The organism is Stappia sp. G46H5W (genome assembly GCF_058448995.1).
Window position 1 is genome coordinate 280,803 of sequence record NZ_JBZFLL010000003.1, and the last position, 115,343, is coordinate 396,145.

89 protein-coding genes, 1 tRNA gene, 2 other RNA genes and 1 pseudogene (2 of these 93 cut by a window edge) are annotated in these 115,343 nt (G+C 67.2%); 39 read left to right on the forward strand and 54 right to left on the reverse strand.

Features of this window, described 5'->3' with window-relative positions; genetic code table 11:
* The 3 genes from ACVJ6E_RS11535 to ACVJ6E_RS11545 form a co-directional block, all read right to left on the reverse strand.
* Positions 1-477, reverse strand: partial view of a 2-isopropylmalate synthase gene (locus ACVJ6E_RS11535; RefSeq protein WP_120267171.1) — the 5' portion only. Its footprint begins 1,071 nt before the window's first position; only the first 477 of its 1,548 coding nucleotides appear in the window; the start codon lies at positions 475-477; its stop codon lies beyond the left edge, outside the window.
* 456 nt (positions 478-933) lie between these two features.
* On the reverse strand, positions 934-1,506 hold the full coding sequence (gene ilvN / locus ACVJ6E_RS11540; RefSeq protein ID WP_120268284.1) for an acetolactate synthase small subunit: 573 nt from the start codon (positions 1,504-1,506) through the stop codon (positions 934-936).
* 19 nt (positions 1,507-1,525) lie between these two features.
* On the reverse strand, positions 1,526-3,292 hold the full coding sequence (locus ACVJ6E_RS11545) for an acetolactate synthase 3 large subunit (RefSeq protein ID WP_120267170.1): 1,767 nt from the start codon (positions 3,290-3,292) through the stop codon (positions 1,526-1,528).
* Positions 3,293-4,060: 768 nt separating this feature from the next.
* On the opposite strand from ACVJ6E_RS11545, the gene ACVJ6E_RS11550 reads away from it, so the two are divergent.
* The 4 genes from ACVJ6E_RS11550 (at position 4,061) to ACVJ6E_RS11565 (ending at position 6,790) form a co-directional block, all read left to right on the forward strand.
* A tRNA-Lys gene (locus ACVJ6E_RS11550) sits at positions 4,061-4,136 on the forward strand.
* Between the two features lie 162 nt (positions 4,137-4,298).
* On the forward strand, positions 4,299-4,943 hold the full coding sequence (locus ACVJ6E_RS11555; protein ID WP_120267169.1) for a hypothetical protein: 645 nt from the start codon (positions 4,299-4,301) through the stop codon (positions 4,941-4,943).
* A gap of 162 nt (positions 4,944-5,105) precedes the next feature.
* The gene (locus ACVJ6E_RS11560) at positions 5,106-6,032 is read left to right on the forward strand and encodes an ABC transporter ATP-binding protein (protein ID WP_067217254.1); all 927 of its coding nucleotides are present in this window, start codon (positions 5,106-5,108) and stop codon (positions 6,030-6,032) included.
* Complete coding sequence (locus ACVJ6E_RS11565; protein ID WP_120267168.1) at positions 6,029-6,790, forward strand: ABC transporter permease; 762 nt, start codon at positions 6,029-6,031, stop codon at positions 6,788-6,790. Before ACVJ6E_RS11560 ends, ACVJ6E_RS11565 begins: the two co-directional genes overlap by 4 nt.
* Before the next feature lie 52 nt (positions 6,791-6,842).
* Here the strand turns inward: ACVJ6E_RS11565 and ACVJ6E_RS11570 are convergent, their stop codons facing one another.
* Together ACVJ6E_RS11570 and ACVJ6E_RS11575 are read right to left on the reverse strand one after the other, a co-directional pair.
* On the reverse strand, positions 6,843-7,637 hold the full coding sequence (locus ACVJ6E_RS11570) for a thymidylate synthase (protein ID WP_120267167.1): 795 nt from the start codon (positions 7,635-7,637) through the stop codon (positions 6,843-6,845).
* Between the two features lie 130 nt (positions 7,638-7,767).
* On the reverse strand, positions 7,768-8,274 hold the full coding sequence (locus ACVJ6E_RS11575) for a YHS domain-containing (seleno)protein (RefSeq protein ID WP_199680963.1): 507 nt from the start codon (positions 8,272-8,274) through the stop codon (positions 7,768-7,770).
* Positions 8,275-8,478: 204 nt separating this feature from the next.
* Here ACVJ6E_RS11575 and ssrA point away from each other — a divergent pair.
* The 4 genes from ssrA (at position 8,479) to ACVJ6E_RS11595 (ending at position 10,175) form a co-directional block, all read left to right on the forward strand.
* Positions 8,479-8,848: a transfer-messenger RNA gene (ssrA, locus tag ACVJ6E_RS11580) on the forward strand.
* 212 nt (positions 8,849-9,060) lie between these two features.
* Entirely contained in the window at positions 9,061-9,660 is a 600-nt protein-coding gene (locus ACVJ6E_RS11585; protein WP_120267165.1) for an SspB family protein, read from the forward strand.
* Positions 9,661-9,707: 47 nt separating this feature from the next.
* Positions 9,708-9,923, forward strand: a complete 216-nt coding sequence (locus ACVJ6E_RS11590; RefSeq protein WP_199680961.1) for a DUF4169 family protein — start codon at positions 9,708-9,710, stop codon at positions 9,921-9,923.
* A 6-nt stretch (positions 9,924-9,929) separates the two neighbouring features.
* Entirely contained in the window at positions 9,930-10,175 is a 246-nt protein-coding gene (locus ACVJ6E_RS11595) for a ribbon-helix-helix domain-containing protein (protein ID WP_120267163.1), read from the forward strand.
* Between the two features lie 49 nt (positions 10,176-10,224).
* Here the strand turns inward: ACVJ6E_RS11595 and ACVJ6E_RS11600 are convergent, their stop codons facing one another.
* Together ACVJ6E_RS11600 and ACVJ6E_RS11605 are read right to left on the reverse strand one after the other, a co-directional pair.
* The gene (locus ACVJ6E_RS11600) at positions 10,225-14,130 is read right to left on the reverse strand and encodes an AsmA family protein (protein ID WP_120267162.1); all 3,906 of its coding nucleotides are present in this window, start codon (positions 14,128-14,130) and stop codon (positions 10,225-10,227) included.
* A gap of 13 nt (positions 14,131-14,143) precedes the next feature.
* A complete protein-coding gene (locus ACVJ6E_RS11605) occupies positions 14,144-15,559 on the reverse strand; it encodes an FAD-linked oxidase C-terminal domain-containing protein (RefSeq protein WP_120267161.1) in 1,416 nt (471 codons plus the stop codon).
* Positions 15,560-15,750: 191 nt separating this feature from the next.
* Here ACVJ6E_RS11605 and ACVJ6E_RS11610 point away from each other — a divergent pair, with 191 nt between their 5' ends.
* Together ACVJ6E_RS11610 and ACVJ6E_RS11615 are read left to right on the forward strand one after the other, a co-directional pair.
* Positions 15,751-16,245: a thioesterase family protein gene (locus ACVJ6E_RS11610; protein WP_067217269.1), complete on the forward strand. Its 495-nt coding sequence runs from the start codon at positions 15,751-15,753 to the stop codon at positions 16,243-16,245.
* A 48-nt stretch (positions 16,246-16,293) separates the two neighbouring features.
* Positions 16,294-17,937, forward strand: a complete 1,644-nt coding sequence (locus ACVJ6E_RS11615; protein WP_120267160.1) for a chloride channel protein — start codon at positions 16,294-16,296, stop codon at positions 17,935-17,937.
* A gap of 18 nt (positions 17,938-17,955) precedes the next feature.
* Here ACVJ6E_RS11615 and ACVJ6E_RS11620 read toward each other — a convergent pair whose 3' ends face one another.
* Positions 17,956-19,770, reverse strand: coding sequence for an aminopeptidase P family protein (locus ACVJ6E_RS11620; protein WP_120267159.1), 1,815 nt, complete (start codon positions 19,768-19,770; stop codon positions 17,956-17,958).
* A 267-nt stretch (positions 19,771-20,037) separates the two neighbouring features.
* Here ACVJ6E_RS11620 and ACVJ6E_RS11625 point away from each other — a divergent pair, with 267 nt between their 5' ends.
* Entirely contained in the window at positions 20,038-20,262 is a 225-nt protein-coding gene (locus tag ACVJ6E_RS11625; protein WP_120267158.1) for a hypothetical protein, read from the forward strand.
* Between the two features lie 87 nt (positions 20,263-20,349).
* Here ACVJ6E_RS11625 and ACVJ6E_RS11630 read toward each other — a convergent pair whose 3' ends face one another.
* From ACVJ6E_RS11630 to pdxR, 25 genes and pseudogenes are all read right to left on the reverse strand, one after another.
* Positions 20,350-21,240: a 50S ribosomal protein L11 methyltransferase gene (locus tag ACVJ6E_RS11630; RefSeq protein WP_120267157.1), complete on the reverse strand. Its 891-nt coding sequence runs from the start codon at positions 21,238-21,240 to the stop codon at positions 20,350-20,352.
* Between the two features lie 95 nt (positions 21,241-21,335).
* Positions 21,336-23,816, reverse strand: coding sequence for a UvrD-helicase domain-containing protein (locus ACVJ6E_RS11635; RefSeq protein WP_120267156.1), 2,481 nt, complete (start codon positions 23,814-23,816; stop codon positions 21,336-21,338).
* Between the two features lie 177 nt (positions 23,817-23,993).
* Positions 23,994-26,321, reverse strand: coding sequence for a methyl-accepting chemotaxis protein (locus ACVJ6E_RS11640; RefSeq protein ID WP_120267155.1), 2,328 nt, complete (start codon positions 26,319-26,321; stop codon positions 23,994-23,996).
* A gap of 174 nt (positions 26,322-26,495) precedes the next feature.
* Positions 26,496-28,664 (reverse strand): NAD-dependent DNA ligase LigA, encoded by a 2,169-nt coding sequence (ligA, locus tag ACVJ6E_RS11645; protein WP_120267154.1) that lies wholly within the window; start codon positions 28,662-28,664, stop codon positions 26,496-26,498.
* A 134-nt stretch (positions 28,665-28,798) separates the two neighbouring features.
* Complete coding sequence (gene recN, locus ACVJ6E_RS11650; RefSeq protein WP_120267153.1) at positions 28,799-30,472, reverse strand: DNA repair protein RecN; 1,674 nt, start codon at positions 30,470-30,472, stop codon at positions 28,799-28,801.
* A 186-nt stretch (positions 30,473-30,658) separates the two neighbouring features.
* On the reverse strand, positions 30,659-31,525 hold the full coding sequence (locus ACVJ6E_RS11655; RefSeq protein WP_120267152.1) for an outer membrane protein assembly factor BamD: 867 nt from the start codon (positions 31,523-31,525) through the stop codon (positions 30,659-30,661).
* A 230-nt stretch (positions 31,526-31,755) separates the two neighbouring features.
* Positions 31,756-32,703 carry a UDP-3-O-acyl-N-acetylglucosamine deacetylase gene (gene lpxC / locus ACVJ6E_RS11660; protein WP_120267151.1) on the reverse strand — a complete coding sequence of 316 codons (948 nt, stop codon included), beginning with the start codon at positions 32,701-32,703 and terminating at the stop codon, positions 31,756-31,758.
* A 288-nt stretch (positions 32,704-32,991) separates the two neighbouring features.
* The gene (ftsZ, locus tag ACVJ6E_RS11665; protein ID WP_120267150.1) at positions 32,992-34,770 is read right to left on the reverse strand and encodes a cell division protein FtsZ; all 1,779 of its coding nucleotides are present in this window, start codon (positions 34,768-34,770) and stop codon (positions 32,992-32,994) included.
* 114 nt (positions 34,771-34,884) lie between these two features.
* Positions 34,885-36,171 carry a cell division protein FtsA gene (ftsA, locus tag ACVJ6E_RS11670; RefSeq protein ID WP_208996658.1) on the reverse strand — a complete coding sequence of 429 codons (1,287 nt, stop codon included), beginning with the start codon at positions 36,169-36,171 and terminating at the stop codon, positions 34,885-34,887.
* 32 nt (positions 36,172-36,203) lie between these two features.
* Positions 36,204-37,082, reverse strand: coding sequence for a cell division protein FtsQ/DivIB (locus tag ACVJ6E_RS11675; protein WP_120267148.1), 879 nt, complete (start codon positions 37,080-37,082; stop codon positions 36,204-36,206).
* Between the two features lie 20 nt (positions 37,083-37,102).
* On the reverse strand, positions 37,103-38,032 hold the full coding sequence (locus ACVJ6E_RS11680) for a D-alanine--D-alanine ligase (protein WP_120267147.1): 930 nt from the start codon (positions 38,030-38,032) through the stop codon (positions 37,103-37,105).
* Positions 38,025-39,008 (reverse strand): UDP-N-acetylmuramate dehydrogenase, encoded by a 984-nt coding sequence (gene murB, locus ACVJ6E_RS11685; RefSeq protein ID WP_120267146.1) that lies wholly within the window; start codon positions 39,006-39,008, stop codon positions 38,025-38,027. The genes ACVJ6E_RS11680 and murB overlap by 8 nt, the downstream gene beginning before the upstream one ends.
* The gene (gene murC / locus ACVJ6E_RS11690; protein ID WP_120267145.1) at positions 39,005-40,426 is read right to left on the reverse strand and encodes a UDP-N-acetylmuramate--L-alanine ligase; all 1,422 of its coding nucleotides are present in this window, start codon (positions 40,424-40,426) and stop codon (positions 39,005-39,007) included. Before murC ends, murB begins: the two co-directional genes overlap by 4 nt.
* Positions 40,423-41,568, reverse strand: a complete 1,146-nt coding sequence (murG, locus tag ACVJ6E_RS11695; RefSeq protein WP_120267144.1) for an undecaprenyldiphospho-muramoylpentapeptide beta-N-acetylglucosaminyltransferase — start codon at positions 41,566-41,568, stop codon at positions 40,423-40,425. The genes murC and murG overlap by 4 nt, the downstream gene beginning before the upstream one ends.
* A gap of 11 nt (positions 41,569-41,579) precedes the next feature.
* Complete coding sequence (ftsW, locus tag ACVJ6E_RS11700) at positions 41,580-42,737, reverse strand: putative lipid II flippase FtsW (RefSeq protein WP_120267143.1); 1,158 nt, start codon at positions 42,735-42,737, stop codon at positions 41,580-41,582.
* Positions 42,737-44,137 carry a UDP-N-acetylmuramoyl-L-alanine--D-glutamate ligase gene (murD, locus tag ACVJ6E_RS11705; protein WP_120267142.1) on the reverse strand — a complete coding sequence of 467 codons (1,401 nt, stop codon included), beginning with the start codon at positions 44,135-44,137 and terminating at the stop codon, positions 42,737-42,739. The genes ftsW and murD overlap by 1 nt, the downstream gene beginning before the upstream one ends.
* 4 nt (positions 44,138-44,141) lie before the next feature.
* Positions 44,142-45,227, reverse strand: a complete 1,086-nt coding sequence (mraY, locus tag ACVJ6E_RS11710; RefSeq protein ID WP_120267141.1) for a phospho-N-acetylmuramoyl-pentapeptide-transferase — start codon at positions 45,225-45,227, stop codon at positions 44,142-44,144.
* 8 nt (positions 45,228-45,235) lie between these two features.
* Positions 45,236-47,788 (reverse strand): UDP-N-acetylmuramoylalanyl-D-glutamyl-2,6-diaminopimelate--D-alanyl-D-alanine ligase, encoded by a 2,553-nt coding sequence (locus ACVJ6E_RS11715; RefSeq protein ID WP_199681064.1) that lies wholly within the window; start codon positions 47,786-47,788, stop codon positions 45,236-45,238.
* Positions 47,771-49,243: pseudogene (locus ACVJ6E_RS11720) on the reverse strand (UDP-N-acetylmuramoyl-L-alanyl-D-glutamate--2,6-diaminopimelate ligase); the annotation flags it as partial. The gene ACVJ6E_RS11715 and the pseudogene ACVJ6E_RS11720, both read right to left, overlap by 18 nt.
* A gap of 82 nt (positions 49,244-49,325) precedes the next feature.
* Positions 49,326-51,038, reverse strand: coding sequence for a peptidoglycan D,D-transpeptidase FtsI family protein (locus tag ACVJ6E_RS11725; protein WP_120267140.1), 1,713 nt, complete (start codon positions 51,036-51,038; stop codon positions 49,326-49,328).
* A 9-nt stretch (positions 51,039-51,047) separates the two neighbouring features.
* A complete protein-coding gene (ftsL, locus tag ACVJ6E_RS11730; RefSeq protein WP_120267139.1) occupies positions 51,048-51,404 on the reverse strand; it encodes a cell division protein FtsL in 357 nt (118 codons plus the stop codon).
* A 4-nt stretch (positions 51,405-51,408) separates the two neighbouring features.
* Positions 51,409-52,428 carry a 16S rRNA (cytosine(1402)-N(4))-methyltransferase RsmH gene (gene rsmH / locus ACVJ6E_RS11735; RefSeq protein WP_120267138.1) on the reverse strand — a complete coding sequence of 340 codons (1,020 nt, stop codon included), beginning with the start codon at positions 52,426-52,428 and terminating at the stop codon, positions 51,409-51,411.
* Positions 52,425-52,886 (reverse strand): division/cell wall cluster transcriptional repressor MraZ, encoded by a 462-nt coding sequence (gene mraZ, locus ACVJ6E_RS11740; RefSeq protein ID WP_120267137.1) that lies wholly within the window; start codon positions 52,884-52,886, stop codon positions 52,425-52,427. Before mraZ ends, rsmH begins: the two co-directional genes overlap by 4 nt.
* Positions 52,887-53,880: 994 nt before the next feature.
* Positions 53,881-54,277, reverse strand: an RNA gene (gene rnpB, locus ACVJ6E_RS11745) — RNase P RNA component class A.
* A gap of 32 nt (positions 54,278-54,309) precedes the next feature.
* Complete coding sequence (pdxR, locus tag ACVJ6E_RS11750) at positions 54,310-55,764, reverse strand: MocR-like pyridoxine biosynthesis transcription factor PdxR (protein ID WP_208996596.1); 1,455 nt, start codon at positions 55,762-55,764, stop codon at positions 54,310-54,312.
* 154 nt (positions 55,765-55,918) lie between these two features.
* Here pdxR and ACVJ6E_RS11755 point away from each other — a divergent pair, with 154 nt between their 5' ends.
* Complete coding sequence (locus ACVJ6E_RS11755; RefSeq protein WP_120267135.1) at positions 55,919-56,653, forward strand: pyridoxamine 5'-phosphate oxidase family protein; 735 nt, start codon at positions 55,919-55,921, stop codon at positions 56,651-56,653.
* Here the strand turns inward: ACVJ6E_RS11755 and ACVJ6E_RS11760 are convergent.
* The 6 genes from ACVJ6E_RS11760 to ACVJ6E_RS11785 form a co-directional block, all read right to left on the reverse strand.
* A complete protein-coding gene (locus ACVJ6E_RS11760) occupies positions 56,628-57,128 on the reverse strand; it encodes a lytic transglycosylase domain-containing protein (protein WP_120268282.1) in 501 nt (166 codons plus the stop codon). The two genes, ACVJ6E_RS11755 and ACVJ6E_RS11760, sit on opposite strands and share 26 nt — an antisense overlap.
* Positions 57,129-57,365: 237 nt before the next feature.
* Entirely contained in the window at positions 57,366-58,121 is a 756-nt protein-coding gene (locus ACVJ6E_RS11765) for an N-acetylmuramoyl-L-alanine amidase (protein WP_120267134.1), read from the reverse strand.
* A gap of 22 nt (positions 58,122-58,143) precedes the next feature.
* Positions 58,144-58,770, reverse strand: coding sequence for a LysE family translocator (locus tag ACVJ6E_RS11770; RefSeq protein WP_120267133.1), 627 nt, complete (start codon positions 58,768-58,770; stop codon positions 58,144-58,146).
* A gap of 31 nt (positions 58,771-58,801) precedes the next feature.
* Positions 58,802-59,500, reverse strand: coding sequence for a J domain-containing protein (locus tag ACVJ6E_RS11775; RefSeq protein ID WP_120267132.1), 699 nt, complete (start codon positions 59,498-59,500; stop codon positions 58,802-58,804).
* A gap of 15 nt (positions 59,501-59,515) precedes the next feature.
* Positions 59,516-60,217 carry an SDR family oxidoreductase gene (locus ACVJ6E_RS11780; protein ID WP_120267131.1) on the reverse strand — a complete coding sequence of 234 codons (702 nt, stop codon included), beginning with the start codon at positions 60,215-60,217 and terminating at the stop codon, positions 59,516-59,518.
* Between the two features lie 167 nt (positions 60,218-60,384).
* The gene (locus tag ACVJ6E_RS11785; protein WP_199680959.1) at positions 60,385-61,791 is read right to left on the reverse strand and encodes a class II fumarate hydratase; all 1,407 of its coding nucleotides are present in this window, start codon (positions 61,789-61,791) and stop codon (positions 60,385-60,387) included.
* 152 nt (positions 61,792-61,943) lie between these two features.
* Here ACVJ6E_RS11785 and ACVJ6E_RS11790 point away from each other — a divergent pair, with 152 nt between their 5' ends.
* Positions 61,944-64,316, forward strand: a complete 2,373-nt coding sequence (locus ACVJ6E_RS11790; RefSeq protein WP_208996595.1) for a GGDEF domain-containing phosphodiesterase — start codon at positions 61,944-61,946, stop codon at positions 64,314-64,316.
* A gap of 23 nt (positions 64,317-64,339) precedes the next feature.
* On the opposite strand, the gene ACVJ6E_RS11795 is transcribed toward ACVJ6E_RS11790, so the two are convergent.
* Positions 64,340-64,798 carry a winged helix DNA-binding protein gene (locus ACVJ6E_RS11795; protein ID WP_120268280.1) on the reverse strand — a complete coding sequence of 153 codons (459 nt, stop codon included), beginning with the start codon at positions 64,796-64,798 and terminating at the stop codon, positions 64,340-64,342.
* 160 nt (positions 64,799-64,958) lie between these two features.
* Positions 64,959-65,678, reverse strand: coding sequence for an aspartate/glutamate racemase family protein (locus ACVJ6E_RS11800; RefSeq protein WP_120267129.1), 720 nt, complete (start codon positions 65,676-65,678; stop codon positions 64,959-64,961).
* Between the two features lie 209 nt (positions 65,679-65,887).
* On the opposite strand from ACVJ6E_RS11800, the gene ACVJ6E_RS11805 reads away from it, so the two are divergent.
* The 8 genes from ACVJ6E_RS11805 to ACVJ6E_RS11840 all read left to right on the forward strand — a co-directional run bounded on the left by ACVJ6E_RS11805 (position 65,888) and on the right by ACVJ6E_RS11840 (position 77,890).
* Positions 65,888-67,150 carry an NAD(P)/FAD-dependent oxidoreductase gene (locus ACVJ6E_RS11805; protein ID WP_491676452.1) on the forward strand — a complete coding sequence of 421 codons (1,263 nt, stop codon included), beginning with the start codon at positions 65,888-65,890 and terminating at the stop codon, positions 67,148-67,150.
* A 99-nt stretch (positions 67,151-67,249) separates the two neighbouring features.
* Entirely contained in the window at positions 67,250-68,239 is a 990-nt protein-coding gene (locus ACVJ6E_RS11810; protein ID WP_185925719.1) for a TRAP transporter substrate-binding protein, read from the forward strand.
* A gap of 216 nt (positions 68,240-68,455) precedes the next feature.
* Positions 68,456-68,989, forward strand: coding sequence for a TRAP transporter small permease (locus ACVJ6E_RS11815; protein ID WP_185925720.1), 534 nt, complete (start codon positions 68,456-68,458; stop codon positions 68,987-68,989).
* Between the two features lie 6 nt (positions 68,990-68,995).
* Entirely contained in the window at positions 68,996-70,303 is a 1,308-nt protein-coding gene (locus ACVJ6E_RS11820; RefSeq protein ID WP_120267127.1) for a TRAP transporter large permease, read from the forward strand.
* 165 nt (positions 70,304-70,468) lie between these two features.
* The gene (locus tag ACVJ6E_RS11825) at positions 70,469-74,071 is read left to right on the forward strand and encodes a hydantoinase B/oxoprolinase family protein (RefSeq protein ID WP_120267126.1); all 3,603 of its coding nucleotides are present in this window, start codon (positions 70,469-70,471) and stop codon (positions 74,069-74,071) included.
* A gap of 292 nt (positions 74,072-74,363) precedes the next feature.
* A complete protein-coding gene (locus tag ACVJ6E_RS11830; protein WP_208996593.1) occupies positions 74,364-76,127 on the forward strand; it encodes a methyl-accepting chemotaxis protein in 1,764 nt (587 codons plus the stop codon).
* Positions 76,128-76,341: 214 nt separating this feature from the next.
* Positions 76,342-77,364, forward strand: a complete 1,023-nt coding sequence (locus ACVJ6E_RS11835) for a TIM44-like domain-containing protein (protein WP_120267125.1) — start codon at positions 76,342-76,344, stop codon at positions 77,362-77,364.
* Between the two features lie 193 nt (positions 77,365-77,557).
* A complete protein-coding gene (locus ACVJ6E_RS11840) occupies positions 77,558-77,890 on the forward strand; it encodes a hypothetical protein (protein WP_120267124.1) in 333 nt (110 codons plus the stop codon).
* Positions 77,891-77,989: 99 nt separating this feature from the next.
* Here ACVJ6E_RS11840 and ACVJ6E_RS11845 read toward each other — a convergent pair whose 3' ends face one another.
* Positions 77,990-78,901, reverse strand: a complete 912-nt coding sequence (locus tag ACVJ6E_RS11845; RefSeq protein ID WP_491676453.1) for an alpha/beta hydrolase — start codon at positions 78,899-78,901, stop codon at positions 77,990-77,992.
* Between the two features lie 74 nt (positions 78,902-78,975).
* Positions 78,976-79,740 carry a HugZ family pyridoxamine 5'-phosphate oxidase gene (locus ACVJ6E_RS11850; RefSeq protein ID WP_491676454.1) on the reverse strand — a complete coding sequence of 255 codons (765 nt, stop codon included), beginning with the start codon at positions 79,738-79,740 and terminating at the stop codon, positions 78,976-78,978.
* Positions 79,741-80,035: 295 nt separating this feature from the next.
* Between ACVJ6E_RS11850 and ACVJ6E_RS11855 the strand changes: the two genes are divergently transcribed.
* From ACVJ6E_RS11855 to ACVJ6E_RS11865, 3 genes are all read left to right on the forward strand, one after another.
* A complete protein-coding gene (locus tag ACVJ6E_RS11855; RefSeq protein ID WP_491676455.1) occupies positions 80,036-80,560 on the forward strand; it encodes a BA14K family protein in 525 nt (174 codons plus the stop codon).
* A 271-nt stretch (positions 80,561-80,831) separates the two neighbouring features.
* Positions 80,832-81,350 (forward strand): BA14K family protein, encoded by a 519-nt coding sequence (locus ACVJ6E_RS11860; protein WP_120267121.1) that lies wholly within the window; start codon positions 80,832-80,834, stop codon positions 81,348-81,350.
* Positions 81,351-81,522: 172 nt separating this feature from the next.
* Positions 81,523-82,779 carry an amidase gene (locus ACVJ6E_RS11865; RefSeq protein WP_120267120.1) on the forward strand — a complete coding sequence of 419 codons (1,257 nt, stop codon included), beginning with the start codon at positions 81,523-81,525 and terminating at the stop codon, positions 82,777-82,779.
* 30 nt (positions 82,780-82,809) lie between these two features.
* Here the strand turns inward: ACVJ6E_RS11865 and ACVJ6E_RS11870 are convergent, their stop codons facing one another.
* Positions 82,810-83,898, reverse strand: coding sequence for a DUF2336 domain-containing protein (locus tag ACVJ6E_RS11870; RefSeq protein ID WP_120267119.1), 1,089 nt, complete (start codon positions 83,896-83,898; stop codon positions 82,810-82,812).
* Between the two features lie 931 nt (positions 83,899-84,829).
* On the opposite strand from ACVJ6E_RS11870, the gene ACVJ6E_RS11875 reads away from it, so the two are divergent.
* The 4 genes from ACVJ6E_RS11875 to metH all read left to right on the forward strand — a co-directional run bounded on the left by ACVJ6E_RS11875 (position 84,830) and on the right by metH (position 93,009).
* Positions 84,830-87,058, forward strand: a complete 2,229-nt coding sequence (locus ACVJ6E_RS11875) for a mechanosensitive ion channel family protein (RefSeq protein ID WP_120267118.1) — start codon at positions 84,830-84,832, stop codon at positions 87,056-87,058.
* A gap of 239 nt (positions 87,059-87,297) precedes the next feature.
* Positions 87,298-88,350 carry an ArsR/SmtB family transcription factor gene (locus ACVJ6E_RS11880; RefSeq protein ID WP_245165097.1) on the forward strand — a complete coding sequence of 351 codons (1,053 nt, stop codon included), beginning with the start codon at positions 87,298-87,300 and terminating at the stop codon, positions 88,348-88,350.
* A gap of 1 nt (position 88,351) precedes the next feature.
* Complete coding sequence (gene metF, locus ACVJ6E_RS11885) at positions 88,352-89,269, forward strand: methylenetetrahydrofolate reductase [NAD(P)H] (RefSeq protein ID WP_120267117.1); 918 nt, start codon at positions 88,352-88,354, stop codon at positions 89,267-89,269.
* Positions 89,270-89,277: 8 nt separating this feature from the next.
* Positions 89,278-93,009 (forward strand): methionine synthase, encoded by a 3,732-nt coding sequence (metH, locus tag ACVJ6E_RS11890; RefSeq protein ID WP_120267116.1) that lies wholly within the window; start codon positions 89,278-89,280, stop codon positions 93,007-93,009.
* A 90-nt stretch (positions 93,010-93,099) separates the two neighbouring features.
* Here the strand turns inward: metH and ACVJ6E_RS11895 are convergent, their stop codons facing one another.
* Entirely contained in the window at positions 93,100-94,179 is a 1,080-nt protein-coding gene (locus ACVJ6E_RS11895; protein ID WP_120267115.1) for a DUF2336 domain-containing protein, read from the reverse strand.
* A gap of 242 nt (positions 94,180-94,421) precedes the next feature.
* Here ACVJ6E_RS11895 and tsaA point away from each other — a divergent pair, with 242 nt between their 5' ends.
* On the forward strand, positions 94,422-94,970 hold the full coding sequence (gene tsaA, locus ACVJ6E_RS11900) for a tRNA (N6-threonylcarbamoyladenosine(37)-N6)-methyltransferase TrmO (RefSeq protein WP_120267114.1): 549 nt from the start codon (positions 94,422-94,424) through the stop codon (positions 94,968-94,970).
* Here tsaA and ACVJ6E_RS11905 read toward each other — a convergent pair.
* The gene (locus ACVJ6E_RS11905) at positions 94,948-96,024 is read right to left on the reverse strand and encodes an acyltransferase family protein (RefSeq protein ID WP_158592606.1); all 1,077 of its coding nucleotides are present in this window, start codon (positions 96,022-96,024) and stop codon (positions 94,948-94,950) included. The genes tsaA and ACVJ6E_RS11905 overlap by 23 nt on opposite strands.
* A 123-nt stretch (positions 96,025-96,147) precedes the next feature.
* Here ACVJ6E_RS11905 and ACVJ6E_RS11910 point away from each other — a divergent pair, with 123 nt between their 5' ends.
* Together ACVJ6E_RS11910 and ACVJ6E_RS11915 are read left to right on the forward strand one after the other, a co-directional pair.
* Entirely contained in the window at positions 96,148-97,110 is a 963-nt protein-coding gene (locus ACVJ6E_RS11910) for a LysR substrate-binding domain-containing protein (protein WP_371811406.1), read from the forward strand.
* A 15-nt stretch (positions 97,111-97,125) separates the two neighbouring features.
* Positions 97,126-97,467 carry a DUF2293 domain-containing protein gene (locus ACVJ6E_RS11915; protein ID WP_120267111.1) on the forward strand — a complete coding sequence of 114 codons (342 nt, stop codon included), beginning with the start codon at positions 97,126-97,128 and terminating at the stop codon, positions 97,465-97,467.
* 10 nt (positions 97,468-97,477) lie between these two features.
* Here the strand turns inward: ACVJ6E_RS11915 and ACVJ6E_RS11920 are convergent, their stop codons facing one another.
* The gene (locus ACVJ6E_RS11920) at positions 97,478-98,092 is read right to left on the reverse strand and encodes an MOSC domain-containing protein (protein ID WP_120267110.1); all 615 of its coding nucleotides are present in this window, start codon (positions 98,090-98,092) and stop codon (positions 97,478-97,480) included.
* 176 nt (positions 98,093-98,268) lie between these two features.
* The gene (gene ettA, locus ACVJ6E_RS11925; RefSeq protein ID WP_120267109.1) at positions 98,269-99,918 is read right to left on the reverse strand and encodes an energy-dependent translational throttle protein EttA; all 1,650 of its coding nucleotides are present in this window, start codon (positions 99,916-99,918) and stop codon (positions 98,269-98,271) included.
* A gap of 261 nt (positions 99,919-100,179) precedes the next feature.
* Here ettA and ACVJ6E_RS11930 point away from each other — a divergent pair, with 261 nt between their 5' ends.
* From ACVJ6E_RS11930 to ACVJ6E_RS11940, 3 genes are all read left to right on the forward strand, one after another.
* Positions 100,180-100,437: a hypothetical protein gene (locus ACVJ6E_RS11930; RefSeq protein WP_067217391.1), complete on the forward strand. Its 258-nt coding sequence runs from the start codon at positions 100,180-100,182 to the stop codon at positions 100,435-100,437.
* Positions 100,438-100,779: 342 nt separating this feature from the next.
* Complete coding sequence (locus tag ACVJ6E_RS11935) at positions 100,780-101,442, forward strand: sulfotransferase family 2 domain-containing protein (RefSeq protein ID WP_158592605.1); 663 nt, start codon at positions 100,780-100,782, stop codon at positions 101,440-101,442.
* A 91-nt stretch (positions 101,443-101,533) separates the two neighbouring features.
* A complete protein-coding gene (locus tag ACVJ6E_RS11940; RefSeq protein WP_120267107.1) occupies positions 101,534-102,187 on the forward strand; it encodes an FkbM family methyltransferase in 654 nt (217 codons plus the stop codon).
* On the opposite strand, the gene ACVJ6E_RS11945 is transcribed toward ACVJ6E_RS11940, so the two are convergent.
* The gene (locus ACVJ6E_RS11945) at positions 102,130-102,888 is read right to left on the reverse strand and encodes a hypothetical protein (protein WP_120267106.1); all 759 of its coding nucleotides are present in this window, start codon (positions 102,886-102,888) and stop codon (positions 102,130-102,132) included. The two genes, ACVJ6E_RS11940 and ACVJ6E_RS11945, sit on opposite strands and share 58 nt — an antisense overlap.
* A gap of 112 nt (positions 102,889-103,000) precedes the next feature.
* On the opposite strand from ACVJ6E_RS11945, the gene ACVJ6E_RS11950 reads away from it, so the two are divergent.
* Positions 103,001-103,978: a glycosyltransferase family 61 protein gene (locus tag ACVJ6E_RS11950; protein WP_158592604.1), complete on the forward strand. Its 978-nt coding sequence runs from the start codon at positions 103,001-103,003 to the stop codon at positions 103,976-103,978.
* A 19-nt stretch (positions 103,979-103,997) separates the two neighbouring features.
* On the opposite strand, the gene ACVJ6E_RS11955 is transcribed toward ACVJ6E_RS11950, so the two are convergent.
* Positions 103,998-105,035, reverse strand: coding sequence for a hypothetical protein (locus tag ACVJ6E_RS11955; RefSeq protein ID WP_120267104.1), 1,038 nt, complete (start codon positions 105,033-105,035; stop codon positions 103,998-104,000).
* Between the two features lie 153 nt (positions 105,036-105,188).
* Positions 105,189-105,599: a BA14K family protein gene (locus tag ACVJ6E_RS11960; protein ID WP_120267103.1), complete on the reverse strand. Its 411-nt coding sequence runs from the start codon at positions 105,597-105,599 to the stop codon at positions 105,189-105,191.
* Between the two features lie 317 nt (positions 105,600-105,916).
* Here ACVJ6E_RS11960 and ACVJ6E_RS11965 point away from each other — a divergent pair, with 317 nt between their 5' ends.
* Entirely contained in the window at positions 105,917-106,330 is a 414-nt protein-coding gene (locus ACVJ6E_RS11965) for an MbcA/ParS/Xre antitoxin family protein (protein WP_185925737.1), read from the forward strand.
* 2 nt (positions 106,331-106,332) lie between these two features.
* Complete coding sequence (locus tag ACVJ6E_RS11970) at positions 106,333-107,073, forward strand: RES family NAD+ phosphorylase (protein WP_120267101.1); 741 nt, start codon at positions 106,333-106,335, stop codon at positions 107,071-107,073.
* Positions 107,074-107,082: 9 nt separating this feature from the next.
* On the opposite strand, the gene ACVJ6E_RS11975 is transcribed toward ACVJ6E_RS11970, so the two are convergent.
* Positions 107,083-108,522, reverse strand: coding sequence for a GGDEF domain-containing protein (locus tag ACVJ6E_RS11975; RefSeq protein ID WP_147421803.1), 1,440 nt, complete (start codon positions 108,520-108,522; stop codon positions 107,083-107,085).
* Between the two features lie 327 nt (positions 108,523-108,849).
* The gene (locus tag ACVJ6E_RS11980; RefSeq protein ID WP_491676456.1) at positions 108,850-109,857 is read right to left on the reverse strand and encodes a L,D-transpeptidase family protein; all 1,008 of its coding nucleotides are present in this window, start codon (positions 109,855-109,857) and stop codon (positions 108,850-108,852) included.
* Positions 109,858-110,017: 160 nt separating this feature from the next.
* Between ACVJ6E_RS11980 and ACVJ6E_RS11985 the strand changes: the two genes are divergently transcribed.
* Both ACVJ6E_RS11985 and ACVJ6E_RS11990 read left to right on the forward strand, forming a co-directional pair.
* The gene (locus tag ACVJ6E_RS11985; RefSeq protein ID WP_120267099.1) at positions 110,018-110,431 is read left to right on the forward strand and encodes a MerR family transcriptional regulator; all 414 of its coding nucleotides are present in this window, start codon (positions 110,018-110,020) and stop codon (positions 110,429-110,431) included.
* A gap of 111 nt (positions 110,432-110,542) precedes the next feature.
* Positions 110,543-112,786: a heavy metal translocating P-type ATPase gene (locus ACVJ6E_RS11990; RefSeq protein ID WP_120267098.1), complete on the forward strand. Its 2,244-nt coding sequence runs from the start codon at positions 110,543-110,545 to the stop codon at positions 112,784-112,786.
* Positions 112,787-112,838: 52 nt separating this feature from the next.
* Here ACVJ6E_RS11990 and secD read toward each other — a convergent pair whose 3' ends face one another.
* Positions 112,839-115,343, reverse strand: the 3' portion of a protein-coding gene (gene secD / locus ACVJ6E_RS11995; protein WP_120267097.1) for a protein translocase subunit SecD. It continues 18 nt past the right edge of the window; only the last 2,505 of its 2,523 coding nucleotides appear in the window; its start codon lies off the right edge, out of view; the stop codon is at positions 112,839-112,841.

Sequence of the window (115,343 nt, forward strand, 5' to 3'; positions counted from 1 at the left end):
CGCCTCGACGCAGCGGCACAGATACTCGATCGGCGTACGGGTGGCGTCCATCGCCGACCACTCCACGTCGTCGATCAGGTTGCGGGCCCGACCGACCGTGTCGGTGATGATGTCGAGCACCTGCGCCTCGGTCTTCTTCATCTGGTGCTCCAGATGGATCGGCGAGGTGGAGACGAAGGTGTGGATGCGGCCGCGCTCGGCATGGCGTACCGCCTCGCCCGCCCGGTCGATATCGGCATGGATGGCACGGGCGAGGCCCGCGATCACCGAACGCTTGGTGCGCTTGGCGATCTCGGAGACCGCCTCGAAATCGCCGTTGGACGCGATCGGAAAGCCCGCCTCGATGATGTCGACACCCATGTCGTCGAGGATTTCGGCCACCTGCAGCTTCTCTTCCAGAGTCATGGAGGCGCCGGGCGACTGCTCGCCGTCGCGCAAGGTGGTGTCGAAAATGAAGATCTGGTCCTGGGCAGACATTATCCGTTTCCCTTCGGGTCTGGCCCTGCGCCGCTCGCGTGTTTATGGGGCGCGGGCCGAAATGCAATCGGTCGGTGAAGGTTTCGTCCCCTGAGCGCCCGCCTCCGTTCCGCTGGGAGGCAGCCGGTGCTCAGGGGCAGATAAGGAGAAGGAGGCCGCCGCGACGCAGGGCTCCGCCGCGCGTCGTGCGCGCGTCGATCGCAAAAGCGGCATATGTGCCAGCGGCGATCATGCGGTTCGTCCAGTCCTTGCGTCTTGCCCGTCAGTTGCGGGCCGGTGGCATGGGAAACGCGCCAAGCTTGCGCAAGATTTCCCGAAAGAGGCGTTAATGCACCAAGGTGGTACCCGATCGCCCGCGTCCTTGCAAGATACTTGCGCGGACTTTCATAGGTCTCGTGCTGCGGGCCTGCGCAAGAGACGAAACAGGGCGGGGTCGCCCCCGCCCTGTGTGAAATGTCAGATGCCCTCGGGGCCGCGCTGCAAGGCGGCAACGCCGGAGCGCGACACCTCCACCAGGCCGAGCGGCTTCAGGATGGCGATGAACTGCTCCACCTTGCTGGTCCGCCCGGTGATCTCGAAGACGAAATGCTCCGCCGTCGCATCGATCACGGTGGCTCGGAACGCATCCGCCAGCCGCAGGGCTTCCAGCCGCTTCTCGCCGATGCCGGCCACCTTGATCAGGGCCAGCTCCCGCTCCAGCGGCTTTTCGAAGCTGCGCCGCCGCGCCTCGACCGTCAGGTTGGTCACCCGGTGCACCGGCACCAGCCGCTCCAGCTGATGGTGGATCTGCTCGATGACCATCGGCGTGCCGGTGGTCACGATGGTGATCCGCGACAGGTGCTTCTCGTGCTCGGTCTCCGAGACGGTCAGGCTGTCGATGTTGTAGCCGCGGCCCGAGAACAGGCCGATGACGCGGGCAAGCACGCCCGGCTCGTTGTCGACCAGCACCGAGAGCGTGTGGCTCTCGACCTGCTCGACCACCTCGGCCATGAAATAGGCGGAAGGCGCATTGAGGTTCTGTGCGTTCATCTCGTTCGTCTCCGCGATCTCAGACCAGCGCCTTGCCGGCCGCGCCGATGGCATTGGCCACCGCCTCGTCGTTGGCCTCGTCCGGCAGAAGCATCTCGTTATGCGCCTTGCCCGAGGGGATCATCGGGAAGCAGTTGGCAAGGTTCGCCACCCGGCAGTCGAAGATCACCGGCTTGGGCGTGTCGATCATCTCCTGGATGGCATCGTCCAGGTCCGCCGGCTTGTCGACGACGATGCCGTGGCCGCCGAAGGCCTCCGCCAGCTTCACGAAGTCCGGCAGGCTGTCCATGTAGGAATGCGACAACCGGTTGCCGTGCAGCAGCTGCTGCCACTGGCGCACCATGCCCATGTACTGGTTGTTGAGGATGAAGACCTTCACCGGCAGCCCGAACTGCACGGCCGTCGACATCTCCTGGATGTTCATCAGGATCGAGGCATCGCCCGCGATATCGATGCACAGCGCGTCGGGATGTGCCACCTGCGCGCCGATCGCCGCCGGCAGGCCGTAGCCCATCGTGCCGAGGCCGCCCGAGGTCAGCCAGTGGTTGGGCGCGTCGAAGCCGAAGAACTGCGCCGCCCACATCTGGTGCTGGCCGACTTCCGTGGAAACGAAGGTCTTGCGGCCCTTGGTCGCCTCGTAGAGCCGCTGGATGGCGTATTGCGGCATGATGACGTCTTCCGACGGCCGGTAGGCGAGTGAGTTGCGCCCGCGCCAGCGGTCGATCTGCTCCCACCACGACTTCAGCGCCGGCGCGTCGAGCTTGTGCCCGCTGGTCCGCCACAGCCGGACCATGTCCTCCAGGACATGGGCGACGTCGCCGACAATCGGGATGTCGACCTTCACCGTCTTGTTGATGGACGACGGGTCGATGTCGATATGCACCTTGAACGACTTGGGCGAGAACGCGTCGATCCGGCCGGTGATGCGGTCGTCGAAGCGCGCGCCGATGCAGATCATGACGTCGCAATCGTGCATCGCCATGTTGGCTTCGTAGGTGCCGTGCATGCCGAGCATGCCCAGCCAGTTATCACCGGAGGCCGGATAGGCGCCGAGGCCCATCAGCGTCGAGGTGATCGGCGCGCCGGTCAGCTGCACCAGCTCGCGCAGCAGCTGGGTCGCCGCCGGGCCGGAATTGATGACGCCGCCGCCGGTATAGAAGATCGGCTTGCGCGCCCGCGACAGCAGGTCGACCGCGTGGCGGATCAGCTCGATATCGCCCTTGACCTTCGGCCGGTACGACTTGTGAGCGATATGCGTCGGCGGATCATAGATGCCGGTGGCGAACTGGATGTCCTTCGGCACGTCGACGACGACCGGGCCCGGACGGCCGGAGGTCGCGACATAGAAGGCTTCGTGCAGGATGCGCGGCAGGTCCTCGATCCGCTTCACCAGCCAGTTGTGCTTGGTGCAGGGACGGGTGATGCCGACCGTGTCGCATTCCTGGAAGGCATCGCTGCCGATCAGATGCGTCGGCACCTGGCCGGTGATGCAGACCAGCGGGATGGAGTCGAGCAGGGCATCGGTCAGCGCAGTGACCATGTTGGTCGCGCCGGGGCCGGAGGTGACCAGCACGACGCCCGGCTTGCCGGTCGAGCGGGCATAGCCCTCGGCCGCGTGGCCCGCGCCCTGTTCGTGGCGCACCAGGACGTGCTCGATCTCGTCCTGCTGGATGATCTCGTCATAGATCGGAAGCACGGCACCGCCGGGATACCCGAACACATGCTTGACCCCCTGGTCCTTGAGTGCCTGCAACACCATTTCGGCGCCGGTCATCTCGCGCTTCATCGTTCCTGTCCTCGATCGTCGCGGCGTCGTCGCCCCGAACCGTCCGTTTCGTCTTCCGCCACGTCGTCCCGCGCAAGTCAGGTCCGGGCGCTCTCTGGCATGCGGCCAATAAAAAAGGCCTCCGGTGGAGGCCTCGCGCGCGCTGAGCTGTCTGGGAAACCGAGTGTTACCTCGTCCCGGCCGCGCGCGCCCCGCATACAAGAATGAGCCCGATGCTCTTCGTCACGTCAAATCCGTCCTGTTCGGCGGTGTTACCAATATGCCTGTCCGCCTGCCCCTCGTGAGGCGCCTCCGGAAGGCGTGTCGGTCGCCCAACGCTCATGACAGGGTCATGTTGCGACTTAGCCGATCCGACGCCGCGCAAACTAGACGCGCCGCCTGCCCCGGTCAAGCGCATTATCCGGAAATTTCGCAAAGCACCCCGTGGACTTGCCGAATCTTGCAAAACCGCTGTCCCGCCCTCCCGCGGCCCGCATGATCCGGTGCTACGCGCCCTTGACCGCGATGAGGCCGAGCGCGCATCCCGCTCTCCCTTCCGGCAAAAGATATCCCCAAGCGAAAGGCTTCGGTTTTCGGCGCAAAGCCTTGCGCCCGGGCCGGTTTTCGCCTGCCGGCGAAAAGACCCTTGCATCCGCCTCGCAGCCTCTGTATACACCCGTCTCACAGCGGGCGGCGACACACGCTTTCCGCTTCGGGACACTGTTGCAGTGAACTCTTGGACACCAAGAATCACAGGCATGAATGTTCCGAAAGGCCGAAATGGCCCGTGGGTGTATAGCTCAGTTGGTAGAGCAGCTGACTCTTAATCAGCCGGTCCTGGGTTCGAATCCCCGTGCACCCACCACTTCCTTCCCTTGTCTGTCATCGACGCTCCGCACGGAACCGCATCGCCGGTTTCGTTTGACCTGCATGTTCTCGCAGGATTGACGGGCTGTCGCTGGCCGCGAACATGACAGAGACAATTTTCGCTGTCCGCACGCATTCTCAAGCCGTTTTCAGCCGATTGATGAAACAGATCTTTTCCTCGCCCGCCTACACCGTCATCGAGCATGTTCCCGCCGAGGCGCGCACGGATGTCGTGATGGTGACGCTGGCCAACCGGATGCCGGAAGACGGCCCGCGCCGCCCCTTCGCCCACCACATCCTCGCCCCGCTCGGCTACCGCACGCTCAACCTCGTGCCGGCCAGCAACGACTGGTACCAGTCCGAGGGCATCGAGGAGACGCTTGATTTCATCCGCGAGAGCAGCCGGAGCGAGCACACGATCGGCTTCGCCGCCTCGATGGGCGCCTTCGGCCTGGTGAACTATGCCGACCTGCTCGGCCTCGACGCCGCGCTCGCCTTCAGCCCACAATTTGCGCTGGAGCGCAGCCTGGTGCCGTTCGAAACGCGCTGCGAGGACGACGCCATACGGATGGGGCCCTTCCCCCGCCACCGCATCACCACCCGCCCGCAACCCGAACGCCTCGTCGTCTACTACGACACTGAGTATCTGCTCGACACGCAGCAGGTCGACCTCATCGCCGAGCATCTCGACTTCACGCGGGTCCCCTGCCCCGGCGCCGTGCACAACGTTCTCGGCACGTGGTACCGTCAGCGCCAGCTTCAGGAAAAGGTCCGCGAGGCCATCGGGGCCGTCAGCCCCGCTTGACCCCGCCGCAACGTTTTTCACCGTGCACGGGTTGGTTGAAGCGCGCCTTCGTTCCTATATGCTCCACCAACCCCGGGTTCCGGGCGGCATCGTCCGTCCTGCGCCCTCGAACCCGCATTCGTGCGCGCGTTCGTCCTTTTCCCTCTTTCATCCGGCCCCTTCATGGCACCCATCCTTTCCATTTCCGGTCTGTCGAAGACCTATGACACCGGCTTTCAGGCACTGAAATCCGTGTCGCTCGACATCGAGAAAGGCGAGGTCTTCGCCCTTCTCGGACCCAACGGCGCCGGCAAGACGACCTTGATCAGCATCGTCTGCGGCATCGTCAACGCCTCCTCGGGCAGCGTCACGGTCGACGGAAACGACATCGTCCGCGACTACCGTGCTGCCCGCTCCCTGATCGGCCTCGTGCCGCAGGAGCTCACCACCGACGCCTTCGAGACCGTCTGGGCGACGGTTTCCTTCAGCCGCGGCCTGTTCGGCAAGCCCAAGGCCCCGGCCATCGTCGAGAAGGTCCTGCGCGACCTTTCCTTGTGGGACAAGAAGGACAACAAGCTCGTCACCCTGTCCGGCGGCATGAAGCGGCGCGTGCTCATCGCCAAGGCGCTCGCCCACGAGCCGCGCGTCCTGTTCCTCGACGAGCCCACCGCCGGCGTCGACGTGGAGCTGCGCCGCGACATGTGGCGGGTGATCCGCGAGCTGCGCGACACGGGCGTCACCATCATCCTCACCACCCACTACATCGAGGAAGCCGAGGAGATGGCCGACCGGGTCGGCGTCATCAACAAGGGCGAGATCATTCTGGTGGAGGACAAGGCCGAGTTGATGCGCAAGCTCGGGCGCAAGCAGCTGACCCTACATCTGGCCGACCCGCTGTCCGCCGTGCCGGCCGGCCTTTCGGCCCACAACCTGGAGCTTTCCAGCGACGGAAGCGAGCTGGTCTACACCTACGACACCCAGGGCGAGCGCACCGGCATCACCGCCCTGCTGCAGGACCTCAACGCCGCCGGCATCCGCTTCCGCGACCTGCAGACCCGGCAGAGCTCGCTGGAAGAGATCTTCGTCAACCTCGTCAGGACGCCGTCATGAACATCCATGCCATCAAGGCGATCTACAGGTTCGAGATGGCCCGCACGGGCCGCACCCTGTTCCAGAGCATCGTCTCCCCCGTCATCTCCACCTCGCTCTATTTCGTCGTCTTCGGCGCGGCCATCGGTTCGCGCATCTCCGAAGTGGACGGCATCAGCTACGGCGCCTTCATCGTGCCGGGGCTGATCATGCTGTCGCTGTTGACGCAGAGCGTGTCGAACGCCTCGTTCGGCATCTACTTCCCGCGCTTCACCGGCACGATCTACGAGGTGCTCTCCGCCCCCGTCTCCTATCTGGAGATCGTCATCGCCTATGTCGGGGCGGCTGCCACGAAGGCGATCATCGTCGGATTGATCATCCTGGCGACGGCCGCGCTCTTCGTGCCGCTGCAGATCCAGCATCCGGGCTGGATGCTGCTGTTCCTGATGCTGACGGCGGTCACCTTCGCCCTGTTCGGCTTCATCATCGGCATCTGGGCCGACAATTTCGAGAAGCTGCAATTCGTGCCGATGCTGATCATCACGCCGCTCGCCTTCCTTGGCGGCAGCTTCTACTCGATCTCGATGCTGCCGCCCTTCTGGCAGAAGGTGACGCTGTTCAACCCGGTGGTCTATCTGATCAGCGGCTTCCGCTGGAGCTTCTACGGCCAGGCGGATGTCGACGTCGGCGTGAGCCTCGCCATGACGCTGCTGTTTCTGGGGCTCTGCCTTGCGGTGATCTGGTGGATCTTCCGCACCGGCTACCGGCTGAAGTCCTGATCCGAAAATCCGGTGCGGGCCGCCTCGCGGCCCGCCCGCCAGCGCTTGGCGCTCAGACGGCGACCGCCGCCTTGATATGCGGATGCGGATCGTAGCCAACCAGCTCGAAATCCTCGAAGCGGAAGGCAAAGAGGTCGGTCACCGCCTCGTTGATCTTCATCTGAGGCAGCGCGCGCGGTTCCCGCGACAGCTGCTCGCGCGCCTGATCCAGGTGGTTCAGGTAAAGATGCGCGTCGCCGAACGTGTGGATGAACTCGCCCGGCTCGTATCCCGTCACCTTCGCCACCATCATCGTCAGCAGCGCGTAGGACGCGATGTTGAACGGCACGCCGAGGAACACGTCGGCCGAGCGCTGGTAGAGCTGGCAGGACAGCCGGCCGTCGGCGACATAGAACTGGAAGAAGGCGTGGCACGGCGGCAGCGCCATCTCGTCGACCAGCGCCGGGTTCCACGCCGAGACAATCAGGCGCCGGCTGTCCGGCGTCTTGCGGATCTGCTCCAGCAGCTTGGCAATCTGGTCGATGGACCCGCCGTCCGGCGCCGGCCACGAGCGCCACTGGTAGCCGTAGACCGGGCCGAGATCGCCGTTCTCGTCGGCCCACTCGTCCCAGATCCGCACCCCGTTTTCCTTCAGGTAGCGGATGTTGGTGTCGCCGGCCAGAAACCACAGCAGTTCATGGATGATCGACTTCAGGTGCAGCTTCTTGGTCGTCACCATCGGGAAGCCGTCGGCAAGGTCGAAACGCATCTGGTGGCCGAACACGGAAATGGTTCCCGTGCCCGTCCGGTCGGTCTTCTTCACGCCCTCGTCGAGGATGCGCTGCATCAGCTCGTGATATTGCCGCACGCTGCCGTCCGCCTACCGATTGTCAGTCCGATTCTCTGCACCGTCATGGTTGCCCGGCTGCGGCGCGAAGGGCAAGCGAACCTGCGTGCTCGTCCCTGCAATCCACCGGCGGCCGTTGCCGCGGCAGGGCTCAGTCTCCGGCGGCAAGCGCCGGCCAATTGGCCTGCGCCTTGTCGATGAAACCCGGGATGTCCTTGCGCCAGCGCGACTGGATGTCGTCGCTGTAGTTGAGATAGAGCCGCCCCTCGACGATATCCCAGTTCTGCGGATCGCCCTTGGCGAGCTTGCCCTGGGCCACCGCCCAGGAGCAGTAGCCGCCATAGGCCGGGGCGTATTTCTCCGGCTCGGCCAGGAACGCCTCCCGGCTCGCCTCGCTGGCAAAGCGCCATGTCGCACCGCGATAATCGGTCGTGATCTCCGGCGATCCCTCGACCGGGCGCCCCTGCGTGAAATAGGCGACCGGGTCGTAGCCGCCAACGGCGACCCCTTCGACGATGCCCGTGTACACCTGTCCCGTATCGCTGCTGCCGCCGAGCCCGAACCAGCCCGCGCTCGCCGTGCCGGCGACAAGCACCGTGGCGGCGCCGACCAGCATCGCCTGCCTGCGCGAAATTCTGCTTGAGCGTTCCCGTGTCATCGCCTTGTCCTCCGCGCCCCCGCACCTTTCCAGCACCTCACCCGTTTCTAGCGCGACCCGGTGCTCTCCTGCCAATGACGTCGTCTCACAAGCCTGCGATGGCCCGCATCCCCTGGCGTTCCGGGCACTCGCCGGCTGATCGCAGGGCGCGCCGGCCTGTCCGGCGGGCGGGGTTTTCCCAAGCCTTGCGATGGTTGACACGCGCCCCTTTTCAGCCGCCCTCGCTGCCCCTATATTCACGGGTGCCGGTGCAAGCCGGCTATGGCGATAAACGGACTTCGAAATAAGCCTATCGGACCCGGGGGCGGTACCCGGCGCCTCCACCCAAGCCCGCCGCACGACCTGATCGGTCGGCGGGTTTCGGCGGGGGCGAAATAGGATCGACGAGGGTGTAAAGGTCGTTCTTTTGCTCGGCATGGTTCCGCCGTTATCGGGCCGTCTCAATAGTTGCAAATGACAACTATGCTATGGACAACGCTGTCGCCGCGTAATGCGGTGCCGGTAGTCCTTTAAGCCCTGGCGGTTAGCCCCGTCAGGCGGGGTCCGGAGGCACCTGGCAACAGAAGCCTCCACTCAATTTTCGTCGACTTCGGCCCGCCTGGATCCGTCCTGCGGACAAGAGGCAGGGGCCTTGAGGTCGGCGCAAGCGGTGTCCAGCGGGCGGTTCTCGCGAAAAAAAGCGGGGCAAGCACCAAAAGGCCGGTGGCGAGCGCTGATCGGCGCTTTTCATTCGTGTCTTCGCGCGCCATGTTGGGCGCGACCCGATTCTCACGTTCAGTAAGTGCGATGGCCGAAGACCTGATCCGCTACGATATCGTCATTCAGGACGCCCTGCGCGGTGCCGTCCGCAAGATCCTCTCCGAGGTCGCCCGCGTCGGCCTGCCCGGCGAGCACCATTTCTATATCGCCTTCGAGACCACCGCGCCGGGCGTGCGCATCTCATCGCGCCTGCACGAGCGGTACCCGAAGGAAATGACCATCGTCCTGCAGCACCAGTTCTGGGACCTGACCATCGGCGAGCACGCCTTCGAGGTCGGCCTGTCCTTCGGCGGTATCCCCGAAAAGCTGTTCGTCCCGTTCTCGGCGATCAAGGGTTTCTTCGACCCGTCCGTCCAGTTCGCGCTGGAGTTCGAGCCGGGCAAGACGGCCGAGGAGCTGCCCGAGGAACTGGTCGAGGCGGCCCGCGAGCAGGAGCGCGCGGAGGCTACCTTGTCGGCCGTCGAGAAAACGACGGTTGACGCAAAATCAGATAAGATTGCGCCGGTTCAGGACAAAATTTCGCAAAATTCTGATCAATCGGAAAAGCCGGAGTCCAAGGAGGACAAGTCCGGCGAGCAGGGCGGCGCCGACGTCGTTTCACTCGACGCTTTCCGCAAGAAGACCTGAGAAACGGCCGGACCACGCAACCAGCATCGGCCGCAAGGGGACGGATGATGAGCGGGGATATCGTCAATCTGAGGCAGGCGCGCAAAGCACGCACTCGGCGCGAAAAAGACGAGAAGGCAGCCCAGAATCGCAGCCTTTTCGGCCGCACCAAGGCCGAGAAATCCCGCGACCGCATCGAGGCCGAAAAGGCACTTGTCCACATCGAGGGCCACCGTCGTGCCCCCTCTGACGGAGCCCCCGACGGCACCGGCGAGGAAGACTAATCCCCCATGCTGGCCAAACGCTCCCTCACCCTGCACGGCCACCGCACCAGCCTGGCGCTGGAGCCGGAGTTCTGGGAGGTGCTGGAGGAAATGGCCGAGGCCGAAGACGTCAGCCTGCCGGCCCTTGTCGCCCGCATCGACGATGCCCGCGAAATGGAAGCTGACGGCAGCGGCGATCTGCCTTCCTCGCTCTCCTCGGCCCTGCGCGTCGCCGCGCTCGCCCATTGCCGGGCGAAGGCCAACGCGGCCTGATTTAGCGTTTCAAATCAAGGATTGACGTGCGCGAGCGGCGGCCCCGCGATCAGCGATCCGGTGTCGGCCCGACGAAAACCGGTGGGTCGAGCGGCGGCAACAGCTGCATGGGCCGGCCGACACCTGCCTCCCCGCTCGCTGAGCCCGTGGTCGCAGGATCGTCCAGCGCCCGGCGGATCCGCTCGCCGAAACTCGCAGCCGGTGTTTGCGCCGGAGCCGCCTGTTGCTGCTGGCGGCGCTGTTCGGCCCGCCGTCGTTCGGCGGCACGGCGCTCTTCCTCGGCCTTTCTTGCTGCTTCTGCCTTGCGGGCCTCTTCAGCCTTTCTCGCCTCCTGCGCCTTGCGAGCCTCTTCCGCCTTGCGGGTCTCTTCGGCCTTGCGGGCCTCCTCCGCCGCGCGCTCTTCCTCCAGCTTGCGGGTGGCGTCCTCGTCCTGCAGCTGCTGCTGTTCCCGTTCCTTGCGGCGCTTTTCCTCGCGTGATCTCCGCATCTCGCGCATCAACCGGTCGCGCTCGGTGATCTCCGCCTGCAGGTCCTCCACGCGCTGCACCTCCTGCTCGAAGGCGCGCAACGTCAGGAATGCGGTGAACGGCGCGATGTCGATGGTACGCTGCGGCTCGGCCAGCGGCCCGGAGAAGACAAGCCCCACCTGCGCTTCCGCACCCGTCACCGCCTCCTCGCCCGGATCGACCCGCAGCGAGAAATCGCTCTGCAAGGTCAGGGCCTTGAGGTCCGCCTGGGCGTTGCCGAAGATCGAGGCGTCGCGGTTGTCGACCCGCGCATTGCTGATCCGCATGACGCCGCCGGCGATCGAGGCGCTGGCCTCCAGCTCGGCGAAGGGCAGCACGCCCGCATCGAGATGGCTGGCAAAGGCGGTGCGGATCGCCTCGTCATTGAGGTCCAGCCCGGCATCGACGGCGCGGATCACCAGCGCGAAGGCGTCCGGATTGAGGCTGCGGATTTCCCCGTTCTCGACGCTTAGCGTTCCCCCGCCGGTGAGACCTGAGACGATACCCGAAAGCGAGCGGCCGCTGCCTTCGACATCGAGGTTTATGTTTGCCGCGCCCGTTGCGACCGGCCGTCCCGCCCGCCGCCAGACGAGTTCTTCCAGCCGCGCCCCATCGACCCGCAGCGAGGCGGTCATGCCCGCCTGGCCGGCCGAGCGCTTCAGCGTGTACGCGCCCGTCAGGTCGCCGCCGGCAAAGCCCGCCTTGGCGACGTCCAGCGACAGCGCGTCGTCCTTCAACGAAACCCGTGCAGTCACATTGCTGGCCGGCGGCAGCGGGGCAAGAACCATGCGCTGCGCGCTCACCTCGAGCGACAGATCCACACCCGAGACGACCGGCGGTCCGAACGCGGCCTCGGACCAGGCGCCGCTGGTCGAGGCCGCCAGCTGATCAGCCCCGAGCAGAAGATCGCTCAACTCCGAAATATCCAGCTCCGACAAGGAGATGGTGCCTCGGATCTGCGGGTCGAGGCTCGCCATCGCCCGGCGCAGGTCGAGGCGCAGATCCGCGTCGAGCCGCATCCCTGCGAATGCACCGGAAAGGCCGGACAGCGTGAAGCGATCCCCCTCGCCTTCCAGCACCGCCGCCAGATCGACCGCGCCTGCCGAGGCATCGAGCGAGGGCAGGCGCCCGGTCAGCAGCGCCAGCGGCATCAGGTCCGGGGCGCGCAGAGCAAGATCGGCCGTGTAGCGGCTGTTGCCGCTCTCCGGCAGGGTCAGCGTGCCGGATGCCGTCAGTTCCGACGGGCCCAGATAGAGCCGTCCGTGGCCCTCCAGCCCTTCCTCCGGGATGCCCGCCGCCCCGATCTCCACCCGCGCCTCGCCGAGGCTGCCGACCGGCAGCATCGTCACGCCCAGCTGGGTCACCAGATCGGCCGCTTCGGCCGCACTGAAGCTTGCCTCAAAGTCGAGGGAGGCCGCCCGCCAGCGGTCGAGCCGCCCGTCGAGGCCGAGATTGATATCCACATTGGTGCCGCCGGCCGTGCCGCGGGCGACAAGGCTTGCCTGGGTCCCGGCGCTGTCGCTGCCCCCGTTCGCCTCCCCCTGAAAGGTCAGCGTCAGCTTGGCAGGGGCGAAGGCGCCCGGCCGGCCAGCGAACTCGCGGACCATGCGGTTTTCCGGGGCCAGCGCCATCGCCAGCGCCGCAACGCCATCGAGCCGTTCGGCGTCGACATCGACCTCCAGCGCGCCGGACGGCGTCGTCGACAGCTTCTCGATCCGCCCCTTGGCTCCAAGGCGCGCGCCGGACAGGTCCGCCACCTGCGCCTCGTCGATCACCAGCGTGTCGTCGCGGTAGGACGCGCGCAGCCGCGTGGAGGAGGCCGAGAGCGTGCCGAAGCTCATTTCCTCGGCAAAGAGGTTGAGTGCCAGTTCCGTTCCGGTTCCGGCGATCCCTGCGGCCAATCCGGCCTCGTTGCCAAGGAACAGCCGGGCCAGCTGTCCCACCTGGTTGCCGTCGATGCGCTTGGCGTCGAGATCCGCCTCGAAGACCGGGTTCTTTCCTTCTTCCGCCGACCAGGAAATCGCGCCCTCTCCCCGGTCCTCGCCGATCTCGAACGCGAAATCGGTGAGCGACACATGCCCCACCGCCGCATCGATCCGGCTCTCCACCGCGAAGGGCGTTGCCGCGATTCCGCGTGCTCCGTCCTTGCGCCACCAGTCGGCGAAAGCGACCGGCTGGGCGACGGACGCGGCGAAACTCCCGCGGAAGGTCGGCTCCGGCTGCAGGCCGAGATCGCCGCGCACGAGAAATTCTCCCCTCCCCGGCATCCGGCCCGACAGCTCGGATATCCTCCATCCGCTTGCCAGCCGGTCGGCCTTCAGCAGCACGTCCTGCGTCAACCCGCCCCCCGACACGATCGCGGGAACAGAGAACTCGATGCTGCCGTCGATGGGCGGATGCGGAAGTCCGCGCAAGGCCGCAAGAAGCTCGACGCCGGTCTCGGCGGCCGCCAGCGGCTCGGCCGGTCCCCGTCCGGCGATACGGTCGAGATCGATCTGCCGCGCCGCAGCCTTGACGTCGAAGCGGTAGGGCTCGGCCAGCGTGAAGTCCGCACCGCCCTCCAGCGTCACCGGGCGGTCTTCGGGACCGTAGCGGAACGTGGCGCCGCTCAGGGCAAGCTTTGCGATGTCGAGCGCGAAACCGCCCTCGCTGCGCCAGGCGTGACGAGCCTGCTCCTCCGGCGTGACCGAGGCCAGCGTATAGCTGCCCTCATAGCCAGGCCGGCTGTCCGAAAGGGTCAGCGTCCCGTCCATCACCAGATCGACCGGCACGGAGACAGGCGTCACCCCGGCGCGCAGACGCAAGCCTCCAGCAGGATCGCGCCGCCCCGTGGCCAGAACCACGGTCGCCCGCTGGCCGCGATAGCTCGCCATGCCATCCAGCTTGAACGGCCCGAGCATCGAGCGGGCCGTGACCAGGAGGTCGATGTCGTCGATCCGGTGGCTCTGGCCGTTGCGCGCGTCGATGATCGTCAGATCGCCGTCGCGGATCGTCGCCTGCTCGAGCATCACGAGATCCGGGTCGACCTCGGAGATTAGCCCGTTGCGCGCCCTTGCGGTGAACCAGTCGAGCCGCCCCTCCTCGTCGATGGACAGCCGCAGGTTCGGCCGGTCCATCGTGAGATCGATGATCCGGACCTCGCCCTTCAGCAGCGGCGGCAGCTCGATGCGCATCTCGAAGCGCTGGACCGCCAGCAGCGGATCCTCGGGCTCGCCCACCCGCACATCGGAAAAGGTCAGGGTCGGCGTCGGGAGCAGGCGCATCTCCGCCTCTCCCATCACCGCCACCCGATGGCCGAGCAGCTGCTCGCCATAGCGCTCGAATGTGGTGCGATAGGCCGTCCAATCGATGAGGAACGGTCCGACCAGCGCTGCCAGCAGCACCGCGATCACGGTCACGCCAATCGTGATGTAGATCGAATTCAGCGCCCTGGCCTCCCGTTTGCGCACCGCATCGCGGCTGTCAGTCCAGCCGGACGATCTTGCCCGGATTGAGGATGTTGTCGGGATCGAGAGCCTTCTTGATCGCCGCCATCATGTCGAGGCCGGCGCCATGCTCGCGGGCAAGGTATTTCATCTTGCCCTGGCCGACGCCGTGCTCACCGGTGCAGGTCCCGCCCATTTCGATGGCGCGCCAGTTGAGCCTTTCGATGAAGGCCTCAGTCTTGGCGATCTCCTGCGGATTGTCGACATCTACCAGCACGAGGACGTGGAAATTGCCATCGCCCACATGGCCGACCAGCGGGGCGAGCAGGCCGTTGGCCTCCACATCCTTGTAGGTCTCGTCGATGCACTCCGCCAGTCGCGAGATCGGCACGCAGACGTCGGTCGAAACGCCCTTGCACCCCGGCCGCAGGCCGAGCGCTGCCCAATAGGCATCGTGCCGCGCCTTCCAGAGCCGGGTGCGCTCCTCCGCCTTGGTGGCCCAGACGAACTCGCCGCCGCCGTTGTCGCGCGCGATTTCTCCGAAGATCTCGCTCTGCTCGCGCACGCCCGCCTGCGTGCCATGGAATTCCAGGAACAGGGTCGGCGCTTCCTGCAAGTCCAGCTTGGAATAGGCGTTGCACGCGCGAATCTGGTTGGCGTCGAGCAGCTCGATACGCGCCACCGGCAGGCCGGACTGGATGGTGGTGATCACCGCGTTGCAGGCGGATTCCAGGTCCGGGAAGGGGCAGACCCCGCCCGAAACGGCCTCCGGAATCCCGTAGAGGCGCAGCGTCACCTCGGTGATGATGCCGAGCGTGCCTTCCGAGCCGACCATCAGCCGGGTGAGATCGTAGCCGGCCGCCGTCTTCTTGGCCCGTCCGCCGGTATGCACGATGCGCCCGTCGGCCGTCACCACGGTCAGCGCCAGCACGACGTCCTTCATCGTGCCGTAGCGCACCGCATTGGTGCCGGAGGCGCGCGTCGCCGCCATGCCGCCAAGGCTCGCATCCGCGCCAGGATCGATAGGAAAGAACAGGCCCGTGTCGCGCAGATATTCATTGAGCTGGGTGCGGGTCACGCCGGCCTCGACCACGCAGTCGAGATCCTCGGCATTGACCTGCAATACCCGGTTCATCTGCGACACGTCGACGGAGATACCCCCGGCCGGCGCGTTGACATGGCCCTCCAGCGAGGAGCCGGTGCCGAAGGGAATGATCGGCACCTTGTGCTGGGCGCAGATCTGCACGACATCCGCGACCTCTTGCGTCGAATGGGCAAAGACCACCCCGTCGGGAGCCTGATTCGGCAGCCAGGTGGTGGTATGGCCGTGCTGTTCGCGCACCGCGGCCGAGGTCGTGAAGCGTTCGCCGAACCGCTGCGCGAGGATCTTCAGCGCAAGGTCGATCCCTTCCTCGTTGCGTTGTACGGATGCCTGTAGGCTTGCAAGGCTCATTATTCTCTCCCGCTCAACCGATGCCGACGTCTCCGGCGCCTGCGGGCACCTGGCGCGAATTTGCGTTTCCTGCCGGTCTCGGACTAGGTTTGGCGCAAACTAGCAAAAACGGCAATCCCGGCCAAAGACTTCCGCCCGTTTCACCCGCAGCCGGAACAGGCCGGCGAGCCTCACAGGATGGAAGGAGCGCCATGTCACAGCCGAGCCGCCAGCCGGCCCCCTTCACCGGGTCGATCCAGGAGGTCAGAAGCGAGTGGCTGGACTATAACGGCCATCTCAACATGGCCTACTACAATGTCCTCTTCGACACGGCGCTCGACGAGGCCTTCATCCACCTTGGTCTTGGCCCGGACTATGCCCGCGAGCGCGGCGCCTCCTTCTTCACCGCCGAGACCCACCTTTGCTACCTGCGCGAACTCAACGGGGGAGATCGCGTGCGCGCCACGGTTCAACTCGTTGATTTCGACGCCAAACGGGCGCATCTCTACCAGGAGCTTCACCACGCGGACGACGGTTTCCTCTCGGCAACGTCCGAGCAGGTCTCTCTGCATGTCGACCTTGCCGCCCGCAAGGTGGTGCCATGGCCGCAGGACGTGCTGGAGCGGCTGGAGGAGATGAGGGAGAGCCATGCGGTGCTCGGCCGGCCCGAGCGGTCCGGGCGACGTATTTCCCTTGAAAGACGCTGACGAAAGACGCTTGAGGCTCAAAGAGCCAGGCGGACGGCTGGACGAGCGATGACCGGTCTGCTGACGCAATTGAAACGCCTGCCCGTGCTGACCGCGGGATGGATCAAGCCGAACATCCGGCTTTTCCGCTCCACGCGCCTGCCGCTGGTCTGGGCGCTCGCCATCGTCATCGGCGTCCTGACCGCGATTGCCGCCATCCTGTTCCGCATGGCCATCGGCGCCTTCCAGTGGCTGTGGCTCGGCACCTCGGCGGAAACGGTTATCACCGCCGCCGCGACGGTGCCCTGGTGGGTTATCCTGCTGGCCCCGACGCTCGGCGGACTGTGCATCGGCATCTTCCTGCAGACGATCCAGCCCAAGCAGCGCACCGGCGGCGTGCCCGACGTGATCGAGGCCCGCGTCCAGGGCGGCCGCGGCCTGCCCTTCTGGTCCGGCATTTCCTCCGCCTTCCTCACCTCCGCCTCGCTCGGCTGCGGCGCCAGCGCCGGCCGCGAGGGCCCCGTCGTGCATCTGGGCGCAACCATCGGCACCGCGCTCTGCCAAACGTTCCGCCTGCCCGATGCCGCCCGGCGCATCCTGCTTGCCTGCGGCGTCGCCAGCGCGGTGTCCGCCTCGTTCAACGCGCCGATCGCCGGCGTTCTCTTCGCCCATGAGGTCATTCTCGGCCACTACGCGATGACCGCCTTCGTGCCTATCGTCATCGCCTCGGTGCTCGGCACACTGATGTCGCGCCTGTGGTTCGGCGACATTGCCGCCTTCTCGATCCCCGAATACCAGATCTCCTCCTTGCTGGAGATGCCGGCCTTCGCCCTGCTCGGCCTCACCTGCGCCGCCGTGGCGGTGATCTTCCAGTTCTCGTTGATCGGCACGGACTGGGTGGCCCGGAACATCTCCATGCCGCTGTGGCTGCGCCCGGTGATCGGCGGGCTGGCGGTCGGCGCCATCGGCATCGTCTTTCCCGGCGTTCTCGGCGTCGGTTACGAGGCGACCGACCTTGCCCTGCGCCAGGAACTGCCGCTGATGACCATGCTGGCGCTGCTGGTCGCCAAGACGGCCGCGACATCAATCACCCTTGCCTCGCGCTTCGGCGGCGGCATCTTCTCGCCAGCGCTCTATCTGGGGGCGATGACCGGCGGCGCATTCGGCCTGATCGCGGCGGCCGCCTTCCCCGAGCTCGCCTCTTCGCACGGGCTCTATGCGATCCTCGGCATGGGCGCCGTTGCGGCCGCTGTCCTCGGCGCGCCGTTCTCCACCACGATGATCGTGTTCGAGCTGACCGGCGGCTATGCGCTGTCCATCGCGCTGCTGATCGCCGTTTCCATCGCCACCGGCCTGACCCAGGCGGTGCACGGGCGCTCCTATTTCCACTGGCAGCTGGAAATGCGCGGCGTGATGCTGAACGAGGGCGCGCACAAGTGGCTGGTGCGCATCGTCCACGTCTCGGATTTCGTCGAGCGGCTGCCGGACGACGCGGAACCGCAAACCCACGATCCGGAGGCCGACGGCGCCAGCCTCAAGCTCGACGACACGCTGGAGGCAGCGCTGAAGGTCTTCGACGAGAGCGGCACCAACCGGCTGCCGGTGGTGGATGCGGCCGATCACACCAAGGTCATCGGCCACGCCACCCATGTGCGGGCGCTGCGCTTCTTCAATGCCGAGCTGATCAACAACCAGGTTGAGGAGCACCGCTGAGCGGCGCTCCTCGACCCGTTATAGCGGCGCCGTCGCCCGCTCGAGCCAGGCCCGCGTCGCCTCGTCGACCAGCGGCCCCAGCTCGCGCAGGACGCGGGCGTGATAGGCGTCGAACCAGGCCCTCTCCTCGGCGCTGAGCATCTCCGCCGCCACCGCCCGTCGGTCGATCGGGGCCAGCGTCAGTGGCTCGAAGCCGAGCATCGCCCGCTCGCCGCCCTCGATGGCTGCCGGCGGCGTCACCAGCTCCAGGTTCTCGATCCGGATGCCGTGGCTGCCGTCGCGATAGTAGCCCGGCTCGTTGGAGACGATCATGCCCGGCTCCAGCGGCACATGGCCGGTCTTGGCGATGCGCTGCGGCCCCTCGTGCACCGACAGGTAGGAACCGACGCCATGGCCCGTGCCATGGTCGAAGTCGAGACCGGCCTTCCACAGGGCGATACGGGCCAGCGCATCGATCTGCGCGCCGCTGGTGCCGACCGGAAACCGCGCGGTGGCGATGGCGATATGCCCCTTCAGCACCAGCGTGAAATGGCGCTTGTGCTCCTGCGACACCTCGCCGACGGCAACGGTGCGGGTGATGTCGGTGGTGCCGTCCTCGTACTGGGCACCCGAATCGATCAGGAACAGGCTGTTATCCGGGATCGGCAGGTTGCTGCCCCGGTCGACCCGGTAGTGGCAGATCGCGGCATTGGGACCGGCTGCCGAAATGCTGTCGAAGGAAATCTCCTTCAGCTTGCCGGTCTCGGCGCGGAACGCCTCCAGCCGCTCGGCAACGGCGATCTCATCGAGCCCTCCGGCAGCCGCCGCGCCATCCAGCCAGCACAGGAAGCGGGCAAAGGCCGCACCGTCGCGTAAATGCGCGGCCCGCGCACCGGCGATCTCCGCCGCGTTTTTCACCGCCTTGGCCTTGGTCACCGGATCCGCGCCATGCTTCACCTTGCCGCCGGCGGCAAGGACGGCGCTCGCCAGCGCATCGCCCGCCCAGTCGGGATCGACCAGCACCGTGGCCCCCGACGACCCGAGCGCGCTCAGCGCGCCCGTCAGCCCGCCCGGCTCGGCGATGTCGGCCAAGGCCTCCAGATGGTCGCGCGAGGCATTGGTGAGCTTGCGGGCGTCGATGAAGATCTGCGGGCGCCCCTCGCGCGGCAGGATGGCAAAGGACAGCGGCAGGGGCGTGTGCGACACGTCGCTGCCGCGAATGTTGAACAGCCAGGCGATGGAATCGGGCTGGGTCAGGACGAAGGCATCGCCCCCCGCACGGCGCACTTCCGCGGCCATCCGCGCGACCTTCTCCTGCGCCGCCTCGCCGGCGAATTCGGGAGGATGCACCTGAACCTGGCCGAGCGGCGGCTCCGGCCGGTCCTCCCACACCGCATCGAGTGGATTGCTGTCCACCGCGACCAGCTCCGCACCCGCCCTGGCGCAGGCTTCGGCAAGCCGCCTAGCCCCGTTCACCGTATGCAGCATCGGATCGTAGCCGAGCTTCTGGCCCGGCTGCAGCTTGCCCGCCAGCCACTCGGACGGCGGCGTCTCGATCAGGTGCATCGGCCGGAAGACGCCGGTATCCACCTGCTCGCGCACCTGGATCGTATAGCGGCCGTCGACAAAGATCGCGGCCTCGTCGGCCAGCACGACCGCCATTCCGGCCGATCCGGCAAACCCCGTCAGCCAGGACAGCCGCGCGTCGCTGGGCGGCACATATTCGCCCTGATGCGCATCGGCGCGCGGGATGAGGAAACCGTCAAGGCCCCTGCGGGCCAGCTCGCGTCGCAGCGCCGCGCAACGCGCGGAACCGACGGACGGGTCGATGACATTGTCGAAGCACTGGAACATGCCACGACGCTAGCGCCAAAGCCGGCGCTGCGAAAGGGCGTTGAATGCGCCCCCAGGCGGCTTTTGCACATGCGCAAGGCAAGCTTTTGCCGGGGATTTCAGCATCTGCTTTGTTGCGTTGCAAAATTATGAATTCGCACATGCAGCAATCGCAGCACTGCCATGCGCTTATGGCGCTTTTCGCATGGCCCGGCACTCCCCATACTCTGTGTCGAGAGTTTGAGGGAGGAAGCTCTATCTAGAGACCTCGAACCGGAGACTAAGACCATGGCCATTGCCACCACGACCACCACCGCCATCTCGGGCGTATCGCGCAGCTCTTCCAAGAGCGTGTTCCGCAAGGCGCTCGACTCGATGATCACCGCTCGTGAGCGTCAGGCTCGCCGCTATGTGAACGGCTACCTTCTGTCGCTCGACGACGCCACGCTCGCCGCCTACGGCTACGACCGGGCCGAGCTGGAGCGCAACAGCTCGCTGACCTCCGCGTTCTGATACGCAGGTCACTGACTGTACAGAAACGGGCCCGGCGGTCACTCCGCCGGGCCCGTTCCGTTTTCTGCAGCAGGCTCTTGCGGGGCGTCAGCCCTCGTGGCGGCCGCGCACCAGCGTCAGCGTCAGCCAACCGTCGCGGTTCTGCCGGCGCACCAGGTGAAAGCCCTGCATGCCATAGGCGAACAGGATGCGCGGACCGTCCTCCACGCGCAGGCCCGACAGGACCAGCGTCGCCGAGCGGGTCATGCGTGCAGACAGGCCGGCGGCCATGCGCATCAAGGGCCGGGCGAGGATATTCGCCACCACCAGATCGAAGGGGCCGGCTTCCGCGAAGATCCGGCTGTCGACGCCCGCAGCCGTCGCCGTGCGCACCAGGTTACCGGCGAGGTTGTGGATCGCATTGGCGCGCGCCGTGATGGTCGCCACCGGATCGATGTCGGTTGCCAGCACCGGCTGCCGGGACAGCCGCGCCATGGCGATGGCCAGAACGCCTGTGCCGGTGCCCAGGTCCAGCATCCGCGCATAGGAGCGGCGGGTCAGCAGCCGGTCGATCTCGATCAGGCAGCCCGCCGTCGTCCCGTGATGACCGGTGCCGAACGCTAGCGCCGCCTCGATCTCGATGGAAATGCCGGCGAGCGGGCGCTTTGCGCGGTCATGCGAGCCATGGATGAAGAAACGGCCCGCCTGTACCGGCGACAGGCCTTCCAGGCTCTTTTCCACCCAGTTGATGTCTTCCAGCTCCACCGCCTCGACAGGCGCGGCAAACGCGTCCGCACCCAGCCGGTCCTTGACGAGTTCGGCCGCCTCCGTCTCGCTCATGTCGAACAGCAGGATCTCGGCGGTCCATTCCCGCCCATCCGCCGACGCTTCGAAAACGGTCACCGGATTGCCGTCGTCCTCGAAGTCGCGCGACAGCAGCTCATAGATGCGCTTCGCCTCGATCTCGGGGGCGGTGATACGGACGCGGATGGTGGACATGATCTCTCCGGAGACAGGAAACAGCGCCCGCCCTATAGCGCCCGAAAGCAGGGGGCATCAATCGCATTCGCGCTGGATGGGGAAACGCGCGCCGTTCAGTGCCGTTCGACGAAGCTGTCGAGCACCTTCTTGCGCCCTGCCTTATCGAATTGCACCGTCAGCTTGTTGCCTTCGATGCCGACGACCTCGCCATAGCCGAACTTGAGGTGGAACACCCGCTCGCCCATGTCGAAGGCCGACGGCGTGTCGGATACCGACTTGGCGACCAGCTCGCCTTCGATCATCCGCGGCCCGCCCGATTGCCCGCCTGACTGCCGGCCGCCGCCCGATCCCATCCGCCCGCCAAAGCCGCCGCTACTGGTGCTGCCCTGCGCTTGCGAACGCTGCGCCCGCTGCCAGCCCGGCGTCGAATAATTCGCCTTGAAGGGATCGCGCGTGTCGAAGCGGCTGGCGCCGTAGCCCCCGCCGCCATAGCCGCCGTAATTGCTGGACTGCTCGACCACGTCGACGTGATCAGCCGGCAACTCGTCGAGAAAGCGCGAGGGGATGGAGCTCTGCCACATGCCGTGGATGCGCCGGTTGGAGGCGAACCAGATCTTCGCCCGCCGCCGTGCACGGGTGATGCCCACATAGGCAAGCCGCCGCTCTTCCTCCAGCCCCGCGCGGCCGCTCTCGTCGAGCGCGCGCTGATGCGGGAAGAGGCCCTCCTCCCAGCCGGGGAGGAACACCGTGTCGAACTCAAGGCCCTTGGCCGAATGCAGCGTCATGATCGACACCGCGTCGTTGTTGCCGTCCGCGTCCCGGTCCATGACCAGCGCGACGTGCTCCAGGAAGCCGGCGAGCGATTCGAACTCGTCCATCGAGCGGACGAGTTCCTTCAGGTTGTCGAGCCGGCCCGGCGCCTCCGCCGAGCGGTCGTTGCGCCACATCTCGGTATAGCCGCTCTCGTCGAGAATGATCTCGGCCAGCTCCGTATGCGACATGGCCGGCACCAGGTCGCGCCAGCGGTCGAAATCGGCCAGCAGCATGCGCAGCGTCGTGCGCGCCTTGGGCTTCAGTTCCTCGGTCTGGCACAGGTCGGAGGCCGCCTGCATGAGCGGGATGCGGTTCGCCCGCGCATAGGCATGCACCAGCTTCAGGCTGGCCTCGCCGAGGCCGCGCTTGGGCGTGTTGACGATCCGCTCGAAGGCGAGGTCGTCGGCCGGCTGCACCACGCAGCGGAAATAGGCCATCGCATCGCGGATCTCCATGCGCTCATAGAAGCGCGGGCCGCCGACCACCCGGTAGTTGACGCCGAGCGTGACGAACCGGTCCTCGAACTCGCGCATCTGGAAGGACGCGCGCACCAGGATCGCCATGCTGTCGAGGCTGTGCCCCTTGGACTGCAGCGCCTCGATCTCGTCGCCGATGGCGCGGGCCTCTTCCTCGGAGTCCCAGGCGGCGGCGACGCTGACGCGCACTTCCTCGCCTTCCGGGTCCACGACGTCGGTGAACAGCGTCTTGCCCAGGCGCCCCTCGTTATGTGCGATCAGATGCGAGGCTGCGGCGAGGATATGGCTGGTGGAGCGGTAGTTGCGCTCCAGCCGGATCACCTTGGCGCCGGGAAAGTCGTGGTCGAAGCGCAGGATGTTGTCGACCTCGGCGCCGCGCCAGCCGTAGATCGACTGGTCGTCGTCGCCGACGCAGCAAATGTTGCGGTTGCCCTGCGCCAGCAGCCGCAGGAACAGATACTGCGCGATGTTGGTGTCCTGATACTCGTCCACCAGCATGAAGCGGAAGCGGTTCTGGTACTCGGCCAGCACGTCCGGATTGTTGCGGAACAGCGTGATCACATGCAGCAGCAGGTCGCCGAAATCGGCGGCATTGAGGATCGACAGCCGCTCCTGGTACTGCTCGTAGAGCGCCCGGCCCTTGCCGTTGCCGAAGGAGCGCGCCTCGCCCTCCGGGACCTGGTCGGGCGTCAGGCCGCGGTTCTTCCATCCGTCCAACTGGCTGGCGAAGGCGCGCGCCGTCCAGCGCTTGTCGTCCAGCCCCTCCGCCTGGATGATCTGCTTGATCAGGCGGATCTGGTCGTCCGTATCGAGGATCGAGAAGCCGGATTGCAGGCCGATCAGTTCGGCATGCCGGCGCAGGATCTTGACGCAGATCGAGTGGAACGTGCCGAGCCACGGCATGCCTTCCGCGCTCTCGCCGATCAGACGCTCGATCCGCTCCTTCATTTCACGAGCGGCCTTGTTGGTGAAGGTCACCGCCAGGATCTGGCTCGGGAAGGCCCGGCGCGTTGCCAGGATATGGCCGATACGCGTCGTCAGGACGCGGGTCTTGCCGGTGCCGGCACCCGCCAGCACCAGGACCGGACCGTCCAGCGTCTCGACCGCCTCGCGCTGCTCCGGGTTGAGACCATCGAGATAGGAGCCGGGTTCGGGCGGACGCGGCCCCAGCGCCGCGCGGGCACGCGCGGCAATGCCGCTGCCGCCGCTCACCCGCTCCAGGTCGCTGCCCCGCGCCTCATGCTCCGCCTGCCCCGGTGCGGAGCCTTGGGGGAACTGTCGGGTATCGGCAGGATGATTGGCCATGCGGGAGAGTGTCTCGACGGGTCTGGGTCACGGAACTGACATCGCGCGGACCGTTGGCACCCGCGATTCTGTTCTCTCTTTGGACCATATATAGCAGCTTGTCCCGTCAATTGGAGGGGCGCAATTGCTCGCGCCCCTCCCTCTTGGCTTTTGACGCCTTTGTTATTCGAGAAACGATCAGGCCGCGACGAGCGCCACCAGTGCCGGCGCGGGCTGATCGAAGCGCAGCGTGTAGCGCCCGCCCTCGCCCCCGGCGACGATGGCCGCAAGCACCTGCCCGTCCGCGAGCTGCAGCTTGACGGCCTGCCGGAGCTCCAGCCGGGCCGATGCGGAAACGGCGGCTTCATGCACGTCCGCCTCCTCGACCCGCGCCCGGTAGCGGCGCCCCATGACGGTGACGATGACGGCCTCGCGCATTTGCCCCTGCACCTGCGCACGCCGCGCGGCGAGATCGACCGAGATATCCGCCAGGAACGTCTCGACCTCGCCCGCGAGTTGCTGTGTCACTTCCGCAAGGCTCGAGGAGACCGCGCTGACATTTCCGGCGAAATGGGCGGTACGCTCGATCGCGGAGGTCACCGAGGTGACGTTGTCCGCCACCGTGTCGGTGCCGTCCGAGGCGGCAATCACCGAGTTGGCGATCTCCTGCGTCGCCGCGCGCTGCTGCTCCACCGCACCGGCGATGGTTGTGGTCAGCTCGCGGATATTCGTCATGACGCTGGCGATCTCGCCGATGGAGCCCACCGCACCTCGGGTCGAGGCCTGGATGCCCGTCACCTGTGCGGCGATATCCTCCGTCGCCTTGGCGGTCTGGCCGGCAAGGCTCTTCACTTCGCTGGCAACGACCGCAAAGCCCTTGCCCGCCTCGCCGGCCCGCGCGGCCTCGATCGTGGCATTCAGCGCCAGCAGATTGGTCTGCTCGGCGATGTCCCGGATCAGGTTGACCACCGAGCCGATCTGCTCGGCCGCCTGCGACAGGGAGGCGACTTCGGCATTGGTCAGCTGAGCGCGCTCGGCGGCCGAAGCCATCAGGCCGCTCGCCTTGGCCGTCTGATCGGCAATCTCGCTGATTGAGGCGGAAAGCTCCTCAGCGGCCGCGGCGACCACCTGGATATTGCCGGACGCCGTCTGCGTGGCGTAGCTTGCGGCGGATGCGTCGGTCGCGGCGCTGCTCGCCCCTTCCTCCAGCGTCTCGGCCGAGGAGCGCATGTCGCCGGCCTTGGCCCCTGCCGTCGACAGGGTCGACGAGACGCTGCCGCGGAAGCCGGCGATCATCGTCTCGATGGCCGACTGCCGGTCGCGCTCGCGCAGGCGCTCCTGCTGCAGGTTCCGCTCCAGCTCGATGCGCTCGATGGCGTTCTCGCGGAAGATCTCCACCGCCCCGGCCATGGCGCCGATCTCGTCGCGGCGGCCGACGCTGGTCACCTCGACGCTGGTGTCGTTGGCCGCAAGCCGGCGCATGACACCGACCAGTTGCGCCAGCGGCGGCGCGATGGAGCGGTAGACGCCGACGAAGATCAACGCCATCACGACGACCAGCACGATCATCAGCCCAAGCTCCCAGAGGAAAGCGCGCTGGTTTTGGGCCGCGGCCTCTGTGGCAGCGGTCAGGATCTGGCGGGAGATCTCGTCTTCGACCTGCTTCAGCTGGTCGATGCGCGCCGTACTGACCGCGAACCACTGCGGACCGCTGACGGCGGCGACATCCCCGCCGAACGGCGCCGACACGGCAACCTGTCTCAGAGCGTCGATTTCCTTCACGGCCGCACCGGACAGAGCTGCGTCGTAGGCCGAGAGCATCTGCGGCGTGGCATAGCGGCGGAAGCTCTCGAGCGAGACCTCCTGCATGGCGCCGAGGCGGATGAAATTCCGGTAGACGGCTTCGCCGAAGCTGCCCGAGCCGAAGCCGACGGCGCCGGTGGCCCGCTCCAGTCCCGCCCGCTCCTTCGCCTGCAGCAAGGCGCTATAGGCCAGGACCGGGCGCAGCATGTCGCCGGAGCTGATCAGCGTCGTCATGCCGCCGACCATGTCGAGCAGGTTGCCGATGATGGGGGTGTAATAGGCGCCGACATCGGAGCTGGCGAGGCGCAGAGCGTCGATATCCGCGCGGACCCGCTCCAGGTCCTGAAGCGCCTGCGCAGCCCTGTCGCGAGGCGCGGTAAAGTTGTCCGCCTCCAGCCGTGCCGTCGCCGCGCCGATGCGCGCGACATAGCGCGCGATCGCCTCGTCGGTGGCCTTGCGCTGGTCGCCGATCACGTCGGCAAACGAAACGCCTTTCGACCCGACGAAGCCGGAGGACATTCCGCGCTCCTTCTGCAACTGGTGCACAGCCTCGGAAATCACCGGGGCAAGATCGAGCACCTCGCCGACGAAGCGTTCCTCCTGGACGTGCTCGAACCGAACCGCCAGCTCCATGGCGCTTACGACAAGCAGGCCGCAAAGCGGAATCGCACCCAGCAGAACAAGTCGCAAACCGATGGAACGGTTCACAAATCCAGAAAACATAAGCTTCTCTCCAGACGCCAATGAAACGGCTCACATGAGAGAGATGATCGACACCTGGGGTTGAAATTCCCTTACAAGACAAGGATCAGTGTGATTAAATTCCGAAAAGACAAATAGTTTCAAGGTTACGTACTGCACCCCATAGGTGTTGTACTTAAGTTGATTCGCACAGACTCATCCGCCGGACATCTCGATCCAGGCATCCTCGTCGATGACGTCGATGCCCAGTTCCTCGGCCTTTTTCAGCTTCGAGCCGGCGCCTGGACCGGCGATCACCAGGTCGGTCTTCTTCGACACCGAGCCCGAGACTTTCGCCCCCATCGCCTCGGCACGCGCCTTGGCCTCGTCGCGGCTCATCTTCTCCAGCGTGCCGGTGAAGACCAGCGTCTTGCCGGCAACGGGGCTTGCGCTCGCCTCCACCCGTTCCATCGCCTGCGGCCGGATTTGCGCCAGCAGCGCATCCAGCGCCTCGCGGTTGTGGTCCTCGGCAAAGAACTCGACCACCGCCCGGGCCACCGTCTCACCGATGCCGTCGATATCCATCAGCTCGGCAAAGGCATCGGAGGCCGGGTCCGCCGCCGCCTGCATGGCTGCGCGGAAGGTCTCCCAGTCGATATAATGGCGGGCGAGCAGCTTGGCATTGCCCTCGCCGACATGGCGGATGCCGAGCGCGAAGATCACCCGGTTGAGCGGCATCTCGCGCCGCGCGTCGATGGCCGCGAATAGGTTCGCCGCGCTCGTCTCGCCCCAGCCGTCGCGGTTCCTCAGCTTGATCAGCGGCGAGGCGGCGTCCCGCTCCGCCAGGGTAAAGATATCGGCCGGCTGGCGGATGCCGCCCTCCTCCATCGGCAGGTCGAAGAAGAACTCCACCTGCTTGTAGCCCAGCCCCTCGATGTCGAGCGCGTGCCGTGAGACGAAGTGCTTCAGCTTTTCCTTGGCCTGCGCCGGACAGATCAACCCGCCGGTGCAGCGGCGCACGGCGTCGATGCGTCCGCTCGATGCGTTGACGTCGCGCACCGCGTGGCTGCCGCAGGCCGGGCATGTGGTCGGGAAGGCGAAGGGCTCGGAATCTTCCGGGCGCTTGTCAAGGTCGACGTCGACGATCTGCGGAATCACGTCACCGGCGCGCTGGATCTGCACCGTGTCCCCGACCCGGATATCCTTGCCGCCGCGGATCGGCTCGCCGGTCTGGCCGATGCCCTTGATGTAATCCTCGTTGTGCAGCGTCGCATTGGACACGACGACACCGCCCACCGTCACCGGCTCCAGCTTGGCGACCGGCGTCAGCGCACCAGTGCGCCCGACCTGGATCTCGATGCCGCGCAGCACAGTGAAGGCCTTCTCGGCCGGGAACTTGTGGGCGATGGCCCAGCGGGGCGCGCGCGAGACGAAGCCGAGGCGCGACTGCAGGTCGAGCCGGTCGACCTTGTAGACCATGCCGTCGATGTCGTAGCCGAGCAGCGCCCGCTCCTCCTCGATGCCGTGATAGGCGGCGAGGATCTCTTCAACGGTCTCGCAGCGGACCATGCGGGCGTTGATCGAAAAACCCCATTCGCCGAGCAGCTGCACCATCTCGTACTGGGTGGCGCGCGGTACCTCGCTCATCTCGCCCCAGGCATAGGCGAAGAAGCGCAGCGGCCGCGACTTCGTCACCTCCGGGTTGAGCTGGCGCAGGGAGCCTGCCGCCGCGTTGCGCGGATTGGCGAAGACCTTGCCACCCTGCGTCTCCATCCGTGCGTTCAGCGCACGGAAGTCCTCGTGGCGCATGTAGACCTCGCCGCGCACCTCGACGATGTCGGGCGCGCCGTCCGGCAGGCGCTGGGGAATGTCCTCGATGGTCAGCGCGTTCTGCGTCACGTTCTCGCCGACCGTGCCGTCGCCGCGCGTTGCGGCCGTCACGAGGCGCCCTTTCTCGTAGCGCAGCGACAGCGACAAGCCGTCGATCTTCGGCTCCGCCGTCACCGCAATCGCCCCCATCAGCGGATCGAGCTTCAGGAAGCGGCGGATGCGGCCGAAGAAGTCGCGCACGTCCTCGTCGGCGAACGCGTTGTCCAGCGACAGCATCGGGATCGCATGGGTGACCTTACCGAAGCCTTCGGACGGCGCACTGCCGACGCGTAGAGACGGGCTGTCGGAGCGCACGAGATCGGGAAACCGCGCCTCGATCGCATCGTTGCGCCGCTTCAGCGCATCGTAGTCCGCATCGGAAATGACCGGCGCGTCCTCGCCATGATAGCGCCGGTCGTGGCCCGCGATCTCCTCGGCCAGCCGCTCCAGCTCCAGCGCGGCCTCTTCCAGGGTCAGGTCTTCGACGGCGCGGGACGAAAGGTCAGTGTCGGACATGGGATCGCATCTTCTGGCATCGGATATCGCGGAGCGGGAACGGGCGTTCGCCTCCCGCCTGGCGAGGGAGTATGGCGCTGCGGACGGGCAAGGCAAAGGGCGGCGAGATGCTTTTCCAGCCCTGGTTCAGCTGCTCACGCGCGCGGGGCGTCGGAGAGCAGCCGGTCGGCCGCCGCGCGGGCCTCGTCGGTGATCGTGGCGCCGGCCAGCATCCGCGCGATCTCCTCGCGCCGATGGTCGACATCGATCCGCTTCACCCGTGTCGCAACACGGTCCGCGCCGGCATCTTCCTTCATGATGAGGAAATGCCCGCCCGCCTTTGCCGCAACCTGCGGCGCATGGGTGACGGTCAGCACCTGCACCTTGCCGGCAAGGCGCGCCAGACGGCTGCCGATGGCCTCGGCCACCGCCCCGCCGACGCCCGTGTCGATCTCGTCGAAGACCAGCGTCGGCGCCGAGCCCTTGTCGGCCAGCGACACTTTCAGCGCCAGCAGGAAGCGAGAAAGCTCGCCGCCCGAGGCGACCTTCATCATCGGACCCGGCTTGGTGCCCGGATTGGTCTGCACCCAGAATTCGATCGTGTCGATGCCCTCGCGGGACCGTACCTGCGGGTCGCTCTCCAGGTTCACGATGAAGCGCGCGCGCTCCAGCTTCAGGTCCGGCAGCTCGCGGGAGACCGCCTCTTCCAGCGCCTTGGCCGCCGCCTGCCGGCGCTTGCTCAGGGCCGCCGCCTTCGCGTCATAGGCGCTGCATGCCGCCTCGGCCGCCGAGGCCAGGCCGGCAAGCGCCTCCTCGCCGGCATCCAGCGCGGCAAGATCGGCCTCGAACCGTTCGCGCAGCGCCGGAAGGTCGTCCACCTGTACCTGGAACTTGCGCGCTGCCCCGCGTAAGGCAAACAGCCGTTCCTCGGTCGCCTCCAGCGCGCGCGGGTCGAATTCCGTCTCGCGCACCGCCGCCTCCAGGCCCGCACGTGCGTCTTCCAGCCGGTCCAGCGCCTCGGCGAGGAAGCCGACGGGACCCGACAGCAGCTCGGGGGCCTGCTCGGCCTTGCGCTCCAGCCGCCGCCACAGCGAGGCGATCTCGGTAATGGGAGAGGCCGTGCCGTTGAGCAGGTCGAAGGATTCGCCGAGATCGCCGGCGATCTTCTCCACCTGCATCATCGACTGGCGCCGGTCGGCAAGCTCGGTTTCCTCGCCGATAACCGGCGCAAGCTTCGACAGTTCCTCGGCGGAGGCGCGCAGGTAATCGGCCTCGCGCCGAGCCGCCTCGATCCGTTCTTCCTGTTCGGCGAGCGCACGCACCGCCTTGCGCATCGCCGCATGGGCGCTGGCAACCGCCGCGCAATCGGCCTCGCAGCCGCCGAAGGAATCGAGCAGCCGCCGGTGTTCGGCCGGATCGGTATAGGCCCGCGCCTCGTTCTGTCCGTGGATCTCGACCAGGAGCCCGCCGGCCTGCCGCAACAGGGAGACGCTCACCGGCGCATCGTTGATGAAGGCGCGGCTGCGACCGTCCTCGGCCTGCACCCGGCGCAGGATCACGTCGCCGTCGGCCTCCAGATCGTTCTCGCGCAGCAAGGCGCGCACGGGATGGGCCATCGGCACGTCGAAGGCGGCCGTCACCTGGCCTTGCGCCTGGCCGTGGCGCACGAGCCCGGCATCGCCGCGCCCGCCGAGGGCAAGGCTCAGGGCATCAAGCAGGATGGATTTGCCCGCGCCCGTCTCGCCGGTCAGCACCGACATGCCGGCGCCGAAGGCAAGATCGAGCCGGTCGATCAGGACGATATCTCGAATGGCAAGCGCAGCGAGCATGCGAGCGGATGACCGGGCCGGACTGGACATGTGCGGCGAAGCGCACGGGAAACCGCATCAGGTGTAGCTGGTGGCACCCGGTGGCCGCAACGCCAAACTGCTGGCGCAGCGATACGGGCAGGCCGTCAGGACGGTCGTTCCGTCGGCCTTCTGCGGGACGGCAGACGTACTGCCGTCGGCGGGATGCTAGAGCGAAACACTGTTGAAAGCGCGGCTGATCCAGCTCCCCGAATCCTCGCTCGGGCTGTAACCGCCGGTCTTCAGCAGGCTGAAGGCATCCTTGTACCACTGGCTGTCCGGGAAGTTGTGGCCGAGCACGGCGGCCGCGGTCTGGGCCTCGTTGACCACGCCGAGCGCATAGTAGCTCTCGGTCAGGCGGAACAGCGCTTCCTCGATGTGGCGGGTGGTCTGGTAGTTGGTGACGACGACCTTGAAACGGTTAATCGCCGCGATCTGGTGGTTCCGCTTCAGGTAGTAGCGGCCCACTTCCATTTCCTTGCCGGCGAGCTGGTCCTGCGCGGCACGGACCTTGGTCGCCGCATCGGTGGCATATTCGGAATCGGGGAAGCGCTGGAGGAGTTCGCCATAGGCGGCGAGCGCCCGCTGCGTCATCTCCTGGTCGCGCGTCACGTCCGGGATCTGCTTGTGATAGGACTGGCCGATGATGTAGAGCGCGTAGGCGCTGTCCTCGCTGCCCGGATACAGCGTCGTGAAACGCTTGGCGGCGGTGATCGCCTCCGGGAACTTGCCCAGCGAATAGTTCAGATAGGCAAGGTTGATCAGCGACTTGCGCGAATACTCGGAATACGGATGAAGCTTGTCGACTTCCTGGAACTTCAGCCGGGCGTCGGACAGCCGTCCCTCGTTGCGCAGCGACAGGCCCTCGTTGAAGAGCACTTCTGCCGGCGTGTCGTTGGTGGCGAAGTCGTCGTCGTCCTTGGTCGAGGAACAGGCAGCTAGCGTAACCGCAAGCAGGGCGAAGGACGCGATCCTGGCCTTGCGCAGACCGCCGGTGACGGTTTCCCTCGCCTTGGAACTGGACAATGCCACCATCACGTCAACTCACTCCTCGAACTCGGCGCCGGTTCGGCCCCGTCCGGACAATCCGGAGCGACCGGAAGAGGCGCCGCAAGGGCGTCCGTCATCCCGATCAGCGCGTGTTCTAACGGAAAACACCCGGCCACGTCACGCCATGTGAGGGACATTTGTCGCTTTTTTGTGGCCTGTCGTTTTGGGCAAGGCGGTTTTCCGCCATCCTCGGCCCGACCGGCGGCACGCCCTGCTCAGGACGCGCCCTGCGCCACGGCCAGCATCGGCATGTCCATCAGGGCCGGAGCCGGCCGCTCGAACGCGCCTTCGACGATCTCGAAGGCATCCTTGCCGGCGTTCTCGAACAGCTCGACCAGGATCGCGTGGTTCATGCGATGACCGCCCTTGTAGGAGCGGTAGAGGCCCAGGAACGGAAGGCCGGCAAGCGCCAGGTCGCCGACCGCATCCAGCATCTTGTGACGCACGAACTCGTCGCGCCAGCGGGTGCCTTCCGGGTTCATCACCTTGCCGTCGGAGATCGCGACGGAGTTCTCCAGCGAAGAGCCGAGGGCAAAGCCCATCGACCACAGCTTCTTCACGTCCTGCACGGAACCGAAGGTGCGGGCACGCGACAGCTCGTTGCGGAAGGTCTCCGGAGACAGGTCGAGCACCATCGACTGGCGGCCGATGGCCTCGGCGTCGAAGTCGATGGTCACATCGAAGCGGCAGCCCTCATGCGGGCGCAGCTCGCACCAGGCACTGCCCTGGTCGACGCGGACGGTCTTCTTGACGCGGATGTAGCGGCGCACGGCCTGCTGGCGGCGCAGGCCGACGGAATCGATGGCGGCGACGAAGGCATCCGAACTGCCGTCCATGATCGGCATTTCCGGGCCGTCCATCTCGACGATGGCGTTGTCGACGCCAAGGCCCCGCAACGCGGCCATCAGATGTTCGACGGTGGAGACGCCGCCGGCCTTCGGATCGCCGAGGACGGTGCAAAGGGCGGTGGCGGACACGGCGCGCCAATGCGCCGGAAACTCGACTTCGGAGCCGGTCTGCGGATTACGGTTGGTGAAGACGATGCCCGTGCCGGGATCGGCCGGCTGCAGCGTCACGTCCGCCCGATTGCCGGAATGCACGCCGATACCCTGCAGGGAGACGGCGCCGGCCAATGTCGTCTGCCGGTCGGAGGAGAGTTTCATCACCAGATCGTCCTGTCTGCGAGACCCTGAAAACGGATGCGATGGCGAGACCGAAAGGTCTTGAGGCTTGCGGGAAAATGCGCGCGAGTCGCGCCCCCGTTGAATCGCAGGGTGAACATACAGGGTCGGGGGGACGGATCAGAAATAAAGCTTTGTTACGATATGTAACGCTTCATTAAAAATGAGAGCTTTGAAAAATATAGCAAAATCCGCCCGCTCCCTCGAGGGCGGGCGATCCGGTGAGGAGCCGGATCGCCCGTTGAGGGAGTGTCGCGGATTATCCCGTCGTCAGTTCGCCTGACGACGCAGGAAGGCCGGAATTTCCAGCTGGTCTTCCTCGGACAGCGTGCGGGCCTGCGGGGCCTGGCGACCGGTCAGGTCGAGCTGGCCGGCAGCCCCCTGCGCGGCCGGACGGGCCGGTGCCGGAGCCGGACGCATCGCCGGCTGGGCCTGCTGCTGCACCGGGCGCGGCTGCGGAGCAGCGGCACGCGGCTGGGCGGCGGGCGCCGGACGCGGGGCCGGCTGCTGCGGACGCGGAGCGGGAGCCATCTCGGCTGCCGGCATCTCGTCCTCTTCCTCGCGGCGGCTCAGGCCGTTGGCGAGGCGACGCAGCAGGCTCATCGGACGGCGGTCTTCGCCGTGATGATGCTCCTCTTCCGCCGCACGGGCGTGGACATGAGCGCGCATCTCGCGCTGCGCCACGGGCGGGAAGTCCTCGATCGAGGGCATGCGCGCGGGCTGCGAGACGGTTTCTGCGACCGGCGGGATATAAGGCTCGACGACCGGCGCATCTGCGACGGGTTCGGCAAGATCCGCCTCGTCCAGATCCGCCAACGGGCTGTTGTTACCGATCATGCCCGGAGCCGGAGAAAAAGGGGCGATTTCCACCTCCGGATCGGTCGAGGCCTGGACCGGCTCGGGGATCTCGAGCTCCTGCTCGATCTTCTCCACCGTGGCCGGGCGCGCGGGCGCGGCCGGACGCGAAACCGGAGCGGCAGCGGCAGGGCGGGGACGCGCCACCGGGGCCGGCTCGGAGATCGTCTTCAAACGCTCGGTCAGCTCGGCCATGCGGGTTTCCGCCGGAGAGGCTTCCTCACGCAGCTCCTTGTCGATGCCCGTCGCCACGACCGACACGCGGATGATGCCGTCGAGGCTCTCATCGAAGGTAGCGCCCAGTATAATGTTGGCGTCGGCATCGACCTCCTCGCGAATGCGGGTGGCTGCCTCGTCCAGCTCGAACAGGGTCAGGTCGTTGCCGCCGGTGATCGAGATCAGCAGGCCGCGAGCGCCCTTCATCGAGGTCTCGTCGAGCAGCGGATTGGCGATCGCCGCCTCGGCAGCCTGCATCGCGCGCTTCTCGCCGGACGCCTCGCCCGTGCCCATCATCGCCTTGCCCATGCCGCGCATGATCGAGCGCACATCGGCGAAGTCGAGGTTGATGAGGCCTTCCTTGACCATCAGGTCGGTGATGCAGGCCACGCCCGAATAGAGCACCTGGTCGGCCATCGCGAAGGCGTCGGCGAAGGTGGTCTGTGCATTGGCGATGCGGAACAGGTTCTGGTTGGGGATGACGATCAGTGTATCGACCGCCTTCTGCAACTCGGTGATCCCAGCTTCGGCGATGCGCATGCGGCGCACGCCCTCGAACTGGAACGGTTTGGTGACCACACCGACGGTCAGTATACCCATCTCGCGCGCGGCCCGCGCGATCACCGGTGCAGCGCCCGTGCCGGTGCCACCGCCCATGCCGGCGGTGATGAACACCATGTGCGAGCCGGACAGGTGGTCGTTGATCTCGTCGATCACTTCCTCGGCGGCCGCCGCGCCCACGTCGGGCTGCGAACCGGCGCCCAGACCTTCGGTCACGGCGACGCCCATCTGGACGACACGCTCGGCATGATTGCTGGCCAGCGCCTGGGCATCGGTATTGGCGACAACGAAGTCGCAGCCCTGCAGGCCGGCCTGGATCATGTTGTTCACGGCATTGCCACCGGCGCCACCGACGCCGAACACCGTGATTCTGGGCTTCAATTCCTGAAGATCAGGCATTTTCAAGTTGATGGTCATGGCTTCCTCGCGACCCTCGAGAGACCGTTGCCGGCGCTCTCACTCAAACCCTCAGTTCCCTCGTCATGCGCCGGGGGTTGTGCGACCCGACGCTTCCCGAGGCAGTTTCCCGCCTCAGAAACTATCCCGGATCCAGTTGCCGACCCTAGCCAGCGCACTCGATCCGAATGTCCATCTTGCGTTCGCGCCGCGCGGCTCGAACTGCTCGACCTGCGCCACCTGCGGATAGATCAGCAGTCCGACGGCGGCGGCGAAAGCCGGTCCCTTGGCGGCTTCCGGCAGGCCGGCGACGCCCAGCGGACGTCCGAGCCGGACCTGGCGGCCGAGAACCCGGCGTGCCACCTCGCTCAAGCCGGTGAGCTGGCTCGCTCCGCCGGTGAGCACGATGCGCTTGCCCACCCGCCCGGCAAAGCCGGAGGCCGTGAGCCTGTCGCGCACCAGTTCCATGATTTCCTCGACCCGCGGCACGATCACGCGCGTCAGCATCGAGCGCGGGATCTGGTGCGGCAGGTCGCTGTCGGCATCGACCGGGGGAATGGAGATCAGGTCCCGTTCGTCCGCCTGGCTCGGCAGGGCCGAGCCCTGCAGCGTCTTGATCCGCTCCGCATCGGCAAGGCGCGTCGACAGCGCCCTGGCGATATCCATCGTCACGTGATGGCCGCCGACGGCAATCGCGTCGGTATGGACCATCTGCCCCTCGACGAAGACCGACAGCGTCGTGGTGCCGCCGCCCATGTCGACGCAGGCGACGCCGAGCTCCGCCTCGTCCTCCACCAGGGTGGACAGGCCGCTGGCATAGGGCGTTGCGACCATGGTCTCGACGGTCAGGTGACCGCGGTTGATGCAAAGCTCGAGATTGCGCACCGGCGCCACCTCGGCCGTCACCACCTGCATGTCGACGCCCAGACGGCGGCCGATCATGCCGCGCGGGTCTCGCATGCCGCGATTGCCGTCCAGCGTGTAGGCGATCGGCAGCGCATGCATCACCGCGCGCCCGTCGGCGACCGTGTGGGCGCTGCCGGCGGACAGCACGCGCTGGATATCGGCCTCGGTCACGGAATCGGACGCAAGCCCGACGCTGGCCGTGATGATCTCGGAGTTCAGCCGGCCGCAGGTGACGTTGGTGATCAGCGATTCCACCGTCAGCCCTGCCATGCGCTCGGCCGCGTCCACCGCCAGGCGGATCGCCTGCTCGGCCGCGTCCATGTCGACGACGACGCCGGACTTGAGGCCGCGCGAGCGCTGGTAGCCGTAGCCCAGCACCTCGATGGAGTGGGTGCGGCCGGGCAGCACGCAATCGTCGTTGCGCGGGCTCAGCTTGGCGATCAGGCAGCAGACCTTGGTCGAGCCGATGTCGAGCACCGAGACGACGACGGCCCGGCGGCCGGGCAGCGGCCGCATGCGCGGCAGATAGATCGGGGCGGACCGGCGGCTCATGCATTGCCTCCCGAGCGCTTGGCGCCCCGCGACTTGGTTTCGGCGTTGCGGCGCTCGATCGCCTCGTCGCTCATCCGCACCACGACACGGTCGGGCAGGCGGATGTCGACGACGGTGATATCGCGGGTCAGCAGCCCGTTGTCTGCGTCCATGCGGACCAGGTCGGAGAGCGCGCGGCCCACATCCGTTTCCGGCAGGCGCACGGTCAGACCGTTTTCCAGCAGCAGGTCCCAGCGCCGGTCGGAGACGAGGCGCGCGGCGCGCACCCGTGCCCGCAGCTCCGGCACCTTCTCCAGTGCTGCCAGGATCTCGGCGCCGCGATACTGCGCGCCGTGACCGACCAGCATCAAGAGGTTGGCGTAGCGCCCGTCGACATCGTCGCTGATCACCTGGCCCTTGGCATCGATCACCGACAGGCTGTTGCCGCGCTGCCAGAGCGCGAAGGCCTCGCGCTCGTCGATGCGCACCTGCAGCGTGCCCGGATACAGCTTCTGCACCGACACGGTCTCGATCCACGGGATGCGGGCCAGCCGCTCGCGCGCCGCCGAAGCGTCGAACAGGGCGAGCGAGGTGCCCTGCTCGATCTCCAGCGCTTCCAGGATCTCGAACTCGGTCGTCTCGCGCTGGCCGGAGAGCTTAACGGCCGCGATCTCGAAACCGGCTGCCGAGGTAAGTGATTCGCTCACCGTGCGGGCGTAACCGCCGACGGCCAGGGCATAGAAAATGGTCGCGGACAGGAAGACCAGCGCGCCGGCCGTGCCCGTCCACTCGGGAAGATCCTGCAGGATGCCGGCCGCGCGCCACAGGGGGCGGCGGTGCAAACGGGGCACGCCGCGACCGCGCGGCGCCAGCGCCGCTTCGATCGGCAGGACCATGTCCTCACCCCGTTTTGCCTTCATCGTCCGCAACTTGCGTCCTCCACCAACCAGCTGGTCAGCTCTTCGTAAGAGTGTCCCGCATGTGCCGCGATCTCGGGCACGAGCGAGGTTTCCGTCATTCCGGGCTGAGTGTTCACTTCAAGACAGATCAGTTCGCCGCCGCCGCCGGGCTGTTCGTCGAAGCGGAAGTCAGCCCGCGTCACGCCCTTGCAACCGAGTGCCTGATGCGCCCGTAGGCTAAGTTTCTGTACTTCTTGGTAAACAAATGGTGAAATTTCGGCCGGCAGGATGTGTTGTGATCCGCCAGGGGCATATTTCGCGTCAAAATCGTAGAAACCGTGTCCCAGCGGCATCACCTCGGTGACCCCCAGCGCCACGTTTCCCATGACCGCGCAGGTCAGCTCGCGCCCCGGCACATACCGTTCGATCATCACCATGTCGCCGTAGGGCCAGTCGTCGCGGAAGAGCTCCTGCGGCGGATGCGGAGCGTTTTCCTTGACGATCAGGACCCCGTAGGACGAGCCCTCTCGCACCGGTTTGGCGACGTAGGGCGGGCTCATCACATGTTCGCGAGCCGCCGTCATCCTGTGGACGACCTTGTGCTCGGCGACAGGAATGCCGACCGCCTTCATCACCGCCTTGGCCTTCTGCTTGTCCATGGCCAGCGCCGAGGCCGCGACGCCCGAATGGGTGTAGGGAATGCCGAGGATCTCCAGCACGCCCTGGATGCAGCCGTCCTCGCCGTAGGGGCCGTGCAACGCGTTGAAGGCAACATCCGGGCGCAGCTCGGCAAGCACCGCGGCGATGTCGCGCTGCACGTCGATCCGCGTCACCCGGTAGCCGGCGCGCTCCAGCGCGGCCGCGCAGCCCTCGCCCGACTTCAGGCTCACCGAGCGCTCGGCCGACCAGCCGCCCATCAGAACCGCGACATGCTTGCGTTCAGCCATCGCCCGCCGCCTCCGTGATCCGCTTTCCAAGGAAAGGCTCGACGCTCTCGCCGCCAGCCCACACGCCGAGCCGCTTGATCTCCCATTCCAGGGCGATACCGCTGGTCTCCAGCACCCGCGCACGCACCGTCTCACCCAGCAACTCCAGATCGTGACCGGTGGCCTCGCCGGTGTTGATCATGAAGTTGCAATGCATGTCCGACATCCGCGCGCCGCCGATCTGCAACCCGCGGCAGCCGGCCGCGTCGACCAGCTTCCAGGCCGAGTGGCCCGGAGGGTTCTTGAACGTCGAGCCGCCGGTCTTCTCGCGGATCGGCTGCGCCGCTTCCCGGTGGGCGTTGACCTCGGCCATTTCCTGGCGGATCGCCTCGCGCTCGCGCGGTTCGCCGCGAAACAGCGCCTGCGTGAAGATCGTATCGCCGGGCTGCTCGCTATGCCGATAGCGATAGGCCATGTCGTCGCGGCTCAGCCGCACGATCTCGCCCGCCCGCGTCACGCCGGTCAGCTCCACCATCACCTCGGCGGTCTCGCTGCCATGCGCGCCGGCATTCATCCTGAGCGCGCCGCCCACGGCGCCGGGAATGCCGGCGTAGAACGCAAAACCGCCCTGACCGGCGTCCGCCGCCGCCTCGGCAAGCCGCTTGTCCGGCACCGCGGCGCCCGCACGGATCGCCCCGTCTTCCTCGACCTCGACCGAGCCGAAGCCCTTGGCCGCAAGCCGCACGACGACCCCCTCGATGCCGCCATCGCGCACCAGGAGGTTGGAACCGAGGCCCACCGGCAGCACCGGGATTTCCGGCGGCAGGGCTTTCAAGAACAGCGCCAGATCGTCCGTGTCGGCCGGCTGGAACATCAGCTGCGCCGGTCCGCCGACGCGGAACCAGGTCACGGCCGACAGCGGCTGGTTCGGCGTCAGCCGTCCGCGCAGCCCGATCCGGTCGAGACCGTGACGGGCAACGAGGTCGGGCCAGCTCATGCCCCGCCCCCTGACTTGCGGGCGGCTATCAGCTTCTCGGGAAGGGCCTGCGCCCATTGCGAGATGTTGCCGGCGCCAAGGCACACCACGTAGTCGCCGGGCTCGGCGATGCGCGCCACGGTCGCCGCCAGCTCTTCCTCGCCGCCGATCGCATGCACGCTGCGGTGGCCGCTGGCGCGGATGCCGTCGGCAAGGGCCGTATGGGTGATGCCCTCGCGCGGCGCCTCGCCGGCCGCATAAACCGGCGCGCAGACCACGTGGTCGGCATCGTTGAAGCAGGTGGAGAAATCGTCGAACAGGCTCTCCAGCCGGCTGTAGCGGTGCGGCTGCACCACCGCGACCACCTTGCCCGGGGCCACGGCCCGGGCCGCGGCCAGCACCGCGCGGATCTCCACCGGATGATGGCCGTAATCGTCGAACACCTCGATCCCGTCGGCACTGCCGGTATGGGTGAAGCGCCGCTTCACGCCGCGGAATGCCGCAAGGCCCTTGCGGATCTGGTCGCCGTCGAGACCAAGCTTCCAGGCGACCGCGATGGCCGCGGTCGCGTTGGAGACGTTATGCAGGCCAGGCATCGGCAGGGTGATGTTCTCGATCACCTGCGTGGTGCCGGCGATGCGGTCGCGGATCTCCACCTTGAAGACCGAATTCGCGCCTTCCGTCGTCAGGTCGAAGAAGCGCACGTCCGCCTGCCGGTTCTGGCCATAGGTGATGACCTGGCGATCCTCGATGCGCCCGACCATCGCCTGCACTTCCGGATGATCGAGGCACATCACGGCGAAGCCGTAGAACGGCACGTTCTCGACGAACTGCAGGAAGGCGTCCCGCACCCCGTCGAAATCGCCGTAATGGTCGAGATGCTCCGGATCGATATTCGTCACGACAGCGATATCGGCCGGCAGCTTGACGAAGGTGCCGTCGGACTCGTCCGCCTCCACCACCATCCAGTCGCCCTGCCCCATGCGGGCATTGGTCCCGTAGGCATTGATGATGCCGCCGTTGATCACCGTCGGGTCCAGCCCGCCGGCATCCAGCACCGCCGCGATGATCGAGGTCGTCGTCGTCTTGCCATGGGTGCCGCCAACGGCGATCGCCTGCTTGAAGCGCATCAGCTCGGCCAGCATCTCGGCGCGCCGCACCACCGGCAGGAAGCGCTCGCGCGCGGCCACCAGTTCCGGGTTGTCGCGCTTGATCGCCGAGGAAACGACGACGACACGCGCCTCGCCGAGGTTGCCGGCATCGTGGCCGACCTTCACCTCGATGCCCTTGTCGCGCAGCCGCTTGACGTTGGCGCTGTCGGAGACGTCGGAGCCCTGCACGGTATAGCCGAGCGTGTGCAGCACTTCGGCGATGCCGCTCATGCCGATACCGCCAATGCCGATGAAATGAACCGGACCGAGGTCCTGGGGCATCTTCATGATGCGCTTCCCCCTTGATCGAGATGGGCCGCAAGGGCGCCGACAGGCGCTCCGCTCGCGACATGTTCAACAAGATCGGCCAGCCGGCCGACCGCGTCCGGGTGTCCTGCGGCACGCGCCGCCTTCGCCGCCTCGGCAAGGCGCTCGGGCGCGGCCATCAGCTCGCCCAGCAGCGCCGCCAGCCGGTCGGCATCGAGATCCGCCTGCCGCACCGGCCAGGCACCGCCGGCCTTTGCCAGCACTTCCGCGTTGCGTCCCTGGTCGTTGTCCAGCGCATGCGGCAGCGGCACCAGAACCGAGGGCCGGCCGATCACCGACAGCTCGCTGACGCTCGAGGCGCCTGAGCGACACAGCACCAGATGCGCACCGGCGATCCGCTCCGGCATGTCGGCGAAGAAGCTTGCAAGTTCTGCCCTGACGCCCAGCCGGTCGCAGGCCTCGCGCATGCGCTCCATGTCCTCCGGCCGGCACTGCTGGACCAGGTCCAGCCGCGCCCGCTCCTCGTCCGTCATGCGCTCCAGCGCGCCGGGCATCGCATCGCTGAAGAAGCGCGCGCCCTGCGAGCCGCCGAACACCAGCAGGCGGAAGGCATCGCCCGGGCCTGCGGCCACATAGTCGCGCCCGCTCGCCGCGATCACGGCGTCGCGCACCGGGTTGCCCGTGCGCACGGACTTTGCCGCGAACTGGCTGTCGTCGCCGTCGACCAGCGGAAAGCTCGTCGCAACGGCCGTTACCCGTCCGGCCAGCATCCGGTTGGCCCGGCCCATCACCGCATTGGCCTCGTGCAGCACGCTCGGCACCCGGCCGAGAAAGGCCGCGAACATCGGCGGAAAGGTCGGATAGCCGCCGAAGCCGACCACCGCGTCCGGGCGCAGGCGGGCGATGAGCCGCCGCGACTGCATCAGGCCCTTGCCCAGCTTCAAGGCGGTGCGTGCGAGCGCCACCGGCGACTTGCCGGACAGGGTCGCCGAGGAGATCACATGCACGGCGCGCGCCGGAAAATCCTTGCCGAAGTCGCTGACGCGCGCATCGGTCGCCAGCTCCACCACATGGCCGCGGCGACCGAGCTCGGCCGCCAGCGCCTGTGCGGGAAACAGGTGGCCGCCGGTGCCCCCGGCGGTGAGCAGGATGGTGCGTGCCATGGACCTGCCGCTCACGACAGATGCGCGGGCGACAGGCGCGAGACCACCACGCTGTCGGAGCGCGAGGCCTGCGGCCGCCGGCGGGTCAGCGCCAGCACGAAGCCCATGGAGATCGCCATCGCCAGCAGCGATGAGCCGCCATAGGAGATGAACGGCAGCGTCATGCCCTTGGCCGGCATCAGGTTGAGGTTCACCGCCATGTTGATCGCCGCCTGGATGCCGAACAGCACGATCAGGCCGGCCGTCGCCAGGCGCCCGAACGGGTCGCTGTCCTGCGCGGCATGGCGCAGGCCGCGCAGCACCACGAAGGCGAAGACCAGCAGCAGCAGCAGGCAGACGATGATGCCGAATTCCTCGGCCGCCACCGCGAAGATGAAGTCCGTATGGCTTTCCGGCAGGATCCGCTTGATCGTGCCCTCGCCCGGTCCCCGGCCGAACCAGGAGCCCGAGACGAAGGCCTCGATGGCGCGGTCGATGTTGTAGGTGTCGCCCGCCCCCGGATCGAGGAAGCGGTCGACGCGGCTCTGCACGTGCGGCAGCATCATGTAGGCGGAGACGAGACCGCCGAAGCCCAGCACGCCGAGCGGCACGATGGCGAGCCACGACAACCCGTTGAGGAAGATCAGCGCCGCGAAGACCAGCGCGATCAGCATCGTCTGGCCGAAGTCCGGCTGGGCGACCAGCAGCGCCGCCGACATCACGAAGAGCAGCGTCGACAGCAGCGTGCCCGGCACTTCCGGCCGCCGCCCGCCTTCCGCCATCAGGAACGAGGCGAGCACGATCAGCGCCGGCTTGAGGAACTCGGAAGGCTGGATCGAGAAGCCGGCCATGTTGATCCAGCGCCGCGCGCCCTTGGCTTCCATGCCGACGAACAGCGTCGCCACCATCATCACCATGGAGATGATGAACAGCGCCAGCGCCGCCCGGCGCACATAGCGCGGGCTGAGCGCGGAGATCGCCAGCATCAGGCCGAGCGCCGGCACCAGGAAGAAGGCCTGCCGCTTGATGAAGTGGTAGCTGTCGATGTTGAGCCGCTCGGCCACCGCCGGGCTTGCCGCGAAGGACAGCACGATGCCGCCGATCATCAGCACGATGAAGCCGGCCACCAGAAAGCGGTCGACGGTCCACAGCCACTCTGCGAAGGGACTACGATCGGCACGACTGACCATTACGCGACCTCCTGTCCGCCCTGCTGCGGGACGATCCCGCGCACGGCCTCGGCAAATGCCCGTCCCCGGGCCTCGAAATTGGGAAACTGGTCGAAGGAGGCACAGGCCGGCGACAGCAGCACCACCGGCTCGTCCGCCAGGTCCTGCGCCGCATCGCGCGCCGCCGCGGCGACGGCAGCCTCCAGCGTGCCGGACATCTGCGTCTCGACATGACCGGCCAGCGTCGCCGCGAAGTCGTCCGCCGCCTCGCCGATCAGATAGGCCTTGGCGATCCGGTCGAACCACGGACGCAGGCTCTCGATGCCGCCTGCCTTTGCGCGGCCGCCGGCGATCCAGTAGATGCGCGAATAGCTCGCCAGCGCCCGCTCGGCCGCATCGGCATTGGTCGCCTTGCTGTCGTTGACGAAGAGCACCCGCCCGGCGCGGGCGACCATCTCCATGCGATGGGCAAGGCCCGGAAAGCTGGCGAGGCCCGCGCGGATCTCGTCGGCGGACAGCCCGAGGGCGAGGCACGCAGCCACCGCCGCGCAGGCGTTCTGCGCATTGTGCGAGCCGCGCAGCGACAGGATCGGCGCAAGGTCGGCGAACACGCTCTGCGCGCCGCCCTCGTCGAGCAAAAGCACGCTGCCTTCCGCGTGGATGCCGTCGGCAACCGGATGCCGGGCGCTGATCCGCCGCACACGCGTGCCGGCGCGCTCCGCCCGGTCGGCGACTGCCGCGCTGATCGCATCGTCGACGCCGACCACCGCAAGGCGGCTGCCGGCGATCAGCCGTTCCTTGACGGCGGCGTAATGCTCCAGCGTGCCGTGCCGGTCGAGATGGTCCGGCGTGATGTTGAGCAGGATGCCGACCGACGGGTCGATCGAGGGCGCAAGGTCTATCTGGTAGGACGAGCACTCGATCACGTGGATGCGCGTGAGTGCCGGTTCGGCCAGCTCCAGGATCGGCACGCCGATATTGCCGCCCATCTGGGCATCTCGGCCGGCGGATTTCAGGACATGAGAGATCAGCGCGGTCGTGGTCGACTTGCCGTTGGTGCCGGTGATGGCGACCAGCGGCGCGTCCGGGGCGATCCGCCGGCGCTCGCGCAGGAACAGCTCGACATCGCCGATCACCTCGACGCCGTGCTCACGGGCGAGCTCGACGCTCCAGTGCGGCTGCGGATGGGTCAAGGGCACGCCCGGCGCCAGCACCAGCGCGGCGAACTGCGACCAATCCTCCTGGCGCAGGTCCGCCACCTGAAGCCCCGCCTTGCGCGCCGCCTCTCGCCCTGCCTCGCCGTCGTCGAAGCACACGGGCACGGCGCCGCCGCTGGCAAGCGCGCGCGCCGTCGCCAGCCCCGATCCGCCCAGACCGAAGACCGCAACGCGTTTGCCCGTGAATCCGCTGACCGCGATCATGCGCCTACCTCAGCTTCAGCGTCGCGAGACCGACCAGGGCGAGAACCACGGCGATGATCCAGAAGCGGATCACCACCTGGCTTTCGGTCCAGCCCAGATGCTCGAAGTGATGGTGGATCGGCGCCATCTTGAAGACGCGCTTGCCGGTGAGCTTGAACGAGGCGACCTGCACGATCACCGAGATCGCCTCCAGCACGAACAGGCCGCCGATGATCGCCAGCACGATCTCGTGCTTGGTCGCGACCGCGATGGAGCCGATCATGCCGCCGAGCGCCAGCGAGCCGGTGTCGCCCATGAAGATCGCCGCCGGAGGGGCGTTGAACCACAGGAAGCCGAGGCCCGCGCCGATCACCGCGCCGCACAGCACGGCCAGCTCGCCGGTACCCGGCACGTGGTGAATCTGCAGGTAGTCGGCAAAGACCGCGTTGCCCGACAGATAGGCGATCAGGCCGAAGGAGGCCGAGGCGATCATCACCGGCACGATGGCGAGGCCGTCGAGGCCGTCGGTCAGGTTGACCGCATTGCCCGCACCCACCACCACGAAGGCGGCGAAGGGAATGAAGAAGATGCCGAGGTTGAACGCCAGGTCCTTGAAGAACGGAAAGCCGATCGAGGTGCCGTGCACGCCCCCCTCGAGCAGCGTCACGCACCAGGCGGCAAGACCGGCGATGAGGAACTCCAGGCCCAGCCGACTGCGGCCGCTGAATCCCTTGTGCGAGGCCTTGGTGACCTTGAGATAGTCGTCATAGAAGCCGATGGCGCCGAAGCCTACCGTCACGCCGAGCACGATCCAGGTGTAGGGATTGGCAAGGTTCGCCCAGAGCAGCGTGGCGACGATCATGCCCGACAGGATCATCAGGCCGCCCATCGTCGGCGTGCCCTTCTTCGTCAGCAGGTGGCTCTGCGGGCCGTCCGCGCGGATCGGCTGGCCGTGGCCTTGCCGCAGGCGCAGCGAGGAGATGATCATCGGGCCGAACAGGAAGATGAACAGCAGCGCGGTCATGATGGCGCCGCCGGTCCGGAACGTGATGTAGCGGAACACGTTCAGTGCCGAGAACTGGTCGGCAAACTCGACGAGGAAGTAAAGCATCGGCGTTCCTATTCGGCCCCGTCGTCTTCGACGGGGAAATCGCGTTTGAGGGCCTCGACCAGCGGCCCCATCCGGGTGCCGAGCGAGCCCTTGACCATGATGACGTCGCCCGGACGGATATCCTCGATGAGCAGCGGCTTCAGACCGGCCGCTTCCTCGGAATAGGCGCCGCGCTGGTGTTTCGGCAGCAGCTCCCACAGCGCGTGCATGCGCGGTCCTGCGCAGTAGACGAGATCCGCACCGGATTCGGCAACAGGCCGGTTGAGGGCCGCATGCAACTGCAACTCGGCCTCGCCCAGCTCCAGCATGTCGCCGATCACCGCGATGCGGCGGCCGTTGCGCTCGATCGGGGTTTCCCGCAGGAGGTTGAGCGCGGCGCGCATCGAGGCGGGGTTGGCGTTGTAGCTCTCGTCGATCAGCGTGGCGCGGCCGTTCGGCAACTGCAGCACCGCCTGTTCGCCGCGTCCCTTCGGCGCGCGGAAGGCGGCCAGCGCCATGCCGGCACGGGCCAGGTCGCCGCCCAGTTCCGCCACCGCGCCCAACACAGCAAGGCTGTTGGCCACCAGGTGCACGCCCGGCGCGCCGACCTTGTAGGTGATCTGCTGGTCGAAGACATGGCCGGAGATCGAGCTGCAGCCCGTCTGCGCGGACACCCGCTCGGCCTGCACGTCCGCCGGCCCCTGCCGCCCGAATGTGGCGATGCGGCGCACGCCAGCGGCCTTCGCGAGATAGGTCAGCAGGTCAAACTGGTTGTTGTCGCGGTTGAGCAGCGCCAGACCGCCCGGCTCCAGCCCCATGAAGATTTCCGCCTTCGCCTGGGCGATGCGCTCCACCGAGCCGAAGAACTCCAGATGCACGGCCTCGACCGTGGTGATCGCCACCACGTGCGGGCGCACCATCTGCACCAGCGGGGTGATCTCGCCGGCATGGTTCATGCCGATTTCGAAGACGCCGTATTCGGTGTCCGCCGGCATCCGCGCCAGCGTCAGCGGCACGCCCCAGTGATTGTTGAAGGAGGCGACCGGCGCATGGGTGCGCCCGGACGGCGACAGCGCCAGCTTCAGCATGTCCTTGGTGCTGGTCTTGCCGACCGAGCCGGTCACCGCAACGATGCGGGCACGGCTGCGGGCCCGCGACGCGCGGCCCAGATCGCGCAGCGCCTCCAGCGGGTCCTCGACCACCAGATAGCGCCCCTTCGGCGGCAGCGAGCCGACGCGTTCGCGCGCGACGATGGCAAGCGCGGCTCCCGCCTCGCAGGCCTTGGCCGCAAAATCATGCCCGTCGAACCGCTCGCCCGCGATCGCCACGAAGGCCTCGCCGGCGGCAATGCTACGGCTGTCGATGGAAACGCCGGTGATGTGGGGAATGTCCGCGCCGCGCAGTTCGCCGCCCGTCGCCTCGACCATCTCGTCCAGATACCACAGCGGCCGGTCGGGCTCGGCCTCGATCGGCTCTCCGGCGACCGGCGCCGGCTTCACCGCAGGCGCTGCCGGGGCGGTAAAGGAGGGCACCGCCGGCACGACGAAGGCCGGGTGCACGCCCGCTGCAACGGGCGCAGGCTCTGCCGTTTCCTGACGCTCGGAGACGGGTTCGACAGCTTCTTCCTGCGCATCGACGATTTCGGCTTCAGTGTCTGTGTCCGCCTCGTCCTCTTCGTCAGCGACGGCAAGCCACTCATTCTCCGCCGGCGGCTCGTCCGCCAGCGCATCCTCATCGCTCTGCGTCTCGAGAGCTTCGGCCTCTTCCGTCAGCGCGTCGGGACCGCCGAAAATATCGTCGTCACCCTCCAGGACCGTCTCGGCGGGCTCGTTCTCCTCGCCGGAATCATCATCGCCGACAAGGTCCTCGGCCAAGCTCTCTTCAAGCTCGCTCTCGTCGGCCTCGTCCTCGGCCGTCTCAGGGTCGTCCACCGGATCCGTTTGACCCAGAAGATCCTCCTCGGTGAGGACGATTCCCGGAAACGTTCCCCTGCCCGCTTCGTCATCGGCCAGCAGATCATCCTCGTCCGCAGCGACAAGGTCCGCCTGCGGCTCATCGGCCGTCAGGTCGTCTTCAGGCAGCTCGCCCTCAAGCAGTTCGCCCTCGGGCTGGTCGTCTTCCGAGAGGACCTCTTCGGAGAGAAGCTCGTCTGCCAGATCGTCGTCGGCCAGATCCTCTTCGGCGAGGTCTTCGGCCAGCTCTTCCTCTGCAGCCTCCTCGTCGCCAGCGTCCGGTTCGTCGCCCTCCTCTTCGGCAACGTCCCCTTCGGCAGCACCCTCCTCCGCAACGTCTTCTTCGGCGCCAAGCTCCACATGCAGCTCGTCCGCCTCGTCGTGCAGTTCGGGCTCCTCCGCCTGGTCGGCGCCGCGGTCTTCTTCGTCGAACAGCTCGTCCAGCAGGTCGTCCTCGGACAGCTCCAGCGGAAGACCGTCCTCCTCGTCCGTTTCGGGCAACGTCTCGTCTTCGGCGTCCTGCGCCGGATCGAGGCTGCCGGCGAGCGCCTGTTCCAGCGCGTCGTCGAGGTCGAGCCCGAGGTCGATGCCCCCGTCCTCGGCGGCATCGAACAGCGCGCTTTCGGCCATCGCCGCAATCGCCTCGCGTGCGACCTCGTGATCGGAGAAGGGCAGCACCTGATCGCCGACGATCTGGCCCGGCTCATGGCCCTTGCCGGCGATGCACAGCACGTCGCCCGGCTGCAGCATGCCGATGGCGGCCTCGATGGCGTCGCGCCGATCGCCGATCTCCAGCGCATCCGGGGCGCCGTCCATCACCTCGGCGCGGATCTTCGCCGGGTCCTCGCTGCGCGGATTGTCGTCGGTGACGATGACGATGTCGGCCTGCCGGGCCGCGGCCTGCCCCATCAGGGGGCGCTTGCCCGGATCGCGGTCGCCGCCGGCTCCGAACACCGTGATCAAGCGGCCCTTGGTGAAGGGGCGCAGCGCCGCCAGCGCCGTGTCCAGCGCATCCGGCTTGTGTGCATAGTCGACGAAGACCAGCGCCCCGTCGTCGGTCTCGCCGACCAGCTCCAGCCGGCCCGGAGCGCCCTGCAGCTCCTCCAGCGCGGCCAGCGCCACGCTGGTGGGAACGCCGCTGCAGATCGCAAGACCGGCGGCGACCAGCGCATTGGACACCTGGAAGCGGCCGGCCAGCGGCAGGCGGACCTCGAAGAAGCCCTCGATGGTCTCGATCGACAGAACCTGCGTGAAACCGTCGTGGCTGATGTCGAGAAGCTTCAGGTCGTCGCCGCCCTCGCCGACGGTGAAGACGCTGCGGCCGAGCTCGCGCGCCAGAGCCAGGACGCGTCCGGCATAGGGCGCGGACGGCTCCAGCACCACCGGCTGGTCGCCCTCCAGCAGCGTATCGAACAGCCGCAGCTTGGCCGCAAGATAGTCCTCGACATCGGCATGGTAGTCGAGATGATCGCGGCCCAGATTGGTGAAGGCCGCAGCCGTCAGGCGCAGCCCGTCGAGCCGGCGCTGGTCAAGCCCGTGGCTGGAGGCCTCGAGCGCAGCATGGGTGATGCCGTCGTCGGCCAGCCGCGCCAGCGTCTGATGCAGCGACACCGGGTCCGGCGTGGTCAGGCTGCCATACTGGGCGCCGCGGCTGGTCACCGTGCCGATGGTGCCGAGGCTCGCGGCCTCGAACCCGGCATGGGCGAAGATCTGGCGGACGAAGACGGCGACGGAGGTCTTGCCGCTGGTGCCGGTCACCGCCACCAGGGTCTCGGGCTGGCGCTCGTAGAAGCGGGCGGCCATCAGCGCCAGCGTGCGGCGCGGGTCGTCGCTGACGATGACGGGGCAGCCGCCCTCATCGGAGCCGAGCGCCGCCAGCGGCGTGTCGCTGCCCACCAGCAGGGCGCCGGCGCCGGCATCGCGTGCGGCCGCGATGAAACGGGTGCCGTCCGCCTTCGCGCCTTTCAGCGCGGCGAACACAAATCCCCTGGAAACCGTTCGGCTGTCTGCGGACAATCCGGCGATTTCGGTTTCGAACTCGGGCGCGGCGAGCACCTGTTCGCCGGTGAGGTCCTTCAGCAGCATATCCTGCGCCAATATCCGTTGTGCGTCGTCGTCAGGACCGTAAGGGGAGCTTTGGTGCGACCCCGCCCCCTTGGCGATCCGGTCAGTAGGAAATCGATACCGTCTCCGTCTTGTCTCCGAACTGCGGCAACACTCCGAGCATCGGGGCAACCCTGCGGATGATAGCCGAGGTGACCGGCGCCGTGTTCAGGCCTGCGGTCGCGCCGATGCCCTCGCGCTCGGACTTCGGCTCGTCGAGCACGACCAGGACCACGTAGCGCGGCTTGTCCATCGGGAAGGCAGAAAGGAAAGAATTGCGGCGCTTGTTGGATACGTAGCGGCCGTTCTCGATCTTTTCCGCCGTTCCGGTCTTGCCGCCGACCATGTAGCCCGGCACTTCCGCGCGCCGGCCGGAGCCCGACAGGACGTTGAGGCGGAACAGGTAGCGCATCATCTCGCTGGTCTGCGGCGACACGACCTGCGTTGCCAGCTTCGCCGCTTCCTCGCGCGAGCGCGGCACGAAGGTCGGGGGGATCAGGCGGCCGCCGTTCATCAGGGCCGCCGTCGCCACCGCCGTCTGCAGCGGCGTCACCGAGATGCCGTGGCCGAAGGAGATCGTGATTGCCGCAAGCTCGTTCCACTTGGGCGGCAGCAGCGGCGTTGCCACTTCCGGCAGGTCCGTCTTCAGCCGCGTCGTCAGGCCGAGCCGCTCCATGAAGGCCTTCTGCTCGTCGACGCCGACCGACAGCATCATCTTGGCCGTGCCGATATTGGACGAATAGATGAAGGTCTCGGCGACCGACAGGATGCGGCCCTTGCCGTGGAAGTCGCTGATCGTGCGCCCGCCGACCCGCAACGGCCGCGTCGCGTCGAAACTGTCGTTCATCGTCACCTTGCCGCTGTCCAGCGCCATGGCGACGGTGAAGCCCTTGAACACCGAGCCCATCTCGTAGACGCCGCCGGACGCGCGATTCATGCGGTCCTTTTCCAGCGCCTGGGCCCGGTCGTTGGGATCGAAGTCGGGCAGCGAGGACATGGCGACCACCTCGCCGGTCTCCACGTCGAGAACGACGCCGATGCCGGCGATTGCCCGGTAGCGCTCCAGCGCCTTGACCAGTTCGTCGCGCACCACATGCTGGACGCGCAGGTCCACCGACAGCTGCACCGGCTCCATCGTGCGGTCGCTGGCAAAGCCGAGCTCGCGCAGGTCGCCGAGCCAGGCCCGGTCGACCGCCAGCTCCATGCCGGAAATGCCCTGGTTGTCGACATTGACCGAACCGACGATATGGCCGGCGGTCGGGCCGCCCGGATAGAAGCGGCTGTTTTCTTCCAGGAAACCGATGCCGGGAATGCCGAGATCATGGATCTGCTGGCGCTGGCGCGGGGTCAGCTCGCGCTTCAGCCAGATGAAGCCGGCATTGCTGGCCAGCCGGCGGCGCACCGCATCGGTGCCCAGTTCCGGCAGCACGCTGGCGATGCCCTCCAGCGCCTCGTCGACGTCGATGATCTTGCGCGGCTCGGCGAACAGCGAGGCGGTCTTGATGTCGGTCGCCAGGATCTGGCCGTTGCGGTCCAAAAGGTCCGGGCGCGAGGCGGCGACGCTGTCCTGCGCCGAAATGTAGGAGGCCGACTTCGCCTCCTCGCTCATGCCCAGCATGATCAGCCGGCCGCCGATGGCCATGTAGACCAGCGCGAAGACCGCCATGGCCATGTGCACCCGGGCCCGCACGGCGCGGGTCGAGGGACCGCGCGGCACGTGCCGCTCGCCGACCGTGCGGCGCTGCAGGAAGGAAACGGGCTGATCCGTGACCGCCATTGTTGCCCCCTATCGGACCGTCGGCGACGCGCCGGCAAAGCCGCCGAGCGTCAGGTTGCTGTCGATCGGCTCGAGCTGCACCGGCTTGACCGGCACATCCTCGATCCGGGTGATCTGCTCCACCGAGAGCGGCTGCAGCTGAAGATGTTCGTTGTAGCGATCGACCAGCCGCTGCAGGCGGCTCGGGTCGTTGAGCAGGCTCCACTCGGCGCGCAGCATCTGCAGCTGCGCCCGCTCGTCCTCGATCTGCCTCTGCAGCGCGGCGACATGCTCGGCCGAGCGTTCGGCGTCGTGCTTCATGTCGTAGACGGCGGCGGCGGCAGCCAGGACGCCGATGGCGAGGATGACGTTGGTGTAGCGGCTCATGGGTTCACTCCTCCCCGGCCGGCGCGGCGACCGACGGGGCACCGAGTTCGCGGGGGTCGACTTCGCGTGCCGGGGCATCGAGACGGCGGGCGGCGCGCAGCTTGGCGGAGCGCGCACGCGGGTTGGCCGCGACTTCGTCCTCGCCCGGATCCACCGCGCCGCGATGGAGGGGCTCGAAGGTCGCCGGCGGCACCTCGATATCCGGCATGTGACGGGAACCGCCGGCGCGGGTGCGGCTGCGCTCGGCGACGAATTTCTTGACGATCCGGTCTTCCAGGCTGTGGAAGGTGACGACGACGAGCCGGCCGCCCGGCTTCAGCGCGCGCTCGGCCGCGGCCAGCGCATCGACCACTTCGTCGAGCTCGCGGTTCACATAGATGCGCAGCGCCTGGAAGGTGCGTGTGGCCGGATGGATCTGCTTGCCCTTGAACGAGCGCCCGACCACCTTCTCGATCACGGCGGCAAGGTCGGAGGTGCGCTCGAAGGGGCGCTCCTTGCGGCGCTCGGCGATCGCTCGCGAGACGGCGGACGCGCGCCGCTCCTCGCCGAGAATGCCGATCAGCCGGGTCAGCTCGCGCTGGGGCATGGTGTTGACGACATCCGCCGCCGACAACCCGCGCGCTTCCATGCGCATGTCCAGCGGCCCGTCGAAACGGAAGGAAAAGCCCCGCTCGGCTTCGTCGAGCTGCATGGAGGAAACGCCGAGATCCAGCACCACCGCATCGACCTGCGGATGGCCGGAGGCCGCCGCGTGGGCATCGAGCGCGGAAAACCGGCCCTCGACCAGCATCAAGCGGCCGCCGCTTGCGGCAACCAGCGCCTGGCCGCCGGCAATCGCATTGGGATCCCGGTCGATGGCGATCACCTGCGCGCCCGCATCGAGCAGCGCCGAGGTATAGCCGCCGGCACCGAACGTGCCGTCGACGACAGTGGCGCCCGACACGTCGCCGAGCGCCTCCATCACCTCTTTCAGGAGAACCGGAACATGGCGAGGCGCCGCCTCGTCCTTGCGCTGCGCCGTCATTGGCCGCCCCCTGCGCTCGTGCGGGGAGAGGACAGCACGGACATGGCGCGCTTCATCGCGTCCGCGCGGTGGGCGCGGAAGCGCTCGGGCTCCCAGATCTGGAACTTGTAGCCCTGGCCGACAAAGGTGACCTGGTCCGTCACTCCCGCATGCTCGCGGATCATGTCGGAAAGCATCACCCGGCCGTCTCCATCGATCTTCAGGGTTTCGCTGGCGCCGTAGAGCGCAGTGGACAGGGCGTCGTGGTCGGCGGTCAGGGTGTCGAGCCCCTCCAGCCGCTTGGCGATCTCCGCCACGAGCTGGTGACCGCCCGCATCCACCGCCATCTGGTGCAGGGAAGGAAAGCAGTAGAGACCTTCGAAGCCGTCGCGCGTCAGGGCCTGGCGGAAAGAAGCCGGAACGGAAACCCGCCCCTTGGCGTCGAGTCGATTTGTGTAGTGCGACACGAAGCCGGACATCGATTCTCTCGCCCCATCGCCGGATGCGTCGCATCCGGCCACCGCCTAACTCCCGATCCCTGGAAACGCCGGTGCGTAGCGCAACGCCGGCGGCCCGACCGCATGTCGGCCCGCAATGTCGAATTGTGAGCCGCTTGAGCCCCGTTGCAGCCTGTCGAAACGGGATAATCTGGGATAGCATGGGACCTTCTGGGCGTCAACGGAATCCAATGGTTTCTGCCCCCTCCCGGCCGGTGCGGCGAAACACCGGGGATCAGTTATCCACCGTTAAGCTTAATTTTGAGTTGCCGGTCGCTTGCATCCTGCAACGCAGTGGATTCGGGGTCTTTCGCGGCGGCTTCGAGGGTGAAGCGCAATGGTTCCAGCGACTTGCCCACAGGCGCGCGCGCGTGCACTGCACGCGGCGGTCCCGGCTCGCGGCTTCTGCTCGAGCGGGAAGACACCCGAAGAGGCAGGCGCGTGAGGAACGGCGGACAGCCACTCCGACGCGAAGCCCACTCTTCGGCTGTCGTCCCGGTTTCGGCGCAGCCGAAGACCGGGAACCAGTAACCACGGAAGGTCGCGACTGAAGCGGTTGCGCTGCCGCCGGAAGGCCGGAGGCTGCCGCTCTCGCGCACCCATCCGCTCCGGCGGATACTGGACGCCTGCCTGCGCAGGCGTGACAGCCGTGGAGGTGGCGATGCGCGACCGTTTCATGCCTGCCGAGGGCGCCAATGGATCCCGGCTCTGCGCTGCGCTTGGCCGGGATGACCTCCGAGAGAAGGCACGCCCCAGCATCCCCTCTGCCGTCCCCCCGGACGAGCATCGCGAGAGCCGGGGCCTATTGGTTGCCAGAGCGGTTGCGGAAGTCCGCCAACCTCTCCCGGCGTCATCACGCACGCAGCGTAGCGCGACCCGGGAAGACGCCGGCAGAGGCAGGGGCAAAAAACACCTGCCGAGGGTGCCCTCGCGCCCCGGCTGGCGCCGGGCGGATCATCGAAACAGGAAGGGAAAAGGTGTCAGCCGGCCTGTAAGCCGGGTTTTGTATGGCGCGACATTGCTGCCGCACGTGACGGCCATTCATCTGGGACGCCCGTTGCCGGGCGCCTCGCGCAACCAACCCGGGCGGCTGGTCTGGAAAGGACCGGATTCCTTGCGGAATCCGCGCCGCCCCTATTCGGTTTTGCTCCCGGTGGGGTTTACCGTGCCGCTTCCGTTGCCGGTCGCGCGGTGGGCTCTTACCCCACCCTTTCACCCTTACCGCGGCCGCAGCCGCGGCGGTTTGCTTTCTGTGGCACTTTCCCTGGGGTCGCCCCCGCCGGGCGTTACCCGGCACCGTTTTTCCGTGGAGCCCGGACTTTCCTCCCCTGCGGCGTTTCCGCACTTGCAGGAGCGGCCGTCCAGCCGGCTGACGCGCGACTGGTATGCGCCGCGGGCCCTTCGGTCAAGCGCGACGCTTCTCGGCCCCTGCCAGAGCGCCCGCCACCGCCTCGGCGCATGCCTGCGCCTCCCCGCGCTGCGCGCCGGCAAAGCCGATGACGAGGCCGGACGGGTTGCAGGCGATGCCATAGGGCGAGAGGGCCGCGACGCCGAAGCCGAGGGCGTTGACCCTCGCGGCGATCGCAAGGTCGTCGACCGCCCCGGCAAAGCGCAGGGCAAGCTGCACGCCGCCAACCGGGTCCGGCACATCCGCCGCCGTACCCAACCTCTGCCGCAGGGCGGCGGCAAGCTCCCGCCCCCGCGCCTCGCAGATCTCCCGCACCCGCCGCAGATGCGCCCGATAGCGGCCCGAGGCGATGAAGTCGGCAAGCGCGGCCTGCGTCATCACGTTGGCGAGCATGCCCGAGACCCGCTGCGCCACCGCCAGCGGGCCGGCCAGATGTTCCGGCACCACCATGTAGGCGACCCTCAGGCCCGGCAGCATGCTCTTGGAGAAGGTGCCGAGATAGATCACCTCTCCCTCCGCGCCCAAGCCCTGCATCGCCGCGAGAGGCCGCCCGGAAAACAGGAATTCGCTGTCGTAGTCGTCCTCCAGCACCACCCCGCCGCAGGCCCGCGCCGCATCCAGCACCATCGCGCGGCGCGCCAGCGACATGCGGGTGCCGTAAGGGTACTGGTGCGAGGGGGTAACGTAGATCAGCCGCGGCGGTCGCCGATCGGTGACGAGGCGCGGGTCCGCCCCGTCCGCGTCGACGGGCATCGGCACGATGTCGAGCCCGGCTGCGGTGAAGGCGGCGCGTGCCCCCAGGTACCCGGGATCCTCCAGCCATGCGGCCTCGCCGGGATCCGCCAGGGCGCTCGCCAGCAGGTTAAGGCTCGCCTGGGTCGACGGGGTGACGATGATGCGCTCCGGTGTTGCCCTGACGCCGCGCTCGGCGGCCAGATAGGCGGCAAGTTCCCCGCGCAGTTCGCCAAGCCCCTGCGTCTCGCCATAGCTCAGCACGTCGCCGCGCAGGCGGCGGGCGGCGCGGCGCAGCGTCCGCGCCCATTCGTCGGCCGGAAACCGGTCGATGCTCGGCGTGCCCGGCTCCAGCTTTCCCCCGCGCCGGCGCTGGGTCGCGGACCAGGGATTGTTGCTCATCGCCCGTCCGCGCGCCGACAGGGCGACCGCCCTTGCGGAGATCGCCGGCGCCTCGCCCTCGCCCCACAGGCCGACACGCGCGACCTTCGGCGCCGACCCGCCGCGCACGGTGACGATACCCTCCGCCACCAGAAGCTCGTAGGCCGCGTTGACCGAGTTGCGGGAGATGCCGAGCGCTGCCGCCAATGCCCGGCTGGACGGCAGGCGCGCGCCCTCGGCCAGACGCCCGTCGCCGATGGCCTCGCGCACGCCGCGATAGACCTGCTCGGGCAGCGGCAAGGCAGCGGAGCGATCGATGGACAGGAGGCCGTCGAGCATGACTGGATCCTTCAAAAAATCCGAAAGCGGACCTTCACTGGAACCAGTTTGATGGCACATTCCCCACCGCAACGCAAAGGCGCCGCAAGGCAAGGGTGCCGAAGCGCAAGGGCGCCGCACAGCACAGGCGCCGCAAAGCGAGGAACCGCAATCGATGAGCGACCCCGAGACCGACCAGGCCGCCACGCCGGCCACCCGGCGCAGCCGCCGCGCCTCCCTGCCCCGCCATGCGAGGGTTCGGGTGGGCAAGCGCGAGGTCGCGGACCCGGCCGCCGCCTTCGAGGTGCTGGATCTCGCCCGCATCGCCCATGTCGGCTTCGTCGACGAGGGCCGACCGATGGTCATCCCGATGCTGCACGCCCGCATCAAGCGCACGCTCTACATCCACGGCGCCAAGGCGACGCGCATCGTCAAGAGGATGCAGGACCGCGCGCCGGTGTGCCTCACCGTGACGCTGCTGGACGGCATCGTCGTCGCCCGCTCCGCCTTTCACCACTCGATGAACTACCGCTCGGTGGTGGTGCATGGCACGGCCCGCCATGTCGTCAACGACTGGGAGCGCAAGGCCGCGCTCGTCGCCCTCACCGACCGGCTGTTGCCGGGCCGCTGGGACGAGGTGCGGCCGATGACCGACAAGGAGCTCGCCGCCACCGGGGTGCTCGCCATCGAGGTCGAGCACATCACCATGAAGCGGCGCGAAGGGCCTCCGGTCGACGATGCGGACGACTATGCCCTGCCCGTATGGGCCGGCGTCGTCGAGCTGGCCGAGACGGTCACCGCCGTCACGCCGGACGAGCGTCTTGCCGCGGACGTGCCGCGTCCGCGCTCGCTGCGCGACCTGGAAAGCGCTGCCTCGCCGGGCCTCAGCCGCGAGCGAGGAGCTGCTTGACCTTGCCGCAATAGCGCCGGCTCACCGGGTTCATGCGCTTGGCGAAGTGACCGGCATTGTAGCGCAGGATCGTGCCGCACACGTCGCCGCCGGCGCGCTTGTGGGCGCCTGCCAGGTACTTCATGCCGTAGGTGATGTTGGTCTTGGGATCGTAGAGCGCCTTGGCGCTGCCGCGGAAGCCGACGCCCCGCGCCGTCTGCGGCTTGATCTGCATCAGGCCGATTTCGCCGGCCCGTCCGCGAGCCCGCGGATTGTAGTTGCTTTCCACCCGCACGACCGCGTGGGCCAGTTCCACCGGCACGCCGTGCTTGCGTGCTTCCGCGGTGATCATGGCGTCGTATTTCTCGGCGCGTGCCCCGGCCTCGAGGATCTTCGGATCGACCGTCGTGGTGGAGACCGCAGCCGTCTGGCATGCCCCTGCGGAAAGAGCCAAGAGGAGCGCACCGATGAGACGCGGCGCCTTGAAGTTGATCATGTGCCCGACCTTCAAACTGTTTGTCGTTGTTGAGAGGCCGGCTGTATGGCGGTGCGGTAAGACGGAAATCCGGCACCGAAGATCACGAAATGTTACAAAAACGCCGATAAAATATGGCTAAAACGTGCAGAAATCCTCGTCATTGACGAAAGCAAGGCCATCATCCCGGCAAACATGGCCGGGAGATGGCGGTGATTTGCAGATGTTGCGATGCAGCAATCGGCTCGGGACGCGGCGTCAGCCGAGCTGTGGAACTTTTTGCAAAAGCCGGTGCAGCGTCGCGATGGTCGACATGTCGGCGATGCCGTCGACCCGCTCGCGCCGGTGGTGGCGCTGGAAGGCGGCGACCGCCGCCCGCGTGCGCTCGTCGAAGACCCCGGTGATCGGCATCTCGAACCCGTAGAGCGCCAGCATCGACTGCAGCGCCTCGACGGGCTGGCCGCCGTCGCCCAGCTGGAAGAAGCGCCCGCCGGATACCGGCTCCGGCGCGACATGCAGGCCGACGCCTGCCGCCGCCAGCCTGTCCCAGGGAAACAGCTCGCCCGGATCCTCCTTGCGCTCCGGCGCCACGTCCGAATGCCCCAGCACGTCGTGGGGCGCGATCCCGTGCCGGGCGCAGATATCCCGGGCCAGTTCGATCACGGACTGCACCTGCGCGTCCGGGAAAGGCCGGTAGCCGTTCTCGTGGCCCGGATTGACGATCTCGATGCCGATGGAGCGCGAGTTGATGTCCCGCTCGCCCTTCCAGTAGGAGCGCCCCGCATGCCAGGCGCGCCGGCTTTCCGGCACCAGCTGCAGGATCGACCCGTCCTCTTCGACCACGTAATGGGCCGAGACCTCGGCGCGCGGGTCGCACAGCCGCTGGAGGGCCTCTTCGCCGCTGGTCATGCCGGTATAGTGCAGCAGCAGCAGGCTGACCGGACCAGTCCGATCGTTGTGGTTCGGCGAAGGCCTCAGCCGCGCCGGCAGTCCGGTATCCGTCTTCACGCCCATTGCATGTCTTTCCGTGATGCTCTCAGCGGTCCTGCAAGGCGAGCCTGACCCCGAGCGCGCAGTAGATGCCCCCGACCACCTTGCCCTGCCACTTCAGGACGACGGGGTTGCGTCGGAGGAAATTTCCGAGCCGGCCCGCGGCCAGCGCGAACACAACGGTGCTGAACAGCCCGATCAGCACGAACAGGATCCCCAGCACGAGAAGCTGCAGCGCCGCCGACCCGTTCTCCGGTTTCACGAATTGCGGCAGGAACGCCAGGAAGAACAGGGCCGTCTTCGGGTTCAGCACTTCGGCCAGCACCGCCTGGCAGAACGCCGCCGCCGCGCCGATGGCCCGCGTCCCGGCGGACAGGTCGGTGGAAGGCCGCTCGAACAGGGCGCGGATGCCGAGATAGATCAGGTAAGCCGCGCCCAGATACTTGATGATCGAGAACAACACGGCGGACGTTGCGATGATCGCCGAAAGACCGACCACCGCCATCACGGTGTGCACCAGGTCGCCGGCGGCGATGCCGGCTCCGGTCGAGATGCCGACCCGTGTCCCCGACGTCGTCGCCCGCGCCACCGTCAGCAGCGTCGCCGGCCCCGGAATGAAGACGAACCCCAGGACGATCGCCACATAGGCCGCAAGCGTCGTCGCATCGATCATCGTCCTGTCTCCCTCATGGTGTCGTCGCCGGTCACAGTCCCCGCTCCGCCGCGATCTTGGCATAGGCGACGTTCAGCGCCGCCAACCGGTCGTTGGCGATGCGCACGAACTCTTCCGGCACGCCGCGTGCGATCAGCCGGTCGGGATGGGTTTCCGCCACCAGCTTGCGGTAGTGCCGCTTGATCTCCTCGTCCGGCACGCTGCCGGCAATCCCCAGCACCCGGTACGGGTCCTCCTCGCTGCGCACATGGCGGGCGAGGATCTGGTTGAAGGCCCGCTCGTCCAGCCCGAAGATCTCGGCGATGCGCTCCAGGTAGGCCAGCTCGTATTCGTGGACGATGCCGTCCGCCTTGGCGATGTGGAACAGGGCATCGAGAATGTCCACCCGGATCTCCGGGTCGTCCGGAAACAGCGCCGCCAGCCGCTGCGCATAGGTCTCGAAGCCGGCCACGTCCTGCTTGGCCAGGTTGAACAGCCGGGCGACGTTCCGCTCCTCTCCGGCAGGAATGTCGAACACGTCGAGAAAGGCGATCTCCTCGTCGCCCGTCACCACGCCGTCGGCCTTGGCCATCTTGGCCGACAGCGCGATCATGGCGACGGTGAAGGCGACCGCCCGGTCGCCCCGCCCTTCGCCCGCCGAAACGATGAATTGCACGATGCGGTCGACGATCTGGGCACCGCCCGCGCCGATTGCCGCCGCCACCGCACTGATCGCAGACCAGATGTTCATGTCACCGTTGCCGCCTCAGACAGACCGCGTGATGCCGCCATCAACGCGCAGGTTCTGCCCCGTGATATAGCCGGCTCCGTCCGACAGCAGGAAGGCGACGGTCTCCGCCACTTCCTCTACCGTGCCGTAGCGGCCCATGGGGATGCGCGCGCGGCGGTCCTCCTTCTCCGGCAGGCTGTCGATGAAGCCCGGCAGCACGTTGTTCATGCGGATGCCCTCGCCCGCATAGCGGTCGCAATAGAGCTTGGTGAAGGCGGCAAGCCCGGCACGGAACACGCCCGAGGTCGGGAAAGCCGCCTCCGGCTCGAACGCCGCATAGGTGGAGATGTTGACGATGGCGCCGCCCCCCTGCGCCTGGAACTGCGGCGTCACCAGCCGGCACATCCGCACCACGTTGAGCAGGTAATAGTCCATGCCCAGGTGCCAGTCCTCGTCGCTGATCGCCAGCACCTCGCCCTTCGGCCCGTGGCCGGCGCTGTTGACGACGGCATCGATCCGCCCGAAGCGCGCCATCGCGGCTTCCACGAACCCGGCAAGGTCCTTCGGCTCCAGGTTCGACCCGGTATGGCCGAGCCCGCCCAGTTCCTCGGCCAGCGCCGCGCCCTTGCCGCTGGACGACAGGATGGCAACGCGCGCGCCCTCGCCCGCCAGCTTGCGCGCGATGGCGGCGCCCATGCCGCTGCCTGCGGCGGTCAGAAGTACGACCCGATCCTTCATGCTGTCCCCGAACTGCTTCGCCCGAACTGATTTGGCATGACGCTCCCGATGAACGCCGACTCTCGTTTGCGTTCTAGCACAGACGGCCGGCCTCGCCACGCATCCGCCGGTCGCGGCGGGCGAGCCCGCTCCGGAACGCCAGCCGGCAGCGGAGCGGGCCCGGCGCCTCAGATCTTCGGCATCGGGCCGGTCATCGACGCTGCATCGACGATCCGGTCGAACGTGGCTGCATCGATATGACCCAGCGCCAGCGCCGCCTCGCGCAGCGTCGTCCCCTCGTGATGCGCATGATGGGCGATCGCCGCCGCCTTGTCGTAGCCGATCTCCGGCGTCAGCGCGGTGACCAGCATGAGCGAGCGGTTGACCGTCTCGGCGAGCCGCGCCTCGTCCGCTTCCATGCCCGCAACGGCGAAGCGCGCGAAATGCTCCATCCCGTCGGCGAGCATGCGGCAGCTTTCCACCACGTTGGAACCGAGCATCGGCTTGTAGACGTTCATCTCCAGCAACCCGCCGGCCCCGGCAAAGCCGCTGGCGACATCGAGGCCGATCACCTGCACGCTGAGCATGGCCAGCGCCTCGCACTGGGTGGGGTTGACCTTGCCCGGCATGATCGAGGAGCCCGGCTCGTTTTCCGGCAGCCGCAGCTCGGCAAAGCCGGCGCGCGGGCCGCAGGACAGCAGGCGGATGTCGTTGGCGATCTTGTGCAGCGACACCGCCAGCACCTTCAGCATGGACGAGGCCGCCACCATCGCGTCATGTGCGCCCATCACCGTGAACTTGTTCGCCGCCGCCTCGAAGGGCAGGCCGCAACGGCGCGCCAGTTCCGCCGCCACCTTACCGTCGAAGCCATCCGGCGCGTTCAGCCCGGTGCCGACGGCCGTGCCGCCGATGGCCAGCTTCATCAGCCCCTTGAGCGCGAAGGCCAGCCGCTCGTCATTGTCGTCCAGCATGCCGACATAGCCGGCGAACTCCTGGCCGAGCGTCATCGGCACCGCGTCCTGCATGTGCGTGCGGCCGATCTTCACCAGCCCCTGCCAGGCATGCGCCTTTTCGGCCAGCGCATCGCGCAGCACCTTCAGCGCCGGCCGCACCCGGTTGGCAATCATCAGCGCCGCCGCCACGTTCAGCGCGGTCGGCACCACGTCGTTGGAGGACTGCGAGCGGTTGACGTGATCGTTGGGATGGACCGGATCCTTGGAGCCGATCCGCCCGCCGCTGAGCTCGATGGCCCGGTTGGCGATCACCTCGTTGACGTTCATGTTCGCCTGCGTGCCCGAACCGGTCATCCACACATGCAAGGGGAACTCGCCGTCGTGCCGGCCGCCGACCACTTCCTCGGCCGCCTCGACGATCAGGTCGGCACGCTTTTGGTCCAGCACGCCGATCTGCGCATTGGCCATCGCCGCCGCCCGCTTGATCTCGGCCAGCGCGTGAATGATCTCCAGCGGGAACGGGTCGCGTCCGATGGCGAAGTGATGGCGCGCGCGCTCGGTCTGGGCGCCCCAGTAACGGTCCGCCGGCACCTCCACCGCTCCCATCGAGTCGGTTTCGGTACGCCTGTTGTCTGCGGTCATGGTCTGCTCCGTCTTACCTTGCGTCACACTCCACCGGCGGGCGGATTCCGGGCGCATGATTCAATGTCTGGAAACCTTGCGATGTCATGATCCGTCCCTGGACACTTTCACCGATGAGAACGGCGGCATCGCGCCGTGAGGGACGGGTCAGGTTGCGCAACCTAAAGACGTTGCTGGGCATCTTTGTGGGCTTTTTGATCGTTGCAGGTTTCGCCGGCACGATCCAGGCGGCAAATGTATTCTTTTCCAAGGCGATTTACACCCGCGATGCCCAGGAAACCGCACGCCGGCTCGACCGCGACCTGAACCATCATCTCCTGAAGAACGACCGGGTTTCCGACGAGGAGATCGCCGCCTTCGCCGACGAAAGCCTGCGCCGCTCCATCGACGGTGTGGACGGCAACGCTGCGGCTGGCAGCGGCAGGACGCGCACCGCTGACGCGCCGCGGCCGCAGCGTCCGGCTGCCAATCCCGCCAAGGTCGACCGCGCCGCCTCCCTGGACGAATTCATGGAGGAGCTCGACCAGAGCGACCTGGCCCGCACCGTCGCCGTCCTGCGCTTCGCGCCGGGAACGGTGTTGCTGTCCGAGGCCTCCGTGCTGCCGCGCACCGATCCGCAGATGCTCGAGCGCCTCACCCCGCGCCTCGAGACGCTCCTGCGCCATCTTGCCGCCGGCGAGCCGCGCGCGGTGGACGTTCCCTCCACGCTGCTCGGCACGAAACCCGAACCCACCCTGCTCGCCGTGCCGATTCGCAACGGCGACACCATCGAGGGCGCCATCGTCCTGCTCTACGACCAGGCGACGACCGGCCTGTTCCTGAGCGAGGTGGTGCAGATCGCCATCGCCATCCTGATGGCGATGATCTTCGTCGCGACCGGCCTTGCCGCCCTGTTCGTGTGGATGCGCTTCCGCGACCGGCTGAAGGCCAGCAAGACGATCCAGTTTCTTGCCCATCACGACGCGCTGACCGGCCTGCCCAACCGCACGGTGTTTTCCACCAAGCTGAACGAGGCGCTGCGGCTGGCCAGCGCCAAGGCCGGCAACATCTCGGTCATGCTGATCGACGTGGACAAGTTCAAGGCCATCAACGACACCCACGGCCACGCGGCAGGCGATCTCTTCCTGCAGGTGATCGCCGACCGGCTGAGCAATGTCTTTGCCAGCCATCTTGTCGCCCGCCTGTCCGGCGACGAGTTCGCCGTGCTGATCGCCCGCGATCTCGACCGCCGGGCCGTGACCCAGCTTGCATCCTCGATGATCGCCGCCACGCGCATTCCCACCCGCATCGACGGCAAGGACATCCCGATCTCGCTCTCCATCGGCGTTGCCCAGGCCTCGGAGGCCGCCTGGCGCGCGTCCCGCCTGCTGCATTGTGCCGACCTTGCGCTCTACCGGGCCAAGCACTCGGGCCGGTCCACCTATATCTGGTACACCCCGGACATGGATGCGGAGGCGCAGAAGCGCAAACTGCTGGAGAGCGACCTGCGCAAGGCCCTGGCCCAGGACGAGTTCCGCCTGCTCTACCAGCCGCAATTCTCCCTGCGCGATCTGAAGCTGACGGGCTACGAGGCCCTGCTGCGCTGGGAGCACCCCGAGCGCGGCACCATCTCGCCGACGGTCTTCATCCCCATCGCCGAGGATGCCGGCCTCATCGAGGAGATCGGCGCCTGGGTGCTGCTGCATGCCTGCACCGAGGCCGCGCGCTGGCGCGACACCTCGCTCACCGTCGCGGTCAACATCTCGCCTGCCCAGTTCCGTCCCGGCCGCACCGAGGAGCGCGTCTCCCATGCGCTCAACACCAGCGGCCTTGCTCCCGAGCGGCTGGAGGTGGAGATCACCGAGAGCCTGCTGATTTCCGAGACCAACGCCGTCGTGAAGACGCTGACGCAGATCCGCCAGATGGGCGTGTCCGTGGCGATGGACGATTTTGGCACCGGCTATTCGAGCCTCAGCTATCTCTCGCGCTTCCCCTTCGACACGATCAAGATCGACCGGTCCTTCGTTGCCACCGTCGGCAAGAATCCGACGACCGACGCCATCATCGCCTCCATCGTCGGGCTGGGGCGCTCGCTCGAGGTCACCATCACGGCGGAAGGAGTGGAGGACGAGACCCAGGTGGCCCTGCTGCGCGCCGCCGGCTGCGACAAGGTGCAGGGCTTCCTGTTCGGCAAGCCGATGGACCTCACCGACCAGTCCGCCAGCGACACCATCGCCCTCGCCCAGCAGACGCGGTGCGAGCAGCTGCTGCTGGCCGCCCGCGAGACGGACCTGCCGCAGCTTCCGTTCGAGACGGCTGCGGAAGCCGGTGCGGACGCGGACGCCCCTCGCCTCACGGATGCGGATATCGACGCCTTTGCCATGGACGCCGACGCGGATGCGGATGCGGGGGCAGGTTCTGGTGCGGTTGCCGATGACGATGCGGACACGGCCGACGCCGACGCCGAAACGTCAGACGAACGCGAAACGGCGAAGGACGAGGCCGGGGTCGCCGAGGGGCGGACCCGCGCCGTCGGCGCGGCCTGACCGCGAGCGCCTGAAGCGCTGGCCTACATCGCCGCTGCGGCCCGCGCGGCCTGGTCGTAATGGCCGGAGACCGAGCGCAGCGTCGCGGCCAGCCGTGACAGCTCCATCTCGTCCATGCCCAGCCCCTTGACCGGGCCGACCAGCAGCGCCTCGCGCAGCCGGCGATACTCCATGCAGATCGCCTCGCCGGCGCGGGTGATCGCCACCGTCTTTTCCTTGCCGCGCTTGCCCGTCTCCACCAGTCCGGCGGCGGCCAGCTTCTTCAGCGCATAGGTGACGGTGTGGGTGTCCTCGATGTTGAGCACCAGGCAGATATCGGCGAGCGACTTCGGCCGCCCGCGATGATTGACCGAATGCAGCACCAACGTGTCGAGCGGGCTCATGCCCGGCGCCCCGGCCGCCGCCATGCAGCGGACCATCCAGCGGTGATAGGCGTTGACCATCATGGTCACCGCGAACTCGACCTCCGAAAGCGCCGGCATGGCGCCCGAGGCGAGATGGGCTGCAGACACGACCGGTCCGATACCCCCTTGCACAATGTCTCCGGACTGGGTGCTGTCTGTCATGAAATTCCTGCCTGAATTGTTCGGGCCAAGGCTACGGCAGGGAGCTGCGAAAGAGCAACCATCCTTCCGGCTAACGCTAGGGCAGCGGATGGCGCCGCGGCACCAGACCTGAATGGAACCAAGTCACGAAGCTCTCGATGGAATAGACGGGAACCCCGGTCGCCGCCCGGATGTCGGCGGCATAGGGCACCATGTTGGTACATTCCAGCACGATGGCGCCGACCTCCGGATTGCGCGCCAGCAGCGCCTGCGCCGCCTCCACGTTGTCGGCCCGGGCCGCCTCTACGTCGAGCGCCTCCTCGTTGTCGAGGATCGCGCGGGTGAACTCGCGCCCGCCCTCGGTTCCCATCACCGGCGTGTCGGCGGGGCAGCCGGCCGCCGCCAGATGCGCACCCGTCAGCGATCCGGCGGAGATCGTCAGGATGCCGGCGCGCTTGCCCGGCGGCAGCAAACGGTCGACCAGCGGCACCTGCATCAGGGAGGAGGCGGCGACCGGAACCTGGAGCGCGGCCTGCAGGTCGCGCTGGAACAGGGACAGAAATCCGCAATTGGTGGTGATGCCGTCGACCCCGTCGGCAACCAGCTCGCGCCCCGCGGCGATGAACGCATCGAGCAGCCCGCTCGCGCCCTGCCGCACCGCCCTGTCGGGCGTGGCATCGCGCACGATGCGGTAATGCACCGGGAACGGCCAGGTCAGCGCATTGCCCATGTCGCCGGGGATGCGGGGAAAGCGCGCCTCCAGCATCAGGATTCCCACCGCCGCGCCATAGAGCGCCTTGCCGCCATGCACCGTCATTTCGCATCCTCCCGCCGAGACAATGCTGCTCCGACTGTCGAAAACCCTGCGTCAACCGAGCCCGAACCGCCTCAATCCGAGGATTGGTGCACCTGAACGTCTGCAACACAAGGATCTTGCGCAGACTATTAAGGACATTTTGTCGATAAATTGTTGACAACAGAACCTGACCTCACGACACTTGGCATAATTGGCCGGGGAGAGGCACTGTGCAGCAGCACGACAGTGGGCGTTTGCGGATTGTGGTGATCGGCGCGGGGATCGTCGGCGTCAGCGCCGCGCTCCGCCTCCAGGAAGACGGTCATCAGGTCACCCTTCTCGACCGCGCGGGCCCCGGCGAGGGCACCTCCCATGGCAATGGCGGCGTGCTCGCCTCCTGTGCCGTGGTTCCCGTCACCGTTCCAGGCCTGCCGGCCAAGGCGCCGCGCATGCTGATGGACCCGGACAGCCCGCTGTTCCTGCGCTGGTCCTACCTGCCGCGCCTGCTGCCCTGGCTTGCGAAATACCTTTCCCATTGCAACACGAGCGAAACCGAGCGCATCGCCCGCGCGCTGCTGCCGATCGTCGGCAACAGCCTCGACGAGCACCGCGCCCTGGCGGGCCGCACGGCGGCGAACCGCTGGATCGCCCCGTCCGACTATCTCTATGTCTACCGCGACCGCGCCGCCTTCGAGGGCGATGCCTTCGGCTGGCGGCTGCGGCGCGAGGCGGGCTTTTCCTGGCAGGAGATGGAGGGCGCCTCGCTCGGGGGCTACGACCCGCTGCTGGGCGATGCCAACCACTTCGCCGTTCGCCTTCCCGATCACGGCATCATCCGCGACCCCGGCCTTTACGTGAAGGATCTCGCCGCCGGGTTCGAGGCGCGTGGCGGCACGCTCCTGCGCGGCGCGCTGCAGGGCTTCGTGACCGAGAACGGCCGCCTCGCCTCCCTTGCCACCGATGGCGGACCGCTTGTCTGCGACCGCGCCGTGCTGGCGACCGGCGTGTGGTCCGGGCCGCTTGCCGACCAGCTCGGCATCTCCGTGCCGCTGGAGAGCGAGCGCGGCTACCATCTGGAGCTGGAGGCGCCGAGCGCGATGCCGCGCGCGCCCTTCATGTTCGCCTCCGCGAAATTCGTCGCCACCCCGCTGGAGGGGCGCATCCGCCTTGCCGGCGTCGTCGAGTTCGGCGGCCTTGCCGCGGGACCGGCCAAGGCGCCGTTCGAGCTTCTGGAGCGCCAGCTGCGCCGGGCCATGCCCGCGCTGCGCTGGGGCTCGACCCGTCAATGGATGGGGCACCGGCCGGCACCGGCCGATTCCATCCCCGTGATCGGGCCGTCGCCGGCATGCGGCGATGTCCTGATGGCTTTCGGCCACCATCATATCGGCCTGACCGGCGGTCCCAGGACCGGTCGCCTCGTTGCCGACATGATCGCGGGCCGCAAGCCGAATATCGACCCCACCCCCTATTCGCCCGCGCGTTTCGCTGTCTAGAGTGTGACCCATGGGCACTGGGCCAAGGGAATACCGACCAGAGACCTGGACTGCCGCGAGATCCGGAACAATCGGATCCCGGCCGATGGAGGACCAAACATGACTGACCTGCTGAAGAGCACCACCGGCATCGTAACCGCCGCGCTTCTGGCTGCCTCTGCCGCTTCCCCGGCATTCGCCGCCGAGAAGTGGGACATGCCGCTCGCCTATCCGGCGACCAACTTCCATTCCGAGAACGCGGCCGCCTTTGCCGCCTGCGTCACCGAGGGCACCGGCGGCGAGATCGAGATCGTCACCCATCCGGGCGGCTCGCTGTTCGGCGGCGCCGACATCAAGCGCGCCGTGCAGACCGGCCAGGTGCCGATCGGCGAGCGCCTGCTCTCCGCCCATGCCAACGAGGACCCGATCTTCGGCGTCGACAGCATTCCCTTCCTCGCCACCTCCTTCGACGATTCCGTGAAGCTGTGGTCGGCCGCCGAAGGCGCGGTGGAAGAGGCACTGGACGGCCAGAACCTCGTTCTTCTCTACAGCGTGCCGTGGCCGCCGCAGGGCCTGTACTTCAACAAGGAAGTCAATTCCGGCGCCGACATGAAGGGCATCAAGTTCCGCGCCTACAATGCCGCGACCGCCAAGCTCGCCGAGCTGACCGGCATGCTCCCGGTGCAGATCGAGGCCGCCGAGGTCTCCCAGGCCTTCGCCACCGGCGTTGCCGAATCGATGATCTCCTCCGGCGCCACCGGTTACGACAGCAAGCTGTGGGAGAACGTCTCGCACTTCTACGCGGTCGACGCGTGGCTGCCGCGCAACTCGGTGATGGTCAACAAGGACACCTGGGCGGGCCTGTCCGACGAGACCAAGAAGGTCTTCACCGACTGCGCCGCCAAGGCTGAGGCCGACGGCCTGCAGAAGGCCAAGGACTATACCAAGCTGACGCTGGACGGCCTTGCCTCCAACGGCATGAAGGTGCTCCAGCCCAGCGACCAGCTCAAGGCCGACCTGGGCGTTGTCGGCGAGGCGATGACCGAAGAGTGGCTGAAGGCTGCCGGCGACAAGGGCAAGGCCATCGTCGACGCCTTCAAGGCCAACTAAGCGGCGCGTTCCGCCGCCTCCGTCACCGACGGTCCGGACGTGCTGCCGCTGGCAGGCGCGCCCGCCAGGACTGCCGCGGCCTTGCGGTCGCGGCAGCACGCCGTCCCTGACAGCCGGGCTCCTGCCCGCGCAGGCCTGCCCGCCGGACCGCGCGCTTAGCGGCCCGGCCGGGGCAGTTGCGCCGTGGCCGGTCCGCAACAGACACGGAACACGACCATGATCGCACTCGGGCGCGGGCTCCGCCGCCTTCTCGACGGTTTGTATCTGGCCGGCGGCATGATCGCCGCGCTGGCGCTGGTCTCCATCCTCGCCATCATCGTGGCGCAGATGATCGCCAGATGGACCGGCCTGATCTTCCCCGGCGCTGCCAGCTATGCCGGCTATGCCATGGCCTCGGCCTCCTTCTTCGCCTTCGCCCACGCGCTCAACCGCGGCGCCCATATCCGGGTCAGCCTGCTGCTCAGCGCCCTCGGCCGCCATCGCCGCTGGCTCGAGGTCTGGTGCTTCGGCATCGGCTCCGCCCTCACCTGGTACCTGTCGTATTACGCGATCAAGGCCGTGTACTGGTCGCGCAAGCTCAACGACATCAGCCAGGGCCAGGACGCCACGCCCCTGTGGATCCCGCAGATGGCCATGGCCGCCGGCGCCGTCCTTCTTGCCATCGCCATGACGGATCACCTGGTCCGCGTTCTCGTTCTCGGCTCGTCGGGCATCGTCGCCGACACCGTCGAACAGAGCCACGGGGAGTAAGCCGCCATGGAAACCTTCGCTCCCATCATCCTCTTCCTCTTCGTGCTGTTCCTGCTGCTGGGCACCGGCGTGTGGGTGGGCCTTGCCCTGCTCGGCGTCGCCTTCGTCGGCATGGAGCTGTTCACCTCGCGCCCGGCAGGCGACGCGATGATCACGGTGATCTGGGCCGCCTCCTCGTCCTGGACGCTGACCGCGCTGCCGTTGTTCATCTGGATGGGCGAGATCCTCTACCGCACGCGCCTGTCGGAGGACATGTTCCGCGGCCTTGCCCCGTGGATGGCCCGCCTGCCCGGCGGCCTTCTGCACACCAATGTCGTCGGCTGCACGGTCTTCGCCGCCGTTTCCGGCTCCTCCGCCGCCACCCTGACGACGGTCGGCAAGATGTCGGTGCCGGAGCTGCGCAAGCGCAACTATCCGGAAAACATGGTGATCGGCACGCTGGCCGGCGCCGCCACCCTCGGCCTGATGATCCCGCCCTCGCTGACGCTGATCGTCTACGGCGTCACCATCAACGAATCCATCACCAAGCTGTTCATGGCCGGCATCCTGCCGGGGCTGGTGCTGGCGGCGCTGTTCATGGGCTATATCGCGATCTACGCGAAGGTCTCGAAGACCTACAAGCCGCAGCCCGAGCCGCAGATGAGCTTCCGCGAAAAGCTCGCCAACTCCCGCTTCCTGCTGCCGGTGATCGCGCTGATCATCGTGGTGATCGGGTCGATGTATACCGGCCTTGCCACCGCCACCGAAGCCGCCGCCCTCGGCGTCATCGGTTCGCTGGCGCTGGCCGCCGGACAGGGCTCGCTCACCTGGAAGACCTTCGGCGAAAGCCTGATGGGCGCCACCCGCACCTCCGCGATGGTGGCCCTCATCCTCGCCGGCGCCGCCTTCTTGTCGCTGTCCATGGGTTTCACCGGCCTGCCGCGCGCGCTCGCGGCCTGGATCGCCGACATGCAGCTCTCGCGCTTCGAGCTGCTGATGGCGCTGCTGGTCTTCTACATCATCATCGGCTGCTTCCTGGACGGCATCTCCTCGGTGGTGCTGACCATGGCGGTGGTCGAGCCGATGGTGCGGGCCGCCGGCATCGATGCCATCTGGTTCGGCATCTTCGTCGTCGTGGTGGTCGAGATGGCGCAGATCACGCCGCCCATCGGCTTCAACCTGTTCGTGCTGCAAGGCATGACGCGGCACGAGATGACCTATATCGCCCGCGCCGCCCTGCCGATGTTCGCGTTGATGGTGGTCATGGTGTTCATCCTGATCGCCTTCCCGGAGCTGGCGACCTGGCTGCCCGAGAACATGCGCACCCGGCCGTAAGGCCCGGATCGTCCCGCGATCTTCCCCGCCCGCACGATTTTGCGGGCGGGGTCTTGCAAAAACAACGTTGACATTTTCTCGATAAATTGTTGACGTAGCGACGAGCCAATAATCGGCCCCGTGCCCAGCGCATGCGGGCCGGACCGACCAGCGGAGAGACGCATCATGACGAGCGGCAAGTGGGATTTCTGGATCGATCGCGGCGGCACCTTCACCGACATCGTCGCCCGCGATCCCGAGGGCGGCATCCGCGCCCACAAGGTCCTGTCGGAGAACCCGGAAGCCTATCGCGACGCCGCCATCCAGGGCATCCGCGAGCTGATGGGCGTTGCCTCCGGCGAGCGCATCCCGGCCGAGCGCATCGCTACCGTCAAGATGGGCACCACCGTCGCCACCAACGCGCTGCTGGAGCGCAAGGGCGACCGCACCCTGCTGGTCACCACCCGCGGTTTCCGCGATGCGCTGGAGATCGGCTACCAGGCGCGGCCCGACATCTTCGCCAAGGAGATCATCAAGCCGGAACTGCTCTATGAGCGCGTCGTCGAGGTCGCCGAGCGCGTACGCGCCGACGGCACCATCGAGGCCGAGCCGGATCTGGCCGAGGTCGAGCGCGACCTCAAGGCCGCCTATGACAGCGGCATCCGCTCCGCGGCCATCGTCTTCATGCACGCCTATGCCTTCCCCGATCACGAGAAGAAGGTCGCCCAGATCGCCCGCAAGGTCGGCTTCCCGCAGGTCTCCGTCAGCCACGAGGTCTCGCCGCTGATGAAGCTGGTCGGGCGCGGCGACACCACCGTGGTCGATGCCTATCTCTCGCCGATCCTGCGCCGCTATGTCGAGCAGGTGGCGAGCGAACTGCAGATCGACGGCACCGATTGCCGGCTGATGTTCATGCAGTCCTCCGGCGGCCTCACCGCCGCGGACCTGTTCCAAGGCAAGGACGCGATCCTGTCGGGTCCGGCCGGCGGCGTCGTCGGCGCCATCGAGACCTCGCGCATGGCCGGCTTCGACGCGGTCATCGGCTTCGACATGGGCGGCACCTCCACGGACGTCTCGCACTACAACGGCGAGTATGAGCGCGCCTTCGAGACCGAGGTGGCGGGCGTGCGCATGCGCGCGCCGATGATGATGATCCACACGGTCGCGGCCGGCGGCGGCTCGATCCTCCACTACAAGGACGGCCGCTTCCAGGTCGGCCCGGATTCGGCCGGCGCCAATCCCGGCCCCGCCTGCTACCGCCGCGGCGGCCCGCTCGCCGTCACCGACGCTAATGTCATGGTCGGCAAGCTGCGCCCCGACTTCTTCCCGAAGATCTTCGGCCCGGGGCGCGACGAGCCGCTCGACCGCGACGCGGTGGTGGCGAAGTTCGAGGAAATGGCCGCGCGCATCGGCGACGGCCGCTCCGCCGCGGAAGTCGCCGACGGCTTCCTGAAGATCGCCGTCGAGAACATGGCCAACGCCATCAAGAAGATCTCGGTCCAGCGCGGCTACGACGTCACCGAGTATGCGCTGACCTGCTTCGGCGGTGCCGGCGGCCAGCACGCCTGCTCGGTTGCCGACAGCCTCGGCATGACCACGGTGATCGTCCACCCGCTGTCGGGCATCCTGTCCGCCTATGGCATGGGCCTTGCCGACATCCGCGCCACCCGCCAGCAGGCGGTCGTGCGCCGGCTCGAGCCGGCCATGCTGGACGACCTCGAGGCGCTCGTCGACCGGCTGTCGGCCGAGACCCGGGCCGAGGTCGCCGGCCAGGGCGTTGCCGATGCCGGGATCCGCAATCTGCCGCGCGCCCTGCTGCGTTACGAGGGCACGGACACCCCGATCCCGGTCGCCTATGTGCCCCGCGACATCGACACGATGGTCGGCGCCTTTGCCGATGCGCACCGCGCCCAGTTCGGCTTCGTCTACGAGAACAAGCCGATCGTGGTGGAAGCGCTCGAGGTGGAATCCGTCGGCGGCGGCTCCGGCATAGACGAGCCGGACCTGCCGCTCGTCTCCGGTTCGCCCGAGGCGACCGACAAGGGTAGCATCTTCGCCGAGGGCGAGTGGCGCGAGGCGGGCTTCTTCGCCCGCGCCGGCCTCAAGCCCGGCCACAAGCTCTCCGGCCCCGCGCTCATCGTCGAGCCGCACCAGACCATCGTCGTAGAGCCGGGCTGGCAGGCGGAAATCACCGCCAAGGACCATGTCGTCCTGCGCCGCGTCGAGAAGCTCGCCCGCGCCGAGGCCATCGGCACCAAGGCCGATCCGGTCATGCTCGAGGTCTTCAACAACCTCTTCATGTCGATCGCCGAACAGATGGGCGTGACGCTGCAGAACACCGCCTACTCGGTGAACGTCAAGGAGCGCCTCGACTTCTCCTGCGCGGTCTTCGATGCCTCCGGCGCGCTGGTCGCCAATGCCCCACACATGCCGGTGCATCTCGGCTCGATGGACCGTTCCGTCGAGACGGTGATCAAGCTCAACGCCGGCCAGATCCGCCCCGGAGACGTCTTCGCGCTGAACGCGCCCTATAACGGCGGCACCCACCTGCCGGACATCACCGTCGTCTCGCCGGTCTTCGACGACGAGGGCAAGGAGATCCTGTTCTGGGCGGCAAGCCGCGGCCACCATGCCGATGTCGGCGGCTCGGCGCCCGGCTCCATGACCCCGCGCGCCACCACGGTGGACGAGGAAGGCGTGCTGATCGACAACTTCAAGCTCGTCGATCAGGGCCGCTTCCGCGAGGAAGAACTCGTGCACGTCCTCACCGACCATCCCTGGCCGGTGCGCAACGTCACGCAGAACGTCGCCGACCTGAAGGCGCAGATCGCCGCCAACGAGAAGGGCGTGCAGGAGCTGCGCAAGATGGTCTCCCACTTCGGCCTCGAGGTGGTGCAGGCCTATATGGGCCACGTCCAAGACAATGCCGAGGAGAGCGTGCGCCGGGTCATCGAGGCGCTGACCGACAGCGAGTACGAGTACCCGACCGACCAGGGCTCGGTGATCCGCGTTCGGATCACCGTCGACAAGACGAAGCGCGAGGCGACCGTCGACTTCACCGGCACCAGCGAAGTGAAGCCGAACAACTTCAACGCGCCCGAGCCTGTCACCCGCGCGGCGGTGCTCTACTGCTTCCGCGTCATGGTCGAGGGTCACATCCCGATGAATGCGGGCTGCCTGCGTCCGATCCACATCGTCATCCCCGACGGCTGCATGCTGAAGCCGGCCTACCCGGCCGCCGTCGTCGCCGGCAACGTGGAGACCAGCCAGCACGTCACCAACGCCCTGTTCGGCGCACTGGGAGCCATGGCCAACAGCCAGGGGTCGATGAACAACCTGACCTTCGGCAACGCCACCTACCAGTATTACGAGACCCTGTGCTCGGGCTCGCCTGCCGGTCCCGGCTTCAACGGCACCGACGGCGTCCACGTACACATGACCAACTCGCGCCTCACCGACCCGGAAGTGCTGGAATTCCGCTATCCGGTCCTGCTGGAGGACTTCCACATCCGAGAGGGGTCGGGCGGCACGGGCAAGTGGCATGCCGGCAACGGCACCAAGCGCACCATCCGCTTCCTGGAGGAGATGGAACTGGCGATCCTGTCGTCCCACCGCACCATCACGCCGAAGGGCGGCGAAGGCGGCGGCGACGGCCAGCTCGGCAAGACCCTGGTGCGCCGTCTCGACGGCACCACGCAGGAACTTGGCGGCTGCGACCAGACGGTCCTGAAGGCGGGCGAGGCGGTCACCGTCATCACCCCGACCGCCGGCGGCTGGGGCAAGGCGTAACGCCTGCGGGCCCCTGCCCCGTCCCGTGAGCACCACCCGAACGGCCGCGCCCATGGCGCGGCCGTTTTGGCATCCGGCGCCGGCACGCATGTCCGGACCGCAACCCAATTCCAGCAATTTTTATTTAAGATTGAAGAATTCGGATCAGAAGCCGTCAAACATTAAAATCCGCGATCTTCGAAAATACCTGACTTTGCGCTCCAAAAATCAGGAAAACTTAAGAGCTTACGCAGTGTAATGGAGGCGCGGTCCTTGTTGTGGCCCGCTCTTTCATATGTCGGGGAATTCTGCAATGCGCGATGTTCGTGCCAGCTCCTCCCGCCTGCGCTCCGTGGCTGCCAAGATCCTGGGGCTGGTCGGTTTTTTAAGTTTGATGATGCTCTCCATTGCCGCCGTCGGCCTCTTGCAGATGCGCCAGATCGGCACGGAGCTTGAAGAGATTGCCGACGAGACGATCCCTCTGACGACCAATGTCAGCAAGGTGACGATCCATCAGCTCGAGCAGGCTCTCCTGCTTGAACGTCTCTTCCGCGCCGCCAACCTTGAGGCCGCGCCAGAGTCCGGCACGACCGAAGACCTGTCGCGGCGCGTCATGGCGCTGGCCGCGCAAGTCGACGATGAGATCAGGCAGGCCGAGGCGATCGCCGCCAAGGGGCAGTCCCTTGCCGCCACCCCGGAACACGCGGCCAAGTACGAGAGCGTCCTGACGACCCTGAAGCGCATCGAGGCCGAGCACGTGGCCTACGGCCAGAAGATCGAGCGCATCGTCGAGCTTTTGAAGACGAAGGACATCCCGGCGGCCACCGCCCTTGCGGCTCAACTCGAGATCGAGCAGGAGCGGCTTGACCATGAGCTGGTGGAGCTGGCTCAGGACCTCGACCGCTTCACTCTGGAAGCCAGCGACTCTGCCAAGAAGCACGAGCAGCAGGGCCTGGTGATCATGAGCACCACGACGCTGGTCGCGATCCTGGCGGGCGTGGCGATTGCGAGCGTGTTCGCCGTCTTCGGCATCAGCAGGCCGCTCCGCAGCGTCGTCACCGCCCTCAACCGGCTCGCCATGGACGACACCTCGGTCACCGTTTCCGTCCGCTCGCGCGACGAGGTCGGGGAACTCGCCCGCGCCTTCGAGGCCTTCCGCGAGAAGACCATCGAGATCAAGCGCCTGCAGGAACAGGCCCGCGAGGAAGAGGAGCGCATCGAGATCGAGAAGCGCGAGGCGACCCTTCGCCTGGCGGACAGCCTGGAATCGACCCTCAAGACGGTGTCGGACGGCATCGCCGACGCCGTGCGCGAACTCCAGCAGGCAGCCGGCATGATGGCCCGCAATGCCGAGGTGACCTCGGACAATGCCGGCACGGTCGCGGCAGCGGCCGAACAGTCGGCCACCGGCGTCCAGTCGGTCGCCAGCGCGGCAGAGGAACTGAGCGCCTCCATCGGCGAGATCAGCCGCCAGGTCACGGCCGCGCTGTCCGCCGCGGGCCAGTCCACCACCAATGCGCAGCGCTCCAGCAGCACCGTCAACGGCCTTGCCGAGGCGGCGCGGCGCATCGACGATGTGGTCAGGCTGATCAACGACATCGCCGACCAGACCAACCTCCTGGCGCTGAATGCCACCATCGAGGCGGCACGCGCCGGCGAGGCCGGCAAGGGCTTTGCGGTCGTCGCCGGCGAGGTCAAGGCGCTGGCCAACCAGACCGGCCGCGCCACCGAGGATATCAGCGCCCAGGTGCAGGACATGCAGAACGGCGCCGCCCGCACCTCGGAGGCCATAGGGTCCGTCGTGGAGTCCATCAACAGCATCAACGGCCAGATCTCGGCCATTGCCACGGCCATCGAGGAACAGAGCGCGGTGACGGCGGAGATTGCCCGCAATGTCAACGAAGTGGCCGCCGGCAGCACCGAGATCACGCGGACCATCGGCTCGGTCCGCGAGCGGGCGGTGGATTCCAGCGCCGGAGCGCGCCAGGTCCTGACCAGCGTCGAGACGCTGGCCTATCAGTCCGGCACGCTGCAGAAGGAACTCGATGCCTTCCTGCGCAACATTCGCGCCGCCTGACCCTGCGGTTTCCTCCCCCGCGCACGCCGGGCGATACCGGCTCGCAGCGGGAGAAACGGCCGGCACGGAACACAAAGAGGCGGCGCCGCATGGGGCCGCCTTTTTTCTTGCGCAAACAAGGAGAAAGAAGTGCCGTTTGCGCTGGCAATGCGCCCGCCGGGCTCCCATATGACGAGCGTTGATCTCGACCTGAGCCTAGTGGAGGAAATCCCTGATGCAAGCTGCCGCCAGCCGGATGCGCAAGACGACAGCCGTTATTGCCCTTGGAATTGCCGCGCTTTTTGCCGCTGTCGACTTTGCCGAAGCCCGGCGGGCCGGCAGCAGCGGCTTCGGCAGCCGCGGTGCACGCACCTTTTCCGCCCCTGCCCCGACCAACACCGCGCCGGGCACGGCCTCGCCGGTTCAGCGCACGATGACGCCGCAGCCCGCTCAGGGTCAGCAGGCGACGCCGGGCGCCGGCGCCCGCCAGCAGCAGGCGGCCCAGCCCTCGCGCGGGCTGTTCGGCGGCATGGGCGGCGCCCTTCTCGGCGGCCTGCTGATGGGCGGCCTGCTCGGCATGCTCTTCGGCGGCGGCATGGGCGGCTTTGCCGGTTTCCTCGGCCTGATCCTGCAGGTGGCCCTGATCGGCTTCCTCATCATGCTGGCCATGCGCTTCTTCGGCCGGCGCCAGCAGCCGGCGGCAGCCGCGACCGGCGGCGCCGCGCCGAATTTCGGCGGCACCGGCCCTGACACGTCCCGCACCCCGTTCAGCTTCGGCGGCGCCGGCGGCACCGGAACCGACGCCGGCACCGGCGCGGCCGCTCCGTTCCAGGCCCCTGTCATGGAAACCCCGCTCGAGCTGGAAGAGGCCGATTTCGACCGCTTCGAGCAGATGCTGGCCGAAGTGCAGGAAGCCTATGGCCGCGAGGACTACGCCGCGCTCCGCCGTCTGGCGACGCCCGAGGCCATGTCCTTCCTCGCCGAGGAACTGGGCGAACTCGCCTCCGCCGGCAAGCGCAATGCCGTGTCCGACGTGAAGCTGCTGCAGGGCGACCTGTCCGAGGCGTGGAGCGAAGGCAGCGACGACTATGCGACGGTCGCCATGCGCTTTTCCGCCCTCGATGCCGTCCTCGACCGCAATTCCGGCCGGGTGCTGTCGGGCAGCCTGGAGGAGCCGCAGGAAAGCACCGAGCTGTGGACCTTCCGCCGTCAGAAGGGCGGCGAATGGACGCTCGCGGCCATCCAGGGCACCGAATAGGCGCCTGCCGCGATCCCTTCCCAAACCCGAGAAACCGCCCCGTCCGGGGCGGTTTTTTCTTGGCATCGCTCCCCACCATCCGTCGGCGGTTCGGGGCAGGCCAGGGGAAAAATTATCCGCCTATCCAGGAAAATGGCGCAGCTGTATCGTCCGGCGCCGGCGATTGGGCCGCGCTTGATCCTGGGATTGGACCATGACTGCAAAAACTATCCTTGCGGCTGTAGCCGCACTGCTCGTTGCAACCGGCACCGTCGCCGCAAACGAGTGGAAGTTCGATCTGGAAAACCGCTCCACTGCCAACGTGACCTCGTTCCGCACCCAGGAAAACGGCGAGTGGAGCGACAACTGGCTGGACGAGATCATCGTGCCGGGCGACACGTTCGAGATGGACTTCGGCACCGATGAGGGCAATTGCACCGTGCGCACCCGCATCGACTTCACCGACGGCACCTATGTCGATGCCGACATCGATTATTGCGACATGAAGACGATCACCGTCCGCAACAAGGACGTGGTCTGGAAGTAACCGGCCTGCTCACGAGAGCTTGTGAAAACGGGCCGTCCCATGGGCGGCCCGTTTTTAATTGTGTCACCCGCACCAGGGCGGGCAGCGCCTGCGCTGCGCTTACCGGCCGGTGGCGGCGAACATCCAGTTGAGGATCAGCCGCCAGTCGGTCATGCGGATCGGCGTGCCGTGGGTGCCGGTCTCGAACAGCGCGAACCGCGCCGGATAGTCGGACTTGCGCGCCTTCAGCCGCTCGTAGAACGCGGCCTGCTTCTTCCAGTCGTAGACCTCGTCCCAGCTGCCGTGGCCGAAATAGATCGGCAGCCGCCCGCCGCGGAACGTGCCGCTCGACAGGAACGCATCGTCCCAGGTCGAGCCCATCAGCAGCATGCCGCCCATCATCGCCGCCGCGCCGCTGTCGCGCGCCAGCTCCCAGCACAGGAAGCCGCCCATCGAGCCGCAGGCGACATAGGCCCGCGCCTGCGGTGCCTGGCGGATGTAGTGCTGCATCAACGCCTTGACGTCGCCCGCCCCGCGCTCGTCGAAATTCTTGACATCGAGCGTGATGTAGAGACCGGCATTGCGCACCATCAGGTTCTTGATGCGGTTGAAGTTGCCGCCGAAGCTGACGTCGTTCATGCCCTGGAAGCGGTTGCCGCCCTGCCCGTGCACATAGATGACGATGCTGCGCGCGCCGCGCGGCTCGCCGACGCGCATGTAGCTGATCGTGCGCCCGTTCGCCTTCAGCGTCAGGTCTTCCTGCGACCCGCTCGGCTTCATCGACACGTACTCGCCGTAGACCTCGCGCTCCCACACCTTGTCGCGGCGGTGGATGTCGCGGCGCTTGTCGTAATCGACGATGACGAACGGATCGTCCGCCTTGCCGGCCAGAAGGCCGGGATAGGAGAACAGCCGGTCCTTGAACGGCTCCAGCCGATAGGCCGCCGCCGGGCTCGCGCCCGCTGCAAGTGCAAGGAGAAAGAGAACCGCGACGACGAGCGGCGGGACGGGCATGGTGCGGGTCGCAGTCACGATGTCGGCTGTCTCCTCAGATGCTTGCCGGCACTCCGGCGCAGATTCTTAGCCCGGGTGTTCGGTCCGGGCGATCATTCACCAGCCCTTGCCTGTTTCGCAAGGGCAACCAGGCGCGCGCGCAGCTCGCCCGCGCTTTGCAGCGGCGGATCGAAGTCGAGCCGCGCCACCTTGTCGCCGTCGACGAGATCTAGCCCCGCCGGATCGAGCGAGGACAGGCGCCAGTTGCCGCTGCCTGCCCGCGCCAGCTTTTCCCCATAGAGCGCGATAGCGTCGAGATGATCCTCGTTCATGTGCTCGACGGCCCCCGCCTCGGCCGCGCCGAGCTCCGCGACGACCGCCCCCGACAGCAGCAAGTCGCCCGCCGTCAGGTGATAGGCCTTGCCGAAACCGCCATTGAGGCTCGCACGCTCGGGGATGATGCGGAAGAACGCGAAATCGGGAAAGTCGACATAGAGCTTCGCCTTGGGATGGCGCAGCAGGTAGCGCCGGCGGATGGCGGCATGGGCCGGGTCGGCCGGGTCGATCCGCTCCGCGCGGGCAACGATGGTCAGGCGCGGATGGGCCAGCGGGTCGCCCTTGCCCGGCTCGCCCACCAGCAGCGAGCAGCGCGGGTCGGCAGCGACCGCGCTCGTGTGCTGCGACAGGCGCGAGACCAGCATCGCCGGCGTGCCGTCCATTTCGGTTGCAAGGCCGACGCGCGAGACGAAGGGCATCGCGTCTTGCGGATCGATGACGCCCAGCGCGCCGAAGCGCGCCATGCGCACCAGGCGCTGCGACAGCAGCCTTGCTTCGTCGTCGGTGGGGCGGATCACCTGCGGTCGATCGTTTTCAGCCACGGAACGCCTTTCCATGTTCGGGAGTTATCCTTGCGTGGCTACCGCTGCATCGCGTGGCTCTCGCCCTTTTGCCTGCGCAACCGGCGGAAAGCAATGGCTCGCCCTTGCCCGTTCCCGTGCCTGCCCCATGATTCGGAAGGGTGGCACGCTGTCGGGCAGAGCCTTGCTCTCGCCACAAAAGAGGCAATGGTAAAGCTGGGTTAATCTTTTCGAAAGGAGGCCTGTCATGGCCGCATCCGCCGCATATCGCACAGGGCGACTGACTTCCTGGGCCGTCCGGGGAGCGCTCCTCGCCGTGCTCGCTTTCACCGCACAGGCGGCCGCGCCGAACAGCGCATCGGCCGAACAGGCCAGCCGTTCGCCGGTCGGCAACATCATTCTCGCCCAGGGCTACGACGAGAGGCAGAACCGCGACGGCTACCGCCCCTACGCCCGCATCAAGCCGGTCCCGGGCAACATGCCGTATTACGGCAATGGTCGCGAGTCCCGGCCCAATCGCGGCTATCGCCCGCGTCCCGGCTGGCGCGAGGACCGTCGCTGGCGTGACGACCGCCGCTGGCGCGACCGTCGCGGCTATCGCCACCGCAACAACGGCGCTGCCATTGGCGGCGCGGCGATCTTCGGCCTTGCCACCGGCGCGATCCTCGGTTCGGCGCTGAGCGGCGGCGGCCGGGAATACATCGATCCGCCGGTCCGCAGCGGCGGTTACGCGCCGTGGACGCCCGAGTGGTACCGCTACTGCTCGCGCAAGTACCGCAGCTTCAATCCGGAGACCGGCTATTTCCTGGCCTATTCCGGCAAGTACCGGTTCTGCCGCTGACCTGATCCCCGGATCTGAAGCTCGCGCAGGCTCTGCACGAGCTTCAGATCCGGAAGGGTGATCGGCAAACAGATGTTTCCAGTGTGGTTTTCGCATTTCAAATGCGAGCCGAAGGTGCTGGTGAAACGGCGCTCCCTTCAAACCTTCACACGGCGGCGGATGGGGCTAGGGAACCTGAACGCCAGATGAACGGGCATCTCAGACCTCGTTCAATTGCGGGATGGCATTGTCGCCTCATCGGAACATCGAAGCCACTGGAAGGAACGATCCCATGGCCCTGAAGCAAATCTCTGCCCGCGCCCTTGCTGTCGCGCTTGCCGGCACCCTGCTCGTGCCGACGCTCGCCCCTTCTGCCGAGGCCCGCGACGGCCGCCACGGCTGGGGCAGCGGTGGCTACAAGCACCACCGTGTCCACCGCCCGCATCGCCCGAATTACGGCTACCGTCATCACCGTGGCAATCGCGGCAACGATGCCGGCGCGGCGGTCGCCGCTGGCGTGATCGGCCTTGCCGCCGGTGCGATCCTGGGCTCGGCGCTCAGCGCTCCGGACCGGGTCTACGAGCCGGAATACATCTACCGGGATCCGGCGCCGGTGCGCGGCGATGTCTATATCGACCCGGCGCGCCGCGGCAATCCGGCCTACACCCCGGCCGCCCCGGTCGTGGTGAGCGGCTCGCTCGAGCCCTACACCCCGGAGTGGTACCGCTACTGCTCTTCCAAGTACCGGAGCTTCAACCCGAACACCGGTACCTACACCACCTACTCGGGCCAGCAGCGCTTCTGCCAGTAATGGCAAAGGGTTGAAATCAGCCCCCTCCCCGAACGGCCCGGCTCCTCCCGCCGGGCCGTTTCGCGTTCAGGTCACAGGACGCCGCACACGGCACCCGCAGCGTGCAATCGCCTGAAAAAACTTGCAGTCTCGGCGCGGCTGGTGATGATCGTCCCCCGCTGAGGAGGAACCCATGCTGTCTGCCCTGGAACTCGCCCGTGCGCTCGATGCCGGGACGCTGGATATCGACGCGCTGTACGACGACATCGCCGCGCGCATCGCCGAGCAGGAAGGCACGATCCGTGCTTTCGTCTGCCACGACGTCGAGACGGGACGGCAAGCGGCCCGCTCCGCGCGCGGCCCGCTCATGGGCCTGCCGCTTGCGGTGAAGGACAATATCGACACGGCCGACTTTCCCTCGCGCTACGGCTCGCCGATCCACGAGAACCATCGCCCGGCGGTGGATGCGGTGACCGTCGCCCTCGCCCGCCGCGCGGGCGCTGCCGTCGTCGGCAAGACCGTCACCACCGAATTCGCCTTCTTCCACCCCGGCCCGACGCGCAATCCGCACAATCTCGAGCACACGCCAGGCGGCTCGTCCTCCGGCTCTGCCGCGGGCATCGCCGCCGGTTTCTTTCCGCTGGCCATCGGCACCCAGACCGGCGGCTCGGTCGTGCGCCCCGCCTCCTTCTGCGGCGTCGTCGGCTTCAAGCCGTCGTTCGACCATCTGCCGACGGTCGGCATGAAGTATTTCTCCTGGACGCTGGATACGCTCGGCCTGTTCGGCAAGGGCGTCGCCGATGTCGCCTTTGCCGGCAGCGCCCTGTCCGCGCGCGACTGGCGGGTCGATGCGCTGGTGCCCATGCCGCCCCGCATCGGCGTCGTTGATCCGCAGCCCTGGGCCCAGGCCGACGACGAGATGCAGGGCGCGTTGGAAACCGCCGTTGCGCGGGCCTCGCGCGCCGGTGCCTCGGTGTCGCGCGTGTCGCTGCCGCCGGTCTTCCGCGAGGCCTTCGCCGCGCACCAGACCATCCAGGATTTCGAGGCAACGCGCGCGCTTGCCGCCGAGGTCGACACCGCGCCCGAGCTGATCAGTCCGGTGTTGATGCGCACGCTGGAGGATGGCGCAGCCATCGAGCCGGCCGCCTATGACGCCGCGCTCGAGATCGCGCGGCAGGCGCGTCACGCCTTCGCCGAGGTGATGTCGCAGGTTGATGTGCTGATGATGCCGTCCGCTCCGGGTGCGGCGCCGGCCGGTCTCGCCTCCACCGGCTCCTCGGTCTTCAACCGGGTGTGGACGCTGATGGGCGGGCCCGCGGTCAACGTGCCGGGGCTGGCAACGCCCGGCGGCCTGCCGCTCGGCATCCAGCTGATCGGCCTTTACGGGCGCGACCGGGCCACGCTGCTCGCCGCCCGCTGGCTGGAGGAATGTCTGGCGAAAGGCGGCTGAGGCCGCTCTTTCGGGGAGCGCCCATGGGCATCAGCCCTGGGCGATCTCCACGGGCAGCTTCATCTTGCGCGCCATGGCGATGAACTCGGTGCGCGCCGCTTCCAGCGTCAGCGATCCGTATCTGCGGGAGGATTCGCTGGCGCTCGCCGACGACAGCCGCATCTTCTTGCCGCGCATGCGCACCAGCTTCACATAGGCCTCGTTCGACACGCCCGCGATCCGCGACAGCACGAAGAGCGGGTGTTCGTCCTCGCGGTAGACCAGCGGCACCACCACGTTTTCCGGCCAGCCGACCCTGCCGGCCAGCACCTTGCCCAGATCGAAGGCCCGGTCCTTGTCGGCAAAGACGACGACCGCCTGGTCGATCGGGATCGTGCCGGCGATCGCGCCCTCGATCAGGAGGTCGATCTTCGACTTGGCGCCGCCGATCTCGCGCAGCCGGATCTCGACCTCGCGCGCCTCCTGCTCGGCCACCACCTTGGCCAGCACCGGATTGGCATTCTCCTCGCGCACCTGCTGGATCAGTTCCTTCGACAGGAACGGCACCAGTTTCGACGCCACCTGCTCCGGCAGGTCCTGCCGGCGGGTCAGCGCCGCCTGCAATTCCTCGTCCTTGCGCGAACGCGCCAGCAGCAGGTCGAAGGAGTCCGCCGTGATCCGCGCCGTCTCGTTGCCCAGCAGCGCGCACAGAACCGGGCTGTCGCCCTTTTGCGCCAGCACCCGGCTGAGCACCGGCTTGATTCCCTGGCGCTCGCACATCACGTCCAGGTGCCGCACCGGGATCCCCTCCTGGGCGACCTCGGCCAGGTCCTCGTCGGTCAACAGGCCCCCGTCCGTCATCACCGGCCGGGCCACTTCGAGCTCGCTGTCCTTCGCCAGCGCCTTCAGCAGGTCCCGCGGAGCCTCGGTCTCGGCGCACATGCGCGCGGCCATCGTCTTGCGCACCGACACGTCGAGACGATCGAGCACCCTCAGCACCACGTCACCCAAAACCGGGCTTACCCGGCTTCTTTCCTGACGACCGGCTTTCATGAACAGCTCGGTCAGCGCCGTGATCATGTCGCCGATGTTCTCCGGCGAACCGCTGCGGGCCAGCTCGTTCAGTTCCGCAGTCTTCATGCCCAATCCTTCCACACCTTCTGGAATCGAGCATATGCGGATCCTGTTTCTCCCAAGTTAATTCTAGTCAAACTACGTAGATCCGAGCAAACCTCTGACTCTTCTTGCTTTTTCATCAACAGCCCGGGGAATGTGTCCCAACGTAAGACACATGCTGCGACGCAGCATAATCTGTTCGCCCTCGCCCACGAGGCTGCGCTGCACTGGATTTTCCCCCGCCAAACGACGATTGGCAGCCGCGCCAAAATCGCCGGTGGCGCTCGCCATTCCTGACGAGGGTCGGGCCGGGCATCGTGGCTGCGACGCAACGCAGCATCTTTTTCGCTTTGCCGGCTGGCCCCGGTAACTTATCCTTCACGTATCGAGAGACTGCGGGAGGCCACGATATGACACTTGTCCGCAATATTAATCTCTTGGCCGTGTGTGCGGCATTCGCCTTCGTCGGCGCCATCGTCGTCGGCGTCTTCTGAGGCGAAAAGGACCAGGCAGGGGCATGCAGGTCGAGGCCCGAGCCACCTCCTTCGGACGGAGGAAGCAAGGCACCTCGCAACTTCCGGATTTGTAAGCCGCGTCTCGATTTCTGGCGAATTCGGAACGGAATTTTGCAAAAATCGTCGCAAAATTCGCGCAGGCCCGAATGACGATCTCAAGAAACCGGATGCCGGGGATAACCGGCATCTCCCGATCTCGGCCACGGCCGATGATCCGCGAGTTTCGGCGCCCGGGCCCTGCCCGGGCGTTTGCATGTCGGCGTCGTGCCGACGCGCGGGGTTTGCCCGCAACCGGCGTTTTTCCCCAGAACCTGCGCAATATCCGTCTTCCTGCGGAAAGATTCTGTAAGTTTGCCCCGTTAGGTTGAGGCCAAGGGTGTGGCACGGCCGGGCCTCGCAACAGGCACGAGAGGCCGGCCCGCATCGGGGGGACAGATTTCATGGGCAAGCTCTTGCAGCACCGCGCAGGCGGCCGGACGGCCGGAATTCTTGCGAGCGCCGTTGCAATCGCCGCGAGCGCGGCCCCCGCCGCCGCCCAGAACGCGACGGCGATGGAGATGGCGGCCGATAAACCCTTGGTACGCCTTGGACTTGAGCTGCGGGCGGCCCTTGGCAGCACACTCGATGCGGCAGCGGCAATGCCCTCCATGATTTCCGCCGCCGTTGCCGGGCAGGCCGGGGACAAGCCCGACTGGCTCGCGGCGACGCTTCTCGTTCTCGCCGCCGCGCTGATCGCCGGCAGCCTGGCTCTGCTTGCCGGCGAGCGCTGGCTTTTCGCCCGGCTGCTGCCGCCCCGTCCGCCGGAGCCGACCCGTGCGGCCCGCATTTCCCGCCTGATCGCTCGCGCCTTCGCCATGGTGTTGGCGGTGGCGCTGTTCTATGGCGCGGCTCTTGCTGTCGCCTTCCTGTTGGCCTCCCACCATGCGGCGGGCCGCGTCACCCTGCTCATCGGCCTGCAAAGCGTTGGAATCCTTCTGCTTCTGCGCATCGTCCTGACCGCGGTCCTGTCGCCCTGGAACGGGCCGATCCGCATGCTCGCCCTTGATGACGCCAGTGCCGCGAGCCTCTATCGCTGGCTGATGGCGACCGGCGCCGTCTCCACTCTCGCCATTGCGCTGCACGAATGGCTGGATGCCATGGGCCTCGATCCGGGCGGCCACAGGCTGCTTGCGATCCTCTCGGTCGGCCTGACCTGCCTGATGCTGTCCGCGGTCGCCGTCGCCCATCGCGGCGCCCTCGGCCGGCTGCTCTCCGGCGGTCCCGCCGGCGGGGACAACGATCGCCGCCGGATGCTCCAGCGCGTCTGGCTGCCCCTGCTCCTGGTCTATTTCCTCGCCGCCTTCATCGTCTCCTCCGGCCGGCTTTTGCTGGAGCGCGAAGCCGCCATCGGCCTCGTCGGCGCGCCCGTTCTGGCCGGGGTGATCTGGGCGGCTGCCTACGGCCTCATGGTGCTTGTCATCGACCGCCTGCTGCTTCCCCGCCTCGACAGCACCGACCGCCAGACGCAGCGCAGCGAGGATTTGGCCCGGGCAGAAGAGGCCGCGGGCGAGCATCCCGACAGCGACGCGGTTGCGGCCCAGGCCACCGCCGAGGCGGTAGAGGCCGAGGGAGAACGCTCGCCCTACCGCGACCTGCTCGACCACGGCGCGGCGATCCTGTCGGCGGTGATAGCTCTCGCCTACGTGCTCGCACGCTGGGGGATAGATCCGCGCGACAAGAGCTCCATCGTCGGAAACCTCTTCGAGATCGGCGTCGTCACCTTCCTTGCCTATATGTGCTACCGGGCGGTGCAGCTGACCATCGACCGGCAGATCAACCGGGAGCGCGCGCTCTCGGGCGGGCGCAGCGAGGAGATGGAGGTGGGCGGCGTCGGCGAGAGCCGTCTTGCGACCCTGCTGCCGATCTTCCGCCATTTCCTGCTGATCACCATCGTCGTGATCGGCGGCATGATCGTCCTGTCGCAGCTGGGCATCGACATCGCCCCGCTCTTTGCCGGTGCCGGCGTCGTCGGCCTTGCCGTCGGCTTCGGCGCGCAGACGCTGATCCGCGACATCTTCTCCGGCGCCTTCTTCCTGATCGACGACGCCTTCCGCAAGGGCGAGTATATCGACCTGGGCAGCGTCAAGGGCACCGTGGAAAAGATCTCGATCCGCTCCATGCAGCTGCGCCACCACAACGGCCCGCTGAACACCGTGCCCTTCGGGGAAATCAAGCATGTGAAGAACTTCTCCCGCGACTGGGCGGTGATGAAGCTGGCTTTCCGCGTCACCTACGACACGGACGTGGAAAAGATGCGCAAGCTGATCAAGAAGTTCGGCGAAAGCCTGATGCAGCATCCCGACTACGGACCGAAATTCCTCCAGCCGGTGAAGTCTCAGGGCGTCACGGCGCTGGAGGATTCCGCCATGATCGTCCGCGTCAAGTTCATGACCCGTCCCGGCGACCAGTTCGAGCTGCGAAAAGTGGTCTATTCCGGCATCCGCGACCTGTGCGAGGCCAACGGCATCCACTTCGCCCATCGCGAGGTGACCGTGCGCGTCGCCCAGGATCCGTCCGATCCGCGCCAGTTCTCCGACGCGGAAAAGCAGGCGATCGCCGGCGCTGTGCGGCCCCTGCTGGATCAGCCTGCCGCGACGAACCCGCTGACGGATGCCTCGGAATCGCGCTGAAAACAGCGGTTCAGCAGGGACCGAGCCATCCAGCGGGCCGGGAGCCCGTCCGCCACGCCCCCTGCGCCGTACCGGGGACAAGTAGCGCACGTCACCGGCCCGGCGGCGCCCTCCGCCATGTGGACGGGCACACACGCACAGCATCCGGCCCTTGCCTTAAAGGCGATACAGGTATAAAGATATCTTTATATCTTCCTGCGAGATTGCTTTTCGAGCGGGACTGCCTTTCGAGGATGCGCATGACCACCAACGCGAACACTGCCGGCATGACTGCCGCCACCGGAGCCGGCGAGCCCTTGCTCAGCGCCGAACAGCTGCTGGCCGGCCTGCGCACGGTCGGCGAGGATACGCGGCTGCGCCTCCTGGCCTTGCTGGCCGACGGCGAGCTCACCGTGAAGGACGCCACCGTCATTCTCGGCCAGAGCCAGCCGCGCATCTCGCGCCATCTCAAGCTCTTGACCGAGGCCGGTCTCGTCCAGCGCTTCCCGGAAGGCGCCTGGGTGTTCTACCGGCTCGGCGACGGCCCGATGGGCGATCTCGCCCGCCTGCTGCTGTCCCGCCTCGACCCGCAGGACGCGGTTCTGGCGGGCGACCGGGTGCGCCTTGCCGCCACCCGCCGCGCCAAGGCCGAGGCTGCGGCCGCCTTCTTCGCCTCGCGCGCCAAGACCTGGGACCAGGAGCGTTCGCTGCATGTCCCGGAAGCGGCCGTGGAGCAGGCCCTGCGCGAGATGGTCGGCGAGCGGCCGTTCCGCTCGCTGCTGGATCTTGGCACCGGCACCGGCAGCCTGATCTCGCTCTTTGCCGGCCAGTACGAGCAGGCGGTCGGCCTCGACGCCAGCCACGACATGCTGACCGTCGCCCGAGCCAATCTCGCCCGCCAGGGCCTGCGCAACGTGCAGGTTCGCCAGGGCGACATCTACGCGCTCAACATTCCGGCCGAAAGCCACGACCTGATCACCCTTCATCAGGTGCTGCACTTCCTCGACGACCCGGGCCGGGCCATCGAGGAGGCGGCGCGGGTGCTCAGGCCCGGCGGCCGGCTGCTTATCGTCGACTTCGCGCCGCACGAACTGGAGTTCCTGCGCGATCAACACGCCCATCGCCGCCTCGGATTCTCGCGCGATCAGATGGACCGCTGGCTGCATGCAGCCGGCCTCGAAGTGGTCGAGACCCGCGACCTCAACCCCGAAGCGGGCGAGGCCGACCGGCTCACTGTCACTATCTGGCTCGCCCGCGATCCGCGGATCATTTCCGATCTTCCAGAACTTAGCCTGACCCAGGAGGTCGCCTGATATGTCATCGCCCGAGAGATTCCGCCGCTTCGAGCTGGACCAGGGAACCGGGGTTTCCGTCTCCTTCGAATTCTTTCCGCCGAAGACCGACAAGATGGAAGCCTCGCTGTGGTCGGCCGTCCAGCGGCTTGAGCCGCTCGGCCCCTCCTTCGTCTCCGTGACCTACGGCGCCGGCGGCTCCACCCGCGAGCGCACCCACCGCACGGTGGAGCGGATGCTGACCGAGACGCGCCTGGCCCCGGCCGCGCACCTGACCTGCGTCGGCTCGTCCCGCGCCGAGGTGGACGAGATCGTGCGCGCCTATCACGAGATCGGCGTGCGCCACATCGTGGCCCTGCGCGGCGATCCGCTGGAGGGACTGGGCGCCATCTACCGTCCGCATCCGGACGGCTACGCCTATGCTTCCGACCTGGTGGCCGGCATCCGCCGCGTCTCCGACGATTTCGAGGTGTCCGTCTCCGCCTATCCGGAGCGCCACCCCGAGAGCCCCGACTGGTCGGCCGAGATCGACAACCTGAAGCGCAAGGTGGACGCCGGCGCGACCCGCGCGATCACCCAGTACTTCTTCGACAACGACCTGTTCGAGACCTTCATGGAGAAGGTGCGCGCGGCCGGCATCAACATCCCGATCGTTCCGGGCATCCTGCCGATCGTCAATTTCGAGACGACCATGGTGTTCTCCGCCAAGTGCGGCACCTCGATTCCGCACTGGCTGGCACGGCGCTTCGCCGGCCTCGACCAGGACGCGGAGACGCGCAAGCTGGTCGCCTCGGCGGTGGCCTGCGAGCAGGTGCTGGACCTGGTTGACCGCGGCGTGACCGACTTCCACTTCTACACCATGAACCGCGCGGACCTGACTTTCGCGATCTGCCACATGCTGGGCCTGCGCCCGGCTCCCCTGGAACAACAGGCGGCCTGAGACTGATCATGCAAGACAAGACCAAGACCGCGGCGTCGGCCCTGACCGCTGCCGCGCGCGACCGCATTCTCGTCCTCGACGGCGCCATGGGCACGATGATCCAGGCGCTCAAGCTGGATGAGGCCGGCTATCGCGGCGACCGGTTCAAGGACTGGTCGCAGGACGTGAAGGGCAACAACGACCTGCTCAACCTGACGCAGGGCCCCGCGATCCGCGACATCCACGTCGCCTATCTGGAGGCCGGTGCCGACATCGTCGAGACCAACACCTTCTCCTCAACCACCATCGCCCAGGCCGACTACGCCATGGAGGAGCTGGCCTACGAGCTGAACCTCGTCGGCGCCCGGCTTGCCCGCGAGGCCTGCGATATCGTCACGGCCCGCGACCCTGCGCGCCCCCGTTTCGTCGCCGGCGCGCTCGGGCCGACCAACCGCACGCTGTCGATCTCCCCGGACGTCAACAATCCGGGCTATCGCGCCGTCACCTTCGACGAGATGCGGGAAGCCTATGCCGAGGCGGTGCGCGGCCTGATCGACGGCGGCTCGGACATCCTGCTCGTCGAGACGATCTTCGACACGCTGAACGCCAAGGCCGCTCTCTTCGCCATCGACGAGGTGCTGGAAGAAAAGGGCGTGAGCCTGCCGGTGATGATCTCCGGCACGATTACCGACCTGTCCGGCCGCACCCTGTCCGGCCAGACGCCGGAGGCCTTCTGGTACTCGGTGCGCCATTCCAGGCCGTTCTCCATCGGCCTCAACTGCGCGCTCGGCGCCAAGGAAATGCGCGCCCACGTGGCAGAGCTTTCGCGCGTTGCCGACACGCTGGTCTGCGCCTATCCGAATGCCGGCCTGCCGAACGAGTTCGGCGAGTATGACGAAAGCCCCGAGGCGATGGCCGAGCTGGTCGGCGAGTTCGCCGCGAGCGGCCTCGTCAACATCGTCGGCGGCTGCTGCGGCACGACGCCGGACCATATCGGCGCCATCGCGCAGGCCGTTGCCGGCCACGCGCCGCGCAAGCCGGCCGAGCCGCCGCGCCGCATGCGCTTGTCCGGCCTCGAGCCCTTCGTGCTGACGCCAGAGATCAACTTCGTCAATGTCGGCGAGCGCACCAACGTCACCGGATCGGCCCGCTTCCGGAAGCTGATCAAGGAGGGCAACTACGCCACGGCGCTGGAAGTCGCCCGCCAGCAGGTGGAGAGCGGCGCCCAGATCATCGACGTCAACATGGACGAGGGCCTGCTCGACTCCAAGGAGGCGATGGTCACATTCCTGAACCTGATCGCCGCCGAGCCGGATATCGCCCGCGTGCCGGTGATGATCGACAGCTCCAAGTGGGAGGTGATCGAGGCCGGCCTGAAATGCGTCCAGGGCAAGGCGGTGGTGAACTCCATCTCCATGAAGGAAGGCAAGGACGCCTTCATCGCCCAGGCGAAGCTGGTGCGCCGTCACGGCGCCGCGGTCGTCGTCATGGCCTTCGACGAGCAGGGCCAGGCCGACACCCAGGCCCGCAAGACCGAGATCTGCCAGCGCTCCTACGAGATCCTGGTGAACGAGGTCGGCTTCCCGCCCGAGGACATCATCTTCGATCCGAACATCTTCGCCGTCGCCACGGGCATTTCCGAGCACGACAATTACGGCGTCGATTTCATCGAGGCGACCCGCTGGATCCGCCAGAACCTGCCGCATGCGCATGTCTCCGGCGGCGTGTCCAACCTGTCCTTCTCCTTCCGCGGCAACGAGCCCGTGCGCGAGGCGATGCACTCGGTGTTCCTGTACCACGCGATCGCGGCCGGTATGGACATGGGCATCGTCAATGCCGGTCAGCTCGCCGTCTATGACGACGTCGATCCGGAGCTGCGCGAGCTCTCCGAGGACGTGGTGCTCAACCGGCGCTCCGATTCCACCGACCGGCTGCTGGAGATCGCGGAGCGCTTCCGCGGCCAGGGCGGCAAGCAGAAGGTGCAGGACCTGTCGTGGCGCGAACGCGCCGTCGAGGATCGCCTGTCCCATGCGCTGGTCAACGGCATCACCGACTATATCGAGGAAGACGTGGAGGAGGCCCGCGCCAAGGCCGCGCGCCCGCTGCACGTCATCGAAGGGCCGCTGATGGCCGGCATGAACATCGTCGGCGACCTGTTCGGCGCCGGCAAGATGTTCCTGCCCCAGGTGGTGAAGTCCGCCCGCGTCATGAAGCAGGCCGTGGCCTATCTAATGCCCTACATGGAGCAGGAAAAGCTCGAGCAGGGGCTAGAGGACATGCCGAGCGCCGGCAAGATCCTGCTTGCCACCGTCAAGGGCGACGTCCACGACATCGGCAAGAACATCGTCGGCGTCGTGCTCCAGTGCAACAATTTCGAGGTGATCGATCTCGGCGTCATGGTGCCGGCGGCCAAGATCCTCGAGACCGCGCGCAAGGAGAAGGTGGACGTGATCGGCCTGTCGGGCCTCATCACGCCGTCGCTGGACGAGATGTGCCACGTGGCGGCCGAGATGGAGCGCGAGGGCTTCGACCTGCCGCTGCTGATCGGCGGCGCGACGACCAGCCTCATCCACACGGCGGTGAAGATCCATCCGAACTACCGCCGCTCCCAGGCCGTCTACGTGACGGATGCGAGCCGCGCGGTCGGCGTGGTGTCGAAACTGCTGAACAAGACGGACCGCGACGGCTATGTCGAGGCGCTGCGCGCAGACTATGCCAAGGCGGCGGAGGGACACTCGCGCTCGCGCGGCCAGTCCCGCCGCACCAGCCTGGAAGAGGCGCGCAAGAACCGCTTCCGCCCGTCCTTCGACAGCTACCGGCCGCAGCGCCCCTCGTTCCTCGGCATCCGCCCGATCGAGGTGCCGCTGCAGGATCTGGTGGATGTCATCGACTGGACGCCCTTCTTCTCCACCTGGGAGATCAAGGGCACCTATCCGGCGGTGCTGACCGACAACCGCTACGGCCCGGCCGCCAAGGCGCTCTATGACGATGCCCGCAAGATGCTCGACGAGATCGTCCGCGACAAGCTGGTGCAGCCCAAGGGCGTCGTCGGCTTCTGGCCGGCGGCCGCGCGCGGCGACGACATCGTGCTCTACGAGGACGAGGAGCGGACCCGCGAGCGCACCGTGCTGCACACGCTGCGCCAGCAGATGGCCCGCGCCGAAGGCACCCGTGCCAACGTGGCGATGTCCGACTTCGTCGCGGCCGAGGACAGCGGCATCCCCGACTGGGTCGGCGGCTTCGCGGTGACCTCCGGCCATGGCGAGGAAGAGTTCATCTCGCGCTACGTCAAGGCAGGCGACGACTACAACAAGATCCTGGCCCAGGCCCTGTGCGACCGTCTCGCCGAAGCCTTCGCGGAGAAGCTGCACCAGATCGTGCGCACCTCGTTGTGGGGCTATGCCCCGCAGGAGGACGCGAGCGTCGAGGAGCTGATCGGCGAGAAGTATCAGGGCATCCGCCCGGCGCCGGGCTATCCGGCCCAGCCGGATCACACGGAAAAGGGCACGCTGTTCGAGCTGCTGGACGCCACGCAGACTGCCGGCATCCAGCTGACCGAGAGCTATGCCATGTGGCCGGGCTCGTCGGTCTCGGGCCTCTACTTCGCCCATCCCGACAGCCACTATTTCGGCGTCGGGCGCATCGAGCGCGACCAGGTCGAGGACTATGCCCTGCGCAAGGGCTGGGACCTTGCCACGGCCGAGCGATGGCTCGCCCCGATCCTGAACTACGATCCGCACAAGCTGGAGGCGGCGGAGTAATCCGCCCCCTCGCAGCCTGCTGCAGAAAACACGAAGGGCGGGACCATGGTCCCGCCCTTTGTCGTTCAACGCTCTGGTTCGAGCCGCCGATCAGGCGACGCGGCCGTGCCACTGGCTCAGCAGCAGGCGCGCGGACTGCGGCTTGATGCCCTTGTAGCGGTCGAGGATGCGCGTGCGGTCCTCGGCCTGCAGGCGGTAGCGCCACGGCCCCATGCCAAGCAGTTTTTCCACTGTCGAAAGTGCGAGACCTGCCGCCTTTGCGACGATCAGGAACGGATCCGTGTCGGTACGCACCATCCAGTGCTTGGCTTCCTCGATGCCGATATCGCCGAGCATCGCGAAGGTCGCGACCGCCTCGGGGAACCGGTCTTCCTCGGCAAACCGAACCAGCGTGTCCTCATTGATGCCGGGTCCGCGGGCCAGCGCATACACGCGGCCGATCGCGGTCTCGAAGTCGTAGCGGCCCAGCCAGAACTCGTTGGACAGCTTCTGTGCGGCGACACGGGCGGCACGCGGGACCTCGCCGCCCTCGGACGTGCTGGTTTCGAGCAGGCGCATGCGCACCCGCTCGCTGGCCAGCGCCGCCAGTGTCGACACCGCACGCTCGTCGAGGTCCTCGCGGTCGGCAAGCGCCATCTGCAGGTCCTCGTCGAGGCCGGAAGACTGGATAAGCCCGAGAACGCCGCGGGCGGAAAGGCTCGCGCCGCCATTGCGCGCCACCGTGCGATGCACGGCCGCGCTGCCGGTCTCCACCAGAACGTCGGTCACCATCTCGGACAGGATCTCGCGGGCAGCGATGGCGACCTTGTGGTCCTCGCCGCGCTTGAGCGCGATATTCACCAGGTCCGAATCGCGCAGCACGGTGGACTGCTCCAGCACCGGGCGGGCAACCTCGATCTCGTCGTCGGCAAGACGGCGGATGGTTCCCTCCGGTGCCCGGCGCAGCGAGGCCAGACGGCCGGCGATGAAGGCGCGGGCCTGCATCTCCACCATGTCGGACAGGCGCACCAGCACCGCGTCGTAGACCTCGATCTGCTCATCCGAGCATTTCTCGGACGTCAGCGAGAAGAGAGTCGCCACATTGCGCGCAAGCTCGTTGCGCCGCGCCATGTCAGGCTCGTTCGCCAACGCCTCGAAGTTCACGAGCTCGGTATTTGGCATGTTTGACATTGCTATTTCCCCGACCGAGAAGCTTGATTTCGGCGTGAATAGCACGAGTCGATTAAACAAAAAGTCGACGGGAACAGCTCATTACTTACCTATATTTTATGAAAACACTTGATAAATACAAAGTAAATTCGATTAAAATTTGAATCGTCGCAGGATGCGGCAAATCGCGAGCAGACGACGGCAGGAAGGCGTGGGATAACTGCCGGAAAGGAACGCAAGGGATCATCGGTGCGGAGGCCAAGGTGAGCGACAGATCTGACGATGAAACGGCAGCACGGCCCGGCGAGGAAGCGTTCGATCACGACCCGGCGCAAGGGCCGTTCGACGCCGGCCTTGTCTTCATCGGACATGTTGAAACGCCCTGGACGACGCGGGCCGAGTGCCCGCGCAACGGCCGCGCCACCGATGCCGTCTGCCGCGTCCGTCTCAAGCCGGAATATCGCAAGGGGCTGAAGTCGGTGGAGGAATGCAGCCACCTCATCCTGCTGTACTGGATGCACAAGGCCCGCCGCGATCTGGCGGTGCTTGCGCCCGGCTTTGCCGATGAGACCCATGGCTGTTTCGGCCTGCGCGCGCCGGTTCGCCCCAACCCGGTGTCCCTGTCGGTCGTGCAATTGCTGGACATGACCGAGGACGGCTTCCTGGTGCGCGGTCTCGACTGTCTGAACGGCACGCCGCTCGTCGACATCAAGCCCTATTTCGCAACCACCGACAGCGTGCCGGACGCGCAGGTGCGCTGGCGCGAGCGGCTGAAAGAGACCGGGGTGATCAGCCCGCCGGGCGACGCCTGAATGACAGGACCCGCAATCGCACCCACTCGCCTGCCCCGCGTATCGCTCGCGCCGCCGGCCGTTCCACGCCCACGGTCAAAAGCAGCGCCACAAGTGCGATCACAGCAAGAATGACAATGGCTGAAACGCCAAGCCCGAGCGCCGGCGCCAGCAGAAAGAAACCGGCATATCCGATGTGCTGGTGCAGCAGGTAGAACGGATAGGTCGCCCGCCCGGCCACCGCCACCGGCCCGACCGGCAGCCAGGGCGCGTCCAGCCGCGTTGCCAGCGCCAGAACGAGGAGCGAGACGGCGACGATGCCGGCAACGGCAAGCGGAGAAAACGGCTCGCCTCGATAGAGCTCGACCAGTCCGTCCGCGAACAGGATCGCCGCGGCGACGGCCTGCACGAAGGCCGCGGCAAGAACGAAGATCGCCCCTGCCTCCCCGCGTTCGCGCGCCCGCAGCATCATTCCGAAGGCGAAGAACCCGGCGAAGTCGGTCAGCAGAAGCCGGCGGAGGATGTCGCTGTCGATCACGGCCTGGTCGAGAGCTGCAATCGCCAGCCAGCCGAGGGCGATGGCGACCTGATGGCGCGACCACAGGCCGACGAGCATCAACAGCCCGACCCAGCCGTAGAACAGGATTTCGGCGACGATGGACCAGTAGGCCCCGTCCATGAACGGCTGGCCGAGAAACGGCGACAGCATGGTCAGGTTGGCAAGATACTGCGGCAGCGAGAGGGGGAAGCCGAGCGCCGGCACGGCAAGGGTGACCAGCGCCGTGAGCGTCATCGCCACCACATAGACCGGCCACAACCGCGCGATGCGGGCAACGGCGAAGGTGAAGGGATCGCGCCCTTCCGTCGAGATCGAGATGACGTAGCCGGAAATGGCGAAGAAGACGGAGACGCCGAGATAGCCGAACCGCGCCCAGTCGCCCGGCTCGCCCGCCCCGGCGACAGGTCCGGCCTCACCGGTCACCTGCATGCGAAAGCCGTAGTGGAACCAGGCGACCGCCGCCACGGCCGCAACCCGCATCAAGTCGAGACCCGGCCGTCTTGCCGCAGCACTCATCACATCCCCCCAAGCCTCAGGCCCCGAGTATCGCCAGTTTCCGGTTAAGGGGAATTGAAACGGCAGGCCGTCCGCCTGATCAGCACCAATCGCATTGAAGGCTGCCCGCGATAAGTTTATCCAATGACAATGATCACGCTCCGCCAGCTGCGCTATTTCGATGCGCTCGCCCGCCACCTGCATTTCGGGCGCGCCGCCGAAGCCGTTGCCGTGTCCCAGCCGGCACTGTCCATGCAGGTGCGCGAGCTGGAGGCGACCCTCGGCATCGCCCTGGTGGAGCGCCGCACCTCGGGAATCCGCCTGACGGCGGAGGGAGAGGAAATCGCCCGCCGGGCGCAGCGCATCCTGTCCGAGACGCGGGATCTTCTCGACTATGGCCGGCACGCCAGCGAGGTGATGAGCGGGACGCTCCGCCTCGGCATCATTCCCTCCATCGCCCCGTATCTCCTTCCGCGCATCCTGCCGACGCTGACCCGGAGCCATCCGCATGTCGAGCTGCAGCTGCGCGAAACGCTGACGCAGGCGCTGGTCGGCGAACTGCTGCAGGGCGAACTCGACGTCATCCTGGCGGCCCTGCCCGTCGCCGGCGCCGAGTTCGAAACCCGGCCGCTGTTCCAGGATCGCTTCCTGCTGGCCGTGCAGTCGCGTCCCGATCTCGACGAACGCCAGCGCGTCGACCCGCGGACCGTCAACGGTTCCTCGCTGCTGCTGCTGGAAGAAGGGCACTGCCTGCGCGATCAGGCGCTGAACTATTGCGAGGGATTGCAGCCGACCGCCCGCTCCGGCTTCGGCGCCACCAGCCTGTCGACGGTGATGCAGATGGTCGCCGCCGGCTATGGCGTGACGCTGCTGCCCGAACTCTGCGCCTCGGTGGAGGTGCGCGACGAACGGGTGGCGCTGCTGCGCTTCGAGGAACCGCAGCCGCAAAGGACGGTCGGGCTGGTCTGGCGGCGCTCCTCCCCGCGCAAACGCGACTTCGAGGCACTCGGCAGCTGCATTCTCGAAGCTCTGGATCCCGGCGCCCAGCTTCTGCCGCCGCTCGCTGTCGGCGAGGATTTTCGCACCGGACAGCGCCCCGATGCCTGAGCGGACCAGGCCGGCATGATCCTAGAGCGAAAAGCCTCGGGCGGCACCCGCCGCCAGAAGGAGATGCGCAAGGCGCTGCGGGTGACGGTGCCGCGCATTCCTTTCGCGGATGCCGAACCGGTGCTGGCCGGGGCGCTCGCTCCGCATCTACGGCATCTGCCGCCTTCCGTAGCAGTGTGGCTTGCCCTCGTCGCCCATGTCCGCCATGCCCATAGCGACTACGACGCCCTGCTCGACGAAGGCTACGAGCGCGACGCGGCCCGCTATTTCGCACTGACCTCGATCAACGACACCCTGCTCGACTGGGGCGCGACACGGCAGGTCAGTGCCGACGAGGAGGAGATCAGCGAGGACTGAGGGCGAACTCTCAGCGATAGAGCCAGTGCTCGGGGATATGCGCGGTGACCGCCTCGCCGGGGCGGATGACGCCGGGCCGTTCCACATAGGCGACGAGACCGCGGCGGCGGCGGGCCGTCTTGGGGAACAGCAGGTCGAGCCCCTCTCGGTCGGGATAGTGTTCGGCGATGGAAGCCCCGGCGATCCGGCAGGGCATGTTGTCGCCGTCGACCCGGAGCACCGCGCCGCCGGCGAAGACGAGACGCGTGCGCGGCGGGACCAGAGACAGGCGCGGCAGGCCCTCCAGAAGGACATTGCCGCCGATCCACTCCGCCTCGATGCGCGGCAGGCCCATGTCGGCGGCGACCTCGGCCAGTTCCTCGGCGGACAGGATCGACACCTGTCGCTCGTTGCACATCTCGGTACCGCGCGGATACCAGGGCTCGCGCGAGCCCGAGCGGCGGGTGTAGCCGGTGTGGCGCCCTCCGGGGATGCCCTCGAAGCAAAGCTTCAGCGCCGCCGTCCAGGTGGTGCGGAAATCATCCGGCGTCTGGGTGGCGAGCACCTTGACCGTCGTTGCTGCGAGCTTGCGCGCCGGCACGCTGTGCAACTCGTCCATGTGCTCGCGTCCGAACAGATCCGCCATCGCTCACCTTCCTGCCTCATCGCCCGCGGGCAAAACCGGCGCGGGAAACCGAGGGATACAATGAGTCCTACGGCGAGGAAAGCCGCCCCCTGCCGCCGGGAAGGGGAGCGGAAACGAAAACGGCGGCGCGAGAACCGCGCCGCCGTTTCCTGCCAGAAGGGCGTTCCGCCTGCGCCTCAGCGCGTCAGCGGCTTGTACTTGATGCGGCGCGGATCGGCCGCATGGGCGCCGAGGCGACGCACCTTGTCCTTCTCGTAGTCCTCGAAGTTGCCCTCGAACCACTCGACATGGCTGTCGCCCTCGAAGGCGAGCATGTGGGTGGCAAGACGGTCGAGGAACATACGATCGTGGCTGATGACCACGGCGCAGCCGGCATAGTTCTCCAGCGCGTCCTCGAGGGCCGCCAGCGTCTCGGTGTCGAGGTCGTTGGTCGGCTCGTCGAGGAGGAGGACGTTGGCGCCCTGCTTCAGAACCTTGGCCAGATGCACGCGGTTGCGCTGGCCGCCCGACAGGTTGCCCACCTTCGCCTGCTGGGCCGGGCCCTTGAAGTTGAAGGACGAGCAATAGGCGCGCGAATTGATCTCCTTGCCGTCGAGATAGATGATCTCGTGGCCGTCGGAAATCTCTTCCCAGACCGTCTTGTTCGGGTCGAGCTTGTCGCGCGACTGGTCGACATATCCAAGATGCACGCTGTCGCCGATGGTGACGGTGCCCGAGTCCGGCTGTTCCTGGCCGGTCAGCAGCTTGAACAGGGTCGTCTTGCCGGCGCCGTTCGGGCCGATCACGCCGACGATGCCGCCGCGCGGCAGCTTGAACGTCAGGTTCTCGATCAGGAGGCGGTCGCCGAAGCCCTTGGAGACGTTCTCCAGATCGATGACGTTGTTGCCGAGCCGCTCGCCGACCGGAATGAGGATCTGCTCGATGGTCGGCAGACGCTCTTCCTGCTTGGCCAGCAGGTCCTCATAGGCACGGATACGCGCCTTGGACTTGGTCTGGCGGCCCTTCGGCGACATACCCATCCACTCGCGCTCGCGGGAGATCGCACGCGAGCGGGCCATGTCCTCGCGGCCCTCCTGCTCCATGCGCTTGGTCTTCTTCTCCAGATAGACCGAGTAGTTGCCCTCGTAGGGGATGCCCTGGCCGCGGTCGAGCTCCAGAATCCAGCCCGTGACGTTGTCGAGGAAGTAGCGATCGTGGGTGATGATCAGCACCGAGCCCTTGAACTCGCGCAGATGCCGCTCCAGCCAGTGCACCGTCTCGGCGTCCAGGTGGTTGGTCGGCTCGTCGAGCAGCAAGAGGTCCGGCTCGGAAAGCAGCAGCTGGCACAGCGCCACGCGGCGGCGCTCGCCGCCCGACAGGTTGTCGACCGCAGCATCGGACGGCGGGCAGCGCAGGGCCTCCATCGCCATCTCGACCTTGCTCTCGAGGTTCCACAGATCCTCGGCGTCGATGATGTCCTGGAGCTTGGCGCCCTCTTCCGCCGTCTCGTCGGAATAGTTCATCATCAGTTCGTTATAGCGGTCGACGATCGCCTGCTTGTGGGCAACGCCCAGCATGACGTTCTCGAGCACCGTCTTGGTCGGATCGAGCTGCGGCTCCTGCGGCAGGTAGCCGATACGTGCGCCCTCGGCCGCCCACGCTTCGCCGGAATACTCCTTGTCGAGACCGGCCATGATCTTGAGCAGCGTCGACTTACCCGCGCCATTCGGGCCCAGGATGCCGATCTTGGCGTCCGGGTAGAAGGACAGGTGGATGTTGTCGAGGACCTTCTTGCCGTTATAGGCCTTCGACAGACCGTGCATGTGGTAGATGAACTGGCGCGCCATAGGTGCTTGCCGCTCCATTCTGGACATGAGGGGAAACTGGCCGCTTCTTAGTCGATGGAGGCCTTCGGGGCAAGGGAAAGTCCCCGGACGCCAGCCCCCTGGCCCCGCCCGGCCCGCTTTCGCGCCCCCGCCCGCTCCCGCATTGCCGCCACCTTGCAGATGTGCCGGATCGGCACGAAGGCCGCCTTGCCCGCGTTTACCTCCCGTTCACCCTCGACCAGCATTCTGGCAGCGGGCTGGGCCCTCAGAAGGATTCAAGTCATGCGTATCCCGAGACCGGCCGGACTTGCCGGCGTTCTTGCTCTTTCCCTGCTGGTCGCGGCCTGCGGCTCGAACCGTTTCGAGCGCGGCGTGACGGGTGGTGCCATCGGCGGTGCGGCCGGCGCGGGCGCGCTGGCGCTGGCCGGCGGCCCCGTGCTGGTCGGCATGGCGGCCGGCGCCGTCGGCGGTGCAGCAATCGGTGCGCTGACCAACGAGTGCCAGATCGACCTCGGACCGCAGCGCCCGAACAACTGCTGAGACGCCGGCGCTACCGCGCCGAGGCAGGCTTTCCCCGCACAGACACACCGTCGGGACCGGCATGTCCAAGGACATCGCCGGTCCCGCGGTTTTCGTGCGTCCGGAAGTTACCGGCGCACCGATCGCAGGCGCTCGCCCAACTCCCTGATATCGCAAGCATCCTCCGGAAACTGCCGCTGCATCCCAAGCCAATCGAGAAGCAGAGCCCCTGCAACAAATGACGATACCCAGATTTACCTTGAGTACCTGTACATAATCAGGTCATATTTTCGCCAAACAAGCAGGACCAATAGCAAAAACAAGGTTGATCCAAAGCCGGCGCGAAACGGGGCGGACAGAGATTTGCTTGTTCCGAAGGACACCAGACGGAGCTTCTTCAGGCGGGAGAAGAAGAACATCCTTTTCCTGCATGTGCCGAAGTGCGGCGGATCCTTCGTGGAGCAGGCGTTCCTGCCCTGGATCCGCAAATGTCCCTCGCGCCGCCTCCGCGATGCCCGCGGCCACCTCACATATCGCGAATATTCAGAGGTCTTCGATCGGCACCGGGTCGACCTCTCCGCCATGCATGTCTTCACTGTCGTGCGCAATCCTTGGGACTGGCACGTTTCCTGGTTCCACTACCTCAAGGAAGATCGCGGCCGCGGCAGGTCCGGCATGCCGACGGAGGTGGAGCTGTTCCAGAGCTTCGACTTTTCCGACTACCTGCGCTGGCTGGCGGACGACGAGGCGCCGACCTCCCCTACCCGCTACATCCGCAAACAGCAGCTCGACTACCTGACGGATGCGAACGGCAGGCTCGCTGTCCACCGTGTCCTGCGGCAGGAGCGACTGGCGGAAGACCTCGCAAAGATGACCGCGGATCTGCACCTGGCCGTCACCGTTCCCGAGAGCCGCGCCAACCAGTCCTCGCATGGCCACTACCGCCAGTATTACGATGACTTCGGGATCGACCTGATCGCACAGCGCCACAGGGACGACATCAAGACCTTCGGCTATTCGTTCTGAAGCGTCCTGAAACGGGCTGCGGACTTGCAATTCGCCGTCCAAGCTGCAATGGCTCAGCCGTTCCGTCCCTATCGCGAGTTCACGATCCCCAATGGGCTTCAACCTGATCCGTTTCGCCCTCGACCCGCACTATCGGGCCGTCAAGCGCTGGAAACTCGCGAAAGGCGACGACCGCCTGCTGACCGACGTGCCGCTGGACGGAAGTTCGCTGGTCGTTGATGCCGGGTTCTACAAGGGCGACTTTTCCGCCCGCATCTCCCAGAAGGGATCGCCGACGGTCCTGGCCTTCGAGCCGGCGCCCGAATTCTGCGAACGCGCCCGCCCGTTGCTTGCTGCCATGCCGAACGTGACGCTGGATTGCGCCGGCCTGTCGGACTTCAACGGCTCGGCGAAGCTCGTCTACGACAACGACGGCAGCAGCACCCAGCGGCAGCAGCAGGGCGAGAGCGTCGAGGTGCAGCTGCGCCGCGCCTCCGATATCGTGCGCGCGGCCGGTCGGCCGGTCGACCTGATGAAGCTCAACATCGAGGGCGACGAATATCCGGTTCTGGAAAACCTGATTGCCGAAGGCCTGATGGGCGAGGTGCGCCATCTCGTGGTGCAGTTCCACCTGATCGACCAGACCAGCCGCCAGCGCTATGAGCGCATCGCCGAGGGCCTGTCGAAGACCCACGATCTTGCCTGGCGTTATCCGTTCGTCTGGGAACGCTGGGACCTGCGCGACAGCGTCTCGCCGAGCAGGTAGAGGCGGCGGCGAACGCCGTCGCTGAAGCGCAGCCGGCGGCCATCGAGATGGCCGACCGTGCGCGGATGGGCGTAGGGGCCATAGATGTAGCCCCCGCCGACATAAAGGCAGAGCCCGCCTTCCAGCCCGACCGAGCTGCCGTCCGGCCCCTTCAGCAGCGGCAGCACCACCTCGCGATACCGCGCAATGTCGAGGATATGCGGATTGTTCGACCGCCCGCTGATCCGGCACAGCGGAAAATCGGCATCGCCCGCCGGCTCCATTCCCAGATCGTAAGCCGCCGGCCGGTTCCGCCGCTTGTTGAAGCGCAGGTAATCGATGCCGCGGGCCCGCATCTCGTCCACCATCTGGTCGAGCGAATGATGGATTCGGCTCTTCACGAAGACGAAGTCGTGCTCGAGCTGCATGGCATAGTCGCCCTCGCACACTTCGAGCGAGCGGGCAAAGCCGTCCAGCATCCCGTTGGTTTGCACCAGCTCGAAGGGGATGTCCGGCAGCCCGTCGCGGATCGCCGCGACCCAGGCCTCGAACATGTCGGGATTCGGATTGGGATCGATGAAGATGCGGGTGACGATGCGGTGGCGGCTGTCCTTGCCGAAGACATCGAAAAACGAGCGCACGGCATGCTGAGCGAGGCAGTGGGAAGGATCCCGCGATGCCACGTTGGTGAAGACGTTGAGGTTGAAGACCTCGGACTTCATGCGGACTCCATGCTTGCTTTCCCGTTGCGCCGACCGTAAGCGTGGCGCGTCCTTACCCATTTTGCAGCCTTATAGGTGGCCCGACGTGTCAAAGCCAGTCCCGCGACGCTGGATGAAGCGGCTGGACGCCGTGCTGATGCCTGCTCCCTACCGGGCGCTGGCAAGCCGCCTGATGCTGCCAGCCTGGCCGCGCGCGCGCCTTGCCGAAAGCCGCGTCGAGCGCATCCGCGAGGACGTGACCTCGACCCGGCTGGGCGCCGATCGGGTCGGCTGCCTGCGCGTTTCCGGCCCGCTCGACATCGATCCGCTCTCCGGTCTTCTTTTCGACGATGCCCGCCTGGTTTCCCCCCAGCCGGGCGAGGAACTTCTGCCCTGGCCGCAGGCCCGGCCGGATGTGACCCGCCGGCTGCGGATGAACCCGGTGATGCGCCCGCCGCTGAGCGTGCTGCATCATGGCGACGACGGCTCGCTTGCCGCCTTCTGCTCCGACGTGCTGCCGCGCTTCTTCGCGCTCGACCATCTGGAGCTGCCCCAGGATCTCCTCCTTGTGGTTCCGGTTTCCATGGGCATGACCGACCGTTTCCAGGACGCGATCACCGACGGCGTGTTCCGTCCCCGCCCTGTCGAGCTGATGCGTCAGGGCCGGGTCACCCGCTCCGATACGGTCTATGTGATCGAGCGCCCGCTCGGCCATGCCGGCGTTCTTGGCCGGATCGCCGCACGCCTTGCCGAGGTCTATCCGGTAGACGAGACGGCAGACGCTCCGGTGGATGTGCTGCTGTGCGAGGGCGGCCCCTCGCGCGCCGAACGGTTGCTGGCAGGCCATGCAGATTTGCGCGCGGCGGTGGCGGAAGGCCGCCTCAAGGTCGTCGACCCGGCCGATCTTCCCTTGCGCGCGCTGGTGCAGCGCCTGCGCCGTGCCCGCACGCTATTCGCCCCGTCCAGCGGCGAGCTGTCCGCAGCCGTACTGGCCGGCGGTTTCCTCCAGCGTCTCGTCGAAATCGCCGCCCCGTCTGGCCGGACCGATCCGCGCCCGTCAGTGATCGCCGCCGGGCTGGGTCTCGATCTCGAGCGCCTCGCCTCCCGGTAAGATCAGGCCGCGTTGGTGCCTAGCCGCGCTCGAACAGCTCCACATGCAGCCGGTCGGCCGCCCGCCGGAACGGCCTCAACGCCTGCGTGAGCCGGCGATAGGGTGCGCGGGCCGGCGGGCGGATCGCCTCCGCCTCGGCCAACAGGGTCGGCGCCCCCTCCCCGCGCCCGGCAATCACCTTCTGGAGCACCGGAAACACCTGATGCTCCTCCATCAGCCGGCGGCGGTTTTCGCGCATCGCCTCCTGCACCTCGGGCCGCGATACCGGATCGGCCTCCAGCACGTCCAGGAGCGTCTTCAGCGCCGTCCGGGGCCGGGTGATGTCCAGCGCGGTGAACCCGAGCGGATCGAAATAGGTCTCAACCCCCGGACCGCCGGCGATGATGGGATAGGTCCCGGCCAGGAGCGGGTCGGCGAGCTTCTCCGTCCAGCAATGCGGGTCGAGATTGTTTTCCAGGACAAGGTGATAGCGATAACCGTCGAGGCCCTCGGCCTTGTCGGCGACCTCGCGAAAGCCTCGGCCGTAAATGTCGAGCTGCTCGCCCAGTATCGCCTTGGCACGCCGCAGGAAGCGAAGCCTGCGGACCTGATTGCGGTTCAGTGTCTTGGTCGAGCAGACGGCGGAAATCAGTCCGCGCGCCGGCTCGCACGGCACGGGACGCGCGGCAAGTTCTGCAAAGCCGAGCCGCGTCGCCCCGCCGGCGGAGGCCCCGAGCCCCGTCCCGTAGAACCAGGGCGAGGATGGCTGCATGTGAAGGGCCTCGCCGTCGAAGCCCGGCAGGGGCGAGGATGTGACGGCAATTCCGAACTGCGAGATGAAGGCCGGATCGTAATGCTTGATCGACACCGGCTCGGGCAGGAAGACGATGCGGCGCTCGCGCGGCAACCGCGTCGCCAGCCCCCGCGGCGGCTGGTCGTAGACCACCAGCCAATCCGCGTCCTCCCCCGTGCCATTGCCGGGCGCAAGCCGGATATCGTCCCAACATCCGTCGCCCTCGCGGCTCTGGCGCAGGAGAAAATCAAACGATTGCGCTGCCGCGAGCTGAATGACGGTCATGCCCGAAAAGCCATATGTTGCGAGTCCCGCTGGAAAATTCGACTTCCGCAGCGTTACCGCATGGCGACGCCTTGGCAAGGCCGGAATGAAAAAAGGCCGCCGCCGGAAGAGGTTCTGGCGACGGCCGTCGATCATGACGTCGTATGCATGCTCTCAGCGGATATAGGGCGAGATGCAGGGACGACGCGGCCCGTTATAGGGCTGGAAGCTGTTGTCATAGGCCCGGTAGGACCGGTACCGCTGGTTGCACCAGGCAAAATGGGCCCTCGGAAAGCCGCGCGCACGCGGCGGCACGCGATAGCGCGGACGCGGTGCATAGACCGGCGGACCCCAGCGATACCGCGGGCGCCAGCGGTGGCGCGGACGCACCCGGTGCGGCCGGCCGCGATGCCAGGTCTTCTCGACAAGGCCGCCCTGACGGGCATCGGGCGCCACATCGACGAGCGGAGCAAGCGCCCTCGCAGCATTGCCGGCTGCGGCAGCCTCGGCCGGCGCACCGGATCCGAAGCCGATCATGGAGGCAACGGCAATCGCCGCCACCGCGCAAGTGTGTCTGAAACGCATGGTCCTGTCTCCTTTCGGCCTTGCGGTCCGGACCGCTGGTCCGGCAGCAGGCGCTGCCGGCGGGGGAAAGCGATACGGACAATCTCGCGGCGCCTTGCAGAGGTCTTCCGCGACACGACCCGACGCCTCGGCGTCGCACACCATCGCGATCAGCGATCATGATGGAAGAAGTTTAGTCCCGCGAGCAGGGCAGGACTGTGACGCAGATCATGCCGGCGACGTTCACATCCTAGAACGCTGCGTCGCCTCGGGAAGTTCCGCACATCTTGCCATTTGGCGTGAAAATACTATATCCTGCCAAATGACAGGAGACCTCCATGCCCGCACTTCGCCCCGTATCGCCCGTAACGCCCGAACCGCTCCCCCAGTTTTCAACTGCGGAAGTCCGCGCCATGCAGCGGGCGGTGGTCAATCTCTTCGAGCGCTGGGGGATTACCGACGAGCAGGCCAGCCGTCTCCTCGGCGATATCTCGGTACGCACCTACCAGCGCTGGAAGGCGGGCTCGCCCGGCCGCGCCGGCATCGACCTTGCCGAGCGCATGTCCAACCTCCTGGGCATCCACAAGGCCCTGCGCCTGCTGTTTCGCGAGGCAGAGCGCGGCTACGGCTGGGTGACGCGCCCCAACGCGGACTTCGCGGGCCGCTCCGCCCTCGACGTGATGCTGGACGGACGCATCACCGACCTGATGCGGGTCCGCCGCTATCTCGACGCCAGACGCGGCCAGTGGTGACGATGTCTCCGCCCCTGCCCGCAAGCCTTGCCACCACGCGGCTCGACTGGCCGCGCTATCACCGGCTGATCAGTTCCGCCTATCCGCCCATCGACCTGTTCGAGGATATTGCCGACCCGGCTGACTGGGAACTGCTCGCCGCCGCCGAGGCGAAAAGCAATCCGCGTGTCGCCGAGACGATCGGCTCGCTCGACCTCGTGCCGCCGGCGCGGCGGGTCAGCGGCCCCGGCGCCTCTTATGTGATGGCCCCGTTCACCCATGTCTCGCCGGAGCGCAAGGGACGGTTCCACGACGGCAGCTTCGGCGCCTTCTATGCGGCAAAGGCCTTCGACACAGCGCTGTTCGAGGTTGCCCATCATCAGGCGCGGTTCTTTGCAGCGACGGGCGAGGCGCCCGGCTGGATAGCCGACATGCGCGAACTGGTCGGGGAGATCGATGCGGAGCTGGTCGATCTGACCGCCGGAGATCCGGCCGTCGCCCCCCTGCTCGATCCCGACGACTATGGCCCCTCCCAGGCCTTTGCGGCGGAAGCGCGCGCCGCCGGACACAACGGCATCGCCTATCCGAGCGTGCGCCATGCGGGTGGCACCTGCTTCGCAGCTTTCCATCCGGATGTGATGAGCGTGCCGATACAGGCGAGCCACCTCACCTGCCACTGGGACGGTGCCCGCATCGACATAGTCAAGATCCATGAGGCAGCGGGCGAAGACCGGCGTGGCCGGATCTTCCGCATCGAGGCCTGACCTGCAGCCTCAGGCCGGCAAGGTCTCGCCCGTTTCCACCCTGTCCCGGCCGTTTCTCTTGGCCGCATAGAGCAGCTTGTCGGCCACCGGCAGAAGCTCGTCGATACCGCGCCCATCTCCCTGCGGAATGGAGAGGAGGCCGATGCTTGCCGTCACCACCAGGAAACCGCCATTCTCCAGCGGGATGGGAGTGCTGACCAGGTTGCGGATACGCTCGGCGAGCCCCAATGCATGCTGCGGGCTGCAATTGGGCACGAGGATAGCGAACTCCTCGCCGCCCATGCGCCCCAGAAGATCGCCGGTGCGCAAACATCCTCTCGCATGCTCGCCGAACCAGGCCAGAGCCCTGTCCCCTGCCGCATGACCGAACCGGTCGTTGACCGCCTTGAAGTGATCGAGATCGACCATCATCAAGGCGAAGGGAACGTCTGCGCGCTTTTCCAGAATGCCTTGCGCGGTCGCGCGGAAGGAGTCGCGGTTGCGCGCGCCTGTCAGCGGGTCGTGCATGGCCATGTGATGGAGACGCGCCAGCAACTCGTTGCGGCCCTGCATGACGCAGGCGAGCATGATCGGCGCGAGCGCGACCAGCGAAATCCCCAGCCGGATCGAGACCAGATCCACTTCGTTGTCCGGGACGAACTGGCTGCCGACCAGGCCCGTGGATACGGCAGCGAGCGTCCACACGCCGGAAATCAGGGTGAGAGCCGCTGTCGGGAAGATGGGGTAGACGATCGCGCACCAAAGCAGGGCGGGAACCGGAAAGGCGACGGAGCCGGCCCCGCCGATCAACGACGCGGCGCCTCCGGCTGCGATCACCGCCAGAACGGGCAAGATATCGGCGCCCCGGATGGAAAGCCGCGAGGTCTTCCAGCGCCCGGCCAGCGTCGCCAGGGGCGGAGCCGAGAGCAGGACGGGCAAGATGGTGACGTAGTTGACGAACTCCGTGGCGAACCAGAACGACCAGCCGGTCGCAATGCTGCGCTGAAACAGCAGCGGGTTCGCCAGCATGCCGAACAGACCGGCAGAGGCCGCCGCTGCCGCGGCAATGAAGGCCAGCCAGAGCACGGATACCGGCTCCTTGAGCGCGCGTATCCTGTCCGGATGCCACAAATGCACGGCATACCCCACGCCTACGCCGAAGAGGTTCGCGGCGGTGAGAACCGCGGTCATCTTGAGCGACGAGCCGGTCATCAGATCTGCGGCCATGTAGGCGATCGCCGCGCAAATCCAGCCGGATAGCCGCGCCGCTCCGGGCACGCGGATGAGCATCGCGAGCAGGATCGCGTTGGCGGGCCAGAGTGTCGCAAGGAAATCAGCCGGCCGCGTGTAGATGCCGAACAGGCAGGCAACCAGAACCACCGCCCCTATCAGCAGCGGCGTTCCCAGAGCAAGCGCGCCGCGTCGCCCATCGGCGCTTCTTTCAGGCGAAGTATCGGCACTCAAGGACACGGCGCCTCTCACAGCACGGTTTGCAACCCGGCTCCCCTCGCGGAAACCAGATGAGAATTATGCGACATTTTGAATGAGATCAACGCCGAGCTGGCGGATACATTAATAAAAAGAACAAATACGAAAATATTCTAAATCCCCCCTGTCAAGACAAAGCAAAATCCCAGAAAAATCAAATAAAAATCAGCAACCCCGGCACCAACGGCAGCCTCCGCAGGAGAGCTACGCTTGTCACTGCACGTAGGGGAAAAGCACCGAATGCTCGAGGCATCGGCGCCCATCCCGGGTCTCTTCCTGACGTGCGGAGTATTGTAATTTATACGGATGTCATTCTTGGGCCATATGCGGATCGGCAAGCGCCGCGCTCGGCCGGCTGACCGGCACCGACGTGCGGGAGGTACGCCGCGACAGGGCGTCCTCGCCATCGCGCTGCAACAGGCGGCGGAAGGCCGGGTGCATGCCGCCGTCGGAATAGGCCGGCGCGTTGAGGGCAAGACCGCTGGAGATCAGCGACTGCATCGCCACCCGGTCCGCCTCCGACTTGCTCGCCACCGCTTCCGGCACCTTGCTGACCGCCGGGGGGCAGGCCGCAAGCGGGTCCCTCGGCTCGCCGCCGACGAACTCCTTGTCGAAGACATAGCGGCCGCCGCACATGGAGACCTTCGGCGGCTGGCGGGTCACCTCGAAAATGTCGTAGCCGGTCTTGAGATTGCTCCAGAACGCGAAATTCCCGTCGTCGCGGTGCCGCGCCATGTTCGCCGGCGTCATGCGGAAGGGAAACACCTGGACCTGGAAAGCGGACTGCCCGCCCTTCAGCGCCTCGCGCACCACCGGGTAGATTTCCTCCACGCCCTCGTCGGTGAGCGCGTAGCAGCCCGACGAGGAACAGGCCCCGTGCACCATCAGCGCGCTGCCGGAATACCCGAGAGCCCGTTCCAGCTTGTTGGGAAAGCCGAGATTGAAGGCCAGATAGTACTGCGAGCGCGGGTTCAGCAGGCCGGCATTGACGTGATAGAAGCCCTCCGGCGCCTGGCGGTCGCCCTGCTTGCGCTTGGGCCCCAGCTTTCCGGACCAGCGGCAGATCGGATAGGTCTTGAGCAGGGCAAACCGGCCCGAGCGGTCTTTTTTCCAGACCTCGAGCTCGCTCTCCTGCTTGAAGATTCGCACCACGACGGGCGCGGACGGCGACATCGACTTCTCCGACATCATCGAAAGAAGCTTCGAGGGGATCGGCTTCGAGCCCCTGCCGTCATCGGCATACTCGCTCGTCGCGCAGCCGCTCAACAGGGCTGCGATAACCAGGAAGGCAGCCGCTTTTGCAGGTTTAAACATCATTCGCTTGCCAGGATCTCGTTCGTGCCGCCCCGCCCGCCGACAGATGTCCAGTCTCGTCGGTCACGGTTAATGCCAAGTTGCTCGCGCCGCAATTCGCGATTGCGTGAACTTGACGCCGCACCGCCGGCAGGCCCATATCTCTAGAAACTGGAGGTTTGCGATGTACTCTATCGGCGATCTTTCGCGGCAGACCGGCGTCAAGGTGCCGACGATCCGTTATTACGAGCAGATGGGCCTGCTGGAGGCCGCCGGCCGCACCGAAGGCAACCAGCGGCGCTACGACGCGGCGCATCTCGACCGGCTCGCCTTCATCAAGCATGCCCGCGACCTCGGCTTCACACTGGAGGCGGTCCGCGAACTGATCGACCTCAGCGGCCACCCGGAGCGCCCCTGCACCCATGCCGACGAGATTGCCGCGCGCCAGCTCGACATCGTCCGCGACAAGATCGCGCGGCTGCAGCGGCTGGAAGGCGAACTGGCCCGCATGGTCGGCACCTGCCACGGCGATCACATCCGGGATTGCTACGTGATCCGCTCGCTGGCCAGTCACGAGATGTGCAGCACCGACCATTGACCGCCGCCTGGCCCTTTTTCGAGGCCGGCAAAAAAAACAGCGCCATGGCCCTTGATGCTCTAGTCGCTAGAGGTCTTATGGTCCTGCTCCTGACCAACAGGAGTTGACGAAATGAGCGCTACCGACCGCCTTGCCCGCTTCCGCGTGGAAGGGATGGATTGCGCCAGCTGCGCTACCAAGATCGACCGCGCTGTCCGCCGCCTGCCGGACATCGCCGATGTCCGCGTGTCGGTGGTCGCCGGCACCATGACCGTGACCCATGGCGAGGCTGCCGATCTCGCCAAGGTCGCCCGCAAGGTCGACAGCCTCGGCTACCGGACCTCGCTGCTCGCCCGCGACGCGGCGGCCGACAAGACGGGCGAGGACGCCAACGACGGGGCCGCCAGCTGCAGCGGCCACGACCATCACAGCCACGACCATCACGGCCACGACCACAAGCACGACCATGGGAGCGACCATGGCCACCAGCACCATCACGCGCGGATCGACGGCCCGTGGTGGCGCAGCCCCAAGGCGCGCCTGACGATCCTGTGCACCCTGGCGCTGGCCGCGGCCTTCGCGGTTGCCCACATCTTCCCCCAGACCGCGTTCTGGAGCTTCACCCTCGCCATGGCGGTGGGTCTGGTGCCGATCGCCCGCCGCGCCCTCGCCGGCGCGTTGAACGGCAGTCCCTTTTCCATCGAGACACTGATGACGGTGGCTGCGGCCGGTGCCGTCGTCATCGATGCTGCCGAGGAAGCGGCCGTTGTCGTCGTGCTGTTTCTGATCGGCGAGCTGCTGGAAGGCATCGCCACCGGCCGTGCCCGTGCCTCGATCCGCGCCCTTGCCGACCTGATGCCGAAAACCGCCCTGCTGGAACGGAACGGCACGACCGAGACCGTCCCTGCCGACAGCCTTGCCGTCGGGGCTGTGGTGCTGGTGCGTCCCGGCGACCGGGTCCCGGCCGACGGCACCGTCCTGTCGGGTGAAAGCGCCGTCGACGAGGCTCCCGTGACCGGCGAATCCGTGCCAAAGCGCAAGGAGCCCGGCGACACGGTCTTTGCCGGCACGGTGAACCAGGAAGGCGTCCTGCGGGTGGAAGTCACCGCCGCAGCCGCCGACAACACCATCTCCCGCGTCATCGCCCTCGTCGAGGAGGCGCAGGAGTCCAAGGCTCCGACCGAGCGCTTCATCGACCGTTTCTCGCGCTACTACACGCCGGGCGTCATGGTCGTTGCCGCATTGATCGCCGTGCTCCCGCCGCTCGTCGGCGGGGCGGAATGGGCTACATGGATCTATCGCGGCCTTGCGGTCCTGTTGATCGGCTGTCCCTGCGCCCTGGTCATCTCGACCCCGGCCGCCATCGCCGCCGCGCTTTCGGTCGGCGCCCGCCGCGGCCTCCTGATGAAGGGCGGCGCCGTGCTGGAGGGGCTCGGCCACATCGATCATGCCGCTTTCGACAAGACCGGCACGCTCACCGAGGGCAAGCCGCAGGTGACGGATATTACCGGCATCGGCATGGACGAGCGCGAGGTGCTGCGCCTTGCCGCCGCCCTGGAGGCGGGATCGAGCCATCCGCTGGCCCGCGCCATCCTCGCCCGCGCCGAGCGCGAAGGCATCGCCGTCACCCCCGCCTCGGACGCGGCCGCCCTTGGCGGCAAGGGCGTTACCGGCACGCTGGACGGGCGCCGGCTGCTGCTGGCCTCGCCCCGCGCCGCCGCCGAGACCGCCCCGCTCGAGGGCGCTCTGGAGGCACGGGTCGCCGCGCTCAACGACGCCGGCAAGACCGTCTCGCTGCTGCTGGCCGACAGCAAGATCGTCGGCGTCCTCGCCCTGCGCGACGAGCCGCGCGAGGATGCGGTCGAGGGTCTTGCGGCCCTGCGCCGGCTGGGGGCAGAGGCGGTGATGCTGACCGGCGACAACGCCCGCACGGCGAAAGCCATTGGCGGGACGCTCGGCATCGAGGTCCATGCCGAGCTGCTACCGCAGGACAAGCAGCGGATCGTCGGGGAGATGCGTGCGAAGGGCTATCGGGTCGCCAAGGTCGGCGACGGCATCAACGATGCTCCCGCGCTTGCCGCTGCCGATATCGGCATCGCCATGGGCGGCGGCACCGACGTCGCGCTGGAAACCGCCGACGCGGCAATCCTGCATGGCCGCGTCACCGACGTTGCCGACATGATCGCCCTGTCGCGGGCGACCATGCGCAACATCTGGCAGAACATCACCATCGCGCTCGGCCTGAAGGCCGTCTTCCTGGTGACCACCGTGCTCGGCGTCACCGGCCTGTGGCCAGCGATCCTTGCCGATACAGGCGCCACCGTTCTGGTGACCGCCAACGCGATGCGCCTGCTCGCCTGGCGCGGAATGAAGTGAAGGAATGCTCCCCGGGGCCTGGCGACAGGTCCCGGGGAGCATGTTTCCCGCCTCAGGCCGTGCGCTCGGCCTCCGGTGCGGCAGCGGCTACCGCCTCCTTCCTCCGCGTCCACCAGTCGCCGAGCAGAAGCAGGATCGGAGCTGCGATGAAGATCGACGAGCTCGTCGCGATCACCACGCCGAACAGCATCGGCAGGGCGAAGTTCTCCACCGCATTGCCGCCCCATATCGCCATCGGCAGCATCGCCAGGAACGTGGTGGCCGAAGTGAAGAGACAGCGGGCCAGAACCTGGTTGATGCTGAGGTCGATGATCGACCTGAGATCCCGCTTCTTCGACATGCGGATGTTCTCGCGCATGCGGTCGTAGACCACCACCTTGTCATTCACCGAATAGCCGATGATGGTCAAAAGCGCGGCAATCGCCGTCAGGTTGAAGTCCAGCCCGAAGAGGGCGAAGAACCCGACCGTCTTGGTGGTGTCGAGCACCAGTGTCGCGATGGCGCCGATGGCAAAATTCCACTCGAACCGCCACCAGATGTAGACCAGCATGGCAAGGCTCGCGAGAACCACGGCGATGACGCCGCTGCGCGCCAGCTCGCCGCTGACCTTCGGCCCGACCACTTCCGTCCGCTCGATGCCGATGCCCGGATCGATCCGTTGCAGCGTGTCTCGGACCTCGCTCACCGCACGCGTCTGGGCCATCTCTCCGCCCTCCTGCCGCTGGATGCGGATCAGCACGTTGTCGCCGATCTGCTGCAGCGACACCTCGCCGAGATCGAGCTTGCCGAGTTCATCGCGCAGGCTCGCCAGACTGACGCTCGAGGGCGTCGATGCCTCCACCTGAATGCCGCCCTTGAAGTCGATGCCGTAGTTGAGGCCCGGCTTCATGAACAGGCCGATGGAGGCCAGCGACAACACGATGGAAAGCCCGATGCCGAAGAAACGCGCCTTCATGAACGAGATCGAGGTCCCGTCCGGCACAATGCGGATCAGCGGCTCGACCGAGATGGTCTTGAGCTTTCGCCGGCGCACCCACTCGGTCATCAGGATGCGCACCACCGCAACGGCGGTGAACATCGACACGCAGATGCCGATCATCATGGTGATCGCGAACCCGCGCACCGGTCCCGAGCCGAACAGGAACAACAGACCCGTTGCGATCAGAGAGGTCACGTTGGCATCGACGATGGTGGAATAGGCCCGACCGAAGCCCCGGTCGAGGGCGGCGAAGGCGCTGGCTCCGCCCCTCGCCTCCTCGCGTATGCGCTCGTTGATCAGGATATTGGCATCCACCGCAAGACCGATGCCCAGGATAATGCCGGCTATGCCCGGCAGGGTCAGCGTCGCGCCCAAGAGGCTGAGCAGGCCGACGGTCAGCGCCACGTTGAGGAACAGCGCGAAATTGGCGAAGAGGCCCCAGCCGCCATACAGCGCGACCATGAAGACCACCACCGCCGCAAAGCCGGCAAGGCCGGTGACCACACCCATCTCGATGACGTCGCCGCCGAGATCCGGGCCGACCGTGCGCTCCTCGATGACGACGAGCGGCACCGGCAGCGCCCCGGCGCGCAGCAGCGCCGACAGCACCACCGTATCCTCGACAGTGAAGGACCCGCTGATCTGACCGGTCCCGCCGGTGATCGGCTCGCGGATCACCGGGGCGCTCAGCACCTTGCCGTCGAGCACGATGGCGAAGGGCTTGCCGACGTTCTGGCTGGTGATGCGCGCGAACTGCCGTGCGCCGGTACTGTCGAAACGGAAGCTGACGAGAGGCTCGCGCGTGCGCTGGTCGAAGCCGGCGCGGGCATCGGTCAGATGATCGCCCCCGAGCGCCACCCTGTCCTCGACCGCAACGCGCCGGCCGGTCTTTTCCTCCGGCAGCAGGCTGACGCCCGCCGGCAACCGCGCGCCCGGGACGACATCCGCCACCATGTGGAAGGACATCTGCGCCGTGGAGCCGAGCAGCTCGCGCAGCCGGGTCGGGTCGTTGAGACCCGGCAGCTGTACCAGGATGCGGTCGGCGCCGACCCGCTGGATCGTCGGCTCGGCAACGCCCACCTGGTCGACGCGCTGGCGGACGATCTCGAGGCTCTGGTCGATCGCCTGGTTCAGCCGGTCACGAAAACCCGCCTCGCTGAAGCCGAGCCGGATGCGATCTCCCTCGGTCGTCATCTCGATATCGGAGACCTGCGCGCCGAAGCCGCCATTGGCGACGGGCGTCGCCAGGTCGCGCAGCTGCTTGGCGATGCCGGCGCGGGCCGCCGCATCGGGTACGGAGACCACCACGCCTTCGCCGACCTGGCGCACGGTGCCTGCTACCCGCTCCTTGCGAAGCAGCGCCCTCGCCTCGGCGACAAGGCTCTTGAGCCGGTCGGCCTTGAGCGCATCGGCATCGACCTCGAGGACGAGATGCGACCCGCCTCGCAGGTCGAGGCCGAGCGTGACCTGTTGTTTGGGGAACCAGCCCGGCATCCGGTCCAGCTGGGCGGGTGTGAACACGTTGGGCAATGCGGCAAGCAGCCCGAAGAGAATGATGAGAGTGTAGGTCACAAGGAC

Bases quoted from the DNA above. Each gene is read 5' to 3' on its own strand.
- ilvN (WP_120268284.1), bottom strand. From the start codon at position 1,506: ATGAACGCACAGAACCTCAATGCGCCTTCCGCCTATTTCATGGCCGAG.
- ACVJ6E_RS11545 (WP_120267170.1), bottom strand. From the start codon at position 3,292: ATGAAGCGCGAGATGACCGGCGCCGAAATGGTGTTGCAGGCACTCAAG.
- ACVJ6E_RS11555 (WP_120267169.1), top strand. From the start codon at position 4,299: ATGAAACAGATCTTTTCCTCGCCCGCCTACACCGTCATCGAGCATGTT.
- ACVJ6E_RS11560 (WP_067217254.1), top strand. From the start codon at position 5,106: ATGGCACCCATCCTTTCCATTTCCGGTCTGTCGAAGACCTATGACACC.
- ACVJ6E_RS11565 (WP_120267168.1), top strand. From the start codon at position 6,029: ATGAACATCCATGCCATCAAGGCGATCTACAGGTTCGAGATGGCCCGC.
- ACVJ6E_RS11575 (WP_199680963.1), bottom strand. From the start codon at position 8,274: ATGACACGGGAACGCTCAAGCAGAATTTCGCGCAGGCAGGCGATGCTG.
- ACVJ6E_RS11585 (WP_120267165.1), top strand. From the start codon at position 9,061: ATGGCCGAAGACCTGATCCGCTACGATATCGTCATTCAGGACGCCCTG.
- ACVJ6E_RS11590 (WP_199680961.1), top strand. From the start codon at position 9,708: ATGAGCGGGGATATCGTCAATCTGAGGCAGGCGCGCAAAGCACGCACT.
- ACVJ6E_RS11595 (WP_120267163.1), top strand. From the start codon at position 9,930: ATGCTGGCCAAACGCTCCCTCACCCTGCACGGCCACCGCACCAGCCTG.
- ACVJ6E_RS11605 (WP_120267161.1), bottom strand. From the start codon at position 15,559: ATGAGCCTTGCAAGCCTACAGGCATCCGTACAACGCAACGAGGAAGGG.
- ACVJ6E_RS11610 (WP_067217269.1), top strand. From the start codon at position 15,751: ATGTCACAGCCGAGCCGCCAGCCGGCCCCCTTCACCGGGTCGATCCAG.
- ACVJ6E_RS11615 (WP_120267160.1), top strand. From the start codon at position 16,294: ATGACCGGTCTGCTGACGCAATTGAAACGCCTGCCCGTGCTGACCGCG.
- ACVJ6E_RS11620 (WP_120267159.1), bottom strand. From the start codon at position 19,770: ATGTTCCAGTGCTTCGACAATGTCATCGACCCGTCCGTCGGTTCCGCG.
- ACVJ6E_RS11625 (WP_120267158.1), top strand. From the start codon at position 20,038: ATGGCCATTGCCACCACGACCACCACCGCCATCTCGGGCGTATCGCGC.
- ACVJ6E_RS11630 (WP_120267157.1), bottom strand. From the start codon at position 21,240: ATGTCCACCATCCGCGTCCGTATCACCGCCCCCGAGATCGAGGCGAAG.
- ACVJ6E_RS11635 (WP_120267156.1), bottom strand. From the start codon at position 23,816: ATGGCCAATCATCCTGCCGATACCCGACAGTTCCCCCAAGGCTCCGCA.
- ACVJ6E_RS11640 (WP_120267155.1), bottom strand. From the start codon at position 26,321: ATGTTTTCTGGATTTGTGAACCGTTCCATCGGTTTGCGACTTGTTCTG.
- ligA (WP_120267154.1), bottom strand. From the start codon at position 28,664: ATGTCCGACACTGACCTTTCGTCCCGCGCCGTCGAAGACCTGACCCTG.
- recN (WP_120267153.1), bottom strand. From the start codon at position 30,472: ATGCTCGCTGCGCTTGCCATTCGAGATATCGTCCTGATCGACCGGCTC.
- ACVJ6E_RS11655 (WP_120267152.1), bottom strand. From the start codon at position 31,525: ATGGTGGCATTGTCCAGTTCCAAGGCGAGGGAAACCGTCACCGGCGGT.
- lpxC (WP_120267151.1), bottom strand. From the start codon at position 32,703: ATGAAACTCTCCTCCGACCGGCAGACGACATTGGCCGGCGCCGTCTCC.
- ftsZ (WP_120267150.1), bottom strand. From the start codon at position 34,770: ATGACCATCAACTTGAAAATGCCTGATCTTCAGGAATTGAAGCCCAGA.
- ftsA (WP_208996658.1), bottom strand. From the start codon at position 36,171: ATGCGGCCGCTGCCCGGCCGCCGGGCCGTCGTCGTCTCGGTGCTCGAC.
- ACVJ6E_RS11675 (WP_120267148.1), bottom strand. From the start codon at position 37,082: ATGGTCCTGCCGATCGAAGCGGCGCTGGCGCCGCGCGGTCGCGGCGTG.
- ACVJ6E_RS11680 (WP_120267147.1), bottom strand. From the start codon at position 38,032: ATGGCTGAACGCAAGCATGTCGCGGTTCTGATGGGCGGCTGGTCGGCC.
- murB (WP_120267146.1), bottom strand. From the start codon at position 39,008: ATGAGCTGGCCCGACCTCGTTGCCCGTCACGGTCTCGACCGGATCGGG.
- murC (WP_120267145.1), bottom strand. From the start codon at position 40,426: ATGAAGATGCCCCAGGACCTCGGTCCGGTTCATTTCATCGGCATTGGC.
- murG (WP_120267144.1), bottom strand. From the start codon at position 41,568: ATGGCACGCACCATCCTGCTCACCGCCGGGGGCACCGGCGGCCACCTG.
- ftsW (WP_120267143.1), bottom strand. From the start codon at position 42,737: ATGGTCAGTCGTGCCGATCGTAGTCCCTTCGCAGAGTGGCTGTGGACC.
- murD (WP_120267142.1), bottom strand. From the start codon at position 44,137: ATGATCGCGGTCAGCGGATTCACGGGCAAACGCGTTGCGGTCTTCGGT.
- mraY (WP_120267141.1), bottom strand. From the start codon at position 45,227: ATGCTTTACTTCCTCGTCGAGTTTGCCGACCAGTTCTCGGCACTGAAC.
- ACVJ6E_RS11715 (WP_199681064.1), bottom strand. From the start codon at position 47,788: ATGGCCGAAAGCGCGCTGTTCGATGCCGCCGAGGACGGGGGCATCGAC.
- ACVJ6E_RS11725 (WP_120267140.1), bottom strand. From the start codon at position 51,038: ATGGCGGTCACGGATCAGCCCGTTTCCTTCCTGCAGCGCCGCACGGTC.
- ftsL (WP_120267139.1), bottom strand. From the start codon at position 51,404: ATGAGCCGCTACACCAACGTCATCCTCGCCATCGGCGTCCTGGCTGCC.
- rsmH (WP_120267138.1), bottom strand. From the start codon at position 52,428: ATGACGGCGCAGCGCAAGGACGAGGCGGCGCCTCGCCATGTTCCGGTT.
- mraZ (WP_120267137.1), bottom strand. From the start codon at position 52,886: ATGTCCGGCTTCGTGTCGCACTACACAAATCGACTCGACGCCAAGGGG.
- pdxR (WP_208996596.1), bottom strand. From the start codon at position 55,764: ATGCTCGACGGCCTCCTGTCCATCGATCGCTCCGCTGCCTTGCCGCTG.
- ACVJ6E_RS11755 (WP_120267135.1), top strand. From the start codon at position 55,919: ATGAGCGACCCCGAGACCGACCAGGCCGCCACGCCGGCCACCCGGCGC.
- ACVJ6E_RS11760 (WP_120268282.1), bottom strand. From the start codon at position 57,128: ATGATCAACTTCAAGGCGCCGCGTCTCATCGGTGCGCTCCTCTTGGCT.
- ACVJ6E_RS11765 (WP_120267134.1), bottom strand. From the start codon at position 58,121: ATGGGCGTGAAGACGGATACCGGACTGCCGGCGCGGCTGAGGCCTTCG.
- ACVJ6E_RS11770 (WP_120267133.1), bottom strand. From the start codon at position 58,770: ATGATCGATGCGACGACGCTTGCGGCCTATGTGGCGATCGTCCTGGGG.
- ACVJ6E_RS11775 (WP_120267132.1), bottom strand. From the start codon at position 59,500: ATGAACATCTGGTCTGCGATCAGTGCGGTGGCGGCGGCAATCGGCGCG.
- ACVJ6E_RS11780 (WP_120267131.1), bottom strand. From the start codon at position 60,217: ATGAAGGATCGGGTCGTACTTCTGACCGCCGCAGGCAGCGGCATGGGC.
- ACVJ6E_RS11785 (WP_199680959.1), bottom strand. From the start codon at position 61,791: ATGACCGCAGACAACAGGCGTACCGAAACCGACTCGATGGGAGCGGTG.
- ACVJ6E_RS11795 (WP_120268280.1), bottom strand. From the start codon at position 64,798: ATGCCGGCGCTTTCGGAGGTCGAGTTCGCGGTGACCATGATGGTCAAC.
- ACVJ6E_RS11800 (WP_120267129.1), bottom strand. From the start codon at position 65,678: ATGACGGTGCATGGCGGCAAGGCGCTCTATGGCGCGGCGGTGGGAATC.
- ACVJ6E_RS11810 (WP_185925719.1), top strand. From the start codon at position 67,250: ATGACTGACCTGCTGAAGAGCACCACCGGCATCGTAACCGCCGCGCTT.
- ACVJ6E_RS11815 (WP_185925720.1), top strand. From the start codon at position 68,456: ATGATCGCACTCGGGCGCGGGCTCCGCCGCCTTCTCGACGGTTTGTAT.
- ACVJ6E_RS11820 (WP_120267127.1), top strand. From the start codon at position 68,996: ATGGAAACCTTCGCTCCCATCATCCTCTTCCTCTTCGTGCTGTTCCTG.
- ACVJ6E_RS11825 (WP_120267126.1), top strand. From the start codon at position 70,469: ATGACGAGCGGCAAGTGGGATTTCTGGATCGATCGCGGCGGCACCTTC.
- ACVJ6E_RS11830 (WP_208996593.1), top strand. From the start codon at position 74,364: ATGCGCGATGTTCGTGCCAGCTCCTCCCGCCTGCGCTCCGTGGCTGCC.
- ACVJ6E_RS11835 (WP_120267125.1), top strand. From the start codon at position 76,342: ATGCAAGCTGCCGCCAGCCGGATGCGCAAGACGACAGCCGTTATTGCC.
- ACVJ6E_RS11840 (WP_120267124.1), top strand. From the start codon at position 77,558: ATGACTGCAAAAACTATCCTTGCGGCTGTAGCCGCACTGCTCGTTGCA.
- ACVJ6E_RS11860 (WP_120267121.1), top strand. From the start codon at position 80,832: ATGGCCCTGAAGCAAATCTCTGCCCGCGCCCTTGCTGTCGCGCTTGCC.
- ACVJ6E_RS11865 (WP_120267120.1), top strand. From the start codon at position 81,523: ATGCTGTCTGCCCTGGAACTCGCCCGTGCGCTCGATGCCGGGACGCTG.
- ACVJ6E_RS11870 (WP_120267119.1), bottom strand. From the start codon at position 83,898: ATGAAGACTGCGGAACTGAACGAGCTGGCCCGCAGCGGTTCGCCGGAG.
- ACVJ6E_RS11875 (WP_120267118.1), top strand. From the start codon at position 84,830: ATGGGCAAGCTCTTGCAGCACCGCGCAGGCGGCCGGACGGCCGGAATT.
- ACVJ6E_RS11880 (WP_245165097.1), top strand. From the start codon at position 87,298: ATGACCACCAACGCGAACACTGCCGGCATGACTGCCGCCACCGGAGCC.
- metF (WP_120267117.1), top strand. From the start codon at position 88,352: ATGTCATCGCCCGAGAGATTCCGCCGCTTCGAGCTGGACCAGGGAACC.
- metH (WP_120267116.1), top strand. From the start codon at position 89,278: ATGCAAGACAAGACCAAGACCGCGGCGTCGGCCCTGACCGCTGCCGCG.
- ACVJ6E_RS11895 (WP_120267115.1), bottom strand. From the start codon at position 94,179: ATGTCAAACATGCCAAATACCGAGCTCGTGAACTTCGAGGCGTTGGCG.
- ACVJ6E_RS11905 (WP_158592606.1), bottom strand. From the start codon at position 96,024: ATGAGTGCTGCGGCAAGACGGCCGGGTCTCGACTTGATGCGGGTTGCG.
- ACVJ6E_RS11910 (WP_371811406.1), top strand. From the start codon at position 96,148: ATGACAATGATCACGCTCCGCCAGCTGCGCTATTTCGATGCGCTCGCC.
- ACVJ6E_RS11915 (WP_120267111.1), top strand. From the start codon at position 97,126: ATGATCCTAGAGCGAAAAGCCTCGGGCGGCACCCGCCGCCAGAAGGAG.
- ACVJ6E_RS11920 (WP_120267110.1), bottom strand. From the start codon at position 98,092: ATGGCGGATCTGTTCGGACGCGAGCACATGGACGAGTTGCACAGCGTG.
- ettA (WP_120267109.1), bottom strand. From the start codon at position 99,918: ATGGCGCGCCAGTTCATCTACCACATGCACGGTCTGTCGAAGGCCTAT.
- ACVJ6E_RS11930 (WP_067217391.1), top strand. From the start codon at position 100,180: ATGCGTATCCCGAGACCGGCCGGACTTGCCGGCGTTCTTGCTCTTTCC.
- ACVJ6E_RS11940 (WP_120267107.1), top strand. From the start codon at position 101,534: ATGGGCTTCAACCTGATCCGTTTCGCCCTCGACCCGCACTATCGGGCC.
- ACVJ6E_RS11945 (WP_120267106.1), bottom strand. From the start codon at position 102,888: ATGAAGTCCGAGGTCTTCAACCTCAACGTCTTCACCAACGTGGCATCG.
- ACVJ6E_RS11950 (WP_158592604.1), top strand. From the start codon at position 103,001: ATGAAGCGGCTGGACGCCGTGCTGATGCCTGCTCCCTACCGGGCGCTG.
- ACVJ6E_RS11955 (WP_120267104.1), bottom strand. From the start codon at position 105,035: ATGACCGTCATTCAGCTCGCGGCAGCGCAATCGTTTGATTTTCTCCTG.
- ACVJ6E_RS11960 (WP_120267103.1), bottom strand. From the start codon at position 105,599: ATGCGTTTCAGACACACTTGCGCGGTGGCGGCGATTGCCGTTGCCTCC.
- ACVJ6E_RS11965 (WP_185925737.1), top strand. From the start codon at position 105,917: ATGCCCGCACTTCGCCCCGTATCGCCCGTAACGCCCGAACCGCTCCCC.
- ACVJ6E_RS11970 (WP_120267101.1), top strand. From the start codon at position 106,333: ATGTCTCCGCCCCTGCCCGCAAGCCTTGCCACCACGCGGCTCGACTGG.
- ACVJ6E_RS11980 (WP_491676456.1), bottom strand. From the start codon at position 109,857: ATGATGTTTAAACCTGCAAAAGCGGCTGCCTTCCTGGTTATCGCAGCC.
- ACVJ6E_RS11985 (WP_120267099.1), top strand. From the start codon at position 110,018: ATGTACTCTATCGGCGATCTTTCGCGGCAGACCGGCGTCAAGGTGCCG.
- ACVJ6E_RS11990 (WP_120267098.1), top strand. From the start codon at position 110,543: ATGAGCGCTACCGACCGCCTTGCCCGCTTCCGCGTGGAAGGGATGGAT.